This is a genomic window from Xanthobacter autotrophicus, assembly GCF_005871085.1.
In the GTDB taxonomy this organism is placed as follows: Bacteria; Pseudomonadota; Alphaproteobacteria; order Rhizobiales; family Xanthobacteraceae; genus Xanthobacter; species Xanthobacter autotrophicus.
In genome coordinates this window covers 56,418-170,901 of record NZ_VAUP01000015.1, presented here as the reverse complement: position 1 = coordinate 170,901, position 114,484 = coordinate 56,418, and the positions used below count along the sequence as shown (strand labels likewise).

The following is a 114,484-nucleotide window of genomic DNA, read 5'->3' as shown; positions in this document are numbered from 1 at the left end:
CGCCGGCCTTGGCCGCCCGAGTTGCGGCGCCCCGTGACGCAGCGCCCCCCTTTGACCCCGTCTTTGACCCTGTCTTCAACGTCGTTCCGGATCCCTTGGCGGTACCGCGCTCCACGATGCCTTAAGCCTTCTCTCCCACATCATCGGTGGGATCGAACAATTGCACCGGATGACCCGGCATAATGGTGGAAATGGCGTGCTTGTAAACAAGCTGGGAATGCCCGTCGCGACGCAAGAGCACGCAAAAATTATCGAACCAAGTGACGACGCCCTGCAACTTCACCCCGTTCACCAGGAAGATCGTGAGGGGTGTCTTGTTCTTGCGGACGTGATTGAGAAAGGTGTCCTGAAGGTTTTGTGTCCGTTCCGCCGCCATTTTCGTATCCGTTTTTTTGGGCGTTAAGTCCGTCGCGGACGCACACAAGTGCCGTGCTGCCGCCACGGGAGTTGGCCGCTTAGAATGGCACAGCTCCATGGCGGCGCAATATTATTTTGCCTCGCAACATGAGCGCGGCCGTGGATACCTCAGGAAATTTCGGAAAAGTCGTGGAATTTCAAGCGTAAGGTGGTCGCCACCACGCCCGGCGTCCCGGCTCCGATGGCATGGCCGTCGAGGCGCACCACGGGCATCACCACCGTAGTGGCGGCGGTAATGAAGGCTTCTTCCGCCGCGAGGGCTTCCGCTACGGTAAAGGGACGCTCCTCCACCCTGTAGCCGAGGTCGGCCGCAACTTCGAGCACCACCGTGCGGGTGATTCCGCGCAGGATGCCGCTCTCCGCCGAGCGGGTGACGATGGTTTTGCCGGCCGTCACGATCCAGGCATTGGTGGATGCCCCCTCAGTGACGAAACCGCCGCCGTCGACGAACCAGGCTTCCCGCGCGCCGGCCTCCTTCGCCTGCTGCTTGGCCAGCACGTTGGGCAGGAGCGAGATGGACTTGATGTCCACACGCGGCCAGCGATTCTCCGGCACGGTGATGACGGCGACGCCCTTTGCGGCAAGCGCCTCCTGCCCCCTGCGGTCGGAGCGGCGGGCGGTGACCACCACGGCGGGCTTGGTGCCAGCCGGCGGGAAGGCATGGTCGCGCCGCGCCACGCCGCGGGTGATCTGGAGATACACCAGCCCGTCGCGCACCCCGTTCCGCCGCACTACCTCAGCCAGCACATTGGCGAGGGCGACCCGACTCATGGGCGCGGGGATGAGAAGCTCGCGCAGGGAGCGCTCCAACCGGTCGAGGTGGCGGCGCTCGTCCACCAGATGGCCGTCGAGCACCTCGCAGACTTCATAGACGCCGTCGGCGAACTGGTAGCCGCGATCCTCCACATGCACGCTGGCATGGCGGTGCGGCAGATAGCGGCCGTTGACATAGGCGATGCGGGACATGGCAAAACCAGGTTGGATGGTCGGTGATCGGCTCAGCCTCGGAACCGGCCGGACACGAGCCCGCGGATCTTGTGGCCCAGCTGGTAATCCTTTGAGCTGCTGAGGCGGGCGATCTCCGCCTCAGCTTCAAGCTGTCGCTGCTCCGCCTCGAGCCGCCCCTCGCGGTCGGTGAGGCCGCGCCCCAGCCGGGCGAAGAGCGCGCGCAGATAGGTCACGTCCGCCTCGCTGGCCTCCATGAGGGTGGCCAGACGCTCGCGGGCCGCGCCGAACGCCAATACCCCGAGCCCGTGCCCGTGATGAAACTCGAAGCTGCCGCCCAGGGTACGAACCTCGTTCCAGAAGCGGTTCACCCCGAAGCCGCGCTCGAACACCTGGGTATCGTGAAACAGAACCACCGCGTCAGGGCTCAGTTTACCACGCCAGGTCTCGAAATCATGGCTCACCGCCTCGTAGGTGTGGAAACCGTCGATATGCAGGAGGTCCACGCTGCCGTCCGCGACATGCGTCGTGGCCTTGTCGAAATCCATGCGCAGCAAGGTCGCGAAGCTGGAATATTTCAGATCGACGATGGCTTTGACGTCGGCGTAGATCTCCGGCGGCAGAGCGCCCGCATGGGCGTCGCCCTCCCAGGAATCCACGGCGTAGGCACGGGTTCGTGTCCCGCTTGCAACCACCGATTGGCAGAAGGCAAGAAAGGACATGCCCCGATATGTGCCGAGTTCCACCACCGTGCGCGGGTTCAGCACGGGGATGAGCCAGAAGGCAAACGGCACGTGCTCGGTCCAGGCCGAGGGCCGGAGGTCTTCGGGAAATGCGAAGGTAGCAGCCGGCAAGATGCTACGGCAGGCTTCGACACTCATCGGACAGGTCCCGTTTCCAATCGTGAGGGCCGTGCGGAAGCTGACGGACACAGGACCCTTGTTTCAGGAGCGGCTTACCATGCCGCACCACGGCAAAGCAAAGGCCCGAACGCCGCTTCAGGAGCGCCAAAGGGCGAGATGGATGACCACGAGAAGGCCAATTACCTCCAGCCGTCCCGCTACCATGCCGAGCCCCGCCACGAGGACGGAAGCGGCGGGCAACGAGGACAGCGGTGGCCAGCCGGCGCCCCCGGCGTCGTAGACCGGGCCGGTGTTGGTCACCACGGCGGCAGCAGCGGCCAGCGCGGCATCAAGGCCGGGCAGGCCGGGGCTCAACGCGATGACGCAGACTCCGAACACCAGGGCAAGGCTCGCGGCGCCCGCCCAGATGCCCAGCATCACCGAACCACCGCCGCCCTCATAGGCCGCCGGCTGAACGAGATGCGGATAAACGAGGCGCATTAACCCGCCGCGGGTATTGAGGAGAATGGCGCGCAGCCGCAGCATCTTGAGCCCGCCCGCCACCGACAGAGCGCCGCCGCCCAACAGCACCACCAGGATCACGAGGCCGAGGGGCAGGCTCATGTAGGTGCCGTCGTGTGGGCCGATGCCGCTTGTGGAGATGAGCGAGGCCGCCGAGAACAGGCCGTCGCGGATCGCCTCCAGGGCGGGTACGTCGGCCGAGCGGAAGAGAATGGCGCCAAGCACGATGCCCAGCACCGCCCACCAGCCAAGGATGACGAGGCTTTCCGTCTGCTCCGGGGCGGCGTTGATGCGCCGGGTCAGCAAAGCGCGATGCCAGCGCACGCTGGTGGCGCTCCACAACAGAAACGGCAGCAGCAGCCATTTCGGGCTTTCATCCAGGGTCAGCGCCAACTGGGCTTCCGGCGGCAGGTGAGCGCCGGCCGAGACCACGGCGGTCGCCAGCGTAAAGGCCACATAGGGGCTCTCCCCGCTCACCAGCAGCACGATCCCGGCAAGCAGGGTGGCGCCCCCATAGGCAGGGGCAATCTCGCGCAGCACTGCGGTGAGATCCACCACATCAAGGGTGGAGCCACCGCGCGGGGTACGGTCCGGCAGGCCGCCGAGGCCAGCCGGGGCCAGCACCGCCACCGCCGCGACGATGGTCAGCAGCCCTCCGGTCCATTGCAGCAGGCCGAGCCAGACATACAGGCTCGCGGACCCCTGTCGCAGTGCGGTGGCCCCGGTGGTGGTGAAGGCGGACACCGCCTCGAGCCACGCGGCCAGCGGCGACAGACCGGAAACGATGGCGACCGCCGGCGTCGCCGCCAGCGGCAGCAGCAGCCACAGGGCGGCCACCAGTGCCACGCCGCCGGCCCTCGTGAGGCGCATGGGCGTATCTTGCGTGGTGAAGCGCAGCAGTCCGGCGAGGAACAGGCAGAAGCCGAAGGTGGCGAGGAAGACCGGCGCATGCCCCTCCCCGCCCCGCGCCGCGACCACGGCCGGCGGGAGGGCGAGAAGGCCGACGGTGAGGAGGCCGGCGGCGAGCGGGCGGGCGGCGTTGACCATGTGCGCCTTCAGAAAAGAAGAACTTGGCGAGCAGGAGAACGGGTCAGGAAAACTCGGGAACCTGAAGACCTTGCGGGATCAGAAGAATTCGAGCGCCACGCGGAATAGCTGTTCCACGCGCTTGATGCGGTCGGCGAGGGCGAACAGCACCACCCGGTCGTGGGCGCGCACCACGAAATCACCACGCGGCAGCAGCACCTGGCCGTTCCGCACAATGGCGCCGATGCGAAGCCCCTCCAGAAGGTCGAGGTCCTTCAGCGGCTTGCCCACCAGCGGCGAGGTCTCCAGCGCTTCCGCTTCGATCATCTCGCCGGAGCCGTCGAGCAGCGCATGGACGCCGCGGATGCGCCCCCGCCGCACATGCTGGAGCACCTTGGAAACGGTGATCTGGCGCGGGTTCACATGGGCGTCGATGCCCAGGCCCCGGGCGAAGGTGGCGTAGCCCTGCTCGTTCAGCAGGGCGAGGATGCGCTTGGCCCCGATCTGCTTTGCCAGAAGACAGGACAGGATGTTGATGCGGTCGTCGTTGGTGAGGGCGATCATGGTGTCCGCCTCGCGCACGCCCGCCTCGTCGAGGATGGCGCGCTCCAGCGTGTCGCCGTTCAGCACCACGGTCCGCGAGAGCACTTCGGCGATGGTCTGGGCGCGCTCGCGCGAGAACTCGATGAGCTTGACCCGCGCCGCCGCGTTGCGCCGCTCCAGCTCGCTCGCCACGTAATAGCCGATGTTGCCGCCGCCGGCGATGACGATGCGCTGGCCTGGCACCTCGTCGTGGCCGAACAGGGACAAGCCGCGCTGCACCTGGTCCGCCTGCGCGACGAAATAGACGATGTCGCCGACGGCGAGCTGGTCGTTGGAGCGCGGCACCAGCGTCTTGCCGTTCCGGCTCACCGCGACGATGGTGGCCGGCATGTCCGGGAACAGCTGGGTGAGCTGGTTGAGCGGGGTATCCACCACCGGGCAGTCCTCGCCGCACAGCACGCCCACCACCTGCACCGCCCCGTCGGAAAAGCTCACGGTGTCGGTGGCGCCGGGCAGGGACAGGCGACGCAGCACCATCTCGCCCACCTCCACCTCGGGAGAGATGATGACGTCGATGGGCAACTGGTCGCGGGAGAACAGGTCGCGCCATTCCGGCGCGAGATAGGTCTGGGCGCGGATGCGGGCGACCTTGGTGGGCACGTTGAACAAGGCGTGGCCCACCTGGCAGGCCACCATGTTCACCTCGTCGTGCAAGGTCACGGCGATGAGCATGTCCGCTTGCTCGATGCCGGCGCGGGCGAGCACGTCCGGATGGGAGCCCTGCCCCACCACGCCGCGCACGTCCAGCTGCTCGGTCACCATCTGGATGCGGCGCGGGCTCGCGTCGATGATGGACACGTCGTTCTGCTCACCGGCGAGGCGCTCGGCGATGCCGAACCCCACCTGGCCCGCGCCGCAGATCACGACCTTCATGAACCCTCCCCCGGCGCCCAGGCGAATCGCGACCTGAAAGATCGCGCCAAAACCGATCGCATCTTGAGCCTCAGCTCCGATGCAGCCCCTTTTTCGGGCATCCCGTCAACTGGTCCATCAGCCTACGCCGAGAGCCTTAAGCTTTCGATGAAGGGCCGAGCGCTCCATGCCGACGAATTCCGCCGTCCGCGAGATGTTGCCGCCGAAGCGGTTGATCTGGGCGGCAAGGTATTCCCGCTCGAACACCTCGCGCGCCTCCCGCAACGGAAGGCCCATGAGATGCTCGCCACCATTGCCGTTGGGCAGGTTCGGCACCAGCGCGCCCACGTCGGGGGGCAGCATGGCGGCGGTGATGGTGGCTTCCAGATCACCGCCGGCGAGAATCAGCAGCCGCTCCACATTGTTGCGCAGCTGACGCACGTTGCCCGGCCAGTCATGGGACTGGAGCACCGCCATGGCGTCCTCCCCGATGGGCCGGCGCGGCAGTCCTGTGGTCTGGGAGATGGTGTCGACGAAGAACTCCACGAGGTCGGGAATGTCGTCGCGGCGCTCGGCCAGCGGCGGCACCCGGATCGGCACCACCGACAGGCGGTGGTAGAGGTCCTCCCGAAAGCGGCCCTTGGCGATTTCCTCCTCCAGGTTGCGCCCGGTGGAGGAGATGATGCGCACGTCCACGCTCACCTTGTCGTTGGAGCCGATGCGCGAGAAGGTCTGTTCCACCAGCACGCGCAGCACCCGGTTCTGGGTCTCGCGCGGCATGTCGGAGATTTCGTCGAGGAACAGCGTGCCGCCGTGGGCCTCGTCCAGCGCCCCGCGCTTGGGTTCCCGCCCCTCCCCTTCCGCCACGCCGAACAATTCGAATTCCAGCCGCTCCGGCGTGATGGCCGCCGAATTCAGCACGACGAACGGCCCCTGAGCGCGGGTCGAGGTGGTGTGGATGAGCCGGGCCGTCAGTTCCTTGCCGGAACCGGAAGGGCCGACGATGAGGATGCGGCTGTTGGTGGGCCCCACCCGGTCGATGGTGGCCTTCAGCTGCTGCACGGCGCTGGAACGGCCCACCAGTACATGGCCGTGGGGCGCCAGATGCTTCAGCTCCTTCAGCTCGCGCTTCAGGCGCAGGGTCTCCAGCGCGCGCTCGGCCACCATCACCAGGCGGTCGGCATTGAAGGGTTTTTCGATGAAGTCGTAGGCGCCGCGCTTGATGGCCGCCACCGCCGTCTCGATGTTGCCGTGGCCGGAGATCATCACCACCGGCACCTCGGGGTGCTGGGCCTTGATCTCGTTGAGCAGTTCCAGCCCGTCGAGCCGCGAGCCCTGCAGCCAGATGTCGAGGAAGACCAGATTGGGCCGTCGCGCCGAGATGGCCGCGAGGGCGCCATCGGCGTCCCGGGCGGTGCGGGCAGCATAGCCCTCGTCCTCCAGGATGCCGGCCACCAGTTCGCAGATGTCGGCCTCATCGTCCACGATGAGGATGTCCATGGCCATGTGTCAGGCCCTCCCTGTTTCAGGGACCGGTTGCGCCCCGCCCGCGCCGGCCGGTGGTTGACCATCCGCCCGCATCCGAAGCCGGATCCAGGCCCCCCGGCCCTCGGGCGAATCGTTGAGTTCGATGAAACCGCCGTGCTCTTCCATGATCTTTCCCACGATGGCGAGGCCGAGCCCGGTGCCCTTCTCGCGGGTGGTCACATACGGCTCCAGCAGCCGGCTGCGCTTGTCCTTCGGCAGTCCGGCGCCGTTGTCGATGACGTCGATGACGAGGTCCTCGCCCTGGGCCTCCACGCGCACCCGGATGAGGCCCTTGCCGCGCTCGGCCTCGGGCACCCCCTCGATGGCCTCGGCGGCGTTCTTGAGGATGTTGGTGAGTGCCTGCGAGATCAGCCGCCGGTCGAAACGCGCCGGCATGGAGGGCGGCAGCTCGGTCTCGAAGGTCACGTCGGGATGACCGACGCGCATGAGGAACACCCCCTGGCGCACGGTCTCCGCGAGGTCCTGCGCGTCCACCACGGGCTTGGGCATGCGGGCGAAGGAGGAGAACTCGTCCACCATGCGGCCGATGTCACCCACCTGGCGGATGATGGTGTCGGTGCACTGGTCGAACACGTCGCGGTCCTGGGTGATGTGGCGCCCGTACTTGCGCTTCAGCCGCTCGGCGGAAAGCTGGATGGGGGTAAGCGGGTTCTTGATCTCGTGGGCGATGCGCCGGGCCACGTCGGCCCAGGCGGAGGTGCGCTGGGCCGAGACGAGGGCGGTGATGTCGTCCAGCGTCACCACCCAGCCGTGTTCCTCGGCCGTGGACTGCTCGGTGGTGACCCGCATGGCGAAGATCCGCTCCCGGCCCTCGCGCTGGATGGTGATGTTGCCCTGCACCGCGCGCTGGCCGGCGCCGATCGCCTCGGCCACCAGCGCGCCGGTTTCCGGCACCACTTCGGCGAGCTTGCGGCCGAGAGCCTCGTCCTCGGTCAGGCCCAAAAGTTTCTCGGCCGAACGGTTGAGGATGGTGACCTGAGCCTCCGCGTCGAGGCCGATGACCCCTGCGCCAACGCCCGATAGCACGGCCTCGGTGAAGCGGCGGCGGCTGTCCATCTGGTCGCGTGCGGTGACCAGCGCATTGCGCTGGGTCTTCAGCTCGACGGTCATCTTGTTGAAGGTCTCGCCAAGGGTGGCAAGGTCGCCCTCGGCCCGGTGCACCGGCACCTGCACGTCGAGATTGCCCGCGGCCACCCGGCCCGCCGCCCACATGAGCCGGCGGATGGGCGACACCAGCCACTTGGAGAAGTTGATCCCGAGCCAGACCGCAGACAGCAGCACGATGAGCGTGACGATGGAATACATCAGCCCGAAGGCCAGCTGCACGTTGAAGCGCCGTTCTTCCAGGGCTCGGTAATCGGCCAGAGTCTCCTGCGTGACCTTCAGGAAACCGATGACACGCGGATCGACCGGCCGCGCGACGTAGAGGAACATGTTGTCGAAACCGGCGATCGGCGCCACCGCGCCGACGAAGTCCGCGTCCGACGGCAGGTAGATGATGGGCTGCTCGGCGGAGGCCTCGGCGATGGCGATGTTGGTGGGGACGATATATTCGCGGTCCGTGCGCAGGTTGGCCCGCTCTACAACCGAGAGGTCACGGCGGATGATCTGCGCCCCCGGCACGTTGCGCAGCGCCGCCTGGGCAGTGAGGATCTGCCGGAACTTCTCGATGTCCGTGTCGTAGAGCTGCTTCATCCGCGACAGGTCGTTGCTCATGGCAAGCACGTCGCCGCGGATGGAGAGCGCATGCTCGCGCACGTAGGTCTGCGCAACGGAAGCGGCGGTCCCTACGATCTCCCGCGTCCGGTCGGAGAAATAGCGATCGAGGCTGCGGTCGAGGGTCAGGCTGGCCACCACCGCCACCACGATGGCCGGCACCACCGCGACGCCGGCGAACAGTCCGATGATGCGCACATGCAGCCGCGAAGCCGCTCGCCCGCGCGCCCGTGCCCGCAGGATGCGCCACACTTCCCGGCCGATGATTGCGAGCAGGATGAGGACCGCGATGCCCGACGCGGTGAGCACGCCCACCACCACCTGCGGCGTCGGCACGATGGAGGTGAGGCCCATCAGGATGAGGAAGGTGGCCACCGCCAGAACGAGCGACAGAACAACGACGATAGGCGCGAACAGCCGGGCGGCGATGCCACGGCGCGGCACTGTGCCCTCCATCGCGTCCTTGAGCGGCGCATCCGTCATCAGTGCCACAGTCCCCCAGGCATCCACCGCCGCCGCGTGTCGAATCGCACGACGGGAGTGATGCAGTGGAACGACACTGGTGCAAAAATGTGACAGAGGACCTAACGCGGCCCGAATTCGCTCAGCCGATGCTGGGTGTCGGTAGCGGGGTCCATTTTAGCGGGTGTTGTGCACAGCGCGGCGGGACTTATGCGGGGCTTGAAGCCGATGGTGCAAGTCAGGCGCGGCGATGCGAAACTTGATTCGAAAAACGCAGGAAGGCGGCCGAAGCCGCCCTCCCCGTCCCTGCCGGAAGGTCCGGATCACCTAGATGTCCGGATCACCTAGATGTCCGGATGACCTGGATATCGAGGTCCCGGATCTTCTTGCGCAGGGTGTTGCGGTTGAGGCCGAGCAGTTCCGCAGCCTTGATCTGGTTGCCGCGCGTGGCCGCCAGCGCCGCCGAAAGCAGTGGGTATTCCACGTCCTTCAGGATGCGGTGATAGAGGCCGGGGGGCGGCAAGTCCTCGCCGAAACCGGAGAAATAGGTGTTGAGGTGCCGTTCAACCGAGGCCGCCAGCGTGGCATCCACCGGCCCTTCTTCGGAGAAGGCACTCGGCATGGGCTCCGACAACTCCGCCTCGATGATGGCGGGGGTGATCACTTCCTGAGGGTAGAGCGCTGCGAGGCGCCGCACCAGGTTTTCCAGCTCGCGCACGTTGCCGGGCCAGCGATAGCGCTTCAGCCGGTCCAGGGCGGCAGTGTCGATCTGCTTGGCCGGCAGGCCCTCCCGCTCGGCCTGGAGGAAGAAGTGGCGCACCAGGTCGGGCACGTCCTCCGAGCGCTCGCGCAGGGGCGGCAGGCGCAGGGGCACCACGTTCAGGCGGAAGAACAGGTCCTCGCGGAACAGGCCCTGCTGGATCAGGGTGCGCAGGTCCTTGTTGGTGGCGGCGATGATGCGCACGTCGGTCTTGATGGGCGTGCGCCCGCCCACGGTGGTGTATTCGCCCTGCTGGAGCACGCGCAGCAGGCGGGTCTGCGCCTCCATGGGCATATCGCCGATCTCGTCGAGGAAGAGGGTGCCACCCTCCGCCTGCTCGAAGCGGCCGGGATTGCGCGTGGTGGCGCCGGTGAACGAGCCCTTCTCGTGGCCGAACAGCTCCGATTCGATGAGGTCGCGCGGGATCGCCGCCATGTTGATGGCGACGAACGGCCCGGTGCGACGCTTGCCGTAATCATGGAGCGCGCGGGCCACCAGTTCCTTGCCGGTGCCGCTCTCGCCCGCGATCATCACGGTCAGGTCGGTCTGCATCAGCCGGGCGAGCAGGCGGTAGATTTCCTGCATGGCGGGCGAGCGGCCCACCAGCGGGATGTTGTCCTGCTCCTCGTGGGAATGGTGGTGGCCGTCGCCCTTCTTCGGCTCCGCCAGTGCGCGCCCGACGATGGAGATCAGCTCCTTCAGGTCGAACGGCTTGGGTAGGTATTCATAGGCCCCGCGCTCGGACGCGCGGATGGCGGTCATGAAGGTATTCTGCGCGCTCATGACGATGACCGGCAGGTCCGGCCGCGCCTTCTTGATGCGGGGCAGGAGATCGAAGGCGTTCTCGTCTGGCATCACCACGTCGGTGATGACGAGGTCGCCATCACCCTGGCTCACCCAGCGCCAGAGCGTGGCGGCGTTGCCGCAGGAGCGCACCTCATACCCGGCGCGCGACAGCGCCTGGTTGAGCACGGTGCGGATGGCGGCATCGTCGTCGGCAACCAGGATGCTTCCGGTAGGCATCGACACCTCAGTTATCCTCTTGAGCTGTGCTCTTGCCGCGATACATGGGCAGGAGCACGCGAAAGGTTGTACGGCGGGGCTGACTGTCGCACTCGACGATGCCGCCGTGGTCACCGATGATCTTCGCCACCAAAGCAAGACCGAGGCCACTGCCCGTGGGCTTGGTGGTGACGAACGGGTCGAACAGGTGGGGAATGAGGTCGTCCGGCACGCCTTTGCCGTTGTCGCGGACGCAGAATTCCAGAGGCAGGCTCACCCGCGTGGAGGCGCCGGGAACGGTCAGGCGTACCCCCGGCCGGAACGCCGTGGTGAGCTGGATCTCGCCGTCCTGATCGCCGTCGATGGCTTCGGCGGCGTTCTTCACCAGGTTCAGGAAAACCTGGATCAGCTGGTCGCGATTGGCGAGCACCGGCGGCAGGGAGGGGTCGTATTCCTCCACGATGCGGATGTGGCGGGCAAACCCTGACGCGGCGAGGGTCCGCACATGCTCCAGCACGGCGTGGATGTTCACCGGCTCGCGCTCCACCGGGCGCTCGTCGGAGAACACCTCCATGCGGTCCACCAGCTTCACGATGCGGTCGGCTTCCTCGCAGATGAGGCGAGTGAGGGCACGGTCGTCATCGTCCGCCGACTGTTCCAGCAATTGCGCCGCGCCACGGATGCCGGAGAGCGGGTTCTTGATCTCATGGGCCAGCATGGAGGCGAGCGCGCTCACCGAGCGGGCGGCACCGCGATGGGTGAGCTGGCGGTCCATCTTGTCGGCAATGGTGCGCTCCTGGAGCATCACCACCACGTGCTCGGGATGCTCCGACACCGGCGCCACATGGATATCCACGATGCGCTCGCCGCCATTGCGGGGCGTGCCGAGGTCCACGCGATATTCGTTCACCGGAGCCCCGCGCTGGCGCACCTGCTCGATGAGGCCGAGCAGCGGCGTGCCGAACGGCACGAGGTCGGCCAGGGGCCGGCGGCGCAGCAGCGGCGCGCTGACCTCGAAGAACGCCTCGGCCGCCACGTTCGCCTCCGCCACATGCCCGTTGCCGGCGATGGTGAAGACAGGGTGCGGAACGGCGTCCAGGATGGCGCGCGGCATACCCGGGTCCTTGCCGTTTTCCTGCTCAGCCTTGCGCTTTTGATCCATCTTCCGTGTGTCTTGCTTTCTGGCTTCGGCCGTCATGCCGCGGCCCTCCACATGATGTCGTCAAAGGCGGCGGCGATGCCGGCCTTCACCTGGGCGGGGTCCTCCAAGACGAGGAGGCGCTTGCGCCACCCCGTCACGATGCTGGCCCGCACTTCGCCGGTGCCGGCGGCTGCCGCGTCCAGCGCCCAGCCCACATGCTTGCGCGCCTGCCGTACCCCCAAGGCCCGGCCATAAAGCCCGAGCCAGCCCTCATAAAGTTCCAGCAGCACCGCGCGCTGCTCCTCCAGGCCCGGATCGGCGGTGCCCCGCAGACCGGCGATGGCGCGAGCCACCCGGCCGGGAAACCACGGCCGGCCCTGCGCGCCGCGCCCGATCATCACACCGTCCGCCCCTGAGGCTTCGAGGATTGCGGGGCCGTCCGCCGGCGCCACCACGTCGCCATTGGCGATCACCGGGATCGAGACCGCGTCCTTCACCGCGCGGATGGCGGTCCAGTCGGCGCGGCCGGTGTAGAATTGGCAGCGGGTGCGGCCATGGATGGCGACCATGGCGAGACCGCTCTCCTCGGCCATGCGCGCCAGATCCACGGCTGTTGAGGCCGCATCGTCCCAGCCCAGACGGGTCTTCACCGTCACTGGAACCGAGACCGCGCCGCGCACCGCTTCGAGAATCGCGCGGGCCAGCGGCAGGTCGCGCAGCAGGGCGGCGCCGGCCGCCCCGGTGGTGACGCGCTTGGCCGGGCAACCCATGTTGATGTCGATGATGCACGCCCCGGCCGCCTCGGCCACGCGGGCAGCCTCGCCCATCAGGTACGGGTCATTGCCGGCGATCTGCACAGCGTGGAGCGGCACACCCTCCCCCTCCGCGCGGAGCACCATCTCGGGATGGCCTACCAGCAACGCTTCGCTCGCCACCATTTCTGATATGACGAGGCCGGCGCCGTAACGAACAGCCATCCGCCGCACCGGTGCGTCCGTGATTCCCGCCATGGGGGCGAGGATCACCGCATTGGGCAGCGCGTGGGAGCCGATCCGCAACGCCGGAATGGAAAATGCGAAAGTCTCTTGCACAGAAATTAGGCCACCTCGCTTCTGCCTACATCTTAGACAAGTGCACGGCACACGCAAGGGCAGTCTGCGTGGAAGTGCAGCGCAGCAGAGTTTGCCCCACATCCAGTTACCTTTACCGGTCTTCCGGCCCTTGCCGGGAGAGGATTTTTCCCCGCTGGCGGGAGAACCGCGCATGAGCGAGGCGGCGAATCCCACATGCGTGGCCATCGTGGTTGCCGCCGGACGCGGCACACGCGCCGGTGGTCCGCTGCCGAAGCAGTATCAGGCCATCGCCGGCGAGCCGGTGCTGCGTCGCACCCTTCGTCTGTTTGCGGCGCATCCCCGGATTACGGCCGTGCTCGTGGTCATCCATAGCGATGATTCTGTCCGCTTTGCGGACACGGCGCGCGATCTGCCCAAGATCTTGGCACCGGCCTTCGGCGGCGCCACCCGTCAGGCCTCCGTGCGCGCGGGGCTGGAAGCCCTTGCCGCCGCAGGGGGCACGAGCCCTGACCTGGTGCTGGTGCACGATGCGGCACGCCCCTACACCTCGCCGGACCTCATCGCCCGCGCGGTGGAGGCGGCCGGCAGGGCAGATGCCGCCATTCCCGTGCTCGCCGTGACCGACACGGTGAAGCGCGTGGATGCCGACGGCATCGTGGTCGAGACCCTGGACCGCGCGGCCCTGCGCACCGTGCAGACCCCGCAGGCGTTCCGCTTCGCGGCCCTGCGCGCCGCCCATGCCGCCGCCGCCGCGGCGGGCGTGGAGACGCTGACCGACGATGCGGCGGTGATGGAATGGGCCGGCCACGGCGTGGCCACCTTCGAAGGCGAGAGCACCAACGTGAAGCTGACCACCCCGGAAGACATGACCCGCGCCGCCGGCGCCGCTTTCGCCGATCTCGCCGATGTGCGCACCGGCACCGGCTTTGACGTGCACGCCTTCGGCCCCGGCGACCATGTGATGCTGGGCGGCGTCGCCGTGCCCCACAGCGCCGGGCTCGTCGGCCATTCGGATGCGGACGTGGGCCTGCACGCCCTGACCGATGCGCTCCTCGGCGCCCTGTGCGACGGCGACATCGGCGCCCATTTCCCGCCGTCCGACCCGCAGTGGAAGGGCGCGTCCTCGGACCGCTTCCTTGCCCATGCGGTGGAGAAGGTGACGGCGCGGGGCGGGCGCATCGCCCATCTCGACCTCACCCTCATCTGCGAGGCACCGAAGGTGGGGCCGCATCGCGACGCCATCCGCGCCGCCATTTCGCGCATCACCGGCGTGCCCCTCGCCCGCGTGTCGGTGAAGGCGACCACCACCGAGAAGCTGGGCTTCACCGGCCGGCGGGAAGGCATCGCCGCCATGGCCAGCGCCACCATCCGCCTGCCCTTCGCGGACGAGGCGGAGGGCTGAACGCCCACCGCCCCTTAAAACCCCGCCCCTACTTCGCGTCGAACAGCAGGGCGAGCCGCGTCATCTGCGGCTCGTCGGTCATGTCGAGGCGCAGGGGGGTGACGGAGATGCGGCCTTCGTCCAGCGCCCGCAGGTCGGAGCCGGGGGATGTCTCGAAGATGCGGCGCTCGAAGGCGATCCAGTAATAGGGATTGCCCCGCCCGTCGCGCCGCTCGTCGATGCGCATGAGGCGCTGGTCGCGCTTGCCCTGGAAGGTGGCGGCGATGCCGGTGATCTCGTCCGGCGCGCGATCCGGGAAGTTCACGTTCATCACGATGCCGGGGGGAATGCCCTCGCCCAAAAGGGTGCGGATGATCTTGGGCGCGTGGGTCTCGGCGGTGATGTAGTTGGGGTTTTCGCGCGTCTTGATGCCGAAGGCCTGCGACAGGGCGATGGAGGGAATGCCGAGGATGGTGCCCTCGATGGCGCCCGCCACGGTGCCCGAATAGCTCACGTCCTCGGCGATGTTCTGGCCGCGGTTGACGCCGGAGAGCACGAGGTCCGGGGGGTTGTCGGCCAGGATGTGCCGCACCGCCATGATCACGCAGTCCGTGGGCGTGCCCTTCACCGCATAGCGGCGCTCCTCCACCTGCCGCAGGCGCAGCGGATCGCTGAGCGAGAGGGAGTGGGCGACGCCGGACTGGTCGAACTCGGGCGCCACCACCCACACGTCGTCGGTGAAGCTCTGGGCGATGCGGACGCAGGCCTCGAGGCCCGCCGCGTGGATGCCGTCGTCATTGGTGACCAGGATGCGCATGGGACCTTTTCCGTAGCTTGATGTCGCAGCCGACGAACGCCGCAACCGGCGCCTAGCCCAGAACCGTCGTCATCCCCCGGCTTGACCGGGGGATCCATGGGGCCGACGCGCAGGCTTTTCGGCGTCTGTCACTTGTGTCGCGGAGGGGTGGGTCCCCCGGTCAAGCCGGGGGACGACGGTGGTGTCGCGGGCGTCCTCAAGCGAGGACCGCCCCTACTTGAGCTTCTCGATGGTCTTCAGCCCGCCCATATAGGGCAGGAGTACATCCGGCACAGTGACGGCGCCGTTCTCCTGCTGGTAGGTTTCCAGCACCGCCACCAGCGCGCGGCCCACCGCCACGCCCGAGCCGTTCAGGGTGTGGACGAAGCGCGGGCCTTTCCCCTCGGCGGGGCGATAGCGGGCATTCATGCGCCGGGCCTGAAAATCGCCGCACACCGAGCAGGAGGAGATTTCGCGGAACGCCCCCTGCCCCGGCAGCCACACCTCGATGTCGTAGGTCTTCTGCGAGGCGAAGCCCATGTCGCCGGTGCACAGCGTCACCACGCGATAATGCAGGTCCAGCTTTTTGAGCACCGCCTCGGCGCAGGCGAGCATGCGCTCGTGCTCCTCGGCCGACTTCTCCGGCGTGGTGATGGAGACCAGTTCCACCTTGGTGAACTGGTGCTGGCGGATCATGCCCCGCGTATCCCGCCCCGCCGCACCCGCCTCAGCCCGGAAGCAGGGGGTGCAGGCGGTGAGGCGCAGGGGCAGTTCTTCTTCCGAGAGGATGGACTCGCGGACGAGGTTAGTGAGCGGGACTTCGGCGGTGGGGATGAGCCAGAGGCCGAGTTGCTTGCGCCGTTCTGCTCTGCCCAATCCCTCTGCAAGTCTAAGCCAAAGATCATCAGCAGCATCTACACGACCTTCGATGGTCGCGAGTTCTCTTCTGGAATCTATAGCTGCAAGAATGTTTCCAGCAGCTTGGTAGTTTAGTTTCCATGCCAAATTATAAATTTCATTTGTCGATTTTTTCTTCAACTCCTCAACCAAATCTAGATAGTCAACGCTATCCAATCGCATGGTAAAAAATTGATCTTCCTCGAATTTCGGCAGTTGCGCTGTGCCAAACATGGCCTCATCCCGAACCAGCAGCGGCGGGCTGACCTCCATATAGCCGCCGATGCCGTCCTGCTCGGGCGCCGTATGCGTATCGAGGAAGAACTGCCCCAGCGCGCGCTCCAGCCGGGCCAGCGGCCCCTTGTTCACCACAAAGCGGGCGCCGGAGAGCTTGGCGGCGGTCTCGAAATCCATCTGGCCGAGGGCTTCGCCTACCTCGAAATGCTGCTTCGGGGTGAAGGCGTAGCTGCGCGCCGCGCCGAAGCGGCTCTCCTCCACATTATCGTGCTCGTCCGCGCCATCGGGCACATCCGCGAGCGGGGCGTTGGGGATGGCGGCGAGTTCATCCTCCAGCGCCTTGTCGAGGCGCTTGGACTCCGCCTCCAGCGCCGGCACCTTCTCCTTCAGCTCCGCCACCTCGGCCATGAGGGCGGAGGCCGTGGCCTCGTCCTTCCTGGCCTTGGCCTGGCCGATCTCCTTGGAGGCGGCATTGCGGCGGGCGAGCAGAGTTTCCAGCTGGGTCAGGGTGGCGCGGCGCTGTTCGTCAAGGCCGCGCAGCTTTGCCACCAGCGCCTCGGCATCCCGCCGCGCCTCGTCGGACCCGCCGCCGCGCCGCACCAGCGCAGTGATGAGGCCGTCCGGCTCGTCCCGGATCCATTTGATGTCGTGCATGGCAAGGCTCCGCCGTGACCCCGAAGGGCCTCTATGGGCCGGCGCACATTCCCCTCCACCGTCATCCCCCGGCTTGACCGGGGGATCCATGTTTCCGTCGATGCCGGCGCGCGGCGGCACGATGGATGCCCCGGTCAAGCCGGGGCATGACGGCGGATAGGGAGCGCCAGACCCGAGAAATTCCAAAAACTCCGGGAAAGGCCTCGCCGTCAGTCGGCTGTCGCAGCGTCGGCCGCGTTGCGCGCTGCCTCTGCCGCAAGCCGCCGCTTCTCGACGATGCCCACCAGATAGACCGACACCTCGTAGAGAAGCAGCGTCGGCAGGGCAAGGGAGAGCTGGCTGATCACGTCCGGGGGGGTGAGCACCGCCGCCGCGATGAACACGCCGACGATGGCGTAGCGGCGGGTCTTCTTCAGCATGTCCTGCGTCACCACCCCGATCTGCCCGAGCAGCGTCAGGATCACCGGAAGCTGGAAGCAGATGCCGAAGGCGAGGATGAGCGTGGTGATGAGGGAGAGATATTCCGACACGCGCGGCAGCAGCGAGATTTCCGCCTTCCCGTCGCCGCCGGTCTGCTGCATGCCCAAAAAGTAGGTCATGGCGAGCGGCATGGCGACGAAATAGACGAACGCCGCGCCGATGAGAAAGCAGATGGGGGTGGCCACCAGATAGGGGCGGAAGGCGTTCTTCTCGTGCTTGTAGAGCCCCGGCGCCACGAACATGTAGACCTGCGTCGCCACCACCGGGAAGGAGATGAACGCCGCCCCGAACATGCCGAGCTTGATCTGGGTGAACAAGAATTCCTGCGGCGCCGTGTAGATGAGCTTGATGCCCGGCGCGAAGCCGGAGGCAAACTCATAGGGCCACAACAGGATGTTGTAGATCTGCTTGGCGAACATGAAGCAGACGAAGAAGGCGATCAGGAACGCAATCAGCGATTTGATGAGCCGCGAGCGCAGCTCAATCAGATGCTCGATGAGCGGGGCCTTGGAGGCGTCGATTTCGTCCTCGTCGCTCATGACGCGCTCTTGGTCTCACCGGCGGCGGGGGCGGAAACGGATTCGGCGGGCTGGATCGCCGCGGGAGGCGAGCCGACCTCCACCATGCGGCGGATTTCGTCGCGGATCGCTGCCATGGGATCAGGAGCCGCATCCGGCACGGGAGCGGCCTCTCCAACGACGGCCGGCAGTTCCAGTGGCGCCGACACGGAGTCCGCGACGGGAGCTTCCGGGGTTTTGGGCGGCGGATTGCCACCCTCGACCGTGGTGCGGATTTCCTCGCGGATGGACCGCAGGGGGTCGAACATCTCCGAGGTCGCGAGCGTCGAGCGGGTGCTCTCGGTGACGTCGGCGATTTCCTTGCGCATGTCCGCAAGGTCGGCCTCGCGCAGGGCCTCCTGGAACTGGCCCTGGAACTCGCCGGCCATGCGGCGCACCTTGGTGACGGTGCGGCCGACAGTGCGCAGCACCGAAGGCAACTCTTTAGGGCCGATGACGATCAGCGCGACAATGCCGATCAGCATCAGCTCGGACCAGCCGATTTCGAACATGAGCGCCTGAACCCGGCGGACCCGCCGCCGCCCTCCTCAAGGGTTAAGGGGAGCCCGTCGTCAGACGGGCTTCTTCTCGGCCTCGGCGGCGCTCGATGTCTGGTGCGGAAGGGGGCGCGGCGCCTCGGGCGGGGCGGCCGGGGTCTTCGCCGGTTCGTCGTCCTCCGCCAGGCCCTTCTTGAAGGACTTGATGCCCTTCGCCACGTCGCCCATGAGATCGGAGATCTTGCCACGACCGAACAGGAGGAGCACCACGGCCAGCACCACGATCCAGTGCCAGATGCTCAGCGAACCCATTTAACATCCTCCAAGGAAGCTTTTCGCGCTTGCGCGCGCCTCGCGCGAAATTCGCGCACGGATTTTCTCGGAGGGGGACACTAGGCCCCGCCCGCGGCGAAAACAAGGACATCGGCGGGGTCAACCACAAGCCCCACCTCGTCGCCCTTGCGCGCGGCGCCTGCATCCCGAAGGCGGATCAGAAGCGGGCGATCCAGACCGTCCACGATCACTTCCACGAGATCAAGCTCGCCCAGGAAGCGCCGCTCCACCACCCGGCCGGCGATGCCGAGGCCGGGGGGGGCGAGCGCGATGCCCTGCGGGCGCACCGCCACCACCACCTCGCCCTCCCGCTGCCCGGCCGAGGCGGGAAAGCGGCCAAGCGGGGTGTCGACCTGCCCATCCAGCGCCACCGCCTCCATCTCATTGAGCTCGCAGAAGAAGCGGGCGACGCCGAGGTCCGCAGGGCGGCGATACAGCTCCGCCGGCGGGCCAAGCTGCACCAGCTCGCCCTTGCGCAACAGCGCGATGCGGTCAGCGAGCCGCATGGCCTCTTCCGGATCGTGGGTGACGATGATGGCTGTGGCCTTCGCATCGCGCAGCACCGCCAGCGTATCGGCGCGGACCTGGTCGCGCAGCCGCTTGTCGAGGCCGGAGAAGGGCTCGTCGAGCAACAGGATGCCGGGGCGCGGCGCCATGGCGCGGGCCAGCGCGATGCGCTGCTGCTGGCCACCGGAGAGTTCGTGGGGATAAGCGTCGGCAAGGTCGGCGAGGTCCACGCGGGCCAGCGCGAGGCGGGCTTCCCGCTCGGCCTCGGCCCGCTTCAGGCCGCCGAGGCCGAACAGCACGTTCTCCAGATTGGTGAGGTGGGGAAACAGCGCATAGTCCTGGAACACCAGCCCCACGCCCCGCCGCTCCGGCGGCACGAAGGCGCCCTGCCCGGCCACCGGCTCGCCGTCGATGAGGATGCGGCCCCGGTCCGGCCGCTCGATGCCAGCGGCAAGGCGCAGCAGCGAGGTCTTGCCGCAGCCCGACTGGCCGAGCAGGCACAACACCTCCCCCGGCTTCACGGCAAGGCTCACGCCCTTCACGGCGGGCACACCGCCGTAGGAGAGTTCTACGGCATCGAAGGCAAGGCCCTTGGCGATGGCGGCAGGCGTGCGGCTACGCACAGGGTTGGTCTCCACGATGTCGTCGATCAGCACCGAAACTGTTCCTCTCAGGCCTCGTCGGGCGTGTCCGAGTCGTCCTCGTCTGGGGGTGGGGAAAGGGCAAAGTCGAGGGCCTCGGGCTCCAGCGCCTCCTCGTCCTCCCTGAGAGAAGGATCATCGGAAGGCAGCGGCATGGCGAAGCCCGCCGCCAAACGCCCGTCTATGAGGCCGGCGCCCTTCATCTCGTCGATGCCTGGCAGGTCCTGCACGGCGTCGAGGCCGAACTGGACCAGGAAAGCCGGCGTGGTGCCGTAGGTCACAGGGCGGCCGGGGGCCTTGCGGCGGCCGCGCAGGCGCACCCATCCCGTCTCCAACAGCACGTCCAGCGTGCCCTTTGAGGTAGAGACGCCCCGGATTTCCTCGATTTCCGCCCGGGTCACCGGCTGGTGATAGGCGACGATGGCCAGCACCTCGATGGCGGCGCGCGACAGCTTGCGCGCCTCCGGCAAAGGACCCGCGACCACGCGGGCGAGATCCGGCGCGGTGCCCAGCATCCAACCGCCGGCGGCTTTCATGACGTTGACGCCGCGTCGTGCATAATCGGCCGTCAACGCCTCCATCAGCGCGCCGAGGTCGGCCTCCTTGGACAGATGGGGCTTCAGCGCGCGCGCCTCCACCGGCCCTGAAGAGGTGAAGAGCAGCGCCTCGATCACACGCAGGTCGCGCGCAAACGCAAAGGCGCGCTCATCCTCCGGACGCACGTCGAACAGGTCGATGCGCGGTGCGGGCCGGTTCATATCTCCTCTCCGGGCGCCGGATGCGGCGCCTCAAGCGGCAATACAGGCTCCGCCGGGCGCGACCGCAGCCACAGTGGGGCGAAGGGGGCATCCTGCCGGATGTCCAGCATGCCTTCGCGCACCATTTCCAGGCTGGCGGAAAAGCTCGACGCGAGCGCGGTCGCCCGCTGCTCGGGCTCAGCCATATAATCTAGCAGGAATTGGTCGAGCCGCATCCATTCGCCGACGGCGTCAGCCCCCAGCAACCGTTCGAGGCGGGAGCGTGCCTCTGCCAGAGACCAGACCGCCCGCGTCTTGAGGGTGACATGGGACAGCACGTGGGTCTGCCGCTGGCGGGCGTAGGCCGACAGCAGATCATAGAGCGTGGCGGTCCACACGGTATAAAGCGGCTCTTCCGAGGCGGGCGGCACCGCGCGGGCGAACATGTCCCGGCCCATCTGGGGACGCGCCATCAGCTCGTGCGCCGCTTTGCGGATGCGCTCCAGGTGCCGCAGGCGCCGGGTGAAGGCTGCGGCCAACTCCTCGGCGCTTGGCCCGTCCTCCTGCGGCGGGGCCGGCAGCAGCAGGCGGGATTTCAGGTAGGCGAGCCAGGCCGCCATCACCAGATAGTCGGCGGCCAGCTCCAGCCGGCCGCGCCGGGCTTCCTCGATGAAGGTGAGATACTGGTCCGCCAACGCCAGGATGGAGATGCGGGTGAGGTCCACCTTCTGGGTGCGGGCGAGGGCGAGCAGCAGGTCGAGGGGACCCTCGAAGCCGTCCACATCCACCATGAAGGCCTCGCCGGACCCCGGCTCGACGCGGTCGGCGCCTGCCTCGAAGGGGTCCGGTGCGGCCTCGCCCGCCATAGTCAGGCGACCTGCCGGATGTGCGCTGCCACGGCCTCGCGCAGCGCCGCCGCGTCCACCTCCGCCGGGGTCTGGCGCAGGGCGAGGGCGCGTTCCGCCCGTTCCAGCGCCACCCCGGAGAGCTGCGGCGACACGCCGGCCACGATGGCCATCTCGTCCAGGCGGCCGTTGCAGTGGAGCAGCAGGTCGCAGCCGGCGGAAAGCGCGTCGCGGCCACGGGTCGCCATGTCGCCGGCCAGCGCGCCCATGGAGAGGTCGTCGCTCATGAGCAGGCCGGTAAATCCGATGCTGCCACGGATCACCTCGTCCATCACCTTCGGCGAGGTGGTGGCGGGGCGCTCCGGGTCGATGTCGGCGTAGACCACGTGGGCAGTCATGCCCAAGGGCAGGTCGGCGAGCAGGCGGAAGGCGGCGAAGTCAGCCGCTTCCAGCTCGGCGCGGGGGGCGATGACCACGGGCAACCGTTCATGGCTGTCGGCCGGGGCGCGGCCATGGCCGGGAATGTGCTTGAGCACCGGCAACACGCCGCCTTCCAGCAGCCCCATCGCCGCCGCGCGGGCGAGCGCCGCCACCGGCTCGGGTTCGGTGCCATAGGCACGATTGCCGATGATGCCGTGGCCATCCGGGTGGCGCAGGTCGGCGCAGGGCAGACAGTCCACATCGATGCCGAGGGCATAAAGGTCGGCGGCGATGGCGCGGGAATTGAGCCGCACCGCCTCCAGCGCCGCCACGGGGTCGCTCAGGTAGAGCGCGCCGAACGGCTCGGCCGGCGGGTATTCCGGCCAGTGGGGCGGACGCAGGCGCTGTACGCGCCCGCCTTCCTGGTCGATCAGCACCGGCGCCTGCCAGCCCACCGCCGCGCGCAAATCCGCAACGAGGGCGCGGACCTGGTCCGGCGTCTCCACGTTGCGCGCGAACAGGATGAAGCCCCAAGGCGCGGCATCCGCGAAGAAGGCGCGCTCGTCTTGGGTCAGGTGCGGACCGGCGCAGCCGGCGATGAAGGCGCGGGAGGTCATATGCTGGGCCTATAAGCGGGGGGAAGCGCCGTCAAGTTCGGGAAGGCGCGCCGGCACCACGCCCCTCCCCGTCCGCCATGCCCGAAACCGGGCACCGGACATGAAAACGGCCGGGCAAGCCCGGCCGTCATCAGGAGAATTTCGGGTCGGCTCAGAGGCCGGCCACGTAGCGGCTCGGGTCCACGGCGGTGGAGCCCTTGCGGATCTCGAAGTGCAGCTGCGGCGAGTTGACGTTGCCGCTCTGGCCGGCCTTGGCGATGATCTGGCCGCGCCGCACGGTGTCGCCGCGCTTCACGCTCAGCTCGCTGTTGTGGGCATAGGCGGTGACGTAGCCGTCCGCATGCTTAACCAGCACCAGGTTGCCGTAGCCCTTCAGCTCGTTGCCGGCATAGGCCACCGTACCGTCTTCCGCCGCGCGCACGCCGGTGCCTTCCGGCACGGCGAAGTTCACGCCGTCGTTATGGGCGCCGCCCGGCTTGGGACCAAAGGAGGCGATGACGCGGCCGCGCACCGGGGCGCGGAACTGGGGACCGGAGCCGGAAGCGCGGGGGCCGTCGTCCGCGTCGTCGGCGGGAGTCACCTTGGCAGCGGTTTCCACCTTGGGCTCGGGCGCGGAGGACTTGGCCACCGGCTGCGTCGGTGCCGCCGCGAGCTTGGGGGCAGACGCAGGCTTGGCGGCAGCGGTCGCCGTCGGCGTCGGCGTCGGCGTCGGCGTCGGCGCCGCCGCGGGCGGCGTCAGGTTCTGCGACAGCACCGGAGCGGTGGTCAGCGGCTTGGCTGCCACTGTCGCCGGCTGGCTGGCGGGCTTGCCCGGCACGCTCAGCGTGTTGGGCGCGGTAGCCACCTGAAGCGGCTTTGCGGCCAGCGCCGGCTGGGCCACTGCCTGGGCGGCATGGGTCTGGGAGGCGCCGTTGCCGCCCGGGGGAATGACGAGGGTCTGGCCGGTGCGCACGGTATTGCCCGGCGCGATGTTGTTGGCCGCGCCGAGCGCCGCCGACGACACGCCATACATGCGGGCGACGGAGGCCAGCGTCTCGCCCCCCACCACCACGTGGGTTCCCGGCACCGCCGGGCGCGCCGAGGCGGTCACCGGAGCCGTTGCGCCGTAGCCAGCAGCACCATAACCCGACGCGCCATAAAGCGGCTGGGCCGCGCCGGATGAAGCATAAGATGAGGGCTGAATGCCCGGGCCGGCCTGGCCGGGGGGCGGCAGCGGAACCGAATCCACTCGACCCGACGGCGCCGCGCCGAGGGAGCCGGTGACATCTCCGCCGCCGGCCTGGCCCTGGTAGCCACCCCCATAGCCGGCGTTCGCCTGCTGCTGGGGCGGAGCTGTGAAGCCATCCGTCAGGAACCGGGTCGAGTCCGAACTGCACCCGGCGACCGTACCGGACACAAGCCCGATCAACGCCAGTCGCGCGAAGACATTACGCCCGTGAGTCTCGCTGGAAATACGCATGTGATCGAACTCGCACGCAACGAAATACATGCGCCAATTAAGGGTCCCATGCGTAAACGGCGGCTTAAGTGAGCCCCAGCCGGCGCACGGCCATCCACGTTTCACCTGGCCCGTTGCCCGGAAGCAACACCGGCGGGCGGGCGCGCACCGCCGGATCAGGACAGGATCAGTGGGCGGCCGGGGCCGTTACCACGTTGGCGCCGCTCGTGGCGGTTTCGGTCACCGAATTACCCAGCTTGTTCACGTGCTGGCCGTAATGGGCACGGGTATTCTCGTCCAGCACCGCCACCGGCGCGGCGATGACGAGGCCGGCGGCCGTGCCCACCGTGGAGGCGGCGCCCGAGGTCATCTGGATGATGTGCTCACCCACGCCGACGCGGGAATCCGTCATGGTCTGGCCCTCGGCAAGGCGGGCGCCGATGGCCTGCACCACCTGTGGACTGGCGGCAAACTTGCCGTGGGCCAACGCGTCGTCGGTCTTCAGCTTGGTGAGGTCGATAACGTTGATGTTGTTGCGCTCGAACTCGGAGCGATAGGGCTCCAGCTCCGGATTGACCGCGCCCACACGCGGCACATCGCCCCACACCTGCTTGGAGAGCGCCAGCGCCTTGTCGTCCTGCGAGACGAACAGGGTGAAGGCCGGCCGGTCCGGGCCGATCTCGTTGAAGAAGGAGGCGAACACGTCCACGTCCACGTCGGGCGCGGCGAGCATCACATATTTGATCTTGGGCAGGATGCGGCCGTTGCGGATGGCCATCTGCCGCAGCGCCTCCAGCGTCACGACATTGCCCATGGAGTGGGCGAGGATGGAAATCTCCCCCACGTTCGGGTCCTTCGCCATGAAGGTGAGGAGCCGCTCCAGAGCATCGCGCGAAACCGAGGTGCTCTCCCGGTCATAGCCATAGGCGAGCAGGCTGCCGCGCGACGGCCAGGTGAACAGCACCGGCGTCACCGGGGCGTTGGAATCGTGGACGATCTGGGCGAAGCGGAACACCGCATCGTCGAAGCGCTGGTTGAAGCCGTGGACGAACACCAGCGCCTGCCGGTTGGGCGTGCGGCGGATGCGCTCGTGGAACCACTTGATGGCCTGTTCCTGGGTCAGTTCATCGAGTTGGGTGGTGACGAAGTCGGTGGCCGGATTGCCGGGGACGGACTTCGGCCACTGGACATCGCCGGGCTTGCGCGCGGCGGTCGGCGGAATCGAGACGGTGACCTCCGCGAAGCTCGACTTGCGCGAGCGCTCGCCGCTGAAGATGTCCGGCCCGTTGTCGCGCTCGCGGACGGTGGCGACCACCATGTTCACGCGGGAGGTGCCCGGCACGTCGTCCGGCACCGGGATGAGCACGCCCGACGGCCGGCCACCGCAGCCCGAAAGGGCGCCGAGCAGCATTGCGCACGCCAGAACCCGCCACACTCGGCGCGACACGACAACCGCCACGGTGTTCATCCCCCGAAACGAAACGTTAAGGTTCGATAGCTGACCGGACCCCGGGCGGCAACCGCAGCGCAGCGTAGACGGGACCAATGGGGCGCCGGCATGGCGCTTTCCATCAAAGTGTGGCCGCAGCGCCCGGAATGAGCGGTACGAACCGCACCTTCATGAGTTCGGTGCGGGTCCGCCCGGATTGCTCCTTCACGTAGCGCACGAGGGTCTGGATCTCTTCCGGCGCCCCGAGCGGCATCACGATGACGCCGCCGAACTTGAGCTGGTCGATCAGGGCGAAGGGAATGTCGGGCGCGGCCGCAGTGACAAGTATGCGGTCGAAGGGGGCGCGGGCGGGCATGCCTTGGGTGCCGTCGCCCACATAGGCGGTGACATTGCGCAGGCCCAGCACCTCGAACCGCGCCTGCGCCTCCGCCACCAGCGACCGGTAGCGATCCACCGTGACTACCCGCGCAGCGAGGTGGGAGAGTACGGCCGCGTGGTAGCCTGATCCCGTCCCTACTTCCAACACCGTATGATCGGCGGTGAGCGACAGGGCCTCCGTCATGGCGGCAACGAGGCTGGGCTGGGACATGGTCTGACCGCAGGCGATGGGCAGGGCCACGTCGTCATAGGCATGCCGGCGCAAGGCAGGGTCCACGAACAGGGGGCGCGGCACCAGCTCCATGGCGCGCAGCACACCCACGTCCCGAATCCCCCGCTGCCGCAGGCCGAGGATGAAGGCCATGCGTTCCGCCTGTTCGCCTTCGCTCTCGCCGGTGCTCATGCGGGACACTCATCGCTGAGGGTTGAATGTTGATAGATATAGGAGATCGCTTGTGACCTCCAGTTGAAGCGGAGCAGGAGCGGCTTGCACGGCGCAGGCGAACAGGACACCTTCCGCCGCCATGCGCCCGGATGCCCTCCTCCCCCTGTTCGCGCCGCTCACCAGCCTGCCCGGCATCGGGCCCAAGCTGGTGCGGCCCTATGGCCGGCTGCTCGGGCGGGAGATGCCGCGCGTCCTCGACCTTCTGTTCCACATGCCGTCCGGCTTCGTGGACCGGCGCGCCCGCCCCACCATCGCCGAGGCCCTTCCCGAGACCGACGTGACGCTGGAGGTCCGGGTGGACGCCCACCAGTCCCCGCCCCCCGGCAGCCGCGCGCCCCACCGCACCTATGTGTCCGACGCCTCCGGCGACATGGTGGTGGTGCATTTCAAGATGGATCCGACGCGGCTCGAACACATGCTGCCCGTGGGGCAAACCCGCTGGCTGTGCGGCCGCATCTCGCTCTACGACGGCATGCGGCAGATGACCCATCCCGACCGGGTGCTCGATGCCGCCGGCCTCGCCAAGCTGCCGGCGGTGGAGCAGGTCTACCCGCTGGTGGAGGGGCTGGCCGCCGGCCATGTGCGCCGCGCCATCGAGGCCGCGCTCCAGCGCGTGCCCGAGCTTCCCGAATGGATCCCGGCGGACCTCCTTGCCGAGCGCGGTTGGCCCGGCTTCCGGGAAGCGCTGGCACGGGTCCACCGCCCGGCCAATCCCCATGAGGCGACCCCGGCCGGCGGGCCGTGGCGGCGGCTCGCCTTCGACGAGTTGTTCGCCCACCAGATCACCCTCGCCCTGCTGCGGGCGCAGGAGGAGAAGGCCGGCGGCCGCTCGACCGTGGGCGACGGGCACATCTCCGCACAGCTCCTCGCCGCCCTGCCCTTCCGCCTGACCGGTGGACAGGAGCAGGCGGTGGCGGCCATCCGCGCGGATCTTGCCGCCGATACGCGCATGCTGCGCCTGCTGCAGGGCGACGTGGGCTCCGGCAAGACCGTGGTGGCGCTGATGGCCGCCGCCACCGTGGCCGAGGCCGGCCGCCAGACCGCCCTCATGGCACCCACGGAAATCCTCGCCCGCCAGCATCACGAGACCATCGCGCCTTTGGCCGAGGCGGCGGGCCTGTCGGTCAGCGTGCTGACCGGGCGGGAGAAGGGACGCGCCCGCACCGCCGTGCTCACCGAGTTGCAGCACGGCCGCACCGACATGGTCATCGGCACCCATGCCCTGATCCAGGACGACGTGATCTTCCGCGACCTCGCGTTGGTGGTGGTGGACGAGCAGCACCGCTTCGGCGTGGAGCAGCGCCTGACGCTGGCCCGCAAGGGGGAGGCGGTGGACATGCTGGTGATGACCGCCACCCCCATCCCGCGCACCCTGGTGCTCACCCTGTTCGGCGACATGGATTCGAGCGAGCTGCGCGAGAAGCCGCCGGGCCGGCAAGCCATCGACACCCGCGCCATCCCCCTCGACCGGCTGGACGAGGTGGTGGCGGCCGCCGGCCGCGCCCTGTCTTCCGGCGCGCGAGCCTATTGGATCTGCCCTTTGGTGGAAGAGACCGACACCTCGGACCTCGCCGCCGCCACCGAGCGGTTCGAGGTGCTGAAATCCATCTTTGGCGACAAGGTGGGGCTGGTGCATGGCCGCATGTCCGGGGCCGCTAAGGACGAGGCCATGGCCCGCTTCGCTTCGGGCGAGACCCGGCTGCTGGTGGCCACCACCGTCATCGAGGTGGGGGTGAACGTGCCCGAGGCCACCGTCATGGTGATCGAGCACGCGGAACGCTTCGGCCTCGCCCAGCTCCACCAGTTGCGCGGGCGGGTGGGGCGCGGCGACAAGCCCTCCGTCTGCCTTCTGCTCTATCGCGCGCCGCTGGGCGAGACGGCAAAGGCGCGCCTCGCCATCCTGCGCGAGAGCCAGGACGGCTTCCGCCTCGCCGAGGAGGACCTGCGCCTGCGCGGGGAAGGCGATGTGCTGGGCACAAGGCAAAGCGGCATGCCCGGCTTCCGTACCGCGCGGCTCGAATTCCATTCCGGCGAGGTGGAGGCGGCACGCGCTGCCGCAGCCCAGCGCGTCAAGGCCGATCCGGACCTCGCGGCACCGGAGGCCGGTCCGCTCCACACCCTGCTGCACCTGGTTGAGCGCGACGGGGCCATGCGCTTGCTCTCGGCGGGATGAGGGACCATGGTCCGGCCATGATGCCTGATCCAGACACCTCCGGCCGACCGCCGCCCGCTGGCCTGCCGCATCGCTCGGAAAGCGAGCAACTGGCGGCGCGCCGTTGGTCTCGCGCGGCCATTTACCAGAAGCTGCTGTTCGCGGCGGGCCTCGTCTTTCTGGTCATCGGCGCCATCGGCATGGTGGTGCCCATGCTGCCGGGAACGGTGTTCCTGATCCTCGCCGCCTGGTGCTTCACGCGCTCCTCGCCGCGCTTCGAGGCGTGGCTGTTAAACCACCGTTATCTCGGCCCCGGCGTGGTGCGCTGGCGCGATACCGGCGCTATTCCGCCGCTAGTGAAGCTGTTCGCCTTGTCGAGCTTCGTCGGCACCTTCACCGGCTCGTGGTATTTCGGTGCACCCACACCGGTGCTGGTGGTACTGGGGCTGATATTCATCGCCCTTGCGGTATTCATCGCGAGCCGGCCGAACCGGTGAGGCCTTGTACTTCGGGTTCCGATGAGACAAGACGGCCCAACGCCGCCACGGTGGCCGCATCGCGGGGTGAAGTCCGGATCGCCGCGACGAAGTCCAAGAGAGATACCCTATGTCTTCGTCACGTGAAGTGTTCCGTCGCCAGCTCGATCAGAAGGATCCCAGGCGTCACCGGAAGGACACCCACGCGGAAGACCACCTCAACGCCACGTCGACGGAACTTGCGGGCAAGCACCGCCCCATGGCGATCTTCGCTTTTGATCACATCGGCCACGCCATCAACGTCCACGGCACCTACGAGAAGGACGAGCTGGAGACCCTGTTTGCCTGGCTCCATCAGGCCGCGCCCTCTCTCTTCACGGGCACTGCGCTCGATATCGGCGCGAACATCGGCAATCATGCGCTGTTCTTCGCCGACCACTTCCGCGACGTGATCGCCTTCGAGCCCAACCCGCGCGTCTTCGCCCTGCTGCGCCTCAATGCGGAACTGGCGCCCAACATCTCCTGCCGCGACTACGGACTTTCGGTCCAGGAGCAGCAATTGGGGTTCCGCATCAATCCCTCGAACATCGGCGCATCCCACATCGTGTCTCATGCGGACGAGGCGACCACGACCATCCATCTGCGACCGCTCGACGCCGAGTTCGCGGCGCGGCGGGACATCACCTTCATGAAGGTGGACGTGGAGGGGCACGAGTTCGAGGCCCTCTCAGGCGCACGGCAGGTGATCGCCAGCAATCAGCCGGTGATCTTCTTCGAGCAGCAGGAGAGCGAGATCGAGAACGGCACTTCGGCCACCATCGAGCTGCTGCGCTCGCTTGGCTACCGCACCTTCGCGATGATGGTGCGGGAGACGGACCGGCGCCGCTTCAAGACACGTCTCGCCCGCAACCTGTACCGCATCTACTTCAACACGGTGCGTGGCTGGCGGGAGAAGATCCAATACGCGATCGTGCTCACCGACCACTTCGACAAACGCTTCCACCCCGGCGTGATCGCCTTGCCCGACCACCTCGGCATCCGCTGAGGTCGGCGTCGGCCGCGAACCGCCGACGCGGGCGCCTTATTCCACCGTCACCGACTTGGCGAGGTTGCGTGGCTGGTCCACGTCCGTGCCCATGATGACCGCCGTGTGGTAAGCGATCAGCTGCACCGGGATGGAATAGACCATCGGGCACACGGTGGACGGCATTTCCGGCAGGATCAGCTTCTGCACCGCGCCCACGTCCACCGCCGCCGCGCCCAAGGGGTCGGTGACGAGGATGATGCGGCCGCCGCGCGCCGCCACCTCCTCCATGTTGGAGACGGTCTTGTCGAAGATGCGGTCGTGGGGGGCGATGACCACCACCGGCATCTTCTCGTCGATGAGGGCGATGGGGCCGTGCTTCAACTCGCCGCCGGCATAGCCCTCGGCGTGGATGTAGGAAATTTCCTTGAGCTTCAGCGCGCCCTCAAGGGCCAGCGGGTAGTTGGTGCCGCGGCCGAGATAGAGCACGTCGCGGGCCTTGGCGAGGGTGCGGGCGAGCACCTCGATCTCGGGCGAGAGCTTCAACGCCTCGGTCATCAGGCGCGGCACTTCCATGAAGGCGCGCACCAGCTTGTGCTCGTCGGCCTCCTCCAGCACACCCTTGGCTCGGCCAAACGCCACCGCGAGGCAGGCGAGGGTCGCCAGTTGGCAGGTGAAGGCCTTGGTGGAGGCCACCCCGATCTCCGGGCCGGCCAGGATGGGCAGCACCACATCCGCCTCGCGGGCGATGGTGGAGGTGGGCACGTTCACCACGGCCACCACCTTCTGCCCGCACTCCTTGGCGTAGCGCAGAGAGGCAAGGGTATCCGCCGTCTCGCCCGACTGGGAGATGACGATGGTGATGCCGTCCGGGGTCAGCGGCGTCTCGCGGTAGCGGAATTCGGAGGCGATGTCGGTAGAGACCGGCACTCGTCCGAACCGCTCGAACCAGTATTCGGCCACCGCACCGGCATAGAGCGCCGTGCCGCAGGCGGTGATGGAGATGTTGGTCACCGCCTTCGGATCAAACGGCAGCTCGGGCAGGCTCACGGTCTCGGCGGCAAGGTCGAGATAATGGCCGAAGGTGTGGGAGATGACCTCCGGCTGCTCGTAGATTTCCTTCGCCATGAAGTGGCGGTGGTTGCCCTTGTCCACCAGCATGGCACCGGCGGGCACCTTCTGGATGGTGCGCTCCACCAGCCGCCCGGTCTCGTCGCGGATTTCCACCCCCTCGCGGGTGAGGACGGCCCAGTCGCCCTCCTCCAGATAGGCGATGGTGTCCGTGAACGGGCCGAGCGCGATGGCGTCCGAGCCGAGGAACATTTCCCCCTTGCCGTAGCCGATGGCCAGCGGCGAGCCGCGGCGGGCGCCGATCAGAAGGTCGGTCTTGCCGTCGAACAGGAAGGCGAGGGCGAACGCACCCTTCAGGCGCGGCAGCACGGCGGCCACCGCCGCCACCGGCTCGCGGCCGGCGAGCAGTTCGCGGTCCACCAGCTGGGCGACGATCTCGGTGTCGGTGTCGCTCTTGAAGCTGACGCCCTGGGCTTCCAGCTCCTGCTTCAGCTCGCGGAAATTCTCGATGATGCCGTTGTGCACCACCGCCACGCGCTTGGTGCCGTGGGGATGGGCATTGCGCTCGGAGGGCTTGCCGTGGGTGGCCCAGCGGGTGTGGCCGATGCCCGAATGGCCGTTCAGCGGATGCTTGTCGAGCTTGGTTTCCAGGTGCCTCAGCTTGCCTTCGGCCCGGCACACCTCCAGGTGGCCGTTCTCGAGGGTCGCGATGCCGGTGGAATCATAGCCGCGATATTCGAGACGGCGGAGCGCCTCCACCACCTTGTCCGCGACAGCGCCCTTCCCGAGAATGCCGACGATGCCGCACATGCACAAAAGCTCCGCTCGTTCCGGTCGCCGAAGGTCGGCGCCCGACTAAATCCCAAGGTCCACCCCAAAGCTGAATGGACCGTTCCCGCCCGTTCGCTCAAGCCCGGGCGGCATCACTTCCGCTTTCGCTTCCTGTCAGGACAGGTCCGAAGAGCAGGCTCAGCCCGTCGGCTTGCTGCGGGCGGCGCGGAACTCCCGCGCCCAGCCCTCCTTCACCACCTGCCGGCTGCGGGCGATGGCGAGGGCATCGTCCGGCACGTCCGAAGTGATGACGGCGCCGGTGCCGACGAAGGCACCCTTCCCGATAGTCACGGGCGCCACCAGCGCGGAATTCACGCCGATGAAGGCCCCTGCCCCGATCTCGGTGCGGTACTTGCCGAAGCCGTCATAATTGCAGGTGATAGTGCCGGCACCGAGATTGGCGTTCGCCCCCACATGGGCGTCGCCCACATAGGACAGGTGGTTCACCTTGGCCCCGCTTTCAATGTGGGCGGCCTTGGTCTCCACGAAATTGCCGATGCGCACCCCCGAATCGAGCCGGGTGCCAGGCCGCAGCCGCGCATAGGGGCCGATGGTGACCCCCGATTCCAGCCGCGCGCCCTCCAGGTGGCAGAAGGAATGGATGACCACGTCGTCGCCGACGCTCACCCCCGGGCCGAACACCACGTGGGGCTCCACGATCACATCCCGGCCCAGCACCGTGTCGGCGCACAGGAACACCGTTTCCGGGGCCACCAGTGTGGCGCCGCCGGCCATGGCGGCAAGGCGCAGGCGGCGCTGCAGGATCGCTTCCGCCTCGGCGAGTTGCACCCGGCTGTTGACGCCGGCCACCTCGTCGGCCTCGGCGCGGGCAGCCACGGCGGAAAGCCCGTCGGCGCGGGCGATCTCCACCGCGTCGGTGAGGTAATATTCGCCCTTGGCATTGGCGTTGCCGATGCGCTCCAGGATGGAGAGGGCGTGGGTGCCGGCCAGCGCCATGAGGCCGGCATTGCAAAAGCCGATGGCCTTTTCCTCCGCGCTCGCGTCCTTCTCTTCGCGGATGGCGACGAGTTCGTCGGCCTGTGTCACGAGGCGGCCATAGCCGGTGGGGTCGGCGGGCTCGAAGCCGAGGGCCGCCACCGCCGCGCCGGCCGCAAGCGGCGCCCGCAGCAGGCCGAGGGTTTCCGGCCGCACCAGAGGCGTGTCGGCATAGAGCACCAGCACGTCGTCGGCGCCCTTCTCGAGAGCGGAGCGGGCGGCGAGGACGGCATGGGCGGTGCCCAAGCGCTCGGTCTGCTCGAACACTTGCGCGTCGGGCACGATCTTGCGCACCTCGGCGGCGACATCTTCCCGGCCGGGACCGACCACCACCGCGGTGCGGGTGGCGCCGGCGGCGCGGGTGGCGGCCAGTACGTGGTGCAGCATGGTTCGGCCGGCGACCTTGTGCAGCACCTTCGGCAGCCGCGAGGCCATCCGCGTGCCCTCCCCGGCCGCGAGAACCACAACGAGCAGGCTCCGGTCACTCATTCTCACCCCTCCTCGGCGAAGCGCTGTCCCTTACCCTGCCGCCGCCCCATGCGCCATACCGGCTGACCTATCCCGCTTTCGCCGCCCGCCTTGCCACTGGACCCGTCCGGCTCCATTTCATAAGGAGCATGCTCCGTTCCGCCGGATGAAGAGACCTTGAATGCCGAACATCCCCTATTCCGAGCGTCCGCTCTTCCGCCCCGGCCCGCACACGCTCAACTGGATGATCCCGCTGGGCATGGGCGCCGTGGGATGGGCGCTTTACATGCGCTACATGGTGGTGGAGCCGACGCTCGTCTCCCTCGCCTGCGAGGCGGGGCTGGAAAGCGCGGGCTGCTATGGCCGCGCGGCGGTTCTGGCGCTGTCGCTATGGAACGTGTTCGGCGCGGTGGCGCTGGTGGTGGCCCTGATCCAGCTGATCGCACCGGGCCTCGCTACCTTCTCGGTGGGGATGGTGTTCTCCGCCTTCGCGCTGGTGTTCCACAACGAGGTGGCCGGCGCGCTGGCGGCGATGATGCTCATCCTTTCCTTTGCACGGCCTGGACCCGCCACAGCGTGAAGGAAAGAATGAGGCAGAGCGCGCCGAACCAGGCCGCCTGCCAGTTGGAAAGCGTCTCGTTCAGCGGCACATAGATGCCCGCCACCAGCAGGCCCCAGGTGGCGATGACCTCGCCGAGGCCCGCCCCGTCCCGCTCGGCGCGGCGCACCAGCATGGGGGCGGCGACCGCCGCCACGATGGCGGTCAGCGGAAACACGGGGAAATCCTTGTAGCGCGGGTCGAATACCAGCTCCAGCGCCACCGAGCCCACCGCCACTGTGGCAAGGGTCAGCATCAGCGCGGCGGCGATGGCGGCGCTTGAGGAGACGGCCCAGCGACGAGCATCGAGGGCCACGGCGAAGGGCGCTAGCCCCTGCCCGCGGCCGATCACCGCCGGCATCACCATCAGGCAGGCCACCGCCACGGCCAACAGCAGGCCGTTTCGCAGCCATCCGAAAAAGCCGAGGCTTTCCAGCGGCATGGCCGACATGGCGGCGCCAAGCGTCGCGCCGCCGAACAGGGCAACGCCCGCCACAGCCAGCCAGTCCCGCGGCTGAACGCCATCCTCGCGCTTGCGGCCGCCGGAAAAGGCGCTGGCGAAGACACCCGCCACCACCACCAGTCCCACGCCAATGTGCATGCGCCAGCCGGGATAATCCTCCACCGGTTGGCCCCACGCGAATTTTGGCATGCGGGCATCGGCATCGATGATGCCCCAGTGCCCCCCCACGGTGCCCTCGCTGCGGCGTTTCCACGGCTGGTCGAAGGCCTCGATGACGTTGACGCGATAGCCCTGGCGCTTGGCCAGCGCCACCACATCATGCATCACCCGCGCCTGGTTGGATGGCGAGGGCAACGCCTCCTCGCGCATGCGGCCGGCGCTGGGCCAGCCGGTCTCGCCGATCAGGATTTCCTTGCCCGGGAAGGCTTCGGCCATGCGCTGGCGGATCTCGTCCACATGGGGGCCGGCTTCCGATGCGGAGACGGGCAGGTCTTCCCAATAGGGCAGGATGTGGATGGTGACGAAATCCACATTCTCGGTGAGGCCCTTGTTACGCTCCCAGAATTCCCACACGTCGGCATAGGTGACCGGCACCGGGGCCACCTGGCGCTTCACGCTGGCGAGCACGCCGGCAAGCTCGGTGGCGGACATCTCGCCGCGCAGCAGCACTTCGTTGCCAACTACGACGGCCTTAACCACGTCCTGATTTTCCTGGGCAAGACGGATGCCGGTGTCGAGTTCCACGCGGTTGCGGTCCACGTCCGGCCCCAGCCAGATGCCGAGCAGCATGGTGAGGCCGTGCTTGCGGGCGATGGCCGGCGCCTTGTCGAGCCCCATCTCGATGGAATAAGTGCGCACGCAGGAGGTGATCTTGGCGAGGCGGGCGAAGTCCTCGTCGATCTGGGCCTCCGGGATCACCAGCCCCTTCTGGAACGGCGACTGGCCGTCGCGGAACGGGGCGTAGGACACGCACGGCAGTTTCTCGCCCTGCGCCAGCGGCGAGGGCGGCATGGCCACTGGCCGTCCAAGCACGGTCCAGAGGCCGGCGATGAGGCCGGCCACCACGAGCGCGAGCACCAAGGGCAGCCGCACGGAGGAAGGCATCGAAACTCCAGACGAGACGAGGGACCCCGCCGCCACATAGAGCCTTGCACCGGCGGTGTGAAGCCTTCCCTCAGCGGCGGGCACCGCAACGGCACCGGTGGGATGACGCCTTCCCGCAGCGCCGTCATGCTGACAAATTCACGCCCTTCTCCTAACGTGTCGCCGCGGTTCTCTCCGCGTTCCTTCTGAGAAAATGGCCCTCATGCAACGCTTTCGACTTCCGCTCCTCGCGGCCGCCATCGTCTTCGCCTGCCTTTCGCCGGCCGCCGCCCAGAATCAGCCGGCCGACCAGAAGCCCGCCGCAGAGCAGCTGACCCCGGAGCAGAAGGCGGCCGCCGAAGCCCAGCGGCGCTCGGTGGAGGAGTTCACAGAGGCCGCCAAGCTGCCGGGAACCGCCGGCCTGCCGGAGTGCGTCTGGACAGGGCGGCGGATCGCCGCACTGCTGTGGCGGGACGATATTGATACCGCGCGGCGACATCTTGAAATGTACCAGCAGTTCGGCTGCCCCACCGAGCATCTCAAGCTCGCCTTCCGCTGCCTGGTGCGGCAGGGCAACATCGATCCGAAGGCACAGGAGAGGCTCGGCGGCCGGGTGCACCAGTGCTGGGTCAACCCGGACTATATCGCTGCGGCCCCGCAGCCCGCCGCCCCGGCGCCTGCACCGGCGCAACAATAAGACCACCGGGCGATCATGGCGCCGACGCAACGGCGTCCCAGCGGCGCCATGATCGGGATTTATCTCCAACGGTGAGCATGTTAGTGTCTCGACGCGATGCAGCGTAACTTCATCGTTAATGCTGCATTGCCGACCGCGGGGGCAGGTCGAAAGGGTGCCCCGAAGCCGTTTCCCGGAACCCTACGCCTTCAGCCGGCGTTCCCGGTTCCTCTTCCCCTTTAGGGTGGGCATCGCCATGCGTCCCGGTCTTGCTGCTGCGGCAGCAGTCATTGCGGTTGTGACCTCGATCCACGCCGCGATGTGGCTTTCCATGCGGCCCGAGGTCAGCGCGCCGAATATCACGGACCGCTTCCAGAGCCTGTCCTTCGCCCCCTTCAGCCGGGACATGAGCCCGGAGGGCGAGGCCCCCACCAATGCGGCGCAAATCCGCTCCGACATGCAGGTGGTGGCGCCCTACACGCGGGGCGTGCGTACCTATTCCTCCACCAACGGCAAGGAACTGATCGCCCCCATCGCCGGCGAGCAGGGCATCCGGGTGACCGCCGGCGCGTGGCTGAACCGCCAGAGCGACAAGGACACCGGGGAGATCATCCCCAAGGCCAAGGCCGGCAACGACCGCGAGATCGCGGGCGTGATCGAGGTGGCGCGCCAGAATCGCAACGTGCAGGCCGTGGTCGTCGGCAACGAGACGCTGCTGCGCGGCGACATGAACGACGACGAGCTTGCCGAGCTGATCCGCAGCGTGAAGCGGCAGGTGAACGTGCCGGTGACGTCCGGCGAAATCTGGAACACCTGGCTCGACCACCCGAAGGTCGCTTCGTCGGTGGACTTCATCCTCGCCCACATCCTGCCCTACTGGGAGGACGTGCCGGCGGACAAGGTGGTCGACTACACCATCAATGCCTACAACCGCCTGCGCGCGGCCTATCCCGGCAAGCGCATCGTAATCGGCGAGTTCGGGTGGCCCTCCCACGGCTACAATCGCGGCGCCTCGGTGCCCGATCCGCTGGCCCAGGCCATGATCATCCGCGATTTCGTGGCCCGCGCCGACGCGCTCGGCATCGAATACAACATCATCGAGGCGTTCGACCTGCCCAAGAAGCAGAACGAAGGCTCGGTCGGGCAATACTGGGGTGTGTTCGACGCGGACCGCGACCTGAAATTCCCACTCAGCGGCCCGATCTACGACCACACCTACAACCAGACCACCATCCTGGCGCTGCTGCTCGGCGTGCTGTTCACCCTGCCGCTGCTGCGCATGCGCGACCTCACCATGTCGCAGGGCCTCGTGCTCGCCGGTGCCGCCAACGGCGTCGCGGCATGGCTTGCCCTTGTGGTCGACTATTGGCTCAATCACTACGTCACAGGCGGCGACTTCGTCACCCTGGCCCTCAGCGTGGTGATGCTTGTGCCCCTGGTCTTCGTGCTGCTCTACCGCATCGAGGAGATGGCGGCGATCGCCTTCGGCAGCGGCCCCCGCCGCCTGATCGACCCGAAGAAGGCGCCCGCACCCGCGGTGCCCGCGCGTTTCCCCAAGGTCTCCATCCACGTGCCCGCCTATCGCGAGCCGCCGGAGATGCTGAAGCAGACCATCGATGCCCTGGCGGCGCTCGAATATCCCAATTTCGAGGCCATCATCATCGTCAACAACACGCCCGACCCGGCGATGGTGGAGCCGGTGCGCGAGCATTGCGCGGCGCTGGGCGAGCGCTTCAAGTTCATCAATGCAGAGAAGGTGGCGGGCTTCAAGGCCGGCGCCCTGCGCATCGCGCTCGATGCCACTGCGCCGGACGCCGAGATCATCGGCGTGATCGATGCGGACTACGTGGTGACCCCCGACTGGCTCAAGGAGCTGGTCCCCGTGTTCGACGATCCCACCGTGGGTCTCGTCCAGGCGCCGCAGGACCATCGCGACGCCGACCGCAGCCTGCTGCATGAGGCCATGAACGCGGAATATGCCGGCTTCTTCGATATCGGCATGGTCCAGCGCAATGAGGATGACGCCATCGTGGTGCACGGCACCATGTGCCTCATCCGCCGCGCCGCCATGGTGGAGGCCGGCAACTGGTCCTCCGATACCATCTGCGAGGACACCGACCTCGGTCTGACCATCGCCGAGAACGGCTGGAAAACCCACTATACCCGCAAGCGCTATGGCTATGGCCTGCTGCCCGACTCGTTCGAGGCCTTCAAGAAGCAGCGTCACCGGTGGGCCTACGGCGGCTTCCAGATCATCAAGAAGCACTGGCGCAAGTTCCTGCCCAACCGCTCGCGCCTGACCACGGCCCAGAAGCGCCATTTCGTCCTCGGCTGGATTTCCTGGCTCGGCTCGGAATCGGTGGGCGCCGTCATGGCCATCGCGTCGCTGGCCTTCGTGCCCTTCGTGCTGCTGTTCGGCGTGTCGGTGCCCGCCCATGTGCTGACGCTGCCGATCCTGATCACCTTCCTCGTCTACCTCATGCACTTCGTCAGCCTCTACCGGCTTCGGGTGGAGACCACTCCCCTGCGCATGCTGGGCGCTGCGGTGGCGGCAAGCGCGGTTCAGCTCACGGTAGCCAAGGCGGTGCTGGACGGCTTCCGCTACAAGGATCTCGCCTTCGCCCGCACCGCCAAGGGCAACAACTGGCTCGCCGGCGCGGCCCGCTCTTTCCCGGCCCTGCCGGAGGCGACGCTGGGTGGCCTGCTGCTGGTTGCCGGCATCGCGCTGCTGGTTCTGAACAACTGGCCGGGCGTCGCGCTCACCAAGAACGACTGGCGCCACATCCGCGAGATCAACCTCTACGGCATCGCGCTGATGGTGCAGAGCCTGCCGTTCGTTGCCGCCGCCCTCATCGGCGCCTTCGAGCCCTCGCGCTTCAACCAGGTCGCCTTCTGGCGGGCCGTGGGCGCCAAGCTCGCCGTGGTGCCCCGTCGCCTCGGCCTCACGCCTCCGCCCGCCGTCGCGGACTGAGGCTGGCGCGCCCCGCCGCGATCAAGCTTCAAACGCCCGGCCTCGTGCCGGGCGTTTCGGTTTCACGGCCTGCCTGAGTGGTGCCTGAGGTAAATGGCGTCCCAAGCAAGGCGGAGTTCCGTGCGGACCGCTCACGCCTTATGAAGGCGCATGAGCCCCTCTTCCCCGCCCTTCCCCCTGACCCGCGCCATGATTCTCGCCGGCGGCCTCGGCCGACGCATGAACGCGCCAGCCCATGGCGCACTGGAGAAACCGCTGGTGCGGCTCGGCGGCGCGCCGCTCATTGCCCATGTGATCGACCGGCTGCGACCGCAGGTGGATCAGCTCTGGATCAACGCCAACAGCGATGCGGAGGCCTACGCCGGCCTTGGCTGCGAACTGGTCCCCGACACCCTCGCCGGCCATCCCGGCCCGCTGGCGGGTGTGCTGGCCGGGCTGGAGCGCCTCGCGGCCGAGGATGCGGGCGCCAGCCTCCTCACCGTTCCGGCCGACATCCCTTTTCTGCCGGGCGACCTCGCCGAGCGCCTTCGGCGGAGGCAGGCGGAAACGGGGGGCCTGGTCTGCGCCGGTTCGCTGGGCCAGCGCCATCCGGTGATTGCCCTCTGGCCGGCCTCGGCGCGCACCGCGCTGCGGCAAAGCCTGGAGGCAGGCCGGCTGAAAGTCGGGCTTTTCCTCGACACCCTGAACGCCGTAACAGAGGTGTGGGACAGTGAGCCGGATGACCCCTTCTTCAATGTGAACACACCGGAAGACCTTGCCATTGCAGAGATTCGCCGGACTGCCCGGCAATGAAGCATGGTCACGCTTGCGGCAGGAATGGGGAGGGTTTAGGACTGCTTCACGGCAGCTTCGCATTCGCGAAGACGCCAGAGCGGGGACGGACTTGCCACTCGGGGAACCGGATCGCCACCTCCGGACCCGCGCGGAGATCCGGTTCTTGTCCGCCCAAAGGATGAGGGATCCATGGACGCCACCACCAATACCGGGGCAAAAGCGGCCAAGCTAAGCTTGGGGGAGAAGAGCTGGGACCTTCCCATCCACGAAGGGACCATTGGCCCCGACGTGGTCGATATCTCGAAGCTCTACGGCCAGACCGGGCTTTTCACCTATGACCCCGGCTTTACCTCCACCGCATCGTGTGAAAGCAAGATCACCTATATCGACGGTGACGAGGGCGTGCTGCTCTATCGCGGCTACCCCATCGAGCAGCTCGCAGAGAACGGCGACTTTCTCGAGACCTGCTATCTCCTACTGTACGGCGAACTGCCGACCGCGGCCCAGAAGGCCGAGTTCGACATGTCCGTGACCCGTCACACGATGGTTCACGAGCAGATGACGCGGTTCTTCCAGGGCTTCCGCCGCGACGCCCACCCCATGGCGATCATGGTCGCGTCCGTCGGCGCGCTGTCCGCCTTCTATCACGACTCCACCGATATTTCTGATCCCACCCAGCGCCTGATCGCATCGATCCGCATGATCGCGAAGATGCCGACGCTGGCGGCCATGGCCTACAAGTATTCTATTGGCCAGCCGTTTGTTTATCCCAAGAATGAACTCGACTATACAGCCAACTTCCTGAACATGTGCTTCGCCGTTCCGTGCGAAGACTATAAGGTGAACCCGATTCTCGCGAAGGCGATGGATAAGATTTTTATCCTCCACGCCGATCACGAGCAGAACGCCTCCACCTCGACGGTGCGCCTCGCCGGCTCCTCCGGCGCCAATCCGTTTGCCTGCATCGCCGCCGGCATCGCCTGCCTGTGGGGTCCCGCCCATGGCGGCGCCAACGAGGCGGCCCTCAAGATGCTCACCGAGATCGGCCACGTGGACCGCATCCCGGAATACATCAAGCGGTCGAAGGACAAGAACGACCCCTTCCGCCTCATGGGCTTCGGCCACCGGGTGTACAAGAACTACGACCCGCGCGCCAAGATCATGCAGCAGACCTGCCACGAAGTGCTCGGCGAGCTGGGCATCAAGGACGATCCGCTTCTGGACGTCGCCGTCGAACTGGAGCGCATCGCGCTGTCCGACGACTACTTCATCGAGAAGAAGCTCTATCCGAACATCGACTTCTATTCGGGCATCACCCTGAAGGCCATGGGCTTCCCAACCACCATGTTCACTGTGCTGTTCGCCCTGGCGCGCACCGTGGGCTGGATTGGCCAGTGGAAGGAGATGATCGAGGATCCGGGCCAGCGCATCGGCCGTCCCCGTCAGCTCTACACCGGCGCCGCCCAGCGCGACTATGTCGCCATGTCCAAGCGCAAGTGATCCAACGGCCCTTCATCACGGCCGGTTGAAACAAGGAAAGCGCGGCCCCCGGGCCGCGCTTTTCGTTTGAGCGTATGACATTGGGCTGTTCAAGACCGCCGGGCTCCGCGCGAAGCCCGAGCCGATGCCATCAGTCTCACGCCGGCGGCAGCGCGCCGGGACGCCCGCCACGGGCAAGGCGCAACACCACCTCGGCCGCCCGCGCACTGGGGCTCGGCCCAGTAATGCTGAAAATAGCGTCGAACCGGGCGAAGGTGGCCTCCTGCCGCGCCCGCTCGGGCGTATCGCCGATGACCTTGTCGAGCGCATCCGCCAGCACCGGCACGGTCAGGTATTCCTGCAGATATTCCGGCACCACATTTTCCCCCGCCACCAGATTGGCGAGGATGACCGTGGTGCCCTGCAGGATGCGCCGGGCGATCTGGGCCTCGAGCCATCCCACACGGTAGGCCGCCACATGGGGAATGCCGGCCAGCGCCAGTTCCAGCGTGACCGTTCCGGACGCCGCGAGCGCGGCACGGGCGCTGCGGAAAGCGGCATATTTCTCCGCTTCTGTGGTGACGATGCGCGGCTTGAGCGGCCAGGAGGAGATGGTCTCGCGCACCAACGGTTCCAGGCGCGGCAGGGTGGGGAGCACAAGATCCATGGGCCGGCTCTGGCCGACCCGCGCAAGCGCGGCGCCGAAATCGGCCCCAAGCCGCACGATCTCGCGCCGCCGGCTTCCCGGGAGGACCAGCACCAAAGGCGGTAAGCCGGAGCGCCGCCCCGCCTCCTCCTCCGAGGGGCGCAACTCGTCGAGCCGCTCCAGCAAAGGGTGGCCCACATAGAAGGTGGGCGGCCCGCCGAGGCGGCGATGCACCTCCGGTTCGAACGGCAGCAGCGCGAGCAGCGCATCCACGTGCGGGCGCATGGCCGCCGCCCGGCCCGGCCGCCAGACCCACACGGTGGGCGAGACATATTTCACGATGGGGATGTTGGGATTTGCCGCCCGCACACGCGCGGCCACGCGATGGGTGAAATCCGGCGCATCCACCAGCACCAGCACGTCGGGAGGATCGGCCAGCACCGCCGCCACGGTTTCCCGGAGCCGCCGCAGGATGGTGGGCAGCTTGCCAACCACGGCGGTGATGCCGATGGCGGTAATGTCCTCCATGGGAAAAAGGCTCGCAAGGCCAGCTGCAGCCATGCGCCGGCCGCCGACGCCACGAAAGGCGATGCCCGGCGCCGTGGCATGAAGGCTCTCCATGAGCGCACCGCCCAGTTGGTCGCCCGATTCCTCGCCCGCGACCATGAAGACGCGGAGCGCCGTCTTCGCGCCTTCCCTCATGACTGGCCGCTCACCGCGCCGCTCCGGTCCATGCCGAAAATGAACAGGCCGGCCGCATCAGCACCCGCCACCAGCGCCTGCACATCGGGCACGATGGCACCGCCCGCCTCGAAGGCGATGCCGCCAAGCCCCACTTCGGCGGCACGCGCCACGGTGGCCGGCCCAAGGGAGGGCAGGTCCACCCGCCGATCCTGACCCGGCTTCGGCGCCTTCACCAGCACCCCACGCCCAGCGTGAAACCGCAGGCGGCCGGTGCGGCGCATATCGCCATAGCGCGCGAGCATCTGGTCGGTGCCCTCAGCCGCTTCCACGGCCGCGACGAAGCCATCAACCACGATCACCCCCTGCCCCACATCAAACGGCCCGAGGGTGCGGATGACATCGAGCCCGCGAGCCATATCCTGCCGGTCCTGCGCCGAGGGTGCCCGCGCGCCGAGCACGCCCTGCGGCAGCAGCAGCCCGGGGGCAACCTCGTGCGCACCGACGAGGTTGAAGCCCTGTTCGGCCACCAGTTCGAGCACACCCGACAAAAGATGATTGTCGCCGCCGCGAAACAGCCGGGCGATGCGCGGCAACAGGCGCAGCATGGTCCAGTCGAAGCCGAGGTCCGACACCCGCGGACGGGTAAGCGCACCCACCATTACCACGTCGCGCACGCCTCGCGCCTTGGCCATCGCAGTGATGGAGCCCAGCGAACCCAGGCGAAACCACTGGTGGGGATAGCGTTCCAGCGCCGGATCGGCGAAGCCGCGGATGAGGAGGAGCAGCACATCGCGCCCCTGTGCGATGACCGCCTCGGCGACAGCCGCCGGAAAGGCGCCGCCGCCGGCGACGATGCCAACGGGTCCGCTGGACACAGGCCCACGGTCCGCCGTCCCCGCGCCCGCCTTCAGGCCGCTCGGGCCGGTCACCGGACCCCGCCCGTTCTGCCCTGGAAGGCTCACGCCTCACTCCTCCTTGATGACGCCTCGCGACGGTTGGCAGATCGGCCGCTTGCGATCGGCATCGATGAAGCTGACCACAGCGGCGGCGAAGGCTGAAGTCGCGGCCTGTTCGCGCACGGTCTCGAGGCGGGCCTCGAACGTGCCCTCACCGAAGAAGAGGTCGCGATAGACCGCCCGCGCCGCATGCAAATCCGACTTGGAGAAGCCGCGCCGCTTCATGCCGATAACGTTGAGGCCGACGAGCTTGCCTGCCTGGCCCAGCACATTGCCAAAGGGGATCACGTCCTCGCGCACGCCGGTGAGGCCGGAAATCATGCAATGGGCGCCGATGCGGGTGAACTGGTGCACCGCGCACTGCCCGCCCAGGAACGTGAATTCGCCGACGCTCACATGGCCGCCCAGGACCGCATTGTTGGCGAAGATGACGCTGTCGCCCACGGTGCAGTCGTGGCCCACGTGAGAGCCGGTCATCATCATGACACCGTTGCCGATGCGGGTCACGCCGCCGCCGCCCGCCGTGCCGATGCTGGCGGTGGCGTTTTCACGGATAATGCAGTCCGAGCCGATGACAAGCGCCGTACGCTCGCCCTTGTAGTGCACTGACTGAGGCGCCGTGCCGAGGGCGGCAAAGGGGTAGACCGTCGTCCGCGCGCCGATGGTGGTGGCGCCCTGGATATTCACATGGGCGAGGAGCTTGACCCCCTCCTTGAGCACCACATCCGGACCGAGAACTGTGTAGGGGCCGATCTCCACATCATCCGCGAGCCCCGCCGGGTTCTCCACCCGAGCGGTGGGGTCGATCTTCGCCACTAGCTGTTCTCCATGATCATGGCGCCCACCTTGGCCTGCGCGACGATTTCGCCCCGCACCTTGGCCTCACCTCGATACCACCACATATTGCGGCGGCGGGAGATGCGCGTCATGTGATATTCGAGCACATCGCCCGGCACGACCGGGCGACGAAACTTCGCCTCGTCGATGGTCATGAAATAGACCAGGGACGGCTTCTCGCTGTCCTTGCCGAGCACGCACACGACACCTGCGGTCTGCGCCATGCCTTCAATGATGAGCACGCCGGGCATCACCGGGTTGCCGGGAAAATGGCCCTGGAAGTGCGGCTCGTTGGCGGTGACATTCTTGATGCCGACGCAGGAGAGGTCGCCGTCGATCTGCTCCACCCGATCCACCATGAGGAACGGGTAGCGGTGAGGCAGGCAGGTGAGCACCTTGAGGATGTCGGCGCTGGCGAGCACCTTCGGCGCCGCACCTTCGGCGGCGGACGTCGTTTCGTTCATTCCCCCGATCCTTCCCCTTCCCCGTCATTCACGTCGCGCCGGGCGCTGGCCGCGGCAAGGCGCTTGAGGGTCGTCACCTCGCGGAACCACTCCCGCACCGGCTTGGCGGGCGAGCCGCCCCAGCGCACGCCGGGCGGCACGTCGCCCTTCACGTTGCTGGAGGCGGCGATCTGCGCGCCCGTCCCGATGGTGGCGTGGCCCACCACGCCCACCTGTCCGCCGAGCATCACGAAATCCCCCAGCGTGGTGGAGCCGGAAATACCGGTCTGGGAGACGATGATGCAATGGCGGCCGGTCACCACGTTGTGGGCGATCTGCACCAGATTGTCGATCTTGGTGCCCTCTCCGATGACCGTATCGGTCAGGGCGCCGCGATCGATGGTGGTGTTGGCGCCGATTTCCACGTCGTCCTGGATCACCACGCGGCCGATCTGCGGCACCTTCACGTGGCCCTTTGGGCTCGGCTGATAGCCGAAGCCGTCGGAACCAATCCGCGCGCCGCCATGGATGATCACGCCGTTGCCGAGAAACGCATGGATGACGCTGGCGCCGGGCCCGATGGCGCAGTTGCGGCCAATGCGGACATGCGGGCCAATGATGGCCCCGGCACAGACGATGGTGCCGCTACCGATTTCCGCCCCCGGCCCTATCACCGCCCCGGGATCCACCGTGACTCCATCCTCGAGCCGGGCCTTGGGATGCACCTGCGCTCCCGGAGCGACGCCATCCTGGCCGAAGATGGACAGCGGCTTGAGCGCTGCGGGAAACAGGGTGCGGGTGACTGCGAGAAAGGCAGCGGCAGGGCGGGCCGCGATGAGCAGCGGCAGGCCGGGAGGCGCCTTCGCGGCGAACCGCTCCGACGTGATGACCGCGCCGGCTCGCACGGCGCCCAGCTTCTCGGCGAACAGGACGGTGTCGCAGAAGGCGAGTTCGTCCGGTCCGGCCGTTTCCAGGGTGCCGACGCCCTTGATGATGCGCGCGCCCAGCGCGGCGGCCTGCGCCTCATCGGCTGCGTCCAGCCGCGCCCCGCTGAGGGCCGCCACCTCCGCGAGGGTGAGGGGCGCCGGAAGCGGGAAGAAGACGTCATGGCTCATGGGAAGGGTACGCCCGGGCGCTAAGAACGCGGTGGGCGCCGAAGGTTGGGGCAAATGCCACCACCCTCCGGCGCCCACCGTGCTGGATCAGGATCAGAAGCGCGTGCCGCCGGAGAAGCGGAACGCCTGGGTCCGGTCTTGGCTGGCCTGCGACAGCACCCAAGCATAGTCGAAGCGCAGCGGTCCGAAGGGCGACTGCCAGATCAAGCTGGCACCGATGGACGAGCGGACCGTATCGTCGTTCTGGATCACGCAGACGTTGCCTGTCGCGTTCTTCGAACCGGCGGGGCAGGTCACGTAGTTCGCACCGCCGTACACGTTGGTACCATTCCAATTATACACACTTGGGAAGGTATTAGGTCCGCCGTAGTCGAACAGGGAGCCGGCATCCGCGAAGATCGCGCCCTTCATGCCGATATCCTTGGGCAGGAAGGCGAAGGGGAACTGAACTTCCGCAGACACGCCCCAGTACGTGGTGCCGCCGAGGGCGTTCAACGAGTTATTGTAGCAGTTGTAACCAATGGGCGAGCTCAGGTTCGTAGTAGCGCACGGAGCAGCGTCACGCGGGCCGATACCGGACGGAGCAAAGCCGCGCACCAGGTTCGGACCCATGTAGAAGTTGTCCAGCACGTCGAGCTGATCACCGCCCCAGGAGGTCACATAGCCGGCCTGGGTGCGCAGGATGAGCACGGAGTCACCCCAGAGCGGCGTGTAGTGACGGATATCGCCGGTGGTGCGGATGAAGTTCACGTCACCGCCGATACCGGCGAAGTCCTGCTTGAGTTCCGCATAGAGGCCCTGGGTCGGGTTCAGGTTGTTGTCCAGCCCATTGAAGGACAGGGTGTAACCCAGTGCCGAGGTGATGGTGGCACCCTGTGCCGCCGCATCGCGGATAGCCCACGACACACCCACTGCGCAGGTTTCATACCAAGGCGTGCCCTCGACGTAGCTGTCGCAGAGATTGATCTCGCGCTGGTAGAGATTGTAACGCAGCGCCAGCGTGATCTCGTCGGTGATGGGCAGGCCGAAGCGCAGGCCACCGCCGATGGTGGTGGTGCCATACGGCGTGTAGCTCGTGGTGCTGGTCTCTTTCCAGTACAGGTCGAAGCCGGCAGCCAGGCGATAGCCGAGGAAGTAGGGCTCGGTGAAGGAGAATTCCGCACCCTGGGCATTCTGGCCCATGGAGCCGGACACCTTCACGTACTGGCCGCGACCAAGGAAGTTCTTCTCGCCCAGGGAGACCTCGGCGATGACACCGTCCGCGGTGGAGTAGCCGCCGGAGATGGCGAACTCACCCGTGGGCTGGTCTTCCACGTCCACCACCAGGATCACGCGATCGGGCGCGGAGCCGGGCTCGGTGTTGATCTTGACCGTCTTGAAGTAGCCGAGGTTGCGCAGGCGACGCTCGGCGCGGTCCACCAGCACCCGGTTGTAGGCGTCGCCCTCGCCGATATCGAACTCGCGGCGCACCACATAGTCACGGGTGCGGGTGTTGCCGCGCACCTCGATGCGCTCGATGTAGACCCGCGGACCTTCCTCGACCACGAACACCACGTTGATGCGCTTGGCCTCGAAGTCGCGATCGCCACGCGGACGCACCTGGGCGAAGGCATAGCCGCTCTTCGACACCTCGATGGTCAGGTTTTCAACCGACTTCTCGACCAGTTCCGCGTTGTAGACCTGCCCCTCGGTGGCGCGCACGGAGCGGCGCAGGGACTCACCGGAGACATCACGGATGTTGGAGACCACATCCACCTTGCCGAAGCGATACTGCTCGCCCTCGTCCAGGGTGAAGGTGATGGTGTAGCCGCCGCCGGCCGGATCCATTTCGGCTGACGCGCCGATGATGCGGAAGTCGGCATAACCGTTCTTCAGGTAGAAGCGGCGCAGCAATTCCTGGTCCGAGTTCACCCGGTCCGGATCGTACACGTCGGTGGACTTGAGGAACGACAGCCAGTTGGTGGCGGTCGTGGAGATCACGTCCTTCAGCTTCCAGTCCGAAAAGGCCTTGTTGCCGACGAACTTGATATCCTTGATACCGGTCTTGTCGCCCTCGGTGATCTCGAACACCAGATCCACGCGGCCGTTGCCGCGGTCGATGGTCACCGGATTGACGCGCACGCCACTGCGGCCGGACCGCCGGTAGACCTCAATGATGCGCTGGGTATCCGCCTGGACCGTGGCCTTGGAGAGCGCGCCGCGGGGCTTCGACTGGATCTCACCCTCAAGGACCTCGTCCTTGATCTTGCGGTTGCCCTCGAAGACGACGCGATTGATCACCTCGTTCTCGGACACCCGCACGATGATGCGGCCGCCGGACTGGGACACCTGAACGTCGGAGAACAGGCCCGTGGCGTAGAGCGCCTTCCAGGCTTCGTCGATCTTGGCGCCCGTGTAGGGACCGGGGCCGAAATAGGAACGGATTGTCTCGGCATCGACGCGTCGGTTGCCCTCGACGACGATGGAGCTCGACTGCGCAGCGGCAGGACTTGCCACGACGAGGGAACCGGCCACCGAAACTCCCGCGACGCACGCGGCGAGCCCAAAGGCGGCGGCCAGATTTCTCAGAACCCGGAGTGGAGCAGTCATATGGTGCGCAACCTTGAAATTTCGTTGTTCTCGAAGCCGCCCAAAGCCTTTGAAGGGCAATGACGGATTCTCACCCTGCGATGCCGCTTGTACAGGCTTTTACCTGCGGTGCAAACCGAACCGCCCCTCCAGCCTGCCCTTTTCCGGGGACCGTTGCGCCCACGCCACGACCCCGGTGCGGCAAATCAAAAACCCTTACATTGCAGCAATATGCAGCACGTCATTCCACGTGGCGAAAATCATCAGCATCAGCACCAGCGCAAGGCCGATGCGGAAGCCGATGTCCTGTGTGCGTGCGCTTAGCGGACGCCCACGGATCGCCTCGAAAGCGTAGAACAGAAGGTGGCCGCCATCCAACAGCGGGATGGGAAAGAGGTTAAGCAATCCGATGGAAACGGACAGCACTGCTGCCAAAGAAAGGAGTGCCCCGATACCAAAGGTCGCAACCTGCCCCGACACCTGGGCGATGCGGATGGGTCCGCCTAGCTGATCAGCCGACTCGCGACCTGCGATCAGACCACCCAGATACCCGAAGGTGCGTGTCACCACGAACCAGGTTTCCTGCACACCCAGGCCCACCGCCTCGATGGGTCCGTAGCGGTGGGTGGTCACGTCACCAGCCGCGAGAGAACGGGAAATGCCGAGCAGGCCAGTGCGGTGCACATTGCCGAAGGGGTCCTTCACCTCCTTCAGCTCGGGTACGGCGGTGAGGGTGAGCTGCCGGTCGCCGCGCTCGATGGTGAAGGCGAGCCCCTCCCCCGCACGGCTGCCGACGATGCGCTGCATGTCGGAGAAGCTCTCCACCTTGGCGCCGTCGATCTCCAGCACCAGGTCACCGGGCTTGAAGCCGGCGCTCTCGGCCGCGCTGCCGGGGTTCACCTGATCCACCCGCGGCGCCGTCACCTGCTTGCCGAATACCATGAAGACGAAGGCAAAGATGACGATGGCGAGCAGAAAGTTCGCGATCGGCCCGGCGGCCACGATGGCGGCGCGCCAGGCGACCGGCTGGAAGAAGAAGCTCTCGCGGCGCTCAGCCGGGGTCATTTCGGCGAGGCGAGCCTGATTGGGGGTGGAGGCGGCGTCTTCGTCGCCGAAGAAGCGCACATAGCCGCCCAGCGGCACCGCGGCGAGCCGCCAGCGGGTGCCGTGCCGATCATTGAATCCGGCGATCTCCGGCCCGAAGCCGAGGGAGAAGGTGAGCACCTTCACCCCGGCGCGCCGGGCCACCCAGAAATGGCCAAGCTCGTGGAAGAACACCACGAGGGTCAGAACGAACAGGAAGGGAACGATATATCCGAGAAGGGAGGACGAGAGACTGCCCAGGTGCGCGCCGAGACCGGAAAGCACATCCATTATCGGAACCTCTTCTCCCGCGGACGGCACCCGGCACGAGGGAAGTCCCGCGCTTCAGCCGACCAGATAGTGCCGGGCCACCCGGCATCAAGACCATCGCCCGCTAGCACGGACGGTATAGAAGCCTGCCGCCCTTGAGACGACAAACTGATCCTAAGATGCCTTTGCGGAAAACTTAGGCAAGAGCACGGCAGCGGCGCGGCGCGCCTGTGCATCGGCTTCCATGGCATCGGCGACACTGGCGGGTGCTGGGCCGCCATTGATGCGGTCCAGCGTCGCGGCAACGGTATCTGTGATGCCGTAAAACCCAATCCGTCCTTCAAGATAGGCTGCGACAGCCACCTCGTTTGCCGCATTGAGGATGGTTGCGGCCACCCCCTCGGCGGCCATGGCGGCGCGGGCGAGCGCCAGCGCGGGAAAGCGGCCCTCGTCCGGCGCCTCGAAGGTAAGGCGGCCCAGGGCCACCAGGTCCAGCCGGCGGCAGGAGGTGACGATTCGATCCGGGAAGGCCAGGCAATGGGCGATGGGCACGCACATGTCGGGCATGGCAAGGCCGGCGGTGACCGACCCGTCCACGAACGACACCAGCCCGTGGACCACCGACTCGGGATGCACCACCGCATCGAAGCGCTCGGGAGGCAGGGCGAACAGGTGCATGGCCTCGATCAGTTCGAGGCCCTTGTTCATCAAGGTCGCCGAATCGATGGTGATCTTGGCGCCCATGGACCAGTTGGGGTGCTTCAGCGCGTCCTTCGGCACCGCCCGCGCGATCTCCTCACGGCTCCTGAGCCGGAACGGGCCGCCCGAGGCCGTCAGCGTGATCTTCTCCACCGCCTTGCGCGGACCGGCCTCCAGCGCCTGGAAGATGGCGTTGTGCTCGCTGTCCACCGGCAGGATCTCGGTGCCCTGCCGCGCCGCTTCGGCCATGAAGAAGGCGCCGGCGGCCACCAGGCATTCCTTGTTGGCGAGCGCGATGCGCCGGCCCGGCGCGAAGGCAGCCACCGTGGGTGCGAGGCCCGCCACGCCGACGATGGCGCTCACCACAACGTCCGCTTCGCGCTGGGCCGCCTCGATCAGGGCCGAGGGACCGGCGCCGCTGGCGATGCCGGAGCCGGCCAGCGCCTCGGCGAGCGCCCGGCCCGCCGCCGGATCGGCGATGGCGGCAAAGCGCGCATTGAGTGCCCGGGCGGTCTCGGCCAGCGCCGCGACATCCCGTCCGCCGGCCACCGCTTCCACCTCATAGAGGCCGGGCGCATCGGCCAGGAGTGTCCGGACGCTGTGGCCGATGGAGCCGGTGGCCCCGAGGATGGAAAGGCGCTTCATGAAACAGGTCCTACCACAAGAGCAGCCCGGCCGCCGGATCTGAGGCGCTGCGCAGGAGCGCCACCACCACGGCGGCGAGGGATGCGGCGGCAAATCCGTCGAGCCGGTCCAGCAGCCCGCCATGGCCGGGAATGAGGCGGCTCGCATCCTTCACGCCGAACAGCCGCTTGAGCGCGGATTCGGCAAGATCACCCGCCTGGCTGATGATGCTGAGCCCCAGCGCGAGGCCGGCCACGGGCAGCAGCGCGGCCCCGCCGGGGATCGCCGCCACCAGCACGCCCGCCGCCATGCCGGCAAGGGTTCCGCCGATGGCCCCCGACCACGTCTTGTTGGGGGAAACGCGTGGCCACAGCTTGGGCCCGCCCAGAGCGCGTCCGGTGAAATAGGCGAAGATGTCAGTCGCCCACACCACCGCGCACAGGAACAGCACAGCGATGAGGCCGAGCGGCGTCTCGCCGCGCAGAATAACCACCGGCAGGGCCGCGCTTCCGGCCACCACGAGCCCGGTCATGGCCCAGGCGCTCTGGCGCGGCACCGCCAGCGCCGAAGCGGCCGCCCCAAACGCGACGGCGCTGAACGCATAGGCTGGGGCATCGGACACGGCGAGAACCCCGCCGCACATCAGGGCAAGCCCGCCGACGCCCAGATAGAGGGACCGGTTGTCCAGCCGCGCCAGCGTGGCCCATTCGTAGAGAATCGCGCCCCCCGCCAGAACCCAAAGAATGGCGAAGGGGATGCCGCCCAGATAGGCGGCGAGCAGCACAACCGGCACGAGGACGAGCGCCGAGAGCGTCCGATGCTTGAGGTCGGCCCCGAAATTCACGGGCATCAGGGTCCGGGGCACTTGGTGGTGCCGCCGAACCGCCGATCGCGCCGGGCGTATTCGTCGATGGCCGAAAGCAGGGACGCCTTGTCGAAGTCGGGCCAGTAGATGGGCAGGAAGACGAACTCGGAATAGGCCGCCTGCCACAGCAGGAAGTTGGACAGCCGCTGCTCGCCAGAGGTGCGCACGATAAGGTCTGGGTCGGGGATGCCGGCGGTTTCGAGCCGCTGGGAGATCATCTCCACATCCACGTCCTCGGGCTTCACGCGCCCGGCGGCGACATCCGCCGCGATGCGCGAGACCGCCGCAGCAATCTCCTGCCGTGAGCCGTAGTTGAACGCCACCACCAGCGTGAGACCGGTGTTGTTGCAGGTCAGGGTCTCCGCATCCACCAGCAACTGGCGGATGTCGGGCGCGAGATTCTCGCGCTCGCCGATCACCTTCACCCGTACATTGTCGGAATGCAGGTCGGCGAGGTCGTGCCGCAGGAACAGCTTCAGGAGCCCCATCAGCTCCGTGACCTCGGTGAGCGGGCGCGACCAGTTCTCCGACGAGAAGCTGTAGATGGTGAGGAAGCGGATGCCCACCTCGCGGGCAGCGCGCACGCAGCGACGCAACGCCTCCACCCCGCGTCGGTGCCCTTCCACCCGCGGCAGCTTGCGCGAGGTGGCCCAGCGCCCGTTGCCGTCCATGATCACGCCCACATGCACCGGGACGACAGCCGGCGACCGTTGGGTAACGGCGGCCTCGCCCGCAGCGGCGCGTAGGGACATGGCTTGCTCCGGGCTCAAGAACAGCTCCTCAGACCGAAAGGATTTCCTTTTCCTTCTGGGCGAGCGTCTGGTCGATCTCGGCGATAGCCTCGTCGGTCGCCTTCTGCACGTCCTTGGACAGGCGGTCGAGATCATCGGAACTCATCTCGCCGTCCTTTTCCACCTTCTTGAGGTGGTCCATGCCGTCGCGGCGCACATGCCGCACCGCCACCTTGGCCGCTTCCGCATATTTGTGGGCGACCTTCACCAGTTCCTGGCGGCGCTCCTGGTTCAGCTCGGGGATGCGCAGGCGCAGAACCTGACCCTCGGTATTCGGATTGAGGCCGAGGTTGCTGTCGCGGATGGCCTTTTCCACCGCGCTCACCATGCCGCGGTCCCACACCTGCACCGACAGCAAGCGCGCTTCCGGCACCGACACGGTGGCGACCTGATTCAGCGGCATCCGCGCGCCGTAGGCATCAATGGTGATGGGGTCGAGCAAGCTGGCGGAGGCGCGTCCCGTGCGCAGCCCGCCCAGTTCGTCCCTGAGCACGCCGACAGCGCCATGCATCCGGCGCTTGAGATCGGACATGTCGAAGGTCCCGGTGGTCATGGCTAACCTCTGTCGTCTGTGATCGGGGCCCGCTCCATTCGCATGGAATCGTTTCCGTTTCCATGCGAATGGACGAACCCCGCGTCAGGATGCGGGGCTCCGGGCAAAAGACTGGCGCCGGCGCGGATGACAGGATGGTACGGCTTCTTGATGGCAGTGGGCAGCTGCTATGCGAGCTTCGTCCCGGGTGCGGTGAAAGCAGCCGCCCCGAACCGTCTGCCCCCGGCCCACGATCCCAGCCTAAAACCCCAACCCAAAAATCCCAGCCAACGATCGCCGCCCCCGCCCGATCATGCGCGGGAGCTGAACGGCCCCGCGCAGACTGCGCTCAAGGGGCAACGACCGTCACGCGGCCTTCACCCTTCGCGGCCGTGGCGATGGCGCCCGGCTCGCGAATATCGAACACGATTATCGGCAACGCCGCCTCGCGGGCAAGGGCGAAGGCGGCCGCATCCATCACCTTGAGGTCGCGGGCGAGCGCCTCGTCGTGTGTGATGCGGTCGTAACGCGTGGCGGTGGGGTCTTTCTTGGGATCGGCGGTGTAGACGCCGTCCACGTTGGTGGCCTTGAGCACTGCGTCGCAATCCAGTTCGGCGGCGCGCAGGACCGCGCCGGTATCCGTAGTGAAATACGGATTGCCGGTACCGCCGGTGAGCACGACGATGCGGCCACGCCGCAGGTGCCGCCGCGCCGGCTGGCGGGCATAGGGCTCGCAGACGGTGGGCATCGGAATCGCTGACAGGGTGCGCGCCGGCGCACCGGCCGCCTCGATGGCGGCCTCAAGCGCAAGGCCGTTCATGACGGTGGCCAGCATGCCCATGTGGTCGGCGGTGGCGCGGTCGAGGTCCTCGCCGGCCACCCGCGCGCCGCGCAGGATGTTGCCGCCGCCCACCACCACCGCAACCTCGCAGCCGAGCGCGCGGGCCGCGACCAGGTCGCGGGCAATGCGGGCCACGGTGGGCGGGTGGAGGCCGAAGGGCTCCGAGCCCATCAGGGCTTCGCCGGAGACCTTCACCAGGATGCGGGGATAAGGGAGGCCCGGCGCCGCGAAGGGCACCGGGGACTCCGGGAAGTCCGAATCGTCCGCCGCGGAAACGGTCATGCGAGCCCCCCTTGCCCGTTGGTCAGAACCGAAAGGTGATCAGGACTGGCCGGCGGCGGCAGCCACCTCGGCCGCGAAATCCGTCTCTTCCTTCTCGATGCCCTCGCCCAGGGCGAAGCGCACGAAGCCGGTGAGCTTGAGCGGCGCGCCGACCTGGCCCTCGGCCTCCTTCAGCACCTGGGAGACCGACTTGGAGCCGTCGTGCACGAAGGCCTGGTCGAGGAGGGTGACCTCCTTGAAGAAGCTCTTGATGCCGCTCTCGGCGATCTTGTCCTGCACGTTGGCGGGCTTGCCCTGGTGCTTCTCGAGCAGGATGGCCTTCTCGCGGGCGATGGTCTCCTCGGAGATGCCGGAAGCGTCCAGCGCCAGCGGGTTCAGCGCGGCGATGTGCATGGCGATCTGGCGACCGAGGGTGGAGAGCTTCTCCACGTCGCCGGTCGACTCGAGCGCCACCAGCACGCCGATGCGGCCCTGGCCTTCCACCACCGCGCCGTGCACGTAGCTGGCGATGACGCCGGCCGACACGGAGAGCTTGGCGGAGCGGCGCAGCGTCATGTTCTCGCCGATGGTGGCGATGAGCGCGGTCAGGCGCTCGCCAACGGTGACGCTCTCGCCGGGGAACTTGGCGGCGGCCACGGCTTCCACGGTGCCGTCGGTGTTGAGGGCGACCTTGGCCGCCTCGCGCACGAACGCCTGGAAGTCGGGGTTGCGGGCGACGAAGTCGGTTTCCGCATTCACTTCGATGGCGGCGGCGTAGTGGCCGGAGGATTCCACCGCCACCAGGCCCTCGGCGGCCACGCGGCCGGCCTTCTTGGCGGCCTTGGCGAGGCCCTTCTTGCGCAGCCAGTCGATGGCGGCCTCGATGTCGCCGTTCGTCTCGGTGAGCGCAGACTTGCAATCCATCATGCCTGCGCCGGTCTTGTCGCGCAGTTCCTTCACCAGCCCGGCGGTGATCGCAGCCATGTCAAAAATCCCTTCTTCTCGCGCCACGGCCGGCCAGGGGGTGCCCGAGCCGGCCGTGGGGGCGCCCCAGGCGCCCCATTACTCTCGATTCGCTATCAGATCTGCGACAAGGTCACTCGACCTCGGCAGACAGCTCCTTGGCCTGGGCCACCCAGCCGTCCACTCGGCCGGGCAGTCCCACTTCCTCGCCGATGCGGTGGGCGTCGATCGCGTCGAGCCCGGCCACCTGACCGAAGTGGAACACGCCGAGATCGTTGAGCTTCTGCTCGATCTCGGGGCTGACGCCGGTGAGCTTCTTCAGGTCGTCGGCAACGCCGCGCGGACCCGACAGGGGCTCGAAGGACGACCAGGCGCTGGTTTCCACCGGCAGGTCTTCCACCAGCGGAGCCTCTTCGGCGCCGGTGTCGAAGCCGAGATCGCTGTGGCCGCGGCCGATGCCGTCGATGGCGGCACGGGCAACCAGCTCGCAATAGAGCTGGATGGCGCGGCCGGCGTCGTCATTGCCGGGAACCGGGAAGGCGATGCCGTCCGGATCGCAATTGGTGTCGAGGATGGCCGCCACCGGAATGCCGAGGCGCTGGGCCTCCTTCACGGCGATGTCTTCCTTGTTCGTGTCGATGACGAACAGCAGGTCAGGCAGGCCGCCCATGTCGCGGATGCCGCCGAGCGCCTTGTCGAGCTTGTCCTTTTCACGGGACAGCGTCAGGCGCTCCTTCTTGGTGTAGCCGGAGCCCTGCTCGGGACCGGACAGCATCTCCTCCAGCTTCTTCAGCCGAGCGATGGAGTTGGAGATGGTCTTCCAATTGGTGAGCATGCCGCCGAGCCAGCGGGAGTTCACATAATACTGGGCGGAACGGCGGGCGGCGTCGGCCACCTGCTCCTGGGCCTGGCGCTTGGTGCCGACGAACAGCACGCGGCCGCCCTGGGCCACCGTGTCGGAGACGGCCTGCAGCGCGCGATGCAGCGCGGGCACGGTCTGCGACAGGTCGATGATGTGGATGTTGTTGCGCACGCCGAAGATGTACGGCGCCATCTTCGGGTTCCAACGGTGGGACTGATGTCCAAAGTGCACGCCAGCTTCAAGCAGCTGGCGCATCGAATAATCGGGAAGCGCCATTTGGGTATTCTCCGGTTGAGCCTCCGCGGACGTACCCCCACCCCAAAAAGGGTGAAGGGCACCGGATGGCCAGATGGCCTGATGTCCGCGTGCGGGATGGCCGGCCATATACGCGAGCCGGCTTCCCGAGGCAAGTGTGGCCGGAGGTAAGCTGGGCGGGCCTTCCGGCTCTGAAGCCGGAACAAGGCGCCCTACCCCTGTTCGCGCTGGCGCTCTTCCTCCACCAGTTCCTTCTTGGAGAGCTTGCCCACCACGCTCTTGGGCAGGCTTTCGCGAATCTCCACCGCCTTCGGCATCTCGATCTTGGAGATCTGGGCGGTAAGGAAATCCATCAGTTCCTCGGAGGTTGCTTCAGAATCGGCGCGCAGGGTGACGAAGGCCTTGGGGGCCTGGCCGCGGTAGGCGTCGGGCACCCCGATGGCCACCGCCTCCGCCACCGCCGGATGGAGATAAAGCGCCTCCTCAATGACCCGTGGGTAAACATTATAGCCGCCGCAGAGGATCACGTCCTTGATGCGGTCCACGAGGAAGAGGTAGCCGTCCGCGTCCAGATAGCCCACGTCGCCGGTGCGCAGGGCGCCGTCGACGAAGGCCGTGGCGGTCTCCTCCGGGCGATTGAAATAACCCTTCATCACCTGCGGCCCACGCACACAGACCTCCCCCTTCTGGCCCTGGGGGACGATGCGTCGCACGTCCTCAAGGTCGCGAATCTCGATCACCGTCTGCGGCAAGGCCGTGCCCACCGACCCGTCCTTGACCCGGCCGAGAGGCTGGTTGGCAGTCACCACAGGCGAGGTCTCGCTGAGACCATAGCCCTCCACCAGCTTGCAGCCGGTGAGGTCCTCGAAGCGCTCGCGCACCTCCGCCGGGAGCGGCGCGCCACCGGAAATGCACAGGGTCAGGGATTTCAGGTCGCGTTTGTCGATGTCCGCCACGCCGTTGATGGCGGCATAGATGGTGGGCACGCCGGGGAACATGGTGGGCTTCTCCCGCTCGATGCGGTCGAGCAGGTCGGAAAGTTGAAAGCGCGGCACCAGGATGATCTCAGCGCCGAGGCAGATGGGAATCAACATCACCGTCTGCATGGCGAAGACGTGGAACAGGGGCAGCACCCCCAGCACCCGTTTCACCCCGATGCGCCGGCAATCGGCGTGGGTGATCACCTGCTCTGCATTGGCGGAAATATTGGCATGGGTGAGCATGGCGCCCTTAGGCACACCGGTGGTGCCGCCGGTATATTGAAGCACCGCCACGTCGTTCTCGACATCCACCTCCACCTTCTGCGGGCGGTCGCCATGGCGCAGCAGCGCGCCATAGGCCAGGTGCAGGCCGTCGCCGAGGCTGAACTCGGCCTTCTCCTTACGCTTGAACAGGTTGAACAGCAGCCCCTTGGGAAACGGCAGGATGCCGGACATGGGGCAGACGATGATGGTCTTCAGGCCGGCTTCCTGCGCCACCGCCGCGACGCGCGAATGGATCAGCTTCAGGTCCGGAACCACCATGATGGTCGTGCCGGAATCGCGGATCTGGTGCCGCAGCTCGCGCTCCACATAGAGCGGGCTGAAATTCACCACCGTGCCGCCGGCCTTCATGACGGCGAAGAAGAAGATGACCGAATAAGGCGTGTTGGGCAGGCACAGGCCTACCTTGGTGCCCTTGTGCACGCCTTGCGCCTGGAGGCCCGCGGCCACCTGGTTCACCAGCCTGCCGAGCTGGGCATAGCTCCATTTGCGGCCAAAGAAGCTGAGCGCGGCGCGATCACCGAATTCAGCCACGCTGGTGTCGAGAAGTTCGGGCACGGGGACCGTGGCCCCGCCATCGGAGCGATGGAGCATGGACGTCCCTCCTTGCGCAGGTGCCATCATATGCGGCTCGCAAGCCAACCGACAGCGAGACTTGCCCGAGCGGCGCGGGCACCAGTGCGCGTGAAAATTATCATAAATCAGAGACTTGTCGCAATTTCGCGACTTGCACGACTGCGCGCGGCTCTCGCCATATCACGCTGCGTAAGGCAGCATCGCCCCCGATTGCGCCGGGATCACGATGGATCCGCCCTGTCCCGCAGCGGAATCCGGCCACCCACCAAGCGGATGGCCGGAAATGCGCTCACTTGGTGATCAGCGCGGCAGTGACCGGAGCACCGAACTTGTAGCGCAGGCCCACCGAGATGATGTCCACATAGCCATCATTCACCTCACCCACCAGCGAGCCGCGCAGCGCGTTCGCGGGATCGGACGCGTAGAGCGCGATGGGGCTGTTCTCGCCGAAGATGTGGCTGTAGGCGAAGTCAAAGGAGAATTGCGGGGTGAAGTTGTAGGTGAAGCCCCCCGACAGCCACAGGCGGTTGGTGTCGGGCAGGCGCGGCGAGCGCGTCTCGTCCGGCACCGGGGTCAGCTCGTAGGCGATGCCGGCCCGGAGCGCGAGCTTGGGATCCCACTGGTATTCGACGCCACCGGAGAAGAACCAGCCGTCATTCCACTTGAGGTCCAGCGTGCTCACCGGGATGGAGCGTGAGGTCACCACCAATTCCTGGACCGTGGACCAGTTGGTCCACTCCACGGTGCCGAGAACCGTCCATTGCGGTGTCAGCTGCGAGCGGAACGAAGCCGTCACCTGGTCCGGCAGGGTCAGCCCCGCATTGACGGCCACCTGATTGACCGTGGTGATGTTGGCCACCGACAGGTTGAGGGTGCCGGACAGGTTCTGGTCCACATAAGACCTGTAGCCGATACCGAGCGTCGTCCCCGGCGCCAGCGTGAACAATGCACCGAGATTGAAGCCGATGCCCAGGTCGTCGCCGTTGACCTCCGCGTAGAGATTATTCAAGGGCGGTGTAAAGCCGGCGAACTGCGCGTTGGTCAGCTTGGCATCGATGTAATTGACATTCAGCCCGCCGCCAATGGTCAGCCATTCATTGACCTTGTAGGCCACGGATGCCTGCACATTCATATCGAAGATGCGATTGTAGCAGCCGTAATACCGGCCGGAAAAACCGCATGGCGCGTCGGTCACAAGGCCATAGGGCGAGGTGACCGCGAAGCCCACGGCCCACTTTTCCCACGCATATGAGATGTAGGTGGTCGGCAGCACGCCGTTGCCCACGATGTCGCTGACGCCCGTCGTCCCCAGCGAGGCCCCGGTGACGGGGGCCGTGGCGGAATAGATGTCGAAGGAGGCGTGAGGCGCAATGTAGGTGACATTGCCTTCCACGCTGAGGCCCGGCGAAAAGCTGATGGCCGCAGGATTCCAGAACATGGAGGCGAGGCCTTCGCCCCCTGCCGCGGTGCCGGCGAACGCCGTGCCCTGATAATAGGAGCTTTGCTCGCGCAGGCCGAAGCCGCCGGCATGCGCCTGCCCCGCCGCACCGGCGACCATGGGGAGAACAAGCACTCGAGCCGCCCGCACGGCCCAGTCGCGCATCATCATTGGGTTACCCCCTATTTGAGACAGTTTCCTCTGGGCCCGGCACGTTGCAGTGCAGTATTGGTTTTTTCGATGCCCTATACGTCATGTAGCATGCCTAAAGGAATATCTGCGTCAACCGCCTTCATTTAACCCAGAAGAGGATCGCAAGGGAAAGCCAGACTCGTTGCAAACGCGCCACAGTCGACGAACAAGACGACAGCCGCTGCGGTAGCGCGAGAGCACATTGGAAATTTTGCAATTTGAGAGCGAACGCTCGATTTCACAAAGCCTTCCCCCGGCTCCTCTTCACAGCCGCCGGCAGAGCCGGCGGGGGCACGGGTCGTTGACGCAATCGCGATAAATCCTACCGAATCGGGACTTGCGCAGAGGGTCAAAGCATGTATCTTCGGGGCGGATAGATGACGTATAGGTGAGGCCGTGGCATCCACAGGCAAGCGCGGCGCCGGGAGCGCCCTGACGGACACGTTCTTCACGGTCACCGAGTTGGCTCGCGACCTGTCCGTGACCCCGCGGACGATCCGGTTTTACGAGGACAAGGCCCTCATCACCCCACGCCGCGCCGGCACCATGCGCGTGTACACCAAGCGTGACCGGGCACGGATGGTTCTCATCCTGCGCGGCAAGCGGCTCGGCTTCTCCCTGCGCGAGATCAAGGAATACCTTGATCTCTACGACATGGACCCGACCCAGGCGGAACAGATGCGCCTGCTCCTCAAGAAGGTGCAGGTGCGGCTCGAAATGCTGGAAGACCAGCGCCTTGCGCTCGAGGAAAGCATCGTCGAGCTGAAGGAAATCGAGGAGCAGACCCTGTCTGCCCTCGAACAGGAGGCGGCCCAGAAGAAGGCCGCCGGCTGACCGAATCCCCATTCGGCCCCCGCGCCAGAGTCGGATGTACTCGGTTTGTTTAAATCCGAAGAAATCACGCCTCTTAGTTTAAAAATGAGATCGTTTTATTGATTTGGTTGCGATGCAATCTGGTCAAAGCGGGATCAGGCGTGGACCAACAAGATATATAGGCAGGAGAGCCCATGCAAAACGTTGTGATTGCGGGGTACGCCCGCTCGCCCTTCGCCCTTGCCAAGAAGGGGGAACTGGCGCGCGTGCGCCCGGATGACCTCGCCGCACAGGTGGTGGCGGAGCTGGTGGCCCGTACCGGCGTCAAGGTCGAGGACATCGAGGACCTCATTGTCGGCTGCGCTTTTCCCGAGGCAGAGCAAGGCTTTAATATCGCCCGCCTGATCGGTATGATCGCCGGTCTGCCGGACAGCGTCGCCGGGGCGACGGTGAACCGCTTCTGCGGCTCGTCCATGCAGTCGGTGCACATGGCGGCGGGGCAGATCCAGCTTGGCGCCGGCGAGGTCTTCATCTGCGCCGGCATCGAGAGCATGAGCCGCGTGCCCATGACCGGCTTCAATCCGCTGCCCAATCCGGCGCTCTACGCCAAGCTTCCGCAGGCCTACATGGGCATGGGCGAGACGGCGGAAAACGTCGCCGCCAAGTGGCAGATCACCCGCGCCGACCAGGACGCTTTCGCCTTGAAAAGCCACGCGAAAGCGACCGCGGCCGAGGCCGCCGGCAAGTTCGCCGACGAGATCGTCTCCATCCGCATAAATGGTAAGGACTCGGGCAAGAGCGCGACCCAGGACGGCTGCATCCGCCGCGATGCCACGGCCGAGCAACTGGCCGGTCTGAAGCCCGCTTTTGATGAGCACGGCACCGTCACCGCCGGCACCTCCTCCCCCCTCACCGATGGCGCCTCTGCCGTTCTGGTTTGCTCGGAAGACTATGCCCTGAAGCATGGTCTGGAGCCCCTCGCCCGCCTGAAAAGCGTTGCGGTTGCTGGGTGCGCGCCGGAGATCATGGGCATCGGCCCAGTGGCGGCGACGAAGAAGGCGCTGACCCGCGCCGGCATCGACATCTCGCAAATCGACGTGGTGGAGCTGAACGAGGCATTCGCCTCCCAAGCCCTTGCCTGCCAACGTGAACTCGGCGTCCGCGACGAAACCCTCAACCTCGACGGCGGCGCCATCGCACTGGGCCATCCGCTGGGCGCCACCGGGGCGCGCATCGTCGGCAAAGCCGCGTCGTTGCTGAAGCGGGAGGGCGGCAAATACGCCCTCGCCACCCAGTGCATCGGCGGCGGACAGGGCATCGCCACCGTCCTCGAACGCGTCTGAGGGGGCGCGTCATGACCAGCGAAACCGATATCAAGAGCTTCGCCGACATCGGCGGGTTCGACATCAAGAAGGTGGCGGTCATCGGCGCCGGCGTCATGGGCGCGGGCATCGCCGCCCATGTGGCCAATGCCGGTATTGAGGTATTGCTTCTCGACATCGTCCCGGAGGGCGCCGCCAACCGCAACGCCATCGCCGAGAAAGCGGTGGAGAAGCTGCTGAAGGCCGATCCCGCCGCCTTCATGTCGAAGCGCGCCGCCAAGCTCGTCACCGCCGGCAATATCGAGGACAATCTCGCCGATCTTGCCACCTGCGACTGGATCGTGGAGGCGGTGATCGAACGCCTCGACATCAAGCAGGCGCTCTATGCCAAGATCGAGGCCGCCCGCCGCCCCGGCTCGGCGGTGTCGTCCAACACCTCCACCATCCCGCTGGGCGATCTCACCGCGGGGCTGCCGGAGAGCTTCAGGCGCGACTTCCTCATCACCCACTTCTTCAACCCGCCGCGCTACATGCGGCTGCTGGAGATCGTGGCCGGCACCGACACCGCTCCGGCCACCGTGGAAGCCGTCGCGCGCTTCGCCGACGTGAAGCTGGGCAAGACGGTGGTCACCTGCAAGGACACCCCCGGCTTCATCGCCAACCGGCTCGGCACCTACTGGCTCCAGCTGGCGGTGGGCGAGGCGTTCCGCCTCGGCCTGAAGGTGGAGGAGGCGGACGCGGTGATGGGCCGGCCCTTCGGCTTCCCCAAGACCGGCGTGTTCGGCCTGATCGATCTCGTGGGCCTCGACCTGATGCCCCATGTGCAGGGCTCCCTGAAGCGCGCGCTGCCCTTGTCCGACCCGTTCCACGCCACCCTGCGCGACGAGCCGCTGATCTCGAAGATGATCGAGACTGGCTATACCGGCCGCAAGGGCAAGGGCGGCTTCTACCGCCTCAACCGCGACAACGGCGGCAAGGCGAAGGAGGCCATCGACCTTGCGACCGGCGCCTATCGCCCGCAGGAAAAGGCCAGCGTGCCGGAGCTGGAGGACGGCGGCGGCCGAGACATCTTCGCCCTCCTCGAAGCCCCCGGCACGGCGGGGCGCTATGCCCGCTCCGTGATGGCGAAGACGCTGGCCTATGCGGCGCGCCTCGTGCCCGAGGCGGCGGACGACATCGTCGCCATCGATGATGCCATGCGCCTGGGCTACAATTGGAAATTCGGCCCGTTCGAGCTGATCGACAAGATCGGCGCCGCCCGCCTCGCCAGCCTGCTTTTGGCCGATGGCGAGGAGGTCCCGGCCCTGCTGGCGCTGGCGGCTGACACCCCCTTCTACCGGGTGGAGAACGGCACGCGGCAGTCTCTCGCCCTCGACGGCAGCTATCGCGACGTGGCGCGCCCGGAGGGCGTGCTGCTGCTCGCGGACATCAAGCTCAAGTCCCAGCCGCTGATCAAGAACGGCTCCGCCGCCCTGTGGGATATCGGCGACGGGGTGGTGTGCCTGGAATTCACCTCCAAGAGCAATTCGCTGGACGAGGGCATCATCACCTTGCTCGGCAAGGCGCTGAAGCTGGTGAAGGACAAGCACAAGGCGCTCGTCATCTATAACGAGGGCTCGAACTTCTCGGTGGGCGCCAATCTCGGCCTCGCGCTGTTTGCCTGCAACATCGGCGCTTTTGGCGAGGTGGAGAAGCTGGTGGCCGCCGGCCAGAAGACCTACCAGGACATGAAATACGCCCCCTTCCCGGTGGTGGCGGCCCCCTCGGGGCTGGCGCTCGGCGGCGGGTGCGAGATCCTGCTCCACGCCAGCGCCGTGCAGGCCCATGCGGAGAGCTATATCGGCCTGGTGGAATGCGGCGTGGGCGTGCTGCCCGCCTGGGGCGGCTGCACCGCCATGCTGGAGCGCTGGGCGACTGACCCGAAATTCCCCAAGGGGCCCATGCCGGCGCCCTCCAAGGTGTTCGAGACGGTGTCCACCGCCACCGTGGCGAAATCCGCCGCCGAGGCCAAGGAGCTGAAATTCCTGCGCGAAAGCGATGGCATCACCATGAACCGCGACCGCCTGCTTGCCGACGCCAAGGCCAAGGCACTGGCGCTGGTGGAAGGGTACGCGCCGCCCAAGCCCGTGGAGTTCTTCCTGCCGGGTCCCACCGGCAAGGTGGCCATGGACATGGCGGTGGCGGGCTTCGCCAAGCGCGGCATGGCGACGAAGCACGACACCGTGGTCTCCGGCGTGCTGGCGGAAGTGCTCACCGGCGGCAGCGCCGACCACATCGAGCCGGTACCCGCCGCCAAGGTGCTGGAACTGGAGCGCGACGGCTTCATGAAGCTCATCCGCACCACCGCCACGCTGGACCGCATCGAGCACATTCTGGAAACGGGACGGCCGTTGCGGAACTAAATGCCGGCCCCCGCCTGCACGGAGCTTAAGCCGCCTACACGCCGTCGCCGTCCGGCTTGACCGGACGGCCCATGGTTCGGCCGGGCCAACGCGGCGAGGGCTTGGAAAGCGGCGAGATGGACCCTCCGGTCAAGCCGGAGGGCGACGGGCGGGGAAGAGCCGGCCCACTCCCTCTCCCGCTAGCGGGGGAGGGTTGGGGAGGGGGCAGCGCCCTCCCCGCAGGGATCCGCACGGGTGGGAAGGCACCAGCCCCCACTCTGCCCTCCCCCGCCCGAACCCGGCTTTTGCCGGGTTCGGTTCCCGAGAGCCGAGGCCGGAAACATCCGGCCTCGGGCGGGAGAGGGTTCGCACCGCTCCCGGCCACTTGGCCGGGGAGAAGAATATTCAAGCCGTCATGGCCGGGCCTAACCCGCCCATCCACGCGGTCAGGCCGGGTCAAAGCTCCGAAACGGAGCGCCAGCGGCACGGCGTGGATGCCCGGCTCAAGGCCGGGCATGACGAGCGGAAAACAGATTTGGCGCCCTCCCCCGCAGGGGGCGAGCGGACGCAACACGGGAGCAAAACGCCATGCAGGTCTACACCCCCCCGCTGCGCGACATGCGCTTCGTCCTCCACGAGCTGCATGGCAGCGCGGAGCTTTCCACCCTCAAGGGGCTGGAGGAGGTCACCCCCGACCTCATCGACGCAGTGCTGGAAGAGGCGGGAAAATTCGTCACCGAGGTGCTCGCGCCCCTCAACCAGTCCGGCGACCTGGAGGGCTGCACCTATGAGAATGGCGTGGTGCGCACCCCCAAGGGCTTCAAGGAAGCCTACAAGGCGTTCTGCGAGGGCGGCTGGAACGGCATCGCCTGCGATCCCCAATATGGCGGGCAGGGCTTGCCCGCCAGCCTGAACAAGCTGGTGGAGGAGATGCTGTGCTCCGGCAACCTCGCCTTCGGCATCTGCCCCGGCCTTACCCACGGCGCCTATGAGGCGCTGAAGAATCACGCCTCGCAGGAGCTGAAGGACCGCTTCTTGCCGAAGATGGTGGATGGCGTGTGGTCCGGCTCCATGTGCCTCACCGAGCCCCAGTGCGGCACCGACCTCGGCCTGGTGCGCACCAAGGCCGAGCCGCAGGCGGATGGCTCCTACAAGGTCACCGGCAACAAGATCTTCATCTCTGCCGGCGAGCACGACATGGCGGAGAACATCATCCACCTGGTGCTGGCCCGCATGCCGGACGCGCCCAAGGGCATCAAGGGCATCTCCCTGTTCCTGGTGCCGAAATTCCTGCCGCGCGAGGATGGGTCCGTGGGGCCGCGCAACGGCGTCACCTGCACCGGCATCGAGCACAAGATGGGCATCCACGGCTCGTCCACCTGCCAGATGTCGTTCGACGAGGCCACCGGATGGCTGGTGGGCGAGCCCCACAAGGGCATGCGCGCCATGTTCTCCATGATGAATTCCGAGCGCCTGTCGGTGGGCACGCAGGGCCTGGGGCTCGGCGAGGCCGCCTATCAGGCCGCGGTCGTCTACGCCAAGGAGCGCCTGCAGGGCCGGTCCCTCACCGGTGCCAAGCATCCCGACAAGCCGGCCGATCCCATCATCGTGCATCCCGACGTGCGGCGCACGCTGATGACCATGCGCGCCTACAACGAGGGCTGCCGCGCGCTCGCCGGCTGGGTGGCCCGCGCCCTCGACCTCATGGAGCACGCGGACGACCCGCAGGAGCGCCAGCGGGCGGAGGATTTCACCGCGCTGATGACCCCCATCGTGAAGGCGCTGTTCACGGATCTGGGGTTCGAGGCCACCTCCATGGGCATGCAGGTCTATGGCGGCCACGGCTACATCCGCGACCACGGCATGGAGCAATATGTGCGCGATGCCCGCATCGCCATGATCTACGAGGGCACCAACGGGGTGCAGGCCCTCGACCTCGTGGGCCGCAAGCTGCCGGCGCACATGGGGCGCTATCTGCGCTCCTTCTTCCATCCCGTGCTGAACTACATGGACGCCAAGCTCGACGATGAGAATCTCGGCCCGCTCATCACCCCGCTCTCCAAGGCGTTCGGCGCGCTCCAGCTCGCCACCGCCCACATCGCCGAGAAGGGGCTGAAGGACCCCGAGGAGGCGGGCGCGGCGGCGACCCAATATCTGCGCCTGTTCGGCATGGTGGCGCTGGGCTACATGTGGGTGCGCATGGCGGAAGTGGCCCATGAGAAGCGCGTCTCCAACCCGGACGACGCCGCCTTCTACGAGGCCAAGATCGCCACCGCGCGCTTCTTCATGGAGAAGCTGCTTCCCGACGTGGCGGCGCTGTGGGGCTCCATCAAGGCCGGGAAGGCCTCCATGATGGCCCTCGACGAGGCCATGTTCTGAGGGGGCCTGTTCCGAGGGGCCTGTTCCGAGGGGTCTTGCCCCCCGGAACCAGGCGTATCGATTCTCGACTTCCTCCCACCGCCCCGCTTCCGGGGCGGCTTTTTTTGAGGTGACACGGATGGCCGATCTTTCCTCCCTCGTCGAAGCCATGCGCGAGCGCTCCGCTGCGCTGTCGGAGCTCGGCTACAAGGTGCGCTTCGACCTCACCGACACCGGCGAGGCCATCCTTCTGGATGCCACCGGCGGCGCCGTGGAGGTGCGCGAGGGCTCCGGCGAGGCGGATGCGGTGCTGAAGCTCTCAACCGACACGCTGGACAAGCTCATCACCGGCCGCATGGGGCCGCTGATGGCGTTTTCCACCGGGCGGCTGAAGGTGGAAGGCTCCCAGGGCGTCGCCCTCAAGCTCGCCGGCCTGCTCGACCAGGACTGAGCCCGCGCGGCGCCTGAGCGGGTCGCGCATGAAGCGCCCGCGCGGCACCTGAGCGACTGAGGCCCGTGCCCGCGCGGCGGGCCACAGGCGCAAAAGCCTGCGCAACGCCCTCAGCGGATAGCCGGCGGTGGGGCCTGGCCGGTCCCCTGCCCCGCCGCCTGCTGCGCGCCGGCCGCGGCCCGCAGGACGCCGGCGAGATCGATAAAGGCGGCGGCCATGCGTGAGCCCGCCACGCTGAGGTGGTTCGGATCACGATACAACAGCTCGCCGGCCTCCATGGTGGGGCAGGTCTCCTTGCCGCAGAAGCGGTCGGAGAGCAGCACCGTGGTCACCAGCGGATTGCGTTTCGCGAGATCCAGCAGCACCTCGTTGGAATAGGCGAGACCCGCCATGGCCTTGGCCCGGTCCTGGGCGAGGCAGTGGCTGGTGTCGGCGCCGGAGAATGCGGCGCGAGTGATGCAATGGGGCGGCGAATAGCCGACTTCCGGCACCTGCCCCACCAGCACCACCGGAATGCCGAGCCTCGTCACCACATCCACGTTGTGCGTCAGGCCACGGACGAAGGCGGCCCGCGCCTCCTCCACCGACAAATAGCGGTCGTTGCCGTCGCGAATGGCAAAGCCCGACGGCAGGGTGGTCCAGGGCAGCCAGCGGCCGGCCATGACGACAAGCTTCGGCCGCGTCTCGCCGATCAGCTCCAGCACGCCACGGTTGAAGGCCGGGCACTGGCGTTCCAGCCCCTTGATGCTCTCGTGCAGGGTCACGACCCCGTTGAGCGGCGGACAGGCCGGCAGCATCACCAGGCGGATGGAGGCGCCGGCCTTGGTGGCGGCTTCGCCCAGCCCGGCCATGAGCGAGCTGGCATGGGAATCGCCCCACAGCAACACGTCGAACGCCGGAGCGGCGGCCTGTTCCGGCACCGCCCCGAATGCGGCGGCCGACGCCTGCGCTGACGCCGGCTCCGACGTCGGCTCCGACATCGGAGCCGACTTGCCGATGACGCATTCCGGCCGGGTCGGCATGCGCATGGGGCCGCTGAGGGGCGCGCTGCACCACGACATGAAGGGGTCCTGCGCGCGGGCCAGCGCGTCGGCCTGCCGGGCGAAGTCGGACATGGGCCAGAATCGCCCGTCGCGGGCGATGGCGGTGAGCGCGAACGCCACCACCAGCGCCATGGCAGCCCCCCCGGCCCACACCGGCGCCCACCGGCTGGCGCCGGGCCGGCGCGCCTTGCGGAAGGGCGCTTCCACATAGAACAGGGACAGGCTGGCCAGTCCCACGCTCAAAGCCGCCACCATGAGGCCCTCGGTGGAGGACAGGCGCCGCCCAAGGTAATAGGCGAGCAGCACCAGAAGCGGCCAATGCCACAGATAGAGCGAATAGGAGATGCGCCCGAAGAACACCGGCACCGGTGACGCCAGCATGCGCTGCACCATGCCGTTGGCCCCCGAGGCCCCGCCATGGAGGATCAGCGCGGCGCCAAGGCACGGCGCCAGCGCCGCGAGGCCGGGAAAGCGGGTGTGGCGGTCGTAGAAGGCGATTGCGGCAACGATCAGCGCGAGGCCCGCCAGCGACAGAAAGGCCCCCTTGCGCGGCGTCACCAAAGGCACCAGCCCCAGCGCCAGGGCGGAGCCGATGAGCAGCTCCCACGCCCGCGTGGGCAGGGAAAAGAAGCTCTCGATGGGATTGCGCGACAGCCGGATCTCGGCATGGGCCAGCGACGCCACGATCAGCACGAGAATGATGGGCCGCAGCAGGTTCGGCCGCACCCAGCGGATCAGCGCGAACAGCAGCAGCGGGAAGATGATGTAGAATTGCTCCTCTACCGCCAGTGACCAGGTATGGAGCAGCGGGTTGAGGTCGGCCTCAGGTTGGAAATAGTTGAGATTCTTCGAAAAATAGATGTTCGAGAAGAACAGGGTGGTGGCCCTGAGGCTGCGCGCATAGAGCAGCAGGTCGGACGGCACCATGATGAAGACTGCCGCCAGCGTGGTGGCGACAAGCACCACGAACAGGGCCGGAAAGATGCGGCGGATGCGGCGGTCGTAGAAATCGAGCAGGCTGAAGCGGCCGGCCTTCATCTCCCGGAACAGGATGGCCGTGATGAGGTACCCCGATATCACGAAGAAGATATCGACGCCCACATAGCCGCCCGGGAAGGCCGACAGGTGGATGTGGAACAAAACGACGGGCACGATCGCAAGCGCCCGCAGGCCGTCCACGTCGGCCCGGTAAGCCAAACCCATTCTTTACCGCCCTGATCCGTGACGCTTTCACGTCTCACCGCTTGCTTTCCATAACCCAGCGCCTGCGGGCGGGCAAATCTTGGGGGCTGGTGGGCCACCGCCCCCTCTCCCGCTTGCGGGTGAGCTTCAAGCACCCAAACACCGTCGCCATCCGACTTGGCCGGACGGCCCATGGCCCCGCCAGGACAATGTGGGGCGGGGGCTTGGAACGCGGCGGGATGGTCCCTCCGGTCAAGCCGGAGGGCGACGGGATGGGGGAAATGCCGTTCCCCCTTCCTGCGAGCGGGGATGCCCGCACACCGTCGCCGTCCGGCGACGGCGCCCTACTGGACGCTCGCTCCGGGGCGGACGACCCCGGCCAGCGCCGCTGTCAGGATGGCGCGCAGCCGCTCGTCGACGCTGAAGGTCCGTGCGCCAGCGGCCGAGAGGTGGTCGCCGTCCACATAGAAGAAGCGGTCGCCCTCGCTGGCCCGGCAACGCTCCTTGTCGCAGAACACGTCCGACAGCAGGAACACGTCGGTGCCAGGATGGCGCGCCGCCGCCCGCTCCAGAAGGGCGTTGCCATCGGCGAGGTAGAAGAAGGCATCGGCCCGCGACTGGGACAGGCAGGCGTTCGAATCGCCGCCATAGAATTCCTTCCACGCGAAGCAGTGGTTGGGGGCATAGCGATATTCCGGCGCCTGCCCCACCAGTAGCACCCGCGCGCCCAGGGCGGTCACCGCCTCGATGGTGGTGTCGAGCCCTTCGAGGAGCGACTTGAAGATCTGCTCCACCTCTGCCGGCTCTTCGCCCCGACCCCGCATGAGCGCTGCATTCAGCGCCGGCCCGCGCGTGACCAGCGACCAGCGGGCCACCAGGATCACCAGCCTGGGCTTCACCTGCCGGATTTCCTCCAGCGCCACCTCATTGAAGGTGTTGCAGGCCCCCGGTGGCCCAATGCCCCGGGTCCGCGCCGCGCTGAGCAGCGGCGGGCAGCCCGGCATGGTCATCATGCGTGTCGTCACACCGAGCCGGTCAAGCGCATCCGCGAAGCCGAAGAAGGAGGAGCCGGAATGGGAATCACCCCACACCACCACGTCGTAACTGCCCAGCGCGGCCTTGGGGCCCACCGAGCAATCGACCATGCTCTGCAGGTTCCGGGGGCGCCAGCCATCGGGCATGTTGTTGCAGTTCTTCTGGAACCGGCTCTGGTCGTCGGCCGCGGCCTCGGCGGCGGCGCCGCGCGGCGAGATCGGCCAGAAGCCGCGCCCGGCCTGCGCGATCCCCGCCGAGACCCCCACCGCCAACAGCATGGCGGCCGCGCCTGCGGCAAACCGCGCCCGGCGGCTGCCACCCAGCGCCTGCGGCCGGCGCAGGGGCGTCTCCACATATTTCAGCGACAGCGCCGACAGCAGCACCGCGAACAGGATCACGCCGCCCGCCTCGAAATAGGTGAGCGCGCGCCCCTTCCAGACCACCCCGAGCACCAGCAGCGGCCAGTGCCACAGATAGAGCGAATAGGACATGCGCCCCATGTAGACGAAGCCCGGCAGGCTCAGCACGCGGGACACCACGCCCTCGGGCGCGCTGGCCCCGGCCCAGATCACCACCACCGCTCCCAGCACGGCGGGGGCAGCGGAAAGGCCGGGAAACGGGGTGAGGTAATTGTAGGCGAAGACCGGAACGATGATCGCGGCCATGCCGGCCAACGCCGCGACAGCAGCCACTTTCGGCGGCACGCGCGGCCAGGCCACAAGGGCCAGCACCGCCCCGGCCAGCAGTTCCCATGCCCGGCTCATGGGCATGTAGAACGCCATGGAGGGCGCCTCGCTCACCGAGATCTGCGCATAGACCAGCGAGGCCACCGAGATTACCGCGATGGCGGCCAGCGCCAGGGTTCGCCCGCCGAGCCGCAGCAGGGCGAACAGCAGCAGCGGGAAGACGATGTAGAACTGCTCTTCCACCGCCAGCGACCACAGGTGCAGCAGCGGCGTCTCGTTGGCCTTCGGCCCGAAATAGTTGAGCGCCTGCTCGAAATGCACGTTGGCATAGAACAGCGCCGAGGGCGGCAGCGATTTGGCGTACAGCACCATCTGCCGCGGCAACAGGATGTGGGCAGCGAGCAGGGTCGTCACCGCAAGCACCAGGAACAGCGCGGGGAAGATGCGCCGGATGCGGCGATCATAGAAATCCAGCAGTGAAAACGTGCCGGACTTTATTTCCCGATAAAGGATCGAAGTAATCAGGAATCCGGAAACGACGAAGAAGACGTCAACGCCGATATAACCACCGGTAAACGGCGGGATGTGGCTGTGGTACAGAACGACACTTCCGACAGCAACCGCACGCAAGCCGTCCACGTCGGCCCGATAAGCCAAACCCATCCGATTCCGCCCTGATCCGTGACGCTTCCACGTCCTCTCCGCCCGCTTTCCATAGCCCAGCGGCTCCAAGCCGGCAAATCGGGGGCACGGTCGAGAGGGCTGGGGAGGGGGAGGTGTCTCGGTTCGAAAGAGCCGTGGCCCCCTCTCCCGCGTGCGGGGGAGTTTGAGCCCCCCGTCGCCGTCCGGCTTGACCGGACGGCCCATGCCGCCGCCGGGACCAAGCGGCGGGGACTTGGAAAGCGGCGAGATGGACCCTCCGGTCAAGCCGGAGAGTGACGATGGTTAGAAGCGGCCGGCGCTCCCCCGCCTCTGGCGCCGGGGGCATGCCCTGCGGCAGGATGGCGGCGGTCTGGTCGCGGCGTGTCTTTGGCGCCTTGATCGTCGCCTGTCATCGCCGTCTGTCATGGAACGGTAACGCTAGGACTTCATCCATCCGGATCTGACGCGGGCCGCACGGCACCGCCGCTTTCCGTGGAGGCTCACATGGTCCATTCGTCCCGACGCGGCGTGCTCACGGCGCTCGTCGTCTCCGCCTTCGCCGCAGCCCTCGCCCAGCCGGCGGCGGCGCAGACCCAGATCCAGTGGTGGCACGCCATGGCCGGCCCGCTGGGGGAGAAGCTGGAAAAGCTCGCAGCTGATTTCAACGCCACCCAAAGCGAGTACAGAATCGTCCCGGTGTTCAAGGGCACCTATCCCGAGGCCATGACCGGGGCCATCGCTGCCTTCCGCGCCAAGCAGCACCCGGCCATCGTGCAGGTGTTCGAGGTGGGCACCGCCACCATGATGAGCGCCAAGGGCGCCATCTATCCCACCTACAAGCTCATGGCCGACGCCGGCGAGCCGTTCGACCCCAAGGCCTATTTGCCGGCGGTCACGGGCTACTACACCGACACGGCCGGCAACATGCTGTCGTTCCCGTTCAATTCCTCGACCCCCATCCTCTATGTGAACAAGGACCTGTTCCGCAAAGCCGGGCTCGATCCGGAAACCCCGCCCAGGACCTGGCCCGAGATGGAAGCGGCGGCGCTGAAGGTGCAGGCGGCCGGGGTGCCGTGCGGCTTCACCACCCAGTGGCCGAGCTGGGTGAATGTCGAGAACCTCTCCGCCTGGCACAATGTGCCCGTGGGCACGCTGGAGAACGGGCTGGGCGGCACCGCCACCCGCCTCACCATCGCCAACCCGCTGACGCAGAAGCATTGGGAGGCCCTCGCCCGCTGGCAGAAGACCAGGATCTACGATTATGGCGGCCGCCAGTCGAAGGCCGACCCGAAATTCTTCTCCGGCGAATGCGCCATGAGCATCGGCTCCTCGGCGGCGCGGGCGGGCATCCTCGCCAATTCCAAATTCGAGCTGGGCTACGGCATGATGCCCTATTGGCCCGACGTTAAGGGCGCGCCGCAGAACTCCATCATCGGCGGCGCCACCTTGTGGGTGCTCACCGGCCGTCCGGCTGAGGAATACAAGGGGGTGGCCAAGTTCTTCGGCTATCTGTCGCGGCCCGAGGTGCAGGCCTGGTGGCACCAGAACACGGGCTACCTGCCCATTACCCAGGCCGCCTACGACCTCTCCCGCGCCCAGGGCTTCTATGAGAAGAACCCCGGCACCGATGTCTCCATCCGCCAGATGACGCTGAACCCGCCCACCGCCAATTCCAAGGGCCTGCGCTTCGGCAATTTCCTCCAGATCCGCGACATTATCGAGGAGGAGCTGGAGGCGACGCTGGCCGGCCAGAAGACGCCGCAAGCCGCCCTCGCCGCCGCCGAGGCGCGCGGGAATGAGCAACTGCGGGCGTTCGAGAAGGCCAATCCGTGATTACAACGCGGGATGGCGCGCGGCCTCGGAGCCAGCGCGCCATCCATCCCCCGGAGGGCTATGAGTTCATGGCGGGCGTTCCATCCCGGAGCAGAGTTTGTATCGGATCTTTCGGGCTCCGGGCCGCCGCGCTCAGCCTCGCATTTCTCGTCGGCGGATGTTCCGATGAGCAACTGAAGCCGGTGGGTTTTTGCACCGACAGATCAGACTACAAGATATATACGTCGTCTATACTCCACAATGGATTTCCAGCATTCAATTCGTCTATATCGGAAACAGCCATTTTGGAGTATAATAACAAAAAATTCAACATCATTGAACTTCCAGATTCGGACGGGCACGGTATTTCCATTAGCTGCGACGACAAAAATATCACCATCAAGATTGATTCATATATTGGCCACCTGTTTCCCGACGGCATGAAGATCAATATATCCGTCGAGGCTCCCCCTGCCCGGCCGGTCCGGCCTTAGCGCCTCCCATGCAAGCCAAGCGCGTCACCTTCCCCGGCAAGATCACGCCCTATCTGCTGCTGTTGCCGCAGGTGGCGGTGACGCTCGTGTTCTTCGTGTGGCCGGCGGGGGAAGCGCTGGTCTCGTCTTTGTTCGCGCAGGATGCGTTCGGGCTGGGCAGCACCTTCGTCGGGCTCGCCAATTTCGCTGCCTTGCTGCGCGATCCGGCCTATCTGGAGGCGGTGGGCGTGTCCTTCCTGTTCGCCTTCTGCGTCACCGCGCTGGCCATGGGCCTCGGCCTCCTGTTCGCGGCGGCGGCGGATGCGCTGGGCAAGGCGGCCGGGCTCTATCAGGTGCTCCTCGTCTGGCCCTATGCGGTGGCGCCGGCGGTCGCGGGCGTGCTGTGGCTGTTCATGTTCGACCCGTCCGTGGGCATGGTCGCCCGCGCCCTGCGCACCATGGGCATCTCCTGGAACCATGTGCTCGACGGCGGGCAGGCGCTGACGCTGGTCATCCTCGCCGCGGCGTGGAAGCAGGTGAGCTACAATTTCCTGTTCTTCTACGCTGGCTTGCATGCCATCCCCCAGGGCGCGCTGGAGGCGGCGGCGCTCGATGGCGCCGGGCCGTTCCAGCGCTTCCGCCACATCGTCTTCCCGCTGCTCGCGCCTACCACCTTCTTCCTGCTGGTGGTGAACCTCACCTACGCCTTCTTCGACACCTTCGGCATCATCCACGCCACCACCGGTGGCGGGCCGGGGCGGGCCACCACCATCCTCGTCTACAAGGTATTTCGCGATGGCTTCGAGGGGCTGGACCTCGGCGGCTCGTCGGCCCAGTCGGTGGTGCTGCTGGTGATCGTGGTGGCGCTGACCGCGCTCCAGTTCCGCCATATCGAGCGCAAGGTGAGCTATTGATGGCCGGCACCTCGCGCCTGTCCCTGCTGTTCGCCCATCTGGTGCTCATCGCCGGGGCGGCGGTGATGATGCTGCCGCTCTATGTGGCGTTCGTCGCCTCCACCTATGCGGGCACGGATTTCCTCTCCGGCCGCGTGGGCCTCGTGCCCGGCCCGCATCTCGTGGAAAACTACCGCCTCGCGCTCACCACCGGCTCATCCACGGCGGGCATCCCGCCGGTGGGCCCCATGCTGTGGAACTCGCTGGTGGTGGCGGTGGTGATCGCGGCGGGGAAGATCTCCATCTCCATCCTGTCCGCCTTCGCCATCTGCTATTTCCGCTTTCCGCTGCGGGTGCCGGCCTTCTGGCTCATCTTCATGACGCTGATGCTGCCGGTGGAGGTGCGAATCCTGCCCACCTTCGAGGTGGCGGCGCGACTGGATCTTCTCAATTCCTACGCCGGCCTCACGGTGCCGCTGATCGCCAGCGCCACGGCCACCTTCCTGTTCCGGCAGGTGTTCATGACCATCCCGGACGAGCTGACGGAAGCCGCCCTCATCGACGGCGCGGGGCCGCTCCGCTTCTTCTGGTCGATCCTGTTGCCGCTCTCACGCACCAACATCGCGGCCCTGTTCGTGATCCTGTTCCTCTACGGCTGGAACCAGTATCTGTGGCCGCTGCTGGTGACGACGGATGCCAGCTATTTCACCGTAGTGATGGGCATCCGCCGCCTCGTGGGCGCGGCGACGGAGGCGGACCCGGTGTGGCACCTGGTGATGGCCACCGCCATCCTGGCGCTGGTGCCCCCGGTGCTGGTGATCGCGGCGCTGCAACGACTGTTCGTGCGCGGGCTGACCGAGACGGAGAAGTGAGTGGGTCTGAGAGCGCAGTCGCACGTTGCGATCGGGTCACGTCCTCACCAACCGTCATGCCCGGGCTTGTCCCGGGCATCCACGCCGTGCCGCCTGCTCTAGCTTGCGAAAGTTGAGCCCAGCCTTGCCGCGTGGATGGCCGGGTCAAGCCCGGCCATGACGGGAGTGATCAGGGATCGTATCGAACTTCCCAAAAGAGCGCTCAGAACGCCTTGAAGGTGATGATGGTGCGGGTATCCTGGATGCCGGGGAAGGTCTGCACCTTCTGGTTCACGAAGTGGCCGATGTCCGTGCCCTCTTCCACGTAGAACTTGATGAGCAGATCGAACTCGCCCGCCGTGGAATAGATCTCGGAGGCGATCTCCGCATTGGCGATGGCGTCGGCCACCTCGTAGGACTTCCCGAGCTGGCACTTGATCTGGACGAAGAAGGGAACCACGGCTGAACTCCGCTTGAGCGGGACCACGACACGCCCGGCGGTCGGGCGGCGGCGCCAAGGTGGACAAAACCGCCGGGACTGGCAAGGGTGGCCGTGCCTCACCCCGAGAACGAAGCAAGGCAGGTCCATGTCGCGGAAGGTCCCCATCGCCCTCACCATCGCCGGCTCGGATTCCAGCGGCGGCGCCGGCATCCAGGCGGACCTGAAGGCCTTTTCCGCGCTGGGAGCCTATGGCGCCAGCGTCATCACCGCCCTCACCGCCCAGAACACCCTTGGCGTCAGCGCCATCCACGACGTGCCCGACGCCTTCATCGCCGCCCAGATGGACGCGGTGTTTTCCGACCTCGCCGTCAACGCGGTGAAGATCGGCATGCTGTCGCGCCCCGGCGCCATCCGCACGGTGGCCGAGGGGCTCACCCGCCACGGCGCCGGCCCCGTGGTGCTGGATCCGGTAATGGTGGCTGCCTCCGGCGCGCGCCTGCTCGCCGACGATTCGCTCCAAGACCTGAAAGCCGTGCTCATCCCGCTCGCCCACCTCATCACCCCCAATCTGCCGGAGGCGGCGGAGCTGCTGGGCGTATCGGTGGCCGAGAGCGAGGACGACATGCGCCGGCAGGGCGAAGCGCTGCTCGCCCTCGGCGCCGGATCGGTGCTGATGAAGGGCGGGCATGGCACCGGCCCGGAGAGCGTGGACCTGCTCATCACCCCCGGCGAGGTGACGCGCTTTGCCGCCCGCCGCCACCCCTCGCGCAACACCCACGGCACCGGCTGCACCCTCTCCTCCGCCATCACGGCGGGGCTGGCCAGCGGATCAGACCTCAAGACCTCCGTCGGCCGGGCCAAGGCCTATATCTCCGGCGCCATCGCTGCGGCGGACGAACTGGACATCGGCGCCGGCCACGGTCCGGTGCATCATTTCTTCGAGCTGTGGGGGAAATGAGCGCGAGCTGGCACCGGGCCACCTTTTTCCGTGCAACAGCCGCTTCCCTCGCGCCGCTTTGCTGAGTATCGTCCGGCGCAGCGAACGTTTGTTCGGAATTAAGGATCGCGGGGCATGGCAGTCAAGGAGCGCGGGAACACCCTCGAGACCGGTGCGCAGGTCATCACCGGCCAGCTCGGCAAGACCATCCAGCGCCTGCGCAAGGCCTACAACCTCTCCCTGTCCGAACTCGCCGAGCAGTCCGGCGTGGCGAAATCCATCATCAGCCAGATCGAGCGCAACGAGACCAACCCGACGCTGGCCACCGTGTGGCGCCTGTCGCAGGCGCTGGACATGACGGTGGAGCGGGTGCTCGCCTCCTCCGACGACGCCCCCTTCGTGGAGAAGCTGACCCGCGCCGACACGCCGATCCTGTTGTCCGAGGACGGGCTGGTGCGGCTCTCCATCATCGGCTGGATCAAGACGGTGGAGTGGCTGCAATATTACGATATGGACGCCGCCCCCGGCGGCGAGCTGGATTCCGACGGCCACCAGCGCGGCGCGGTGGAGTGCCTCACCGTGCTCAAGGGCACGCTGGAGGTGGAGGTGGGCGGCGTCATCGAGACCGTGAAGGAAGGCGAGACGGTGCGCTATCGCTGCGACCGCCGCCACATCATCCGCAACCGCACCGATGCCCCCGCCCGCGCCTTCATGGTGTGCCTGCTGAAGGCCGCCGTGCTGGAGTGAGGGGCGGCAGTGAGGGGCGCGGCAGCCGGGATCGCTGCCAACCCTCTCCCGCTTGCGGGGGAGGGCAGGGAGGGGGATGGGGCCTCTCCATCTAGCAGACCGTTCGCGGCAAGGGCGCTGCCCCCTCCCCCGCAAGCGGGAGAGGAAGCGGACCAGCCCGGCGATGACCGCAACGAGGGGAGCGGAACGGGATAAACACAGGCCAAAGGCCGTGCATCCCTTCACTCCCTCGTCCCAATCCTCCCCCCGATCGCCCCCCTTCCCCGCTCACTCGTCGGTCAGCGGGCCGAGGATGAGCTGCTCCAGCTTCACCCAGTTGGCGAGCTGGGCATAAGTGAGCTTTTCCGCCTTCAGGTCCCAGGTCACCTCGGAGCGGGTGGGGCCGACGCACTTGTCCTTGCCGTCGTCGCCCTTCACGCGCCGGCAGGCGTCCTCGCTGTCGTTGTAGTAGACGCGGCCGTAGAGCCCCGGCTTCGACTGGTCGGCGCTGGAGAAGAACGCATCGGACTGCGCCTGCGCCGCCCCGGCGTCGAAGAAGGACTGGTCGGTGTTCGCCGGCTGCTCGTTCCAGCGCAGGTTGTACTCGTAATAGCCGGTATAGGGCTTCTTCTTGCCCGCCTTGTCGCTGAAGGTGCCGTTCTCCTCCACGAAGCGGATGGAGCCGGACACCCGGTCGGTGAAGGAGCGGTCGGCCACCGCATAGCTGAAGCTGACGCCGTTGGCGTCGGTCAGCCAGTTGCCCAGCTCATAGTCGTAGTCGAGGTTTCCGGACACGCGGGTCTCCGGCAGGAAGGAGAACGGCCCGGCGGCGAGCTGGGTGCGCTCGAAGCGCAGCGGGTCCGGGTTCTTCACCTGGATGGACACGGTCTTGCCGTCCACCACGCGGGAATAGATCTTGGTGGCTTCCTTCTGGGCCTTGCGGAATTGCTCGCCCACCTCCCACCAGCGCGACACGTTGCGACCCTGGATCGAGCCGCCGAACGCCGAGGTGGTCTGGTTGCCCTTCACCACGTCGATGCGCAGGCGGCCGGCATCGGGAATGTAGCGCCCGTTGTTGTCGATCTGCAGGTCGCCGCGCAGGATCGCCACCTCGCGCGCGATCTGGGAGGGGTTCGACGGGTTCACCACGTCGAATTTCACCGAATAGACGAGGCTCTTGCCCGGCGTGCGCTGCACCGATCCCTTCAGGATCATGAGGTCGGCTACCGCGAGATCGGAAATCTCATAAAGGTCGGTGCCGCTGGTGGAGCGCGCGGAGCGGGAATTGTAGTCCACGGTCATGGCGCCGGTGAGCTTGGCCTTGTCGGCGGGAATCTCTTTGAGCGCCTGGCTCTGCTGGGCCGCGGCGGTGCCCGTGGTGGCACCGGTCACGACGCCCGCCGCCAGAAGGCTCGCCGCGCACGCGAGAGTGGCCGGCACGATGCGTATGGTCATAGGTCTCATCCCCTCGTCGAACCGCGGCGCGAACTGCCCGGCCCTTCGCGGCGCGCACAGTGGCAAGGCGTTCCTGAACGGGAGATGACGAAGCGTGAGTGGACTGGAAAAAGCGGTGCGCCCCGCTCACAGCAACCCCAGGTCGCGCAATTCCCGGGCGAGGCCCTCGGGCAGCGCGCCACCGTCCTCGGCGCGGGCGAGGTCGCGCGGCGCCTCGCTCGCCTTCAGGTAGCGCCAGCCCTGGAACGGCCGCGATGGACGCGGCTCCACCGGCACCACCGTGGGATCGAGCACGAGGCCGCAGCGGCGCACCCCGTCGCCGTCCACGAACGGGCGCAGGTCCAGAAGGCGCTGGCGCGCCGCTACCTCGCCCTTGATGACCCAATAAAGCGCGCCGCCGTCCAGCAATTCCTCGCGACGGGTCGGCACCATGCGCGTCACGTGGATCTGCTCGAACGGCTGGCCCGCCTTGCGTGCTGCCTCGGCCCGCTGGGCGATCCAGTCTTCGAGGTCCGCGATGGAGGTCGCGCCCACGCACAGCTTGATGAGATGGAGCGTCATGGCCGCCTTGATCTGCTCTTGACCCGAACGCAGACCGCAAGCGGACCGCTCGCCGCGCGGGCTCGGGATACCCCGGCCCTGCGGGTTTCGGCGTGGGATATAGCGACCCGGCCTATTCGTCGCCAGCCGGCTCGGCGGCGTCCGGCACGGGCGCGGCGGGTGCCGCCTGCGGGCGCGGCCGAGCCGGCGCGGGGCGGGGCGCGGATGTGGCGGAGGCCGGCGGAGCGGCCGGGCGCGCCGCGGGACGGGACGGCGGAAGCGGCGTCGGGCCGCTGGCGGCGGGCGGGGAAACGGCGGGTGCTTCCTCTACCGGCAGGTTGGCCACCGGCGCGCGATCCTGCGGCGTTGCTGGGCCGCCGGCCCCATTCTCATGGGGAATCACGGAGAAGCCGAACGGACCGCTGCGCAACACCGGCGTGGGATTGAGCGTGCCCCGGTTGCGGGCGTTGCGCTCCCAGATGGGGGCATATTTGGCCACCAGCGCCTGATAACGGCCCTCGGTCATGTTGGCGACCACGCGGGTGCCATCCCCCAGCACCACGGCCTGCGGACAGAATGACGGGGAGCAGCCGAACTCCTCCGCCAGCACCGCCGCCGTGAAGCCGAACGGGTCCAGCTCCAGCGGCCGGCGCCAGGTCATGACGCGGGCGGAAAGGCCCGGCACGTCGGCCTTGCTCAGGATGTCGGCGGCATCCTCCACCAAAGCGATGCGCTCGCGCACCAGCCCGCGCGCGGCGGCGACCGAATCCGGCCGCTCGAACAGCACCGCCTCGCACGCGCTGGCAAGGCTTGGATCGGCGGTGAGGCAGCCGAGCGCCGGGGTCTGGGCAGCGGCGGAATCCAGGGTGGCGGCGCGCTGCTCCAGCGCCTGCGCCTGCCCGCCCGCCGCGGTGCCGGTGATGGCGCGCACCACTGCGCCGCCCACCGCGAGGCCGCCGGCCAGCATGCCGAGCAGCACCAGGATGGTCACCGGATGGTCGTTGGGCTCGGAGCGCGCGAACAGCAGCACCACGAAGACCACGCCGGCCACCGCCGCGGCGACGGCGACCCAGCCGGGCACGGCGAAGCTCGCGTTCAGCACGCCCAGAAGCTGATCGACCCACTGCATCCGGCGTCCTCCGCCCGCATTCCTCAAGGTTGCCAGAGCGCCGGTTCATGACCGGCGCCGGGCGTGTCGCGTTCAGGCGCGACAGGACGTCCGGGGCGGCGGGCGCCACCCCGGCGACGGGCGCGGATCATCGGCCTGCGCGCCCGTCAAGGCAACGCGGGCGTGGCATCCCCGCTCTCCATGGTAAAGCCTTTCGGCGCTCCGCCCCCAGCGGGGCGGAAAAGCAGTGCCTCAGCCGGCCCGCATGACGGCGTGCTCGAAGCCGCCGAACAGATAGACCACCGCCACCGCAACCAGGAAAACGACAAGTGCGGTACGCGCGACGCCCCAGCAGGAGCGGCGATGGGAATAGCCTTGGCTCAGATTCATGATGGGATCATTGATCTCTTCACGTGCCCCCGCGGCACGCGGTGCGTTGCGCACCGCACAACGATTAAAGTTTTATGAACGTCCGGGCAAGGGGGTGCGAACGGTTCGCAGGGTTGTCCTATGTGCATGGGAGAGCGTCGCTCCGGGGCGCAGCCGAGGCGTGTGTTTCCACCCATTCTCGCCATGCGCTTGGATGGCCGCTGCCCGCCAAAATGCTTTATGAAGGCCGCCATGAGCACCGATTCCCGCCGCGACGCGGCCGCGCCCACCCCCCTGCCCGACGACCTCTCCACCGAGGCGGCGCTGCTGCGCCTCACCGCCGAATGCGGTCCGGGCAAGTCCATCAGCCCCATGGATGCGGCGCAGGCGCTGATCACCGAGGCCGAATGGCAGCGTGCCCTGCCGGTGGTGCGTCGCGTCGCCGTGCGCATGGCACAGGAAGGCCGCCTGCTCATCTATCGCAAGGGCAAGCCCATCGATCCCGCCGAGCTGCGCGGCGTCTACCGCATCGGCGCGCCGCGCGACGAGTGATGTCGGGGTCGGTGGCGGCGCGGATTGACGTGGACGGGTTCGCCGGCGCCTCTCCCCCGAAAACTGTCGCCCCCTCTCCCGCTTGCGGGGGAGGGTTGGGGAGGGGCCAAAGGCTTCTGGGACAATGCACCAACGGGCGGGAATGTGGAGCAGGCCTCCCCCTCCCTACCCTCTCGGCAGCGGGCGAGGGTTCTACGGTGGGCCCGGCCTCACGGCGCCGGAAACAGGGCGCTGGTCTTGCCGGACAGATAGTAAGCAAGAAGACCGATCCATTCCCGCGCGCCCATGTCGGTCTTGTCGAGCCCCTCGGCGGCGCGGGCAAACGGCTCGTTCAGACGGTCCGGGCCCACGGTCTGGAAATCCACCGGATAGGCCACCACGTCGAACCCCGCCTTGCGGAAGCTGCCCACCGCGCGTGGCATGTGCCAGGCGCTGGTGACCAGAAGCCAGCGCTCGCCGGGCTTGGGCTGCAGCAGCGCCTTGGCGAGTTCGGCATTCTCGGCGGTGTTGCGCGACTTCTCCTCGAACACCACCCGTGCTTCGGGAATGCCGAGGTCCGGCAGGCTCATGCGGATCATGTGCGCCTCGACGGCGTCGCCCTCGGGAAAAAGCCGCCCGCTGCCGCCCACCAAGGCCAGCCGCGCATCGGGATAGCGCCGCGATAGCGCCGCGAAGGCGATGGGCCGCTCCCCGGCCTCGCCAAAGGAGGGCACGCCCCGCGCATTGCCGATATCCGGCTTCTCCGACCCGCCCAGCATGATGATGCCGGTGACGGGGGTCCCGTCATCCCTGAAGAGCGGGAACCGCTCCTCCAGAGGCGAGAGGATGTGGAACGCCGCCGGCGAGAAGCCCAGCACCAGCCAGCCCAGAACCGCTGTCAGGATGAGCCCGGTGCCCAGCCTGCTCCAGCGCAGGGCCATGAGCACCAGCCCCAGAATCGCGAGAATGAGCAGCAGGTTGGAAGGTACCGCGAGGAACCACAGCACCTTGGATGCCGTGAAAAAGGAATCCATGCGCGCTCCGAAGGCTCCAGTGAAAGACCGTCCACGACCTCATTCCGAGGCCGGCACCGATCAGGCGAGTTCCACCACCTTGCCCTCCCGCAGCGTGACGCGACGGTCCATGCGGGAGGCCAGCTCCAGATTGTGGGTGGCGATCAGCGCCGCCACGCCGGTGGCGCGCACCAGCTCGGTGAGCGCGCCGAACACGTGGTCGGAGGTCTTGGGGTCGAGGTTGCCGGTGGGCTCGTCCGCCAGCAGCAGGCGCGGCGCGTTGGCCAGCGCCCGGGCGATGGCCACGCGCTGCTGCTCGCCGCCCGACAGTTCGGACGGCCGGTGCACGAGGCGCGCGCCGAGGCCCAGATAGGAGAGCATCTCCTTGGACCGCACCTCGGCCTCCTTGCGGGAAAGGCCGCGGATCATCTGCGGCATGGCCACGTTCTCCAGCGCCGTGAACTCGGGCAAGAGATGATGGAACTGGTAGATGAAGCCGATGGAGAGGCGTCGGATGCGGGTGCGCTCAGCGTCCGGCAGGCGCGCGGTGGGCGTGCCGTCGATGAACACCTCGCCGGCGTCCGAATGCTCCAGCAGTCCCGCGATGTGCAGCAGGGTGGACTTGCCGGAGCCGGAGGGCGCCACCAGCGCCACCGATTGGCCGTGGGAAATGGCGAAGTCCGCCCCGCGCAGGACCTCGATGGTCCCCGCGCCCTGGGGATAGCGCCGCACCACGCCGGTGAGCGCGAGCGCCAGCGGCGGTTGACCGCCCTGCCGGCCGCCGTGTCCCTCGGGCCGTCCTTGGTCTTGAGCGCGCTGATCCATCACTCGTATCTCAGGGCTTCCACCGGATCGAGCCGGGCGGCCCGCCAGGACGGATACAGGGTGGCGAGGAAGGACAGCACCATGGCCATCACCACCACGGACGTGGTCTCGCTGACGTTCATCTCGGCCGGCAGGCGGCTCAGGTAGTACAGCTCCGGCGAGAACAGCTCGGTGGCGGTGAGCCAGGAGATGAACTGGCGTATGCTCTCGATGTTGAGGCAGACGATCACCCCCAAGAGCAGCCCGGAGAGGGTGCCCACCACGCCGATGGCGGCGCCGGTGATGAAGAATACCCGCATGATGGCGCCTTGCGTCGCCCCCATGGTGCGCAGGATGGCGATGTCGTGGCCCTTGTCCTTCACCAGCATGATGAGGCCGGACACGATGTTCAGCGCCGCCACCAGCACAATGAGGGTGAGGATGAGGAACATGACGTTCCGCTCCACCTGCAACGCGTTGAAGAAGGTGGCGTTGCGCACCCGCCAGTCCACCAGATACACGGGCCGCTCCGCCGCGCTCTGGATGGCACCGCGTAGCTCGCCCACGTCGTCGGGATTGTTGAGGTAGACCTCGATGGCGTTCACGTCGGCGTTGCGGTTGAAATAGGCCTGCGCCTCAGCCAGCGGCATGAAGACAAAGGCGCTGTCGTATTCCGACATGCCCACCTCGAACACCGCCGCCACCTTGTACACCTTGATGCGCGGCGAGGTGCCCATGGGCGTCACAGCCCCGCGCGGCGCGACAAGGGTGAGATTGTCTCCCGCGCGCAGCGACAGCTGGTCGGCGAGGCGCTTGCCGATGGCGATGCCCTGGCCCTGGTCGAAATTCTCCAGCGTGCCCTGGCGGATGTTGTGGGCCACCGAAGGCAGCTCCCGCAGGTCCTTTTCCGCAAGGCCCCGCACCAGCACGCCCGAGGCGCCGAACGGTGAGGAGGCGAGCGCCTGCCCCTCCACCAGCGGCACCGCGAGGCGGATGCCGTTGAGCTTGGCGATGCGATCCGCCACCGCCACGTAATCGGTGAGCGGGCTTTCCAGCGGCTGCACCAGCACATGGCCGTTGAGGCCGAGGATCTTGCCCAAAAGCTCCTGCCGGAACCCGTTCATCACCGCCATCACGATGATGAGGGTCGCCACCCCCAGCATGATGCCGAGGAAGGAGAAGCCGGCAATGACCGAGATGAAGCCTTCCTTGCGCCGGGCCCTGAGATACCGCAGCGACAGCATCCACTCGAATGCCGAGAAGGGGCGCGTTCCAGTGGGCTCACCGTCGCTCTTGCCGCCCTTCTGGCTGGTCCTCGGGCCGCCCTTGCCGCCCTTGGACCCGCCCCTCGCCGCCGTGGACCCGGTGACGCTCATGCCTTCAGCCTCTCCAGGATGTCGCCGGGCGCGATCAGCTCACGGGAGCCGTCCACGCGGCGCTTCAGTTCCACCTTGCCGTCGGCCAGGCCCTTCGGCCCGACCAGGATCTGCCACGGCAGCCCGATGAGGTCGGCGGTGGCGAACTTGGCGCCGGCCCGCTCCTCGGTATCGTCGTAGAGCACGTCATAGCCCGCAGCGGTCAATTCCGCGTAAAGCTTTTCGCAGGCGGCGCCGGTGGAGCTGTCGCCGGCCTTGAGATTGAGGATGCCCACCTGGAAGGGCGCCACCGCATCCGGCCAGATGATGCCGTTCTCGTCGTGGCTCGCCTCGATCATGGCGGCGACGAGGCGCGAGGGGCCGATACCGTAGGAGCCCATGTGGATGGTGTGCTCGGCCCCGTCCGCCCCCAGCACCTTGGCGCCGAAGGGCTCGGAATATTTGGTGCCGAAATAGAAGATGTGGCCCACCTCGATGCCCCGCGCGGCCATGCGGCTGGCTTCAGGGATGGCGGCGAAGGCGGCCTCGTCGTGCTTTTCGGAGGTGGCGGCGTAAAGCTGCGTCCACCTATCGAACACGGACTGGAGGCCGGCCGCGTCGTCGAAATTCACGTCGGCGGAGGGCGGCGCCATCTCCAGATAGTCGCCATGGCAGAACACCTCGCTCTCCCCGGTGGAGGCGAGGATGATGAATTCGTGGGAAAGGTTGCCGCCGATGGGACCGGTGTCCGCCACCATGGGAATCGCTTTCAGCCCCATCCTTGCGAAGGTGCGCAGATAAGCGACGAACATCTTGTTGTAGGAATGGCGGGCGCCGGCCGCGTCGAGATCGAAGGAATAGGCATCCTTCATCAAAAACTCGCGCGAGCGGTAGACGCCGAAGCGCGGGCGCACCTCGTCCCGGAACTTCCACTGGATATGGTAGAGGTTGAGCGGCAGCGCCTTGTACGACTTCACATAGGCCCGGACGATCTCGGTGATCATCTCCTCATTGGTGGGGCCGAACAGCATCTCGCGCTCGTGGCGGTCCTTGATGCGCAGCATTTCCTTGCCGTAGTCGTCGTAGCGCCCGCTCTCGCGCCACAGGTCCGCCGACTGGATGGTGGGCATCAGCATCTCGATTGCGCCGGAGCGATTCTGCTCCTCGCGGATGATGTTGCACACCTTGTTGAGCACCCTGAGGCCGAACGGCAGCCACGCATAGATGCCGGCTGATTCCTGCCGGATCATGCCGGCGCGGAGCATCAGGCGGTGGGAAACGATCTCCGCTTCCTTGGGCACTTCACGCAGGATGGGGAGAAAATAGCGGGACAGGCGCATCGGCGGGCTCTGGCTCTCAAACCTGGGAACGAAGTCGGCGCGAGTGAAAGCGGATGGGGAGCCAAAACACAAGAGCCAGCGCCTCCGCGAGGAGGCCGCGCGCGTGACTTCGGCCAGCACCGCCGCCTGAGAGCCCGCAGGAAGCCTGTCACCGCCTGACGGTTTCCCTCCCTAACGGACCTTAATACCACCGGCCGATTCTCGGCCCAACGAAATCCGACTCCGGGAGGTAGCCATGCGCCTTTGGTATGCGAAACACCCCACGTCAGAACCATACCGCATTGCAGCGAACAACTTATTGCGGCGCAAGGATGACAAACGACAGATTCTTGTTCTATTTTGATCCCGCACAAGAAAGGGGATCGTCACCGGCCGGCCAGATGGACGGTGAACGCGGTCCGGGTCTCGGGAGGAATCGAAAAAAAGCCGACCGACAGCCGCTTTGGTGCATGCCATTCGTTGGCGATCACCATTGGCGCATACGGAATCGGCAGTGCGGATTGGCCGCGCGGCTTTGAAAGCGGACTTAGATCCGCAGGCAGCGCAGGACGCCGTGGATTGAACAAGGCGAGGCCCACCGGGCCTCGCCTTTTTCTTTGGGTTGGCTCTGGGCGCGCGACCGGTGGTGTCTCGGCATTCCCCCCCTTACGCAAGCGGGAGAGGGTTCCGGAGCGCGCCCTGCCCCTTAATAATTCGCCCAGAGGCCAGGGCTGGCGATTTCGGCGAGGTTGCCGTCCGGATCGCGGAAATAGAGGCTGGTGGAGCCCTTCGGCCAATGCACCTCGCCCTCGATGGCAACGCCATGGGCCTCAAGGTGCGCGCGCCACGGCGCGATGTCATCCGCCGCCACGGCGAAGGCGAAATGCAGGCGGCCGGTGCCGTCATGGGGTGGAATGGCGCCGCCGAACGGCAGCGCTATGGCTTCATCCGCCGTACCGCGCTTGAACAGCAGCAGCACCGTGTCGCCCACCGGATAGGCGGCGAAGCGGGCGTCGGAGAGCATGGGCACAAGGCCCAGCACGCCCTCGTAGAAGGCGGCGGCGCGCGGAAGGTCGTCCACATAAAGGCCGGTTTCCACCACCCGGCCGAGCGGGGGCGGAGCTTTTGAGGCACCGCCGCCCATGGTCATCTCACCACAGGTTGAGGGTGGCGCGGGCTTCTTCGGACATGCGACCCTGGTCCCACGGCGGATCGAAGGTGATGTCCACCTTCACGTCGGAAATGCCCGGCACCGAAGCCACGGCGCTTTCCACCATTCCCGGCAGCTCGGCGGCGGCGGGGCAGTTGGGGGTGGTGAGGGTCATTTCCACGGCGACGGTGTGATCGTCGGCGATGTCCACCTTGTAGATGAGGCCCAGTTCGTAGATGTCCACCGGGATTTCCGGGTCATAGACGGTCTTCAGCGCGCTGACGATGCTGTCGGTCAGGCGCTCGAGCTCAGCCTCGGCAATGGAGGAGCTGATCTGCGGCGCATTCGCCTGCTCGGTGGTCTTCGTCTCGGTCATGCGAACAAATCCTGCGCCTTGACGAGAGCGTCCACCAGACGGTCCACGTCGGCGCGCGTGTTGTAAAGGGCAAAGGATGCGCGGCACGTCGCTGTTGCACCATATCGGGCCAAAAGCGGCTGGGCGCAATGGGTGCCGGCTCGCACTGCAACACCGTAGCGGTCGATGATGGTGGCCACATCGTGCGGATGGGCGCCCTTCATCTCGAAGGAAATGATGCCGCCCTTGCCCGGCGCGGTGCCGATGATGCGCAGGGAATTGAGCGCTCCCAAGCGTTCGTGGGCATAGACGGAAAGATCGTGCTCGTGGGCGGCGATGCGCTCGCGGCCGATGGAGTTCACATACTCCACCGCCGCGCCGAGCCCGATGGCCTGAACAATTGGAGGAGTTCCAGCTTCAAATCTGTGGGGAGGCACGCCATAGGTCACGTAATCTTCCGTGACCTCGCGGATCATCTCGCCGCCACCTTCATAAGGCGGCATCTGCGCCAGCAGGTCGAGCTTGCCGTAGAGCACGCCGATGCCCGTGGGCGCGTAAAGCTTGTGGCCGGTGACGGCGAAGAAATCGACATCGAGGTCCCGCACGTCCACGGGCATGTGGACGATGGACTGGCAGCCGTCCACCAGCACCTTGGCACCCACCGCATGGGCCGCCGCCGCGATCTCCTTGATGGGCGTCACCGTGCCCAGCACGTTGGACATCTGGGTGATGGCGACGATCTTGGTGCGCTCGGTGAGCAGGGCCTTGAACGCCTCGAAGTCGAACGAACCGTCCTCGCGCACCGGTGCCCACTTGATCACCGCGCCCTTGCGCTCGCGCAGGAAGTGCCACGGCACGATGTTGGAATGGTGCTCCATGATGGAGAGCACGATTTCGTCACCCGCCTCGATGGCCTGGCCGAGGGAGCTGGCCACCGTATTGATGGCCCCGGTGCCCGAGCGGGTGAAAATGATCTCATCCACGGACGCCGCGTTCAGGAAGCCGCGCACGCTCTCGCGCGCCTGCTCGAAGGCCTCGGTGGCGGCATTGGCGAGATAGTGCAAGCCGCGATGGACGTTGGAATATTCCCGCTCGTAGGCGGTGACCATGCGCTGGATCACCTGCCGCGGCTTCTGCGCGGAGGCGGCATTGTCCAGATAGGTGAGCGGATAGCCGTTCACCTCCAGCGACAACGCCGGGAAATCGGCGCGCACGGCCTCCACGTCGAAGCTGCCGTTGCGGACGGCGGGGTGGAGGGTGGGCGATGCGGTGGTCATGGCAATCCTGTCCTCATGCAATCTGTCGGCGAAGCCCTCTCCCGCCTGCGGGACTGGACCTTCGGCTGAAACCCGTACCCTTGAACCCTGTGCGCCTGAACCTCGCCCCAATTCGCCCCGGCGTCGTCCCCCGGCTTGACCGGGGGACCCATCCAACGGCTTGGGCGGCGTCTGATTTTCCAGCACCCGCCATCGGCACGATGGATCCCCCGGTCAAGCCGGGGGATGACGAGGGGAGAGGAACGACCGGGGTCCGATCGTCCCGGAATCCCCCTCAGGCCGCCCGTTTCTCCAGCCATGCCACCATGCGGGCGATGAGGACCTCGCGCAGGGCCTCGTCTTCCACAAATTCCACGGCCTCGCCCACGAAGGCCTGGATGAGCAGGCGCTCGGCCTCTTTCAGCGGCAGGCCGCGCGAACGCAGGTAGAACAACATCTTGTCGTCCAGCGTGCCCACCGTGGCGCCGTGGCCGCACTGCACGTCGTCGGCGAAGATCTCAAGCTCGGGCTTGTTATCCATCTCGGCGTTGTCGCTCAGCAGAAGAGACTGGCTCATCATGCGCCCGTCCGTCTTCTGGGCATCGCGCCGCACCACGATCTTGCCCTGGAACACGCCGTGGGATTCGTCCGAGAGCACGGTCTTGAACAGCTCCCGGCTCTCGCAGCCCGCCACCGCATGGTCGATGAACATGGAGGTGTCGGCGTGCTGGCGGCCCTTCAGCAGAGTGGCGCCCCGCACCCCCAGATTTGTCCCGGTGCCCTGGAAGCGGCCGTAGACGGAGTGGCGCGACAGCGCCGCGCCCTGCACCAGCGAGAACACGTTGAGCTTCGCCGCGCGGCCCAGCTCCACCATGAGCGTGCCGAGATGGAGCGCAGCGGCGCCCTCCTCCTGCAACCGCACCAGATTGACGGTGGCGCCATCGCCCACCACCAGTTCCATGGCGTGGTTGGCCTGGTAGGCGACGCCCTCGCGGCCGGTGAAGCTCTCCACCAACGTCAGCTCGGCGCCCTCGCCCACCACCACCACGGTGCGGGTGAAGCCGGCGACAGCCTCCCCCGCCGGGAAGACATGGGCCAGATGTACCGGCTTGGCGGCCTTGATGCCGGCCTCCACCGTCACCACCAGCCCCTCGCCGAGAAAGCCGGTGTTCAGCGCCAGCGCGCCGTCATAGCGGTCCGGCTGGAGCGAGCCGATGCGATCCAGCAGCGGATTGTTCGACGCCGTGGCCGCATCGAGCGGCAGCGCCGAGACCCCGGCGGGCAGGCCGGCGAAGTCGGAGGCGCCCCGCGCCAGCGCCCCGCTCACGAACAGCAGGCGCGCCGCATGGGGCACGTCGAGCGCGAGGGCGGCGGCTTCCGCCTCCTGTGCCGGGCCGGGGGTGCCGGCGAGCGGGGGGAAATCGCGCACCGCGGCGCGCAGGTCGGTGTATTTCCACTCCTCGACGCGCCGGTTGGGCAGGCCGTGGGCGCGGAAAGCCTCAAGCGCGTCGGCGCTCAGCTCCCCGAGACGCCCCTCAAGGCCCCCCTGCCCGGCCGCGACGGCGAGCCGGGCCTGGAGGGTGGCGGCGATGGCGTCTTCGGCCGGTGTGCGGGCGGGACGGACGGGAATGGTCATGGCCGCGCTCACGCCGCGTCCTGCCCGTAGGCGGCATAGCCGGATTCCTCCAGCTCCAGCGCCAGCTCGGCGCCGCCGGAGCGGACGATGCGGCCCTTGTGCATCACATGCACCACGTCCGGCACGATATGGTCGAGCAGGCGCTGGTAATGGGTGATGACCAGCATGGCGCGGTCTGGCGCCCGCAGGGCGTTCACCCCCTGCGCCACCACCTTCAGCGCATCGATATCGAGGCCGGAATCGGTCTCGTCCAGAATGCACAGCTTGGGCTCAAGCAGCGCCATCTGGAGGATCTCGTTGCGCTTCTTCTCACCGCCGGAGAAGCCCACGTTGACCCCTCGCCGCAGCATGTCCTGGGTGATGCCGAGGTCCGGGGCCTTGGCGCGCACCAGCTTGAGGAAGTCGGGGGTGGAAATTTCCTCCTCCCCGCGCGCCTTCTTCTGCGCGTTCATGGCGGCGCGCAGGAACTGCATGTTGGCGACGCCGGGGATCTCTATTGGATACTGGAAGGCGAGGAACACCCCCGCCGCCGCCCGCTCTTCGGGCGCGAGGGCAAGGATGTCCTGGCCGTTGAAGGTGGCCGTGCCCTCGGTGACCTCATAGTCCGGCTTGCCCGAGAGCACATAGGACAAGGTGGACTTGCCGGAGCCGTTCGGCCCCATGATGGCATGCACCTCCCCCGCCGGGATGGTCAGGTCGAGGCCCTTGAGGATCTCGTTGTCGCCGATGCGGGCGTGGAGATTCTTGATTTCGAGCATGTGCGGTGTCCGTTGGTGCGCCACGGCCGGGCCGGGCGGGAATGTCAGCGCTGCGGGGCCGAGCCCCGCGTCGTTCTGGAAGCCGTCATGCCCGGCCTTGTGCCGGGCATCCACGCCGTGCCGCTGGCGCACTGTGGGGAAGCCTGTTCCCGGTCGCCGGGCGTGGATGGCCGGGACAAGCCCGGCCATGACGCGTCGTTACAAGGGCCGAAAGCTCAACCCACGCTCCCCTCGAGGCTCACGGCGATGAGCTTCTGGGCCTCCACGGCGAACTCCATGGGCAACTGCTGGAGCACGTCGCGCACGAAGCCGTTGACGATCAGCGCCACCGCCTCCTCCGGGCCGAGGCCGCGCTGGAGGCAGTAGAACAGCTGGTCCTCGGAGATCTTGGAGGTGGTGGCCTCGTGCTCGAACTGGGCCGAGGCGTTCTTGGCTTCCATGTAGGGCACGGTGTGCGCGCCGCACTGGTCGCCGATGAGCAGCGAGTCGCAATTGGTGAAGTTGCGCGCGCCGGTCGCCTTGCGGTGGGCCGAGACCTGCCCGCGATAGGTGTTTTCCGAATGGCCGGCGGCGATGCCCTTGGAGATGATGCGGCTCGACGTGTTCTTGCCGAGATGGATCATCTTGGTGCCGCTATCCACCTGCTGGTAACCGTTGGAGATGGCGATGGAATAGAACTCGCCCTGCGAGTTGTCGCCGCGCAGGATGCAGCTTGGATACTTCCAGGTGATGGCCGATCCGGTCTCCACCTGGGTCCACGAGATCTTGGAATTGTCGCCCCGGCAATCGCCGCGCTTAGTGACGAAATTATAGATGCCGCCCTTGCCGTCCTTGTCGCCGGGATACCAGTTCTGGACGGTTGAATACTTGATCTGCGCATCCTTCAGCGCCACCAGCTCCACCACGGCCGCATGCAGCTGGTTCTCGTCGCGCTGGGGGGCGGTGCAGCCTTCCAGATAGCTCACATAGGCCCCCTCGTCGGCGATGATGAGGGTGCGCTCGAACTGGCCGGTGTTGCGCTCGTTGATGCGGAAGTAGGTGCTGAGTTCCATGGGGCAGCGCACCCCCTTGGGGATGTACACGAACGACCCGTCGGAAAAGACCGCCGAATTCAGCGTGGCGTAGAAATTGTCCGACACCGGCACCACCGAGCCGAGATAGGTCTTCACCAGATCCGGGTGCTCGCGAATGGCTTCCGAGATGGGCATGAAGATCACGCCCGCGCTCGCCAGCTCCGCCTTGAAGGTGGTGGCCACCGACACGCTGTCGAACACCGCGTCCACCGCCACCTTCGAGCCGCCGGAGTTCTCGATACCCAGCAGGGCGTCGCGCTCGCGCAGCGGAATGCCCAGCTTCTCGTAGGTCTTCAGAATTTCCGGATCGATCTCGTCGATGGACTTCGGCGCCGCCTTGGGCTGCGAGTAGTAATAATAGTCCTGGAAATCGATCTTCGGATAGCTCACCCGCGCCCAGGTGGGCTCCACCATGGTGAGCCAGCGCCGGTAGGCTTCCAGCCGCCATTCGAGCATCCATTCGGGCTCGTTCTTCTTGGCGGAGATATAGCGGATCGTATCCTCGGACAGGCCCTTGGGGGCCTTCTCGCTCTCGATGTCCGTGACGAAACCGTACTTGTACTGGTCCACATCGAGCGCGCGGACGCGTTCAACCGTTTCCTGAACCGCAGGCATCTTCTCTTCTCCTCTCCCGCGCGGGGTCAAGGCCCGCGGGTCAAGTTCACGTCCTGGCCTCGTGCCGCGCATGATGCGCGGGTCCTGAAATCTTCGCCTCCAGGCCGCCATACCACGCGGCTTCCGGATCTTTTTGTTTCCACGCCGCGCGTACCGCGCGGCTTCCGCACTCTTTGTTTCTACGCCGCGCGTACCGCGCGGCTTCTCAGGTGCGGCACCACCTTTTGCAAGGCCGCCACCGCCGCTTCCGCATCTTGCCGCGTGCTGGACCAGCCGAGTGAAAGACGGATGGCGCCCGCCGCGCGGTCCTCGGCAACGCCCATGGCGGACAGCACGTGGGAGGCGCCCACCTTACCCGAGGAGCAGGCCGAACCCGCACTGACACTTACGTGGGCAAGGTCGAGCGCGATCACCAGTGTTTCGGCCCGAAGTCCGGCGAAAGTGAGCATGCTGGTATTGGGCAGCCGCTCCGCCCCAAGGCCGATGACCTCTGTATCGGGAACGCTGGCCAGCACCTCCCGTTCCAGCTCATCGCGCAAGGCCGAAAGCCGCGCGGCCTCGGCCGCCAGATCGGCGCGCGCCACGCGGGCAACGGCGCCGAAGCCGGCGATGGCCGGGCCATTCTCGGTGCCGGCGCGCCGGCCGCGCTCCTGCCCGCCACCGGCGATGAGGGCCGCGGTGCGATCATCCGGCCCCGCCGCCACCAGCGCGCCCGCGCCTTGCGGACCGCCCATCTTGTGGGCGGAGAGGCTGAGGAAATCCACACCCAGCGCGGCCATGTCCAGCGGCAGGCGGCCGGCGGCCTGAACGGCATCGCAGAACACGACGCCGTCGTGCATTTTCGCAAGGCGCGCGGCCTCCGACACTGGCTGGATCACGCCGGTCTCGTTGTTGGCAGCCATCAGCGCCAGTAAAGCACGCCGGCCGGCGGCGGCGTGGCGAGCGAGCGCCGCTTCCAGCGCGCCGAGATCGAGACGGCCAGCGCCGTCCACGGGCAGCACCTCCACGGCCTCGGCGGCAAAGCGGTGGCCGCGCAGCACGGCGGGATGCTCCACCGCGCTTATGAGCAGCACGTCACAGGGCTTCGGCCGGCCGGCCATCTCGACCGCCGGATGCAGCGCCAGAGCGGCGGCTTCCGTAGCGCCCGAGGTGAAGACCACACCACGGGGCGCGGCCCCCACGAGGCGAGCCACGTCCGCCCGCGCCGCCTCCATGCGCGCCCGCGCGGCGCGGCCGTCCGCATGGACCGAGGAGGCATTGCCCACGCGCTCCAGCGCCGCGAGCATGGCGTCGCGGGCTTCGCGCTTCAGGGGGCTGGTGGCGTTGTGATCGAGATAGGCACGGCGCGCGTCAGCCTTGGCCGCGGGGACGCCTGCCCCGGCCTCAGACCGATCCTGCGACCTGAGATCCTGCGATCCCAGGATGCCGCCCGCGCTCATCTTCGCCTCCCGGCCCCTCGCGCGAAATACGCTCCGGACCCGCGCCAGACTTGCAATTGCCGGCAATCTCGGTCATAGCTCAAACTTCACCCGATCCCGCATTGCAGCGCCCTACGGTTTGCGCAGCCGGCAGGAACAGATTAGAATTATTCTAAATCAATAGGTCGTTCCGATCTGTAAGTCAAGCATTACCGTTTCGGCGTCAAGTCGTTAGGGTGATGCTGGCGGGTTCGTCCCCGAGAGTCGTGCTTTCCGGACCGGTCCCGCTTCATCCTGTGCGTCATTGCCACCCAGAGGTTGTAAAACTTCCATGCCAGAAGTGATCTTCCCCGGCGAAAAGGGGCGCCTTGAAGGCCGCTACCAGCCCGCCAAGACCCGCAATGCGCCTATCGCCATCATTCTTCATCCGCACCCGCAGTTCGGCGGGACGATGAACAATCCTGTCGTGTACAACCTCTATTACCAGTTCGCGAACCGGGGCTTCTCGGTGCTGCGCTTCAATTTCCGGGGCGTCGGCCGCTCCCAGGGGTCGTTCGACCACGGCACGGGCGAATTGTCCGACGCCGCGGCCGCGCTGGACTGGGCCCAGTCGGTCAATCCGGATGCGCGGGCGTGCTGGATCGCCGGCTTCTCCTTCGGCGCATGGATCGGCATGCAACTGCTCATGCGCCGCCCGGAGGTGGAGGGCTTCATCTCCATCGCCGCGCCGGCGAACCTCTACGACTTCTCCTTCCTCGCCCCCTGCCCGTCCTCGGGCCTGTTCGTCCATGGCGACAAGGATGCGGTGGTGCCCACCTCGGCGGTCCAGACGCTGGTGGAAAAGCTGAAGACCCAGAAGGGCATCGTCATCGAGCAGCAGGTGGTGCCCGGCGCCAACCACTTCTTCGACGGCAAGACCGAGGACCTCATCGGCGTGGTGGGCACCTATCTCGACAAGCGCCTGCCCGGCACCCGCAAGGACAGCAAGGACAGCGCCGCCTGAAGGCGATCGTTCCGCCTTCCGAGCTCATGAACGGCCGGTCCTGTGGACCGGCCGTTTTTGCAATTGCACCTGCTCTAGACCCGGACCTCCGGCTCCTCCTCGGTGGCCGCGTCCAGGACCCGCTCCTCGCTCATGTAGCGATCGAACTTGGCCTGGCTCAGCCGCTCGCCCACCGCCAGCGCGAACGCCCCGCCCCCGAGCGCGGCCAGCACCAGCAGGTCCCAGCCGAAGGGGATGAGGCCCACGCCCCCGAAGCTGCCGAGGAACGACACCAGCCCGAGACCGCCAAGGTAGGGCGCGAGCCAGACCGCTTCCGCAAGGTCCAGGCTGCCGGCGGCGCGATGGCGGGCATGGAACAGGAACAGCACCAGCCCCGCCAGCAGGCACAGGCCGAGGCGCCACACGGTGGGCCATCCGCTCCAGTAGATGATGAAGGTGGCGATGATGAAGGCCACCGGCGCCACCAGCTTCACCGCCGGCACACGCAGCGGCCGCGTCGCGTCGGGCAGCAACTGGCGCAGGGCCACCACCGCCACCGGCCCCACCACGAACGACAGGATGACGGCGGAGGAATTCAGTTGCACCACCTCGCTGAACGGCAGCAGGACGAAAGTGGTCAACGAAAACACGAGGTTCAGCAGCAGCGCGGCCACCGGCACGCCGCGCGCCGAAAGCGCAGCGAAGCGCTCGGGAAAAAAGCCGTTCTCCGCCAGCGCGAAGGCAAGGCGGGCATTGGAGCCCACCGAGACGAGGCCGCCGGCGAACGGCCCCACCACCGCCCCGAAATTCAGAAGGCTCACCAGCCACAGCATCCCCAGCGCCGCGGCGAGCGCCCCCAGCGGCCCGAAATCCCCCGGCAGCGCCAGCGCGCCCCAGCCGTGGGCGAGATCTGACGGCAGCAGCGCGCCGGTGAAGGCGAACTGGATGCCGCCATAGACCACGAAGGCGATGGCCAGCGCCAGCACCAGGGCGATAGGAATGGTGACGCCGGGGTTCTTCACCTCCCCCGCCATGTCAATGGCATGGCGAAAGCCGATGAAGGAAAAGGCGATGCCCCCGGACGACACCGCCGCCAGCACGCCGGCCACCCCGAACGGCGCGAACCCGCCGCCGACTTGAGTGAAATTGGCCGGCTCGAACCGCGCCGCCAGCAGCGCCACGATGACCACGAGGGGAATGGCGATCTTGAGCCAGGTGATGGCGGTGTTCACGCGGGTAAAGAAGCGCACGCCGAAGGCATTGATGACAGTGAAGCAGACCATCATCAGCCCCGCCGCCGCCACCCCCGCCCACGACAGCGAGCCGCTGCCCGGCGCCGTATAGAGCCAGCCCAGATGCGGGCCGAGGTAGCGCAGCATGGCCTCCACCTCGATGGGGGCGGTGGTGTTGTAGCCCACCCAGGCGCTCCACCCCATGGCCATGGCCACCACGTTGCCGTGGCTGAACTGCGGAACGCGCGCGATGCCGCCGGCCACCGGCAGCATGGCCGAGATTTCCGCGAAGGTGAGGGCGAACAGCAGCATGGCCGCGCCGCCGATGACCCACGCGATCAAAGCGGCGGGGCCGGCATGCTGGGCGGCCAGCAGCGGCGCGAACAGCCAGCCGGAACCGATAATGCCGCTCACGGCCACGAAGGTGAGGCCGATCAGCCCGATCTCGCGCTTCAGCTTGCCCATCGATCCCCCCGCACGTACCGCTCACGACGCCCCGGTTTGGCGGAAGACTAAGCTGAACCGCTGCCGCATGCACCTTGTCGCGAGGAGACCTCCGCGTGTTTTTGTGCCGGTGGAAACGCCCGGCGAATTCTGGGGGTCGATGGCTCGGACAGAGGCCACCCCATCCCTCCCCTTACCTCATGGCCGGAACAGCACCCCGCCGGTCATGGGCTCCGGCGCACCGGTGGTGGTGGGGAAGGTCAGCGGCAGGCCCTTGAGGGCGCGGGCGGCGAGATAGCCGAAGGCGTGGGCCTCCAGCGCGTCGGCGGACCAGCCCACCGCATCCGCCGTGCGCACCTCCACTTCCAACCGCGCCGAAAGCAGGGCGAGAAGCGTCGGGTTGCGCGCACCGCCGCCGGCGACGATCCAGCTTGCCGGCGGCCGGGCCAACAGCGGAACCAGCGCCGCCACGGTCGCCGCCGTGAGGGCGGTGAGGGTTGCCGCCCCATCCTCCAGCCCCATGCCGGAAAGCCCCATGCGCTCGCCCACGAACAGGCGGAAATCGTTGCGATCGAGCGACTTGGGCGGCGGCTGGCGGAAGAAGGGATGCTCCAGCACCTCGGCGATGCGCGCCTCGTCCACGGTGCCGCGCGCCGCCGTGCGGCCGTCCGCGTCGAAGGGCACCTTGGTGCGGGCGAACAGGAAATCGTCGATCAGCGCATTGCCGGGCCCAGTGTCGCAGGCGACGGGCGGCGCATCGCCGTCGATGACGGTGACATTGGCCACCCCGCCCACATTCAGCACCGCCACCGGATGGGGCAGCGCGAGCCGCCGCACCAGCGCCCGGTGGAACACCGGCACCAGCGGCGCCCCCTGCCCACCCGCCGCCACGTCGGCGGCGCGGAAATCCGCCATCACCGGAACGCCAAGGCTCTCGGCAAGGCGCTGGCCGAGGCCGATCTGCACGGTGAGGCGGGCATCGGGGCGGTGAAACACGGTCTGGCCGTGGAAGCCCACGAGGTCGATGTCGGAGGGGGCAAGGCGCAATTGGTCGAGAAGCTGGCGCACCGCCTGCGCATGCAGGTCGGTGATGCGGATTTCGGCCGCGCGCAGCACGCCGGGCCGGTCGGTGCGATGGTTGATGCCGCGCGCATCCTCCATGGCCTGAACCAGCAGCGCCCGCGTCGGCGCGTCATAGGGCAAGGTGAGCGCGGCGCCGAGCCATTGCACCTCTTCGCCGTCGGTCTCGATCAGGGCGGCGTCGATCCCGTCCATGGACGTGCCGCTCATCAGGCCCACCACACGCATCCGCTCACCCCCCTGCCAAATCGGTCGTGCCTGAGTTTGAAACGAGCCGCCGCCGCCCCCTCTCCCGCGTGCGGGGGGAGGGTTGGGGAGGCGGCAGGCCCGCGCCTTCGGCACCGACGGCACCAAGCTCCAAAACCTGTTGCCCCCACCCTGCCCTCCCCCGCAAGCGGGAGAGGGTTCAACGGCATGCCTGGCCGCAATAGCAGACTTTCAGGCGGATAAAGCGCCCTGCAAACCCGCCCTAAATACGCGCGCCCTGTGCAATCTCGCGCGGGACCTGATACACCACCGCTCCTTTCCGGCGCGTGAGCGCCCGCCTCACGTCCGATCCAAAGACCGAACCACGCGATGACCACTCAGACCTTCCGCTCCGACTTCCTGCGCACGCTCTCCGAGCGCGGCTACATCCACCAGTGCTCGGACCTCGAGCGGCTCGACGCCAAGGCCGCGGAAGGCCCCATCACCGCCTATATCGGCTTCGACGCCACCGCCTCCAGCCTCCATGCCGGGCACCTTCTGTCCATCATGATGCTGCGCACGCTCCAGCGCACCGGGCACAACCCCATCGCGCTCATGGGCGGCGGCACCACCAAGATCGGCGACCCGTCCGGCAAGGACGAAGCCCGCAAGATGCTGACCGACCAGCAGATTGACGACAACATCGCCTCCATCCGCAAGGTGTTCGCGCGCTTCCTCGATTTCGGGGCGGGCGCGAAGATGGAGAACAACGCGTCCTGGCTCGACGAGCTGAAATACATCCCGCTTTTGCGCGAGGTGGGGCCGCACTTCACCATCAACCGCATGCTCACCTTCGATTCGGTGAAGCTGCGACTGGAGCGCGAGCAGCCGCTCACCTTCCTCGAATTCAACTACATGATCCTGCAGGCCTACGACTTCGTGGAGCTGAACGCGCGCCACGGCTGCATCCTGCAGATGGGCGGCTCGGACCAGTGGGGCAACATCGTCAACGGCATGGAGCTGGGCCGCCGCATGCGTGGCGCCGACCTGTTCGCGTTGACGACGCCACTGCTCACCACCTCCTCCGGCGCCAAGATGGGCAAGACCGCCGGCGGCGCCGTGTGGCTCGATGCCGACCTGCTGTCGCCTTATGAATACTGGCAGTACTGGCGCAACGCCGGGGATGCGGACGTGGAGCGCTTCCTGAAGCTCTTCACCGAGCTGCCGCTGGACGAGATCGCCCGCCTCGCCGCCCTTCAGGGGCAGGAGATCAACCTCGCCAAGGAGGTGCTCGCCACCGAGGCCACCGCCTTGCTGCACGGCCGCGAGGCCGCCGAGAAGGCGAAGGAGACCTCCCGCGCCACCTTCGCCGACGGTGCGCTGGCTGTGGACCTGCCCACCGTGGAAGTGCCCCGCGCCACGCTGGCGGCGGGACTTGGCGTCGCCAACGCCTTCGTGGATGCCGGCCTCGTCGCCTCCACCAGCGAGGCGCGCCGCCAGATCAAGGGCGGCGGCCTGAAGGTGAACGACGCCGCCGTCACCGACGAGAAGGCGACGCTGGGCCTCGGTGCGCTAACGCCGGAAGGCGTGGTGAAGCTGTCGCTGGGCAAGAAGAAGCACGTGCTGCTGAAGCCGGTGTGAGGGCTCGCGCCCCCGGACACATGCCCGGGTGCAATTCCATTCCCTCTCCCGCCCGAACTCGGCTGGTGCCGCGTTCGGTTCCCAAGAACCGACGCCGGATGTTTCCGGTTTCGGATCGGCTGGTGAGCGACCGGCCGGCGCTTCCCCACCCGTCTCCCCATCGTCGCCCTCCGGCTTGACCGGAGGGCCCATCCCGCCGCTTGTCCAAACCCGGCAGCCTTGCCCTAGCCGGGCCATGGGCCGTCCGGTCAAGCCGGACGGCGACGGTGCTCTCTCCTCTTGAGGCGCCTCTCTCCCCCGCACCCTCCTTCGGCCACAAAGTCGCGGGATTGACGGGGCGCGGGCGCTCGGTTACGCGCCAGCCCTTCGCACAGCCCATATCCTGCCCAAGAGAAACCCGCCCGCCCCATGGCCGACACCGCCCTGAAATCCGCGCCCCGCATCTCCTTCGTCTCGCTGGGCTGCCCCAAGGCGCTGGTGGACAGTGAGCGCATCGTCACCCGGCTGCGCGCGGAAGGCTATGAGCTGACCAAGACCCACCAGGGCGCGGACCTCGTGGTGGTGAACACCTGCGGCTTCCTCGACAGCGCCAAGGCGGAAAGCCTCAACGCCATCGGCGAGGCTTTGGCCGAGAACGGCAAGGTGGTGGTCACCGGCTGCATGGGCGCCGAGCCCGAGCAGATCCGCGAGGTCCACCCGAGCGTCCTCGCCATCACCGGCCCGCAGCAATATGAGAGCGTGCTCGCGGCGGTTCACGAGGCAGTGCCGCCGGCCCACGATCCCTTCCTCGACCTCGTGCCCGCCGAGGGCGTGAAGCTCACCCCCCGCCACTACGCCTATCTCAAGATTTCCGAGGGCTGCTCCAACCGCTGCACCTTCTGCATCATCCCCAAGCTACGCGGCGATCTGGTCTCGCGCCCTGCTGGAGACGTGCTGCGGGAGGCCGAGCGGCTGGTGAAGGCGGGCGTGAAGGAACTGCTCGTCATCTCGCAGGACACCTCGGCCTATGGCGTCGACCTGCGCTATGCCACCAGCCCGTGGGGCGACAGGGAAGTCGCCGCCCGCTTCCTCGATCTCGCCGGCGCGCTGGGGGACCTCGGCGCATGGGTGCGCCTGCATTACGTCTACCCCTACCCGCACGTGGATGCGGTGATGGAGCTGATGGCCGCCGGCAAGGTGCTGCCCTATCTCGACATTCCGTTCCAGCATGCGAGCCCCACCGTGCTGAAGCGCATGAAGCGCCCGGCCTCGCAGGAGAAGACGCTGGCCCGCATCCAGGCATGGCGCGCGGCGGTGCCGGATCTCACGCTCCGCTCCACCTTCATCGTCGGCTTCCCCGGCGAGACCGAGGCGGAGTTCGAGGAATTGCTCTCTTTCCTCGAAGAGGCGGAGATCGACCGCGCCGGCTGCTTCAAGTTCGAGCCGGTGCGCGGGGCCGATGCCAACGCATTGGAAAACCCCGTGCCCGACGAGGTGAAGGCCGAGCGCTACGACCGCTTCATGCGCACCCAGCAGAAGGTGTCGGCCCGGCGCCTCAAGCGCAAGGTGGGCACCCGGCAGAGCGTGATCATCGATGCCGTGACGCCCGAAGGCGGCATCGGCCGCACCAAGGGCGACGCGCCGGAGATTGACGGCACGGTGAAGGTTTTCGCCCGCCGCCCCCTGCGCGTGGGCGAGATCGCCACCGTGAAGATCGAGGCGGCCGGGCCCTACGACCTCTCCGGCACCGCCGTGGGGTTCTGAGGGCGCGCGCCATCAGGGCGTGGCCGGCTCCAGCTCCGCCACCACGCGCTCCAGCATATCCGCCGCGGCCGATATCTCCGCCTCCGTCACCGTGAGCGGCGGCAGGACAGCCAGCACTTGGCCGAGCGGACGGGTGACAAGCCCCGCCCCGGCGAGGCGTGCCGCCAGATCATCGGGCGGCACGGTGCACACGAGCCCCTGCGCCAGCCCGGTGCCGACCAGCCCGCTGAACAGGTCCGCCCGCCGGTAGCGCAGGGTCGCGAGGCGGTCCTCCAGCAACCAGCCCAGCGCCTGGACGCGCCCCTCGAAGCCGGGGGCGAAGGCGGTTTCGAGCACCACCCCCGCCGAAGCCAGCGCCTCTCCCGCCACCACGGGCAGCGCACCGGGCAGGCCGCGCGCCCATTTGGCGGTGAGCACGAGGGCGGCCAGCGACAGGCCGGCCCCCTCCCCCACCAGCATGAGATCCGGCGTCACGCCGGTCCATTCATGGGCGAAGGCCATGCCGGTACGCCCCAGCCCGGCGGCGGTCTCGTCGAAGATGAGGGCGAGGCCGTATTCGTCCGCCGCCTCCCGCAGCTCGGCGAGGAAAGAGCCGGGCAGCATCTCGATGCCCGCTGCCAGCCGGACCGGAGCGACGAACAGGCCCGCCGTCTTCGGCCCGACGGCGGCGCGGATGGCGCCGATCTCGTCGGGCATGCGGCTGACCTCCGCATCGCCGGCAAATTCCGGCGGCAAAGGCGCGTCCCCGGCGCAGACCAGCAAGTCCCGCCGCTTGGGCCGCCCGGAAATGCGGTGCTGGGCACGAATGGTGTCGAGGATCACCCGCCGCGCGATGGCGGCCGAAGGCAGCAGCGCCGCCGTGTCGCCGAAGGAATGTGCCACCAGCAGGTCCGCAAGGGCGGCGGCATCCGGGGTGGGCGCGGGTTCCGCCTGCGCCTGCGCAGGCGCAGGAGGCGCGACGAGGCAGGCGCCGGAGAAATCGAGGGGCGCGAGGCATGTCCCGCCGCTCGTCTCGCCGCTTTCCGCGGGCGGCTCCGGCGCAGGTTCGGACGCAGGCTGGGACATGGCACCTCCGGCGCCGACAAAAGCCGGCGGCAATCGCAACAGCATGCGCATGCAAGAACGCGGCCTTAACAGGGCACGGCTCCGCACCCCAATCCGACGCCAAGCCTGCGGCTGAGCTGTCGCTGCCTCGTCTTCCCCGCCCGAACGAGGCGGGTGCCGGAACCGGACGGGGCAGCCGAAACCCGGCGGCGCCCCGCTCAATCGTACTTCAGGTAGGAAAAGCGCAGGTCGTGCTGCGGCGTACCTTCCAGCGGGGCGTCAGGCACGGCGCCGGGTTGCCACATCACCACCTCCTCGATCTTCTGCGCCAAAGCGAAGTCGCGCACGGTGATGCCCTTGGCGTCGTGGGACATGAGGCGCACCTCCACCCAGGCGTAGGAGGCGGTGAGGTCGGGATGGTGCCAGGCCGCCTCGGCCAGGTGACCCACCGTGTTGATGACCATCAGCGTGCCCTTCCAGCTGTTGGTCTTGTAGGTGCGGCGGATCCAGCCGTCCTCATAGCGCCAGTGGGGCAGATCCGCCTTCAGGCGGGCCTCGATCTCCGCGGGGCCGAAGGTGTGCTTGCGGTCGATGGTCATGGGGGCCTCCTCATGGGGTTCCGGCCGCGCCGGTCCCCGGGACTTATCTATCTCGTTTGTTTGTCGCATTTTCTGCGCGCGGACCGGGTACCCGCCGGCGTGACATGGTCCGGACACCGAAAGAAACCGTACGCAGGATTGATCTGCCACAGGGCGCGGCGCGCCGGCCGATGCTGTATATCCACCCTGCCGCCGGGCGCGCATATGCCCCCGCGGGCCGCAGCCGATGGGAACATCATGTCCACCACCCTCGCTTTCCTCGTCAATGCGCTCATCGTGATCGCCACGGTCGCCGCCATGGAAGGGGTGGCCTGGGCCGCGCACAAATATGTCATGCACGGCTTCGGCTGGGGCTGGCACAAGTCGCACCATGAGCCGCGCGAGGGCGTTTTCGAGCGCAACGACCTTTATGCGCTGCTGTTCGCGGGCATCGCCATCGCCCTCATCTACGCGTTCCGCAATGGCGGCGCGCTGCTATGGGTGGGCGTGGGCATGACGGTCTACGGCTTCCTCTATTTCTTCGTGCACGACGGCATCACCCACCAGCGCTGGCCGTTCCGCTACGTGCCGCGCAACGGCTACCTCAAGCGCCTGGTGCAGGCCCATCGGCTGCACCATGCGGTGGATGGCAAGGAGGGCTGCGTCTCCTTCGGCTTCATCTACGCCCCGCCGCCGGCCGACCTGAAGGCCAAGCTGAAGAAGCTGCACGGCGGCAGCCTGAAGCAGAACGAGGCGGCGGAATAGGCGGGATCACCCTCCTCCCGTTCCCGGAACCACACCCCGAAACGAAAAGAGGCGGCCGAAGCCGCCTCTTTCTTTTATCAGGTGGCCGGTGCGGCGCTCAGGCCTTCACCAGCGGCAGCTTGGGCACCGGGCTGCCGGAGCGGCCGGGGCCGCCCGCCGGGCCGCCGGACTTGGGACCCTTCGGCCCGCTCTTGGGACCCTTGGTGCCCGGCCGCGAGGCCTTCGCCTTGGCCGCCGGCTTACGGCGCTTGGCCGGTTCCGGGGCGATCTTGTCCGGCTTGGGGGTGACGGGGCCTTCGGGGAACTCGAAGCCGAGCTTCGAGTCCAGCCCCTCGCCTTCCACCACCACGCGGACATGGCCGCCATTCTTCAGCGCGCCGAACAGGACGAGATCGGCGAGCGGGGTCTTGATGTACTCCTGGATGACGCGGGCCATGGGCCGCGCCCCCATCTGCTCGTCGTAGCCGCGTTCCACCAGCCACGCGCCGGCCTCGTCGGACAGCTCGATGGTGACGTTGCGGTCCGCCAGCTGGGCCTCGAGCTGGAGCACGAACTTCTCCACCACCTGGGTGATGACCTCGGGCGGCAGGTGGCCGAACGGGATCACCGCGTCGAGACGGTTGCGGAATTCCGGCGCGAAGGTCCGGTTGATGGCCTCCGAATCGTCGCCCTCGCGCTTCTGGCGGGTGAAGCCGTAAGCGGGCTTCGCCAGATCCGCCGCGCCGGCGTTGGTGGTCATGATGAGGATCACGTTACGGAAGTCGATCTGCTTGCCGTTGTGGTCGGTCAGCTTCCCGTGGTCCATCACCTGCAGCAGGATGTTGAAGAGGTCCGGGTGGGCCTTCTCGATCTCGTCCAGCAGCAGCACGCAGTGCGGGTTCTGGTCCACCCCATCGGTGAGCAGGCCGCCCTGGTCAAAGCCCACATAGCCGGGAGGCGCGCCGATGAGGCGGCTGACCGTGTGGCGCTCCATATACTCCGACATGTCGAAGCGCAGCAGCTGCACGCCCAGCACGGAGGCGAGCTGCTTGGCCACTTCGGTCTTGCCGACGCCGGTGGGGCCGGAGAACAGGTAGGAGCCGATTGGCTTTTCCGGTTCCCGCAGGCCGGCGCGGGCCAGCTTGATGGAGGCGGCGAGCGCGTCGATGGCCTTGTCCTGCCCGTAGACCACGCGCTTGAGGGTGGTGCGCAGGGTGGCCAGCACCTCGGCATCATCCTTCGAGATGGTCTTGGGCGGAATCCGCGCCATGGTGGCGATGGTGGCCTCGATCTCCTTCAGGCCGATGGTCTTCTTGCGCTTGGCCTCGGGCAGCAGCATCTGCGCCGCGCCGGATTCGTCGATCACGTCGATCGCCTTGTCCGGCAGCTTGCGGTCGTGGATGTAGCGGGCCGACAGCTCCACCGCCGCCTTGATGGCGTCGTTGGTGTAGCGCAGCTTGTGGTAGTCCTCGAAGCAGGGCTTGAGGCCCTTGAGGATCTCAATGGCGTCAGCCACGGACGGCTCGGCCACGTCGATCTTCTGGAACCGCCGCACAAGGGCCCGGTCCTTCTCGAAATACTGGCGGTATTCCTTGTAGGTGGTCGAGCCCATGCAGCGCAGGCTGCCCGAGGCGAGCGCCGGCTTCAGCAGGTTGGACGCATCCATGGCCCCGCCCGAGGTCGCACCGGCACCGATGACCGTATGGATCTCGTCGATGAACATGATCGCGTTGGGATAGGCCTCGATCTCCTTCACCACCTGCTTGAGGCGCTCCTCGAAGTCGCCGCGATAGCGGGTGCCGGCGAGCAGCGCGCCCATGTCGAGGGCGAAGACCGTGGCGGTGGCCAGCACCTCCGGCACCTCGCCGTCGTTGATGCGCTTGGCCAGGCCCTCGGCGATGGCGGTCTTGCCGACGCCCGGGTCGCCCACGAACAGCGGGTTGTTCTTCTGCCGGCGGCACAGCACCTGGATGGTGCGGGTGATCTCCGGATCGCGACCGATGAGGGGATCGATCTTGCCCTCGTGGGCCTTCTTGTTGAGGTTGACGCAATAGGCGTCGAGCGCGTCGGCCTTCTTCTTGGTGTCGTCGCCGGACTTGGTCTCCGTCTCCTCGTCGGCGCCGCGCACGGGCCGGCTCTCGGACATGCCGGAGCGCTTGGCGATGCCGTGGGAGATGTAGTTGACCGCGTCGTACCGCGTCATGTCCTGCTCCTGCAGGAAATAGGCGGCATGGCTCTCGCGCTCGGCGAAGATGGCGACGAGCACGTTGGCCCCGGTCACCTCTTCCCGGCCCGAGGACTGCACATGGATCACCGCGCGCTGGATGACGCGCTGGAAGCCGGCGGTGGGCTTGGAATCATCGGACCCGGACTGGACGAGATTCTCCAGTTCCGTGTCCACGTATTCGATGAGATTGCGACGGAGCTTCTCCATGTCGACGTTGCAGGCCCGCATGACGGCCGCGGCGTCCTGATCGTCCACCAGGGAGAGAAGCAGATGCTCGAGGGTCGCGTACTCGTGGTGGCGTTCGTTGGCGAGGGCCAGAGCGCGATGGAGCGACTGTTCGAGGCTGCGTGAGAATGTGGGCATCGACACCTCTTCCGCGCATCGCTCCCGGCCCTTGGAAACCCCGCCAGCTTGGGGAGCGCGTGCACCATTCACACAAACTTCGTACCGGATGCCGCAGTGCGCAAGCCCCTCCTGCGATGGAAAAACGCTTCCCTTAGCCTGTCATCCATGCCGAGCACAAGACAGCGCCTCGCATTCCGGGCCTTAACGACCCAGATTTCATCCATCAGGTTTTTTCGCGAAGGGCGTGAGCCGGCTTATTTCTTCTCCATCACGCACTGGAGAGGATGCTGGTGCTTGCGGGCGAAATCCATCACCTGAGTCACCTTGGTCTCGGCGACCTCATAGGTGAAAACGCCGCACTCCCCCACGCCGTGATGATGCACATGGAGCATGATGGTGTTGGCCTGCTCGCGGTCCTTGTTGAAGAACCGCTCCAGCACATGCACCACGAATTCCATGGGCGTGTAGTCGTCGTTCAGCAGCAGCACGCGGTAGAGCGAGGGCCGCTTGGTCTGCGGCTTGGTGCGGGAAATGACCGCCGTGCCGGGACCATCGCCGCCCCTGCGGGGTGGCGTGTCGGGGCCGGCCAGGGCCGGCATCTGAAAAGTGGAATGTGAAATATCCATCATGTCCGTCGCGCCCTGTTCCGCTGCTCCGGCCGTCGCGCGGAGTTTGGCGCAGCTCCCTCAATGAGGAGAATAATAGGAAGAGCGGCGCGTCTTCGCCAGTGCCGTCGCGGAATCCGGGGCCACAGCGTGCCGCATCCGCACCGGCCGCGGCAGCACAAAGGCCCTTGCGGACCGCCAGAACGACTAAGGCCCGGCGCTGGGCCGGGCCTTGTGACGCAACGCTTCTGAACGCAACTTACGCAACCGAACGCTTACGCTGAACGCATTACGCACCTACGCTTGATGCACTTACGATCGACTCCCAAGGGAGCCGGCACGCCGGATGGACGCGAAAACAGCCTCCCGGCGCGATGCCCGTTGCGGGAGAAATGTCAGCTCAGCTGGGGAACTTGAAGCCGGTCTTGCCGAGGGTCGACTCGAAGGGCTTGTAGGTTTCCTTCGCCAGCTCGGTGTAGAGCTCGCCGAGCTTGGTGGCCTGGGCGACGGCGCCCTCGTAGGCCGACTTCAGGTAGGTCTGCTGGATCTCGATGGCCTGCTCAAGGGTCTTGGCGCCGAGCAGCTTCTCGAGGGCAGCGGTGCCCTGCTCGAAGGAGGTCTTGGTGTAGTCGGCGATTTCCACCGCGATCGCCTGGGCGCTCTTGGACAGCGTGCCGAAGCTCTTCATGGCGGATTCGATGTTGTCCTTGCTGATCTTCTGCAGCTCTTCAGGAGTTTGAACCATTGGGAGTCCCCTTTTTGCCGGCAAATGGGCCGGCCCCGCGCAGAGTGGTTATTGCCTCCGCTCGGTTGTGAATATTATGCACTGCAGCACGGTCGTCAAGCGGTTTTTGTGCAGCGCACAATATGGCAGCGCTGCCAGGTTTACGCCTTGGTAACTCCGCGTTTTTACGCTCAGCACTTGGTCGCTTCCTCCAACCCTCGGTGCGACGCAAAAGCCTTTGGCAAGGCTCCGGGTCACAACGGGCGCGGGTACTGGTTCAGGTTTGCGACCAATGACACGGGACAAATGTGCATGCGTAGATCGTCGCCCGGCCTCTCCTTCACCACGAAAGCCCTTGCTTTTGCGGTGCTTGCGGCATTCACCCTGACCGCGACGGTGGCTGAGGCGAAGCCCCGCAAGAAGTCCCAGGTCGAACGATCCAAGGAGCGCTCCAAGCCGCGCTCCAAGCAACTCGCAACCGCCCAGAATACCGACGACGCCAGCCGCTGGCGCTATGGCTCCTCCGCCATCATCGTGGACGCGAATACCGGCAAGACGCTCTACGAGGACAATGCGGACGCCCTGCGACATCCTGCCTCAGTCACCAAAATCATGACCCTGTACCTCCTGTTCGAGCAGCTGGAGGCGGGAAACCTCAAGCTCGACAGCAACCTGCAGGTTTCGGCCAAGGCTGCCTCGCAGCAGCCCTCCAAGCTCGGGGTGCGGCCAGGCTCCACCATCGAGGTGGAAGACGCCATCAAGGCGCTGGTGACGCGCTCGGCCAACGACGTGGCGGTGGTGATCGCGGAAAACCTCGGCGGCTCGGAATCCGAGTTCGCGGAAATGATGACGCGCAAGGCCCGCGCGCTGGGCATGAGCCGCACCGTGTTTCGCAACGCCTCCGGCCTGCCCAACCCAAATCAGGTGACCACCGCGCGCGACCTCTCCGTCCTCGGCCGCGCGGTGCAGGACCGTTTCCCAAAGCAGTACAAGTACTTCGCCACCCGCACCTTCTATTATCGCGGGCAGGCCATCGGCAATCACAACCGCCTGCTGGGCCGGATCGAGGGCGTGGACGGCATCAAGACCGGCTACACCCAGGCCTCGGGCTTCAATCTCGTCACCTCGGTGAAGCGCGACGGGCGCTATCTGGTGGGCGTCGTGCTCGGCGGCTCCAGCGGCGGATCGCGTGACGCGCGCATGACCAACCTCATCTCGCAGAACATCAACGTCGCCTATGCCGGCGGGCGGATCGCGCCCAAGGTCACCGAGGTGGCCGAGGCCGCCATTCCCGTGAACCGCCCGTTTGCCGCGCCCATCCCGGTGGTGGCCCAGCGCGACGAGGACACGCCTCACGCCGTCGCCCCGCTGCCCAAGCCCGCCGCCGTGCAGATCGCCGCCGCCGAGCCGGCGACCACCGCCTCCATCCCCTCCTCCAGCCGCCAGAGCGCGAGCCAGCAGAGCGCCGCCCAGCCGGTGAAGCCCGGCTCCGCCGAACCCATCCGCCCGGTGGCGGTGAAGACCGTGGCGGTGCAGCGGCCGGTTCAGGCGGCAGCCACGACCACAGCAGTTGCTCCCTCCCCGGCGAGCTTTGCCGCCCCGGCCGGCGTGCTCGGCTATCTCGGCCCCTCCAGCTCCACCCTCTCTCCCGCCGCCTCCGCGGTTCAGGCCGTGGCCCAGGGCCATGCGCGGCAGGCTCCGGCCCAGACCGCTCAGGCCCAGACCGCTCCGGTTCAGACGGCGTCTCTCCAGCAGGCGACCGCACCCGCCGGCAAGGACACCTCGCGCCTCACCTCCGCGGTGGCCAGCGGCGCCTCCGAACAGGCCCTGCGCGCCGCCCGCATCGCCGCCATGGAGCCGGACGACGCCTATGCCCAGGCCATGAAGGCCACCCAGCGCACCCAGAGCGCGCCCCAGCCTGCAGCCGCCGCCCCGGCGCGGCCGGTGCGCACCGCCTCCCTCGGCCCGGTGGCCGCCCCCGAGCCGGCGGCGAAGCCCGCTCCGGCGAAGTCCCCGGTTCCGGCCTCCTCCCATTCCGGCTGGCAGATCCAGATCGGCGCCTTCGGCGGCGAGCGCGAGGCCAAGGCCAAGCTTGATGCCGCCAAGGCCCGCGCCAAGTCGGTCCTCGGCAGCGCCGATCCCTACACGGAAAAGGTGACCAAGGGTTCGTCCGACCTCTACCGCGCCCGCTTCGCCGGGCTGGACGAAAAGAGCGCCCGCGAAGCCTGCCGTTTACTCAAGCGTAATGACTTCGACTGTATGACGTTCAAGAATTGAAGTCATGCACGGGACTCAGCCATGCTTGCGCAAGATCACGTCCTTGGCGCGATTGATCCTCGCAGCCAGATAGCTGGATCCGCCCAGGTCGGGGTGGAGCTTCTTCATGAGGGCGCGGTGCGCCGCGCGGACGGCCTCGGCGTCCGCACCCGGCTGAAGGCCAAGGATCTCATAGGCTTCCTCTTCGGCCATCGCGTCGCTGCCCGCGCGGACGCGCTCACCCGCGCCCATATTCCCGCCACCCGCATCCGCCTGTGCGTGCTCACGCCAGGCGGGCGCCCGGCGGTCGAGATAAGCTTCGAGTAAGGACAGGGACTGCGCATCGCAGATGCGGCGCAGGGCGAGGAGCGCCGGCACATCCAGCGCATCGAGCCTGGTGCCCGCATTGGGGCCGGAAACGACGACGCCCTTCATCTCGCCGCTGGCCAGATCCAGCTCCATCTCCAGCAACTGGGTGCGCACCTTCGAGACCTGCGGCGCGCCGCGCTTGCGGAACAGGTTGCCGAGCCAGCCGCCTACCCCTTGCGGATCAAGCCGGCCCAGCAGGCCGATGCCCACCGCCGCCAGCGGGATTGCCGCCCCGAACCGCCCCGTCGCCAGCGCCCCCGCCGCACCCAGCAGGGCCGCATAGGCCAGCGAGCGCATGAGGATGGCCATCAGCACCTTGGGGTCGGCCTTGGTCCAGACCTTGAGGCCATAGAGGCCGATGATCAGCAGAAGGGCACCGGCAATCAGGCTGATCACGAAAACCACCTCACAGGTCGAGCGATTTCAAGGCTTGGGCGCAGGGTGTTCCCACATCCGCCTCAGCGGCCGAGTGCGGCGATGAGCAGGCGCGCCCCGGCATCGTGCCGGTTGGCGAGGGCGAGCCGACCGCCCGCCGCATAGGCCGCCACGGCGGAGAGAAGCTGGCGCAATTCATCAGGGGCGTGGGCGTCGAACCGGCAATAGGCGCCGGAGGTGACATCCGCCAGGGTGCGGAACACCTCCTCCACCCGGCTGTCGCGCCCCTCCTGGAACATGAACAGCCGCACCCCGCGCAGGGCCAGTTGGCCCGCCGCCTCGAAGAGCCGGGCGGCATCCTCCTCCATGGCGTCGCCGACGAACACCGCCGCCTTGAGGCCGGAGCGCTCCGCCTCCCGCGACAGGTGGGCGAGCACGCGATGGATCTGGGTGAGTCCGCCCTGGCAGGCGATACGGCGCATGAGGGCGCCGAGCGTGGCCGCATCCTTCACGAAGGGCGAGGCCCGGCATTCCCCCTGCCCCCGGTAATAGACGATCTGCATGTCCAGCCCGCCGTGGGCGGCGGCCGAGGCGAACATGTCGGCCTGGATGTCGCAGGCGAGCGTCCAGGTGGGCTGGCGCGAGCCGGTGGCATCGAGGGCGAAGGCGAGGCGCCCGCGCCCGTCCGCCGGCCGCGCCGGGGGCATGGCCCGCGCGGCGGCCAGAAAGCGCGCCACGTCGTCGGCGCCGGAAACCACCGGATTGGCCGTGTCCTGCGCCTTGGGCAGGCGCGCGTTCTTGTCGTCGGTCTTCGCCATCAGGGCCTCTTGGTCCACACATAAGCCGGCCTGCCCGCCGAACCAAGGGGCGGGGTCCTGCACGGAAACGCCAACTCAGCGGTTGATGAGCGGACACCGACGCCCTATCTCCTCCCGGCGCTGCCGGCCTGAACGCGTGTTCCGGCGGGCGGCAGGAGAGGGCTGGGATCATGGCGACATTGCCGAAGGTGGTGGGGCGCGTGCGCGACCTCAGGGCGCAGGTGGCGAGCTTCCGCGCGGAAGGCGCGCGAGTGGCGCTGGTGCCCACCATGGGCGCGCTGCACGCCGGCCACATGGCGCTGGCGGAAAAGGCACGCGAGCTGGCGCAGCGCACCGTGGTGTCCATCTTCGTGAACCCCACCCAGTTCGCCCCGCACGAGGATTTCTCGCAGTATCCCCGCACGCTGGAAGCCGACCTCTACAAGCTGGCGGACGTGGGCGTTGACCTCGTCTATGCGCCGACGCCCACCGAAATGTATCCGGCGGGCTTCGTCACCCGCATTGCGGTGGGCGGCCCCTCGGAAGGGCTGGAGACGGATTTCCGCCCGCATTTCTTTGGCGGCGTCGCCACCGTGGTGGGCAAGCTGTTCATCCAGTGCGCGCCGGACTACGCCATGTTCGGCGAGAAGGACTACCAGCAGCTCAAGGTGGTGACCCGCCTGTCGCGGGACCTGGACCTGGGTGTCGAGGTGGTGGGCCTGCCCACCATCCGCGAGGAGGACGGCCTCGCCCTCTCCTCCCGCAACGCCTATCTGGACGAGGAACAGCGCACCATCGCCCCGGTGATCTACACCGCCCTCACCCGCGCCGCCGACGCGATCCGCACCGGCACCGCGCCGCAGGCGGCGGTGAGCGTGGCGCGCGGCATGATCGAGGCGCTGGGGCTGAAGGTGGATTATGTGGCCGCCCGCAACGCCGACACCCTCGCGCCCCTGAAGGAAGGGCCGGAGGCCGGCCGCGAGCCCATCCGCCTTTTGGCGGCGGCCTGGCTCGGCGAGACGCGGCTCATCGACAACATCCCGGTGTGACGCGGCATCACCTGCCTCACACCGCGCCCATATAGGTCACGGCAAAGGCGATCACCACCAGCACGAGGCTGACGGTCAGCACGGTCAGGATGCGCCCGGACAAAAAGCCTTGCCGGGCCTGGACGGCGGGTTTCACCGCGGCCCCGTCCGCCGTGCGCCCGTCGGGCTGGTGGTATTCGCGCTCCTGCTTCATTTCGGCCGGGTCCTGCATGGCGGTCTCCTTGCGCATTGCTCTGCGACAAGGACAACGCGGGGACGGCGCCGAAGGTCCCCTGGACCTCGCATCGACCTCTAGAGCAGCATGAAGTCCACGGGTTCCAGCGCGACGGGAAGGTCGCGCTCGCCCATGCCCTCGCGCAGGATGATCTCGATGGCGGTGGCCAGCGCCGCGATGGGCAGGTCGTTGGGCAGCGTGCCGAAGGGCTCCTCCAGTTCGCCGCCCAGGGCATCGAGGCCGAAGAAGGTGTAGGCCACCAGCGCCGCCGCCAGCGGCGTGCCCCAGCCCAGCACGTCGGCGAATCCGAACGGCAGCAGAAAGCAGAACAGATAGGCCGTGCGGTGCAACAGCAGCGCGTAGCCGAACGGCACCGGCGTTGTCTTGATGCGCTAGCAGGCAGTGAGCGTCTCCGTCATGCGGCCGAGCACGCCGTCGATCATGACGAACTCCATGTCGGAGAGGTGCCCCGCGCTCCGCAGGGTGGCGAGCACGGCGCCCATGCCGCGCAGGATGCGATCGGGCAGGAACTTGTCTGGAACGCCCGGCAGGGTTTCGCGCTCCATGCCCGCCGGCAGGACGCGCCCGAGGTCCACCGGGGAAGCCCCCTCGCGCAGATGCACGACGAGGGCGTGGGGGAAGGCGATGGCCAGATCCACCAGCCGCCGCCGGCCCGCCGCCGCGGCCGGCCCGCGATGTTCGAGAATCAGGGTCTGGCGCACCAGGTCCCGCGCCATGGCGACGAGCTGGCCCCAGGCCTTGCGGGCCTCCCACCAGCGGTCGTAGCAGGCATTGTTGGAGAAGCCGAGGAACACCGAAAGGGCAATGCCCAGCAACGCGAACGGCGCCCCGTCGAAACTCGGGATGCGGCCGGGATCGGTGCGATGGGCCAGCACCACGACGGTGGAAAGGGCCATCACCACCAGCACCTGCGGGAAGATGCGCTGGAGCACCGACCCCCGCAGGATGAAGAACAGCCGGAGCAAACCCGGCCGCGGCCGCA

General features: G+C 67.4%; 96 protein-coding genes and 1 pseudogene (1 of these 97 running past the window's edge). 26 read left to right on the top strand and 71 right to left on the bottom strand.

The window, feature by feature from the left end:
- Positions 1 to 121: 121 nt before the first annotated feature.
- From hfq to dusB, 10 genes are all read right to left on the bottom strand, one after another.
- On the bottom strand, positions 122 to 376 hold the full coding sequence (gene hfq, locus FBQ73_RS05475) for an RNA chaperone Hfq (RefSeq protein WP_041576100.1): 255 nt from the start codon (positions 374 to 376) through the stop codon (positions 122 to 124).
- 149 nt (positions 377 to 525) lie between these two features.
- A complete protein-coding gene (locus FBQ73_RS05470; RefSeq protein WP_138398487.1) occupies positions 526 to 1,383 on the bottom strand; it encodes a D-amino-acid transaminase in 858 nt (285 codons plus the stop codon).
- Positions 1,384 to 1,415: 32 nt separating this feature from the next.
- Entirely contained in the window at positions 1,416 to 2,294 is an 879-nt protein-coding gene (locus FBQ73_RS05465) for a class I SAM-dependent methyltransferase (protein ID WP_210236672.1), read from the bottom strand.
- A 66-nt stretch (positions 2,295 to 2,360) separates the two neighbouring features.
- Entirely contained in the window at positions 2,361 to 3,773 is a 1,413-nt protein-coding gene (locus FBQ73_RS05460; RefSeq protein WP_138398486.1) for a hypothetical protein, read from the bottom strand.
- Between the two features lie 78 nt (positions 3,774 to 3,851).
- Positions 3,852 to 5,228, bottom strand: coding sequence for a Trk system potassium transporter TrkA (gene trkA, locus FBQ73_RS05455; protein WP_138398485.1), 1,377 nt, complete (start codon positions 5,226 to 5,228; stop codon positions 3,852 to 3,854).
- A 117-nt stretch (positions 5,229 to 5,345) separates the two neighbouring features.
- Positions 5,346 to 6,713 (bottom strand): nitrogen assimilation response regulator NtrX, encoded by a 1,368-nt coding sequence (gene ntrX / locus FBQ73_RS05450; protein WP_138398484.1) that lies wholly within the window; start codon positions 6,711 to 6,713, stop codon positions 5,346 to 5,348.
- A gap of 3 nt (positions 6,714 to 6,716) precedes the next feature.
- Entirely contained in the window at positions 6,717 to 8,954 is a 2,238-nt protein-coding gene (locus FBQ73_RS05445) for a sensor histidine kinase NtrY-like (RefSeq protein ID WP_138398483.1), read from the bottom strand.
- A 319-nt stretch (positions 8,955 to 9,273) separates the two neighbouring features.
- Positions 9,274 to 10,716: a nitrogen regulation protein NR(I) gene (gene ntrC, locus FBQ73_RS05440; protein WP_138398482.1), complete on the bottom strand. Its 1,443-nt coding sequence runs from the start codon at positions 10,714 to 10,716 to the stop codon at positions 9,274 to 9,276.
- Positions 10,717 to 10,723: 7 nt separating this feature from the next.
- Complete coding sequence (locus FBQ73_RS05435; protein WP_138398481.1) at positions 10,724 to 11,857, bottom strand: two-component system sensor histidine kinase NtrB; 1,134 nt, start codon at positions 11,855 to 11,857, stop codon at positions 10,724 to 10,726.
- A 32-nt stretch (positions 11,858 to 11,889) separates the two neighbouring features.
- A complete protein-coding gene (gene dusB, locus FBQ73_RS05430; RefSeq protein ID WP_138398480.1) occupies positions 11,890 to 12,927 on the bottom strand; it encodes a tRNA dihydrouridine synthase DusB in 1,038 nt (345 codons plus the stop codon).
- Positions 12,928 to 13,099: 172 nt separating this feature from the next.
- On the opposite strand from dusB, the gene FBQ73_RS05425 reads away from it, so the two are divergent.
- The gene (locus FBQ73_RS05425) at positions 13,100 to 14,311 is read left to right on the top strand and encodes a bifunctional 2-C-methyl-D-erythritol 4-phosphate cytidylyltransferase/2-C-methyl-D-erythritol 2,4-cyclodiphosphate synthase (protein ID WP_138398479.1); all 1,212 of its coding nucleotides are present in this window, start codon (positions 13,100 to 13,102) and stop codon (positions 14,309 to 14,311) included.
- A 28-nt stretch (positions 14,312 to 14,339) separates the two neighbouring features.
- On the opposite strand, the gene surE is transcribed toward FBQ73_RS05425, so the two are convergent.
- The 12 genes from surE to FBQ73_RS05365 all read right to left on the bottom strand — a co-directional run bounded on the left by surE (position 14,340) and on the right by FBQ73_RS05365 (position 26,177).
- Positions 14,340 to 15,107, bottom strand: coding sequence for a 5'/3'-nucleotidase SurE (gene surE, locus FBQ73_RS05420; RefSeq protein WP_041576102.1), 768 nt, complete (start codon positions 15,105 to 15,107; stop codon positions 14,340 to 14,342).
- A gap of 213 nt (positions 15,108 to 15,320) precedes the next feature.
- Positions 15,321 to 16,874, bottom strand: coding sequence for a serine--tRNA ligase (gene serS, locus FBQ73_RS05415; protein WP_138398478.1), 1,554 nt, complete (start codon positions 16,872 to 16,874; stop codon positions 15,321 to 15,323).
- Positions 16,875 to 17,083: 209 nt separating this feature from the next.
- Positions 17,084 to 17,893, bottom strand: coding sequence for a twin-arginine translocase subunit TatC (tatC, locus tag FBQ73_RS05410; RefSeq protein ID WP_138398477.1), 810 nt, complete (start codon positions 17,891 to 17,893; stop codon positions 17,084 to 17,086).
- Complete coding sequence (gene tatB, locus FBQ73_RS05405) at positions 17,890 to 18,423, bottom strand: Sec-independent protein translocase protein TatB (RefSeq protein WP_138398476.1); 534 nt, start codon at positions 18,421 to 18,423, stop codon at positions 17,890 to 17,892. Before tatB ends, tatC begins: the two co-directional genes overlap by 4 nt.
- Before the next feature lie 60 nt (positions 18,424 to 18,483).
- Positions 18,484 to 18,720 (bottom strand): twin-arginine translocase TatA/TatE family subunit, encoded by a 237-nt coding sequence (locus FBQ73_RS05400; RefSeq protein WP_012116377.1) that lies wholly within the window; start codon positions 18,718 to 18,720, stop codon positions 18,484 to 18,486.
- Between the two features lie 80 nt (positions 18,721 to 18,800).
- The gene (locus tag FBQ73_RS05395; RefSeq protein WP_392567224.1) at positions 18,801 to 19,898 is read right to left on the bottom strand and encodes an ABC transporter ATP-binding protein; all 1,098 of its coding nucleotides are present in this window, start codon (positions 19,896 to 19,898) and stop codon (positions 18,801 to 18,803) included.
- A gap of 20 nt (positions 19,899 to 19,918) precedes the next feature.
- On the bottom strand, positions 19,919 to 20,647 hold the full coding sequence (gene scpB / locus FBQ73_RS05390) for an SMC-Scp complex subunit ScpB (RefSeq protein ID WP_138398474.1): 729 nt from the start codon (positions 20,645 to 20,647) through the stop codon (positions 19,919 to 19,921).
- Complete coding sequence (locus tag FBQ73_RS05385) at positions 20,644 to 21,492, bottom strand: segregation and condensation protein A (protein ID WP_138398473.1); 849 nt, start codon at positions 21,490 to 21,492, stop codon at positions 20,644 to 20,646. Before FBQ73_RS05385 ends, scpB begins: the two co-directional genes overlap by 4 nt.
- 2 nt (positions 21,493 to 21,494) lie before the next feature.
- On the bottom strand, positions 21,495 to 22,508 hold the full coding sequence (gene nagZ / locus FBQ73_RS05380) for a beta-N-acetylhexosaminidase (RefSeq protein WP_138398472.1): 1,014 nt from the start codon (positions 22,506 to 22,508) through the stop codon (positions 21,495 to 21,497).
- Between the two features lie 151 nt (positions 22,509 to 22,659).
- Positions 22,660 to 23,967: a M23 family metallopeptidase gene (locus FBQ73_RS05375; protein WP_138398471.1), complete on the bottom strand. Its 1,308-nt coding sequence runs from the start codon at positions 23,965 to 23,967 to the stop codon at positions 22,660 to 22,662.
- Positions 23,968 to 24,133: 166 nt separating this feature from the next.
- On the bottom strand, positions 24,134 to 25,414 hold the full coding sequence (locus tag FBQ73_RS05370; protein WP_246089583.1) for an alpha/beta hydrolase: 1,281 nt from the start codon (positions 25,412 to 25,414) through the stop codon (positions 24,134 to 24,136).
- 103 nt (positions 25,415 to 25,517) lie between these two features.
- Positions 25,518 to 26,177, bottom strand: a complete 660-nt coding sequence (locus FBQ73_RS05365; RefSeq protein WP_138398469.1) for a protein-L-isoaspartate(D-aspartate) O-methyltransferase — start codon at positions 26,175 to 26,177, stop codon at positions 25,518 to 25,520.
- Positions 26,178 to 26,298: 121 nt separating this feature from the next.
- Between FBQ73_RS05365 and recG the strand changes: the two genes are divergently transcribed.
- From recG to FBQ73_RS05350, 3 genes are all read left to right on the top strand, one after another.
- A complete protein-coding gene (gene recG / locus FBQ73_RS05360) occupies positions 26,299 to 28,392 on the top strand; it encodes an ATP-dependent DNA helicase RecG (RefSeq protein ID WP_138398468.1) in 2,094 nt (697 codons plus the stop codon).
- 17 nt (positions 28,393 to 28,409) lie between these two features.
- The gene (locus FBQ73_RS05355) at positions 28,410 to 28,868 is read left to right on the top strand and encodes a YbaN family protein (protein WP_246089582.1); all 459 of its coding nucleotides are present in this window, start codon (positions 28,410 to 28,412) and stop codon (positions 28,866 to 28,868) included.
- Between the two features lie 109 nt (positions 28,869 to 28,977).
- Positions 28,978 to 29,892, top strand: coding sequence for an FkbM family methyltransferase (locus FBQ73_RS05350; RefSeq protein ID WP_138398466.1), 915 nt, complete (start codon positions 28,978 to 28,980; stop codon positions 29,890 to 29,892).
- 36 nt (positions 29,893 to 29,928) lie between these two features.
- Here FBQ73_RS05350 and glmS read toward each other — a convergent pair whose 3' ends face one another.
- The gene (gene glmS / locus FBQ73_RS05345) at positions 29,929 to 31,752 is read right to left on the bottom strand and encodes a glutamine--fructose-6-phosphate transaminase (isomerizing) (protein WP_138398465.1); all 1,824 of its coding nucleotides are present in this window, start codon (positions 31,750 to 31,752) and stop codon (positions 29,929 to 29,931) included.
- 159 nt (positions 31,753 to 31,911) lie between these two features.
- On the bottom strand, positions 31,912 to 33,258 hold the full coding sequence (gene glmU, locus FBQ73_RS05340; protein WP_138398464.1) for a bifunctional UDP-N-acetylglucosamine diphosphorylase/glucosamine-1-phosphate N-acetyltransferase GlmU: 1,347 nt from the start codon (positions 33,256 to 33,258) through the stop codon (positions 31,912 to 31,914).
- 160 nt (positions 33,259 to 33,418) lie between these two features.
- Between glmU and FBQ73_RS05335 the strand changes: the two genes are divergently transcribed.
- Positions 33,419 to 33,817 (top strand): hypothetical protein, encoded by a 399-nt coding sequence (locus FBQ73_RS05335; RefSeq protein ID WP_138398463.1) that lies wholly within the window; start codon positions 33,419 to 33,421, stop codon positions 33,815 to 33,817.
- Here the strand turns inward: FBQ73_RS05335 and FBQ73_RS05330 are convergent.
- Positions 33,777 to 35,402, bottom strand: coding sequence for a glycoside hydrolase family 17 protein (locus FBQ73_RS05330; RefSeq protein WP_138398462.1), 1,626 nt, complete (start codon positions 35,400 to 35,402; stop codon positions 33,777 to 33,779). The two genes, FBQ73_RS05335 and FBQ73_RS05330, sit on opposite strands and share 41 nt — an antisense overlap.
- A gap of 193 nt (positions 35,403 to 35,595) precedes the next feature.
- Between FBQ73_RS05330 and FBQ73_RS05325 the strand changes: the two genes are divergently transcribed.
- From FBQ73_RS05325 to gltA, 4 genes are all read left to right on the top strand, one after another.
- The gene (locus FBQ73_RS05325) at positions 35,596 to 36,078 is read left to right on the top strand and encodes a hypothetical protein (RefSeq protein WP_138398461.1); all 483 of its coding nucleotides are present in this window, start codon (positions 35,596 to 35,598) and stop codon (positions 36,076 to 36,078) included.
- Between the two features lie 235 nt (positions 36,079 to 36,313).
- Positions 36,314 to 39,028 carry a glycosyltransferase gene (locus FBQ73_RS05320; RefSeq protein ID WP_210236671.1) on the top strand — a complete coding sequence of 905 codons (2,715 nt, stop codon included), beginning with the start codon at positions 36,314 to 36,316 and terminating at the stop codon, positions 39,026 to 39,028.
- Between the two features lie 150 nt (positions 39,029 to 39,178).
- A complete protein-coding gene (mobA, locus tag FBQ73_RS05315; protein ID WP_138398460.1) occupies positions 39,179 to 39,820 on the top strand; it encodes a molybdenum cofactor guanylyltransferase MobA in 642 nt (213 codons plus the stop codon).
- A gap of 171 nt (positions 39,821 to 39,991) precedes the next feature.
- Positions 39,992 to 41,302, top strand: coding sequence for a citrate synthase (gene gltA, locus FBQ73_RS05310; RefSeq protein WP_138398459.1), 1,311 nt, complete (start codon positions 39,992 to 39,994; stop codon positions 41,300 to 41,302).
- A 136-nt stretch (positions 41,303 to 41,438) separates the two neighbouring features.
- Here gltA and lpxB read toward each other — a convergent pair whose 3' ends face one another.
- The 16 genes from lpxB to FBQ73_RS05230 all read right to left on the bottom strand — a co-directional run bounded on the left by lpxB (position 41,439) and on the right by FBQ73_RS05230 (position 59,987).
- Positions 41,439 to 42,629: a lipid-A-disaccharide synthase gene (gene lpxB / locus FBQ73_RS05305; RefSeq protein ID WP_138398458.1), complete on the bottom strand. Its 1,191-nt coding sequence runs from the start codon at positions 42,627 to 42,629 to the stop codon at positions 41,439 to 41,441.
- Entirely contained in the window at positions 42,626 to 43,573 is a 948-nt protein-coding gene (locus FBQ73_RS05300; protein WP_210236670.1) for an LpxI family protein, read from the bottom strand. Before FBQ73_RS05300 ends, lpxB begins: the two co-directional genes overlap by 4 nt.
- 3 nt (positions 43,574 to 43,576) lie before the next feature.
- Positions 43,577 to 44,383, bottom strand: coding sequence for an acyl-ACP--UDP-N-acetylglucosamine O-acyltransferase (gene lpxA, locus FBQ73_RS05295; protein ID WP_138398457.1), 807 nt, complete (start codon positions 44,381 to 44,383; stop codon positions 43,577 to 43,579).
- Complete coding sequence (fabZ, locus tag FBQ73_RS05290; RefSeq protein ID WP_138398456.1) at positions 44,383 to 44,868, bottom strand: 3-hydroxyacyl-ACP dehydratase FabZ; 486 nt, start codon at positions 44,866 to 44,868, stop codon at positions 44,383 to 44,385. Before fabZ ends, lpxA begins: the two co-directional genes overlap by 1 nt.
- Positions 44,865 to 45,962 (bottom strand): UDP-3-O-(3-hydroxymyristoyl)glucosamine N-acyltransferase, encoded by a 1,098-nt coding sequence (gene lpxD / locus FBQ73_RS05285; RefSeq protein WP_138398455.1) that lies wholly within the window; start codon positions 45,960 to 45,962, stop codon positions 44,865 to 44,867. Before lpxD ends, fabZ begins: the two co-directional genes overlap by 4 nt.
- 93 nt (positions 45,963 to 46,055) lie before the next feature.
- A complete protein-coding gene (gene bamA, locus FBQ73_RS05280; protein ID WP_138398454.1) occupies positions 46,056 to 48,551 on the bottom strand; it encodes an outer membrane protein assembly factor BamA in 2,496 nt (831 codons plus the stop codon).
- A 195-nt stretch (positions 48,552 to 48,746) separates the two neighbouring features.
- Positions 48,747 to 49,904, bottom strand: a complete 1,158-nt coding sequence (rseP, locus tag FBQ73_RS05275) for an RIP metalloprotease RseP (protein ID WP_012116402.1) — start codon at positions 49,902 to 49,904, stop codon at positions 48,747 to 48,749.
- A gap of 153 nt (positions 49,905 to 50,057) precedes the next feature.
- Positions 50,058 to 51,227 carry a 1-deoxy-D-xylulose-5-phosphate reductoisomerase gene (gene dxr / locus FBQ73_RS05270; RefSeq protein WP_138398453.1) on the bottom strand — a complete coding sequence of 390 codons (1,170 nt, stop codon included), beginning with the start codon at positions 51,225 to 51,227 and terminating at the stop codon, positions 50,058 to 50,060.
- A 10-nt stretch (positions 51,228 to 51,237) separates the two neighbouring features.
- Positions 51,238 to 52,056 (bottom strand): phosphatidate cytidylyltransferase, encoded by an 819-nt coding sequence (locus tag FBQ73_RS05265; protein WP_138398452.1) that lies wholly within the window; start codon positions 52,054 to 52,056, stop codon positions 51,238 to 51,240.
- Complete coding sequence (locus FBQ73_RS05260) at positions 52,056 to 52,823, bottom strand: isoprenyl transferase (protein ID WP_138398451.1); 768 nt, start codon at positions 52,821 to 52,823, stop codon at positions 52,056 to 52,058. The genes FBQ73_RS05265 and FBQ73_RS05260 overlap by 1 nt, the downstream gene beginning before the upstream one ends.
- A 28-nt stretch (positions 52,824 to 52,851) precedes the next feature.
- On the bottom strand, positions 52,852 to 53,415 hold the full coding sequence (gene frr, locus FBQ73_RS05255; RefSeq protein ID WP_138398450.1) for a ribosome recycling factor: 564 nt from the start codon (positions 53,413 to 53,415) through the stop codon (positions 52,852 to 52,854).
- A 328-nt stretch (positions 53,416 to 53,743) separates the two neighbouring features.
- The gene (gene pyrH / locus FBQ73_RS05250) at positions 53,744 to 54,517 is read right to left on the bottom strand and encodes a UMP kinase (protein ID WP_246089580.1); all 774 of its coding nucleotides are present in this window, start codon (positions 54,515 to 54,517) and stop codon (positions 53,744 to 53,746) included.
- Positions 54,518 to 54,556: 39 nt separating this feature from the next.
- Positions 54,557 to 55,480, bottom strand: coding sequence for a translation elongation factor Ts (gene tsf, locus FBQ73_RS05245; protein WP_138398449.1), 924 nt, complete (start codon positions 55,478 to 55,480; stop codon positions 54,557 to 54,559).
- 112 nt (positions 55,481 to 55,592) lie between these two features.
- Positions 55,593 to 56,597 carry a 30S ribosomal protein S2 gene (locus FBQ73_RS05240; protein WP_138398448.1) on the bottom strand — a complete coding sequence of 335 codons (1,005 nt, stop codon included), beginning with the start codon at positions 56,595 to 56,597 and terminating at the stop codon, positions 55,593 to 55,595.
- 191 nt (positions 56,598 to 56,788) lie between these two features.
- Positions 56,789 to 58,432, bottom strand: coding sequence for a long-chain-fatty-acid--CoA ligase (locus FBQ73_RS05235; RefSeq protein ID WP_138398447.1), 1,644 nt, complete (start codon positions 58,430 to 58,432; stop codon positions 56,789 to 56,791).
- Between the two features lie 271 nt (positions 58,433 to 58,703).
- Entirely contained in the window at positions 58,704 to 59,987 is a 1,284-nt protein-coding gene (locus FBQ73_RS05230) for an OmpP1/FadL family transporter (RefSeq protein WP_170218756.1), read from the bottom strand.
- Positions 59,988 to 60,440: 453 nt separating this feature from the next.
- Between FBQ73_RS05230 and FBQ73_RS05225 the strand changes: the two genes are divergently transcribed.
- The 5 genes from FBQ73_RS05225 to FBQ73_RS05205 all read left to right on the top strand — a co-directional run bounded on the left by FBQ73_RS05225 (position 60,441) and on the right by FBQ73_RS05205 (position 67,369).
- Positions 60,441 to 60,878, top strand: a complete 438-nt coding sequence (locus tag FBQ73_RS05225) for a MerR family transcriptional regulator (RefSeq protein WP_138398445.1) — start codon at positions 60,441 to 60,443, stop codon at positions 60,876 to 60,878.
- Positions 60,879 to 61,051: 173 nt separating this feature from the next.
- Complete coding sequence (locus FBQ73_RS05220) at positions 61,052 to 62,200, top strand: thiolase family protein (RefSeq protein ID WP_138398444.1); 1,149 nt, start codon at positions 61,052 to 61,054, stop codon at positions 62,198 to 62,200.
- Between the two features lie 11 nt (positions 62,201 to 62,211).
- Complete coding sequence (locus tag FBQ73_RS05215; RefSeq protein ID WP_138398443.1) at positions 62,212 to 64,581, top strand: 3-hydroxyacyl-CoA dehydrogenase/enoyl-CoA hydratase family protein; 2,370 nt, start codon at positions 62,212 to 62,214, stop codon at positions 64,579 to 64,581.
- A gap of 567 nt (positions 64,582 to 65,148) precedes the next feature.
- Complete coding sequence (locus FBQ73_RS05210) at positions 65,149 to 66,939, top strand: acyl-CoA dehydrogenase C-terminal domain-containing protein (protein WP_138398442.1); 1,791 nt, start codon at positions 65,149 to 65,151, stop codon at positions 66,937 to 66,939.
- Positions 66,940 to 67,057: 118 nt separating this feature from the next.
- On the top strand, positions 67,058 to 67,369 hold the full coding sequence (locus FBQ73_RS05205) for an SCP2 sterol-binding domain-containing protein (protein WP_138398441.1): 312 nt from the start codon (positions 67,058 to 67,060) through the stop codon (positions 67,367 to 67,369).
- A 110-nt stretch (positions 67,370 to 67,479) separates the two neighbouring features.
- Here the strand turns inward: FBQ73_RS05205 and FBQ73_RS05200 are convergent, their stop codons facing one another.
- Together FBQ73_RS05200 and FBQ73_RS05195 are read right to left on the bottom strand one after the other, a co-directional pair.
- The gene (locus tag FBQ73_RS05200) at positions 67,480 to 69,615 is read right to left on the bottom strand and encodes an acyltransferase family protein (protein WP_138398440.1); all 2,136 of its coding nucleotides are present in this window, start codon (positions 69,613 to 69,615) and stop codon (positions 67,480 to 67,482) included.
- Positions 69,616 to 69,938: 323 nt separating this feature from the next.
- Positions 69,939 to 71,978, bottom strand: coding sequence for an acyltransferase family protein (locus FBQ73_RS05195; protein WP_170218755.1), 2,040 nt, complete (start codon positions 71,976 to 71,978; stop codon positions 69,939 to 69,941).
- A gap of 483 nt (positions 71,979 to 72,461) precedes the next feature.
- Between FBQ73_RS05195 and ugpB the strand changes: the two genes are divergently transcribed.
- The 3 genes from ugpB to ugpE all read left to right on the top strand — a co-directional run bounded on the left by ugpB (position 72,462) and on the right by ugpE (position 76,007).
- Positions 72,462 to 73,790, top strand: a complete 1,329-nt coding sequence (ugpB, locus tag FBQ73_RS05190) for a sn-glycerol-3-phosphate ABC transporter substrate-binding protein UgpB (protein WP_138398438.1) — start codon at positions 72,462 to 72,464, stop codon at positions 73,788 to 73,790.
- Between the two features lie 481 nt (positions 73,791 to 74,271).
- Positions 74,272 to 75,156, top strand: a complete 885-nt coding sequence (gene ugpA, locus FBQ73_RS05185) for a sn-glycerol-3-phosphate ABC transporter permease UgpA (RefSeq protein WP_138398437.1) — start codon at positions 74,272 to 74,274, stop codon at positions 75,154 to 75,156.
- Complete coding sequence (gene ugpE, locus FBQ73_RS05180; RefSeq protein WP_138398436.1) at positions 75,156 to 76,007, top strand: sn-glycerol-3-phosphate ABC transporter permease UgpE; 852 nt, start codon at positions 75,156 to 75,158, stop codon at positions 76,005 to 76,007. The genes ugpA and ugpE overlap by 1 nt, the downstream gene beginning before the upstream one ends.
- 202 nt (positions 76,008 to 76,209) lie before the next feature.
- On the opposite strand, the gene FBQ73_RS05175 is transcribed toward ugpE, so the two are convergent.
- A complete protein-coding gene (locus FBQ73_RS05175) occupies positions 76,210 to 76,446 on the bottom strand; it encodes an Lrp/AsnC ligand binding domain-containing protein (RefSeq protein ID WP_041576108.1) in 237 nt (78 codons plus the stop codon).
- Positions 76,447 to 76,573: 127 nt separating this feature from the next.
- Between FBQ73_RS05175 and thiD the strand changes: the two genes are divergently transcribed.
- Both thiD and FBQ73_RS05165 read left to right on the top strand, forming a co-directional pair.
- Positions 76,574 to 77,386, top strand: a complete 813-nt coding sequence (gene thiD, locus FBQ73_RS05170; protein WP_138398435.1) for a bifunctional hydroxymethylpyrimidine kinase/phosphomethylpyrimidine kinase — start codon at positions 76,574 to 76,576, stop codon at positions 77,384 to 77,386.
- Between the two features lie 114 nt (positions 77,387 to 77,500).
- Positions 77,501 to 78,112, top strand: coding sequence for a helix-turn-helix domain-containing protein (locus tag FBQ73_RS05165; RefSeq protein WP_138398434.1), 612 nt, complete (start codon positions 77,501 to 77,503; stop codon positions 78,110 to 78,112).
- Between the two features lie 267 nt (positions 78,113 to 78,379).
- On the opposite strand, the gene FBQ73_RS05160 is transcribed toward FBQ73_RS05165, so the two are convergent.
- The 4 genes from FBQ73_RS05160 to FBQ73_RS22680 form a co-directional block, all read right to left on the bottom strand.
- Positions 78,380 to 79,546, bottom strand: coding sequence for a hypothetical protein (locus tag FBQ73_RS05160; RefSeq protein ID WP_138398433.1), 1,167 nt, complete (start codon positions 79,544 to 79,546; stop codon positions 78,380 to 78,382).
- A 126-nt stretch (positions 79,547 to 79,672) separates the two neighbouring features.
- Complete coding sequence (locus FBQ73_RS05155) at positions 79,673 to 80,107, bottom strand: DUF1489 family protein (RefSeq protein WP_138398432.1); 435 nt, start codon at positions 80,105 to 80,107, stop codon at positions 79,673 to 79,675.
- Between the two features lie 112 nt (positions 80,108 to 80,219).
- The gene (locus FBQ73_RS05150; RefSeq protein ID WP_138398431.1) at positions 80,220 to 81,215 is read right to left on the bottom strand and encodes a hypothetical protein; all 996 of its coding nucleotides are present in this window, start codon (positions 81,213 to 81,215) and stop codon (positions 80,220 to 80,222) included.
- A gap of 231 nt (positions 81,216 to 81,446) precedes the next feature.
- Positions 81,447 to 81,584, bottom strand: a complete 138-nt coding sequence (locus FBQ73_RS22680) for a hypothetical protein (RefSeq protein ID WP_170218754.1) — start codon at positions 81,582 to 81,584, stop codon at positions 81,447 to 81,449.
- Positions 81,585 to 81,815: 231 nt separating this feature from the next.
- Here FBQ73_RS22680 and FBQ73_RS05145 point away from each other — a divergent pair, with 231 nt between their 5' ends.
- Entirely contained in the window at positions 81,816 to 82,115 is a 300-nt protein-coding gene (locus FBQ73_RS05145; protein WP_246089579.1) for a DUF3253 domain-containing protein, read from the top strand.
- A gap of 209 nt (positions 82,116 to 82,324) precedes the next feature.
- Here FBQ73_RS05145 and FBQ73_RS05140 read toward each other — a convergent pair whose 3' ends face one another.
- The 12 genes from FBQ73_RS05140 to FBQ73_RS05085 all read right to left on the bottom strand — a co-directional run bounded on the left by FBQ73_RS05140 (position 82,325) and on the right by FBQ73_RS05085 (position 94,867).
- Positions 82,325 to 83,128 (bottom strand): YdcF family protein, encoded by an 804-nt coding sequence (locus tag FBQ73_RS05140; RefSeq protein ID WP_138398430.1) that lies wholly within the window; start codon positions 83,126 to 83,128, stop codon positions 82,325 to 82,327.
- 60 nt (positions 83,129 to 83,188) lie between these two features.
- The gene (locus FBQ73_RS05135; RefSeq protein WP_246089578.1) at positions 83,189 to 83,932 is read right to left on the bottom strand and encodes an ABC transporter ATP-binding protein; all 744 of its coding nucleotides are present in this window, start codon (positions 83,930 to 83,932) and stop codon (positions 83,189 to 83,191) included.
- A complete protein-coding gene (locus tag FBQ73_RS05130; RefSeq protein WP_138398996.1) occupies positions 83,932 to 85,155 on the bottom strand; it encodes a lipoprotein-releasing ABC transporter permease subunit in 1,224 nt (407 codons plus the stop codon). Before FBQ73_RS05130 ends, FBQ73_RS05135 begins: the two co-directional genes overlap by 1 nt.
- A 128-nt stretch (positions 85,156 to 85,283) precedes the next feature.
- Entirely contained in the window at positions 85,284 to 86,606 is a 1,323-nt protein-coding gene (gene proS / locus FBQ73_RS05125) for a proline--tRNA ligase (protein ID WP_138398429.1), read from the bottom strand.
- Between the two features lie 365 nt (positions 86,607 to 86,971).
- Positions 86,972 to 87,184, bottom strand: a complete 213-nt coding sequence (locus FBQ73_RS05120) for a hypothetical protein (RefSeq protein WP_138398428.1) — start codon at positions 87,182 to 87,184, stop codon at positions 86,972 to 86,974.
- A 107-nt stretch (positions 87,185 to 87,291) separates the two neighbouring features.
- The gene (locus FBQ73_RS05115) at positions 87,292 to 87,729 is read right to left on the bottom strand and encodes a VOC family protein (protein ID WP_138398427.1); all 438 of its coding nucleotides are present in this window, start codon (positions 87,727 to 87,729) and stop codon (positions 87,292 to 87,294) included.
- A gap of 7 nt (positions 87,730 to 87,736) precedes the next feature.
- Positions 87,737 to 88,111 carry an SUF system Fe-S cluster assembly protein gene (locus tag FBQ73_RS05110; RefSeq protein ID WP_138398426.1) on the bottom strand — a complete coding sequence of 125 codons (375 nt, stop codon included), beginning with the start codon at positions 88,109 to 88,111 and terminating at the stop codon, positions 87,737 to 87,739.
- Positions 88,108 to 89,367, bottom strand: a complete 1,260-nt coding sequence (locus tag FBQ73_RS05105; RefSeq protein ID WP_138398425.1) for a cysteine desulfurase — start codon at positions 89,365 to 89,367, stop codon at positions 88,108 to 88,110. Before FBQ73_RS05105 ends, FBQ73_RS05110 begins: the two co-directional genes overlap by 4 nt.
- Positions 89,368 to 89,641: 274 nt before the next feature.
- Positions 89,642 to 90,982 (bottom strand): Fe-S cluster assembly protein SufD, encoded by a 1,341-nt coding sequence (sufD, locus tag FBQ73_RS05100; protein ID WP_138398424.1) that lies wholly within the window; start codon positions 90,980 to 90,982, stop codon positions 89,642 to 89,644.
- Positions 90,983 to 90,990: 8 nt separating this feature from the next.
- On the bottom strand, positions 90,991 to 91,740 hold the full coding sequence (gene sufC, locus FBQ73_RS05095) for a Fe-S cluster assembly ATPase SufC (protein WP_138398995.1): 750 nt from the start codon (positions 91,738 to 91,740) through the stop codon (positions 90,991 to 90,993).
- 215 nt (positions 91,741 to 91,955) lie between these two features.
- Positions 91,956 to 93,428, bottom strand: coding sequence for a Fe-S cluster assembly protein SufB (gene sufB, locus FBQ73_RS05090; protein ID WP_138398423.1), 1,473 nt, complete (start codon positions 93,426 to 93,428; stop codon positions 91,956 to 91,958).
- 179 nt (positions 93,429 to 93,607) lie between these two features.
- Positions 93,608 to 94,867, bottom strand: coding sequence for a cysteine desulfurase family protein (locus FBQ73_RS05085; RefSeq protein ID WP_138398422.1), 1,260 nt, complete (start codon positions 94,865 to 94,867; stop codon positions 93,608 to 93,610).
- Between the two features lie 310 nt (positions 94,868 to 95,177).
- Between FBQ73_RS05085 and FBQ73_RS05080 the strand changes: the two genes are divergently transcribed.
- Positions 95,178 to 95,849, top strand: a complete 672-nt coding sequence (locus FBQ73_RS05080) for an alpha/beta hydrolase (protein ID WP_138398421.1) — start codon at positions 95,178 to 95,180, stop codon at positions 95,847 to 95,849.
- A gap of 74 nt (positions 95,850 to 95,923) precedes the next feature.
- Here the strand turns inward: FBQ73_RS05080 and FBQ73_RS05075 are convergent, their stop codons facing one another.
- Together FBQ73_RS05075 and FBQ73_RS05070 are read right to left on the bottom strand one after the other, a co-directional pair.
- Positions 95,924 to 97,525: an APC family permease gene (locus tag FBQ73_RS05075; protein ID WP_138398420.1), complete on the bottom strand. Its 1,602-nt coding sequence runs from the start codon at positions 97,523 to 97,525 to the stop codon at positions 95,924 to 95,926.
- A 177-nt stretch (positions 97,526 to 97,702) separates the two neighbouring features.
- On the bottom strand, positions 97,703 to 98,812 hold the full coding sequence (locus tag FBQ73_RS05070; protein ID WP_138398419.1) for an anhydro-N-acetylmuramic acid kinase: 1,110 nt from the start codon (positions 98,810 to 98,812) through the stop codon (positions 97,703 to 97,705).
- 348 nt (positions 98,813 to 99,160) lie between these two features.
- On the opposite strand from FBQ73_RS05070, the gene tyrS reads away from it, so the two are divergent.
- Together tyrS and rimO are read left to right on the top strand one after the other, a co-directional pair.
- On the top strand, positions 99,161 to 100,411 hold the full coding sequence (tyrS, locus tag FBQ73_RS05065; RefSeq protein WP_138398418.1) for a tyrosine--tRNA ligase: 1,251 nt from the start codon (positions 99,161 to 99,163) through the stop codon (positions 100,409 to 100,411).
- Between the two features lie 408 nt (positions 100,412 to 100,819).
- Positions 100,820 to 102,154: a 30S ribosomal protein S12 methylthiotransferase RimO gene (rimO, locus tag FBQ73_RS05060; protein ID WP_170218753.1), complete on the top strand. Its 1,335-nt coding sequence runs from the start codon at positions 100,820 to 100,822 to the stop codon at positions 102,152 to 102,154.
- Positions 102,155 to 102,166: 12 nt separating this feature from the next.
- On the opposite strand, the gene FBQ73_RS05055 is transcribed toward rimO, so the two are convergent.
- Complete coding sequence (locus FBQ73_RS05055) at positions 102,167 to 103,219, bottom strand: aminotransferase class III-fold pyridoxal phosphate-dependent enzyme (RefSeq protein ID WP_170218752.1); 1,053 nt, start codon at positions 103,217 to 103,219, stop codon at positions 102,167 to 102,169.
- A 197-nt stretch (positions 103,220 to 103,416) separates the two neighbouring features.
- Positions 103,417 to 103,797 (bottom strand): 4a-hydroxytetrahydrobiopterin dehydratase, encoded by a 381-nt coding sequence (locus tag FBQ73_RS05050; protein ID WP_138398416.1) that lies wholly within the window; start codon positions 103,795 to 103,797, stop codon positions 103,417 to 103,419.
- Between the two features lie 237 nt (positions 103,798 to 104,034).
- Here FBQ73_RS05050 and FBQ73_RS05045 point away from each other — a divergent pair, with 237 nt between their 5' ends.
- Positions 104,035 to 104,541: a sterol desaturase family protein gene (locus FBQ73_RS05045; RefSeq protein WP_138398415.1), complete on the top strand. Its 507-nt coding sequence runs from the start codon at positions 104,035 to 104,037 to the stop codon at positions 104,539 to 104,541.
- 97 nt (positions 104,542 to 104,638) lie between these two features.
- On the opposite strand, the gene clpA is transcribed toward FBQ73_RS05045, so the two are convergent.
- The 3 genes from clpA to FBQ73_RS05030 form a co-directional block, all read right to left on the bottom strand.
- The gene (gene clpA, locus FBQ73_RS05040; RefSeq protein WP_138398414.1) at positions 104,639 to 107,110 is read right to left on the bottom strand and encodes an ATP-dependent Clp protease ATP-binding subunit ClpA; all 2,472 of its coding nucleotides are present in this window, start codon (positions 107,108 to 107,110) and stop codon (positions 104,639 to 104,641) included.
- A 236-nt stretch (positions 107,111 to 107,346) separates the two neighbouring features.
- On the bottom strand, positions 107,347 to 107,691 hold the full coding sequence (gene clpS, locus FBQ73_RS05035) for an ATP-dependent Clp protease adapter ClpS (RefSeq protein WP_246089618.1): 345 nt from the start codon (positions 107,689 to 107,691) through the stop codon (positions 107,347 to 107,349).
- 406 nt (positions 107,692 to 108,097) lie between these two features.
- Positions 108,098 to 108,442 carry a phasin family protein gene (locus tag FBQ73_RS05030; RefSeq protein WP_138398413.1) on the bottom strand — a complete coding sequence of 115 codons (345 nt, stop codon included), beginning with the start codon at positions 108,440 to 108,442 and terminating at the stop codon, positions 108,098 to 108,100.
- Positions 108,443 to 108,733: 291 nt separating this feature from the next.
- Between FBQ73_RS05030 and FBQ73_RS05025 the strand changes: the two genes are divergently transcribed.
- On the top strand, positions 108,734 to 110,698 hold the full coding sequence (locus FBQ73_RS05025; protein ID WP_138398412.1) for a D-alanyl-D-alanine carboxypeptidase family protein: 1,965 nt from the start codon (positions 108,734 to 108,736) through the stop codon (positions 110,696 to 110,698).
- Between the two features lie 15 nt (positions 110,699 to 110,713).
- Here the strand turns inward: FBQ73_RS05025 and FBQ73_RS05020 are convergent, their stop codons facing one another.
- Both FBQ73_RS05020 and FBQ73_RS05015 read right to left on the bottom strand, forming a co-directional pair.
- Positions 110,714 to 111,442: a DnaJ domain-containing protein gene (locus FBQ73_RS05020; protein ID WP_246089577.1), complete on the bottom strand. Its 729-nt coding sequence runs from the start codon at positions 111,440 to 111,442 to the stop codon at positions 110,714 to 110,716.
- Positions 111,443 to 111,504: 62 nt separating this feature from the next.
- Positions 111,505 to 112,239, bottom strand: a complete 735-nt coding sequence (locus tag FBQ73_RS05015) for a VWA domain-containing protein (protein ID WP_138398411.1) — start codon at positions 112,237 to 112,239, stop codon at positions 111,505 to 111,507.
- Positions 112,240 to 112,409: 170 nt separating this feature from the next.
- Between FBQ73_RS05015 and panC the strand changes: the two genes are divergently transcribed.
- Positions 112,410 to 113,267, top strand: coding sequence for a pantoate--beta-alanine ligase (gene panC, locus FBQ73_RS05010; protein WP_138398410.1), 858 nt, complete (start codon positions 112,410 to 112,412; stop codon positions 113,265 to 113,267).
- A 16-nt stretch (positions 113,268 to 113,283) separates the two neighbouring features.
- On the opposite strand, the gene FBQ73_RS05005 is transcribed toward panC, so the two are convergent.
- Positions 113,284 to 113,478, bottom strand: a complete 195-nt coding sequence (locus FBQ73_RS05005) for a hypothetical protein (RefSeq protein WP_138398409.1) — start codon at positions 113,476 to 113,478, stop codon at positions 113,284 to 113,286.
- Between the two features lie 80 nt (positions 113,479 to 113,558).
- Positions 113,559 to 114,484, bottom strand: a pseudogene (locus FBQ73_RS05000) (bestrophin family protein); it runs 7 nt beyond the window's last position.

Excerpts from the sequence above, each read along its gene's own strand:
- FBQ73_RS05235 (WP_138398447.1), bottom strand. The coding sequence starts at position 58,432 with ATGCTCCATCGCTCCGATGGCGGGGCCACGGTCCCCGTGCCCGAACTT.
- lpxB (WP_138398458.1), bottom strand. The coding sequence starts at position 42,629 with ATGAGGGAAGGCGCGAAGACGGCGCTCCGCGTCTTCATGGTCGCGGGC.
- FBQ73_RS05220 (WP_138398444.1), top strand. The coding sequence starts at position 61,052 with ATGCAAAACGTTGTGATTGCGGGGTACGCCCGCTCGCCCTTCGCCCTT.
- FBQ73_RS05140 (WP_138398430.1), bottom strand. The coding sequence starts at position 83,128 with ATGGATTCCTTTTTCACGGCATCCAAGGTGCTGTGGTTCCTCGCGGTA.
- FBQ73_RS05005 (WP_138398409.1), bottom strand. The coding sequence starts at position 113,478 with ATGCAGGACCCGGCCGAAATGAAGCAGGAGCGCGAATACCACCAGCCC.
- FBQ73_RS05115 (WP_138398427.1), bottom strand. The coding sequence starts at position 87,729 with ATGGGCGGCGGTGCCTCAAAAGCTCCGCCCCCGCTCGGCCGGGTGGTG.
- FBQ73_RS05385 (WP_138398473.1), bottom strand. The coding sequence starts at position 21,492 with ATGGCGGGCGAGGCCGCACCGGACCCCTTCGAGGCAGGCGCCGACCGC.
- ugpE (WP_138398436.1), top strand. The coding sequence starts at position 75,156 with ATGGCCGGCACCTCGCGCCTGTCCCTGCTGTTCGCCCATCTGGTGCTC.
- rimO (WP_170218753.1), top strand. The coding sequence starts at position 100,820 with ATGGCCGACACCGCCCTGAAATCCGCGCCCCGCATCTCCTTCGTCTCG.
- FBQ73_RS05195 (WP_170218755.1), bottom strand. The coding sequence starts at position 71,978 with ATGGGTTTGGCTTATCGGGCCGACGTGGACGGCTTGCGTGCGGTTGCT.
- mobA (WP_138398460.1), top strand. The coding sequence starts at position 39,179 with ATGAGCCCCTCTTCCCCGCCCTTCCCCCTGACCCGCGCCATGATTCTC.
- tatB (WP_138398476.1), bottom strand. The coding sequence starts at position 18,423 with ATGTTCGAAATCGGCTGGTCCGAGCTGATGCTGATCGGCATTGTCGCG.
- clpS (WP_246089618.1), bottom strand. The coding sequence starts at position 107,691 with ATGCCGGCCCTGGCCGGCCCCGACACGCCACCCCGCAGGGGCGGCGAT.
- sufC (WP_138398995.1), bottom strand. The coding sequence starts at position 91,740 with ATGCTCGAAATCAAGAATCTCCACGCCCGCATCGGCGACAACGAGATC.
- FBQ73_RS05330 (WP_138398462.1), bottom strand. The coding sequence starts at position 35,402 with ATGCCTTCCTCCGTGCGGCTGCCCTTGGTGCTCGCGCTCGTGGTGGCC.
- FBQ73_RS05355 (WP_246089582.1), top strand. The coding sequence starts at position 28,410 with ATGATGCCTGATCCAGACACCTCCGGCCGACCGCCGCCCGCTGGCCTG.
- FBQ73_RS05110 (WP_138398426.1), bottom strand. The coding sequence starts at position 88,111 with ATGACCGAGACGAAGACCACCGAGCAGGCGAATGCGCCGCAGATCAGC.
- FBQ73_RS05435 (WP_138398481.1), bottom strand. The coding sequence starts at position 11,857 with ATGGATCAAAAGCGCAAGGCTGAGCAGGAAAACGGCAAGGACCCGGGT.
- FBQ73_RS05260 (WP_138398451.1), bottom strand. The coding sequence starts at position 52,823 with ATGTCCCTACGCGCCGCTGCGGGCGAGGCCGCCGTTACCCAACGGTCG.
- FBQ73_RS05445 (WP_138398483.1), bottom strand. The coding sequence starts at position 8,954 with ATGACGGATGCGCCGCTCAAGGACGCGATGGAGGGCACAGTGCCGCGC.
- ntrC (WP_138398482.1), bottom strand. The coding sequence starts at position 10,716 with ATGCCTACCGGAAGCATCCTGGTTGCCGACGACGATGCCGCCATCCGC.
- trkA (WP_138398485.1), bottom strand. The coding sequence starts at position 5,228 with ATGAAGGTCGTGATCTGCGGCGCGGGCCAGGTGGGGTTCGGCATCGCC.
- FBQ73_RS05155 (WP_138398432.1), bottom strand. The coding sequence starts at position 80,107 with ATGACGCTCCATCTCATCAAGCTGTGCGTGGGCGCGACCTCCATCGCG.
- ugpB (WP_138398438.1), top strand. The coding sequence starts at position 72,462 with ATGGTCCATTCGTCCCGACGCGGCGTGCTCACGGCGCTCGTCGTCTCC.
- FBQ73_RS05015 (WP_138398411.1), bottom strand. The coding sequence starts at position 112,239 with ATGGCGAAGACCGACGACAAGAACGCGCGCCTGCCCAAGGCGCAGGAC.
- FBQ73_RS05215 (WP_138398443.1), top strand. The coding sequence starts at position 62,212 with ATGACCAGCGAAACCGATATCAAGAGCTTCGCCGACATCGGCGGGTTC.
- FBQ73_RS05265 (WP_138398452.1), bottom strand. The coding sequence starts at position 52,056 with ATGCCCGTGAATTTCGGGGCCGACCTCAAGCATCGGACGCTCTCGGCG.
- FBQ73_RS05050 (WP_138398416.1), bottom strand. The coding sequence starts at position 103,797 with ATGACCATCGACCGCAAGCACACCTTCGGCCCCGCGGAGATCGAGGCC.
- pyrH (WP_246089580.1), bottom strand. The coding sequence starts at position 54,517 with ATGACCGTTTCCGCGGCGGACGATTCGGACTTCCCGGAGTCCCCGGTG.
- FBQ73_RS05145 (WP_246089579.1), top strand. The coding sequence starts at position 81,816 with ATGAGCACCGATTCCCGCCGCGACGCGGCCGCGCCCACCCCCCTGCCC.
- FBQ73_RS05070 (WP_138398419.1), bottom strand. The coding sequence starts at position 98,812 with ATGCGTGTGGTGGGCCTGATGAGCGGCACGTCCATGGACGGGATCGAC.
- gltA (WP_138398459.1), top strand. The coding sequence starts at position 39,992 with ATGGACGCCACCACCAATACCGGGGCAAAAGCGGCCAAGCTAAGCTTG.
- dxr (WP_138398453.1), bottom strand. The coding sequence starts at position 51,227 with ATGAAGCGCCTTTCCATCCTCGGGGCCACCGGCTCCATCGGCCACAGC.
- FBQ73_RS05030 (WP_138398413.1), bottom strand. The coding sequence starts at position 108,442 with ATGGTTCAAACTCCTGAAGAGCTGCAGAAGATCAGCAAGGACAACATC.
- recG (WP_138398468.1), top strand. The coding sequence starts at position 26,299 with ATGCGCCCGGATGCCCTCCTCCCCCTGTTCGCGCCGCTCACCAGCCTG.
- FBQ73_RS05240 (WP_138398448.1), bottom strand. The coding sequence starts at position 56,597 with ATGGCGCTTCCCGATTATTCGATGCGCCAGCTGCTTGAAGCTGGCGTG.
- FBQ73_RS05365 (WP_138398469.1), bottom strand. The coding sequence starts at position 26,177 with ATGAGCACCGGCGAGAGCGAAGGCGAACAGGCGGAACGCATGGCCTTC.
- nagZ (WP_138398472.1), bottom strand. The coding sequence starts at position 22,508 with ATGACCTCCCGCGCCTTCATCGCCGGCTGCGCCGGTCCGCACCTGACC.
- FBQ73_RS05370 (WP_246089583.1), bottom strand. The coding sequence starts at position 25,414 with ATGAACACCGTGGCGGTTGTCGTGTCGCGCCGAGTGTGGCGGGTTCTG.
- proS (WP_138398429.1), bottom strand. The coding sequence starts at position 86,606 with ATGCGCCTGTCCCGCTATTTTCTCCCCATCCTGCGTGAAGTGCCCAAG.
- scpB (WP_138398474.1), bottom strand. The coding sequence starts at position 20,647 with ATGAACCGGCCCGCACCGCGCATCGACCTGTTCGACGTGCGTCCGGAG.
- FBQ73_RS05085 (WP_138398422.1), bottom strand. The coding sequence starts at position 94,867 with ATGAGCGCGGGCGGCATCCTGGGATCGCAGGATCTCAGGTCGCAGGAT.
- rseP (WP_012116402.1), bottom strand. The coding sequence starts at position 49,904 with ATGGATGTGCTTTCCGGTCTCGGCGCGCACCTGGGCAGTCTCTCGTCC.
- thiD (WP_138398435.1), top strand. The coding sequence starts at position 76,574 with ATGTCGCGGAAGGTCCCCATCGCCCTCACCATCGCCGGCTCGGATTCC.
- FBQ73_RS05075 (WP_138398420.1), bottom strand. The coding sequence starts at position 97,525 with ATGGGCAAGCTGAAGCGCGAGATCGGGCTGATCGGCCTCACCTTCGTG.
- FBQ73_RS05470 (WP_138398487.1), bottom strand. The coding sequence starts at position 1,383 with ATGTCCCGCATCGCCTATGTCAACGGCCGCTATCTGCCGCACCGCCAT.
- panC (WP_138398410.1), top strand. The coding sequence starts at position 112,410 with ATGGCGACATTGCCGAAGGTGGTGGGGCGCGTGCGCGACCTCAGGGCG.
- FBQ73_RS05205 (WP_138398441.1), top strand. The coding sequence starts at position 67,058 with ATGGCCGATCTTTCCTCCCTCGTCGAAGCCATGCGCGAGCGCTCCGCT.
- tyrS (WP_138398418.1), top strand. The coding sequence starts at position 99,161 with ATGACCACTCAGACCTTCCGCTCCGACTTCCTGCGCACGCTCTCCGAG.
- frr (WP_138398450.1), bottom strand. The coding sequence starts at position 53,415 with ATGACCACCGGGACCTTCGACATGTCCGATCTCAAGCGCCGGATGCAT.
- FBQ73_RS05025 (WP_138398412.1), top strand. The coding sequence starts at position 108,734 with ATGCGTAGATCGTCGCCCGGCCTCTCCTTCACCACGAAAGCCCTTGCT.
- FBQ73_RS05130 (WP_138398996.1), bottom strand. The coding sequence starts at position 85,155 with ATGCTGTCGCTGCGGTATCTCAGGGCCCGGCGCAAGGAAGGCTTCATC.
- FBQ73_RS05400 (WP_012116377.1), bottom strand. The coding sequence starts at position 18,720 with ATGGGTTCGCTGAGCATCTGGCACTGGATCGTGGTGCTGGCCGTGGTG.
- FBQ73_RS05210 (WP_138398442.1), top strand. The coding sequence starts at position 65,149 with ATGCAGGTCTACACCCCCCCGCTGCGCGACATGCGCTTCGTCCTCCAC.
- sufD (WP_138398424.1), bottom strand. The coding sequence starts at position 90,982 with ATGACCATTCCCGTCCGTCCCGCCCGCACACCGGCCGAAGACGCCATC.
- clpA (WP_138398414.1), bottom strand. The coding sequence starts at position 107,110 with ATGCCCACATTCTCACGCAGCCTCGAACAGTCGCTCCATCGCGCTCTG.
- glmU (WP_138398464.1), bottom strand. The coding sequence starts at position 33,258 with ATGAGTGACCGGAGCCTGCTCGTTGTGGTTCTCGCGGCCGGGGAGGGC.
- hfq (WP_041576100.1), bottom strand. The coding sequence starts at position 376 with ATGGCGGCGGAACGGACACAAAACCTTCAGGACACCTTTCTCAATCAC.
- FBQ73_RS05055 (WP_170218752.1), bottom strand. The coding sequence starts at position 103,219 with ATGTCCCAGCCTGCGTCCGAACCTGCGCCGGAGCCGCCCGCGGAAAGC.
- FBQ73_RS05325 (WP_138398461.1), top strand. The coding sequence starts at position 35,596 with ATGGCCCTCATGCAACGCTTTCGACTTCCGCTCCTCGCGGCCGCCATC.
- lpxD (WP_138398455.1), bottom strand. The coding sequence starts at position 45,962 with ATGAGCCATGACGTCTTCTTCCCGCTTCCGGCGCCCCTCACCCTCGCG.
- tatC (WP_138398477.1), bottom strand. The coding sequence starts at position 17,893 with ATGAGCGACGAGGACGAAATCGACGCCTCCAAGGCCCCGCTCATCGAG.
- FBQ73_RS05165 (WP_138398434.1), top strand. The coding sequence starts at position 77,501 with ATGGCAGTCAAGGAGCGCGGGAACACCCTCGAGACCGGTGCGCAGGTC.
- FBQ73_RS05150 (WP_138398431.1), bottom strand. The coding sequence starts at position 81,215 with ATGCAGTGGGTCGATCAGCTTCTGGGCGTGCTGAACGCGAGCTTCGCC.
- serS (WP_138398478.1), bottom strand. The coding sequence starts at position 16,874 with ATGCACGACATCAAATGGATCCGGGACGAGCCGGACGGCCTCATCACT.
- bamA (WP_138398454.1), bottom strand. The coding sequence starts at position 48,551 with ATGACTGCTCCACTCCGGGTTCTGAGAAATCTGGCCGCCGCCTTTGGG.
- FBQ73_RS05160 (WP_138398433.1), bottom strand. The coding sequence starts at position 79,546 with ATGACCATACGCATCGTGCCGGCCACTCTCGCGTGCGCGGCGAGCCTT.
- FBQ73_RS05105 (WP_138398425.1), bottom strand. The coding sequence starts at position 89,367 with ATGACCACCGCATCGCCCACCCTCCACCCCGCCGTCCGCAACGGCAGC.
- FBQ73_RS05425 (WP_138398479.1), top strand. The coding sequence starts at position 13,100 with ATGAGCGAGGCGGCGAATCCCACATGCGTGGCCATCGTGGTTGCCGCC.
- ntrX (WP_138398484.1), bottom strand. The coding sequence starts at position 6,713 with ATGGCCATGGACATCCTCATCGTGGACGATGAGGCCGACATCTGCGAA.
- FBQ73_RS05375 (WP_138398471.1), bottom strand. The coding sequence starts at position 23,967 with ATGCGTATTTCCAGCGAGACTCACGGGCGTAATGTCTTCGCGCGACTG.
- glmS (WP_138398465.1), bottom strand. The coding sequence starts at position 31,752 with ATGTGCGGCATCGTCGGCATTCTCGGGAAGGGCGCTGTCGCGGACAAG.
- FBQ73_RS05320 (WP_210236671.1), top strand. The coding sequence starts at position 36,314 with ATGCGTCCCGGTCTTGCTGCTGCGGCAGCAGTCATTGCGGTTGTGACC.
- surE (WP_041576102.1), bottom strand. The coding sequence starts at position 15,107 with ATGCGCATCCTGGTCACCAATGACGACGGCATCCACGCGGCGGGCCTC.
- FBQ73_RS05080 (WP_138398421.1), top strand. The coding sequence starts at position 95,178 with ATGCCAGAAGTGATCTTCCCCGGCGAAAAGGGGCGCCTTGAAGGCCGC.
- tsf (WP_138398449.1), bottom strand. The coding sequence starts at position 55,480 with ATGGCTGCGATCACCGCCGGGCTGGTGAAGGAACTGCGCGACAAGACC.
- FBQ73_RS05350 (WP_138398466.1), top strand. The coding sequence starts at position 28,978 with ATGTCTTCGTCACGTGAAGTGTTCCGTCGCCAGCTCGATCAGAAGGAT.
- FBQ73_RS22680 (WP_170218754.1), bottom strand. The coding sequence starts at position 81,584 with ATGAATCTGAGCCAAGGCTATTCCCATCGCCGCTCCTGCTGGGGCGTC.
- FBQ73_RS05335 (WP_138398463.1), top strand. The coding sequence starts at position 33,419 with ATGCCGAACATCCCCTATTCCGAGCGTCCGCTCTTCCGCCCCGGCCCG.
- FBQ73_RS05200 (WP_138398440.1), bottom strand. The coding sequence starts at position 69,615 with ATGGGTTTGGCTTACCGGGCCGACGTGGACGGCCTGCGGGCGCTTGCG.
- FBQ73_RS05045 (WP_138398415.1), top strand. The coding sequence starts at position 104,035 with ATGTCCACCACCCTCGCTTTCCTCGTCAATGCGCTCATCGTGATCGCC.
- FBQ73_RS05135 (WP_246089578.1), bottom strand. The coding sequence starts at position 83,932 with ATGGATCAGCGCGCTCAAGACCAAGGACGGCCCGAGGGACACGGCGGC.
- sufB (WP_138398423.1), bottom strand. The coding sequence starts at position 93,428 with ATGCCTGCGGTTCAGGAAACGGTTGAACGCGTCCGCGCGCTCGATGTG.
- fabZ (WP_138398456.1), bottom strand. The coding sequence starts at position 44,868 with ATGAACGAAACGACGTCCGCCGCCGAAGGTGCGGCGCCGAAGGTGCTC.
- ugpA (WP_138398437.1), top strand. The coding sequence starts at position 74,272 with ATGCAAGCCAAGCGCGTCACCTTCCCCGGCAAGATCACGCCCTATCTG.
- FBQ73_RS05460 (WP_138398486.1), bottom strand. The coding sequence starts at position 3,773 with ATGGTCAACGCCGCCCGCCCGCTCGCCGCCGGCCTCCTCACCGTCGGC.